Below are 115343 nucleotides of genomic sequence, written 5' to 3'. Positions count from 1 at the left end.
GACGCCGTCGCGGTGCGCGCCTGGTGCGGCCTCGCTCTGGACGCCCTGGGACGGGCCCGCGAGGAGATCGACGCGATCAACGTCTACCCGGTCGCGGACGGAGACACCGGCACCAACCTCTACCTGACCGTGGAATCCGCGTCCCAGGCGGTCGACGCCGCCTTCACCGGCCTGGACCCGACCCACCCCACGCTGGCCGAGGCCGCGCGGGCGATGGCACACGGAGCGCTGATCGGGGCCCGCGGGAACTCGGGCACGATCCTGTCGCAGCTGCTGCGCGGGATGGCGCAGGTGCTCGGCGCCGACCGTGACACCGATCACGCCGACGGCCAGGCCCTGGCGCTCGCCCTGCGGCGGGCCGCCGAGTCGGCCTACCAAGCGGTCGCGCATCCCGTGGAGGGCACCGTCCTGACGGTGGCTGCCGCCGCTGCGGACGCGGCCTCCGGCGCCGACGGCGACTGCGGGGCGGTGGCGCGGGCCGCGTACGACGGAGCGTGCCGGGCGCTCGACGCGACGCCGGAGCAGCTCGCGGTGCTCGGGCGTGCGGGAGTGGTGGACGCCGGGGGGCGCGGGCTCGTGGCGGTGCTCGGGGCTCTGGTGGGGGCCCTGTCGGGCGGGACGGCCTCCCCGTACGTGAAGACGGCCGGTTCGGGCGGCCACGCGCGCGTGGAGCCCGCGGAGCCCATCGAGTGCCAGGACGCTTCAGTCGACGCCATGGCCCCCGCCTTCGAGGTGATCTACCTCCTGGAGGCCGACGACACGGCCGTCGCACGGCTGCGGAGGCGGCTCGACGGGCTCGGTGACTCGCTCGTCGTCGTCGGCGGGGACGGGCTGTGGAACGTCCACGTCCATGTGGACGACGCCGGGGCAGCCGTCGAGGCGGGCGTCGAGGCGGGGCGGCCCCACCGCATCCGCATCACCCACTTCGGGGTGGGGGACGCGCACACCGCGGGCGCCGCGCAGCCGCCCCGGGAACGCACGCAGCGCGCGATCGTCGCCGTCGTGCCGGGGGAGGGGCTCGCCGGTCTCTACGCCGATGCCGGGGCGACCACCGTGCCCACGCGCCCCGGGGAGCCGCCCGCCAGCGGGGAGCTCGTCGAGGCGATCCGGCACGCCCACGCGCGCGAGGTGGTGCTCCTGCCGAACGACGCCGAGCTGCGCCACACCGCTGCCGCCGCCGCGGAACAGGCCCGCACCGAAGGGGTGCGCGTCGCGCTGATCCCCACTCGGTCCGCGGTCCAGGGCATCGCGGCGCTCGCCGTGCACGAGCCGGACCGCCGCTTCGACGAGGACGTCGTCGCGATGACCTCGGCGGCCGGAGCGACCCGGTACGCCGAACTGGCCGTCGCCGAGCGGCAGTCGTGGACCATGGCGGGCATCTGCCAGGCCGGTGACGTGCTCGGCCTGATCGACGGCGATGTCGCGGTGATCGGCGACGACACCACACGCACCGCGCGCTCCGTCCTGGACCGGATGCTGGCCGCGGGCGGCGAGATGGTCACGCTGGTGCTCGGCGACGACGTGCCGGACAGCCTCGGCGAGCAGCTGGAGAAGCATGTGCGCGAGGTGCATCTGGCGGTCGACACGGTGGTCTACCGCGGGGGACGCCAGTCGGCGCTGCTGCTGATCGGCGTGGAGTAGCCGCCGCGTAGCCGCCGAGTTCAACCTTCCTGACCAGCGGATTTCGGGGACGTACGCCGAATTGTCAGTGGCGTGGTGTGCAATGGATCTCGTGCCCGCGCTCGAAGAACCCCTGAAGAAAGTGGTCGGTCCCGCCACCGCGAAGGTGATGGCCGAGCACCTGGACCTGCACACCGTCGGCGACCTGCTGCACCACTATCCGCGGAGGTACGCGGAGCGTGGCGAGCTCACCCGCCTCGCCGACCTGCCGCTGGACGAGCACGTCACGGTGGTCGCCCAGGTCGCCACGGCGCGCATCCTGACGTTCAACGGCGGCAGGGGCCAGCGCCTCGAAGTGACGATCACCGACGGCAGCGGCCAGCTCCAGCTGGTCTTCTTCGGCCGCGGCATCCACAAGCCGCACAAGGACCTGCTGCCCGGCACACGCGCGATGTTCGCGGGCAAGGCATCCGTCTTCAACCGCAAGATGCAGCTCGCACACCCCGCGTACGAACTCCTGAAGGGCGACCCGGACAACGCGGGCGAGGCCGTGGACTCCTGGGCGGGCGCCCTCATCCCGATCTATCCGGCCACCGCCAAGCTGGAGTCGTGGAAGATCGCCAAGTCGGTCGACGCGGTCCTGCCCAGCGCCCAGGAGGCCGTCGACCCGCTGCCGCCGAGCCTGCGCGAAGGACGGGAGCTGATCCCGCTCCCCGAGGCGCTCCTGAAGATCCACCGCCCGCACACCAAGGCGGACATCGAATCCGCCCGGGACCGCCTGAAGTGGGACGAGGCCTTCGTCCTCCAGGTGGCCCTGGCCCGCCGGAGGTACGCGGACGCGCAGCTCCCCGCGATCGCCCGCCGCCCCCGTGACGGCGGCCTGCTCGACGCCTTCGACGCCAAGCTGCCCTTCACGCTCACCGAGGGCCAGGAGAAGGTCTCTAAGGAGATCTTCGACGACTTGGCGACCGAGCACCCGATGCACCGCCTCCTCCAGGGAGAGGTGGGCTCGGGCAAGGCTCAGCCGCTCGATTCGCTGGTCCTGACGCCGGACGGCTTCCGGCCGATGGGCGAAATCCGGCAAGGCGAGTCCGTTTTCGTGCCCTCGGGAGAGATCGCCGTGGTCGATGGCGTATTTCCACAGGGCGAGCGTGACGTGTGGAGCCTGACCCTGTCGGACGGAAGCTCCGTCGAGTGCGACGACGAGCACCTCTGGATCGTGGGTACGAGTTGTGGCTGGCACCGCGGTCAGCCGCCCAAGGTGATGACGACCCGTGAAATCCGCCTGGACCTGTTCAAGGCGAACGGATCCTCGAAGTGGTACCTCCCTGCTGCGACACCAGTCGATCTCGGGGGTGACGCGGCGCCGCCACTCGATCCGTACCTCTTCGGGCTGCTGCTGGGGGACGGGTCCTCATGCGACTACACGATTCAGCTGGTCCACCGGTCAGGAGGAGTCCGTAACCCTGTCATTCAGGCGCTTCGGGACCTAGGACTGTGGGGCCTGACCTCGCACGACAAGTTCATCCCGGACGTGTTCAAGAACGTGTCGATCAAGAATCGGCTGGCGCTTCTGCAGGGGCTTCTGGACACAGACGGCACGATTCAATCGGACGGGCTGAGTATTTCGTTGTGTTCGGCCTCTCTCAGGCTTGCTGAGGACGTCGCATGGCTCGTGCGGTCGTTGGGCGGCCGGGCAAGGGTGCTGCCGAAGAAGACGGCGTTCAACGTGTCGATCGCCCTGCCCGACGAGTACGCGCCCTTCCGGCTCATGCGGAAAGCAAGCCGAGTGAGGGAACGGCCGAAGTACAACACCTTCCGGCGGGGAATCCGCAGCGTCCAGTTCGTCGGTCGGAAACCGGTCCAGTGCATCAGCGTCGCGCATCCGAGCCGGGCCTACGTCACCGACAACTTCACGGTGACGCACAACACGATGGTCGCCCTGCGCGCCATGCTCGCCGTCGTGGACGCGGGCGGGCAGGCCGCGATGCTCGCGCCCACCGAGGTCCTCGCCCAGCAGCATCACCGCTCGATCACCGAGATGATGGGCGAGCTCGCCGAGGGCGGCATGCTCGGCGGCTCGGACCAGGGCACGAAGGTCACGCTGCTCACCGGCTCCATGGGCATGGCGGCCCGGCGCCAGGCCCTGCTCGACCTGGTCACCGGCGAGGCCGGGATCGTCATCGGCACGCACGCGCTGATCGAGGACAAGGTGCAGTTCCACGACCTGGGCCTGGTCGTGGTCGACGAACAGCACCGCTTCGGGGTCGAGCAGCGCGACGCCCTGCGCGGCAAGGGCAAGCAGCCCCCGCACCTCCTGGTCATGACGGCCACGCCCATCCCGCGCACGGTCGCGATGACGGTCTTCGGCGACCTGGAGACCTCGGTCCTCGACCAGCTCCCCGCGGGCCGCTCGCCGATCGCCAGCCATGTCGTCCCCGCCGAGGACAAGCCCCACTTCCTGGCACGCGCGTGGGAGCGCGTGCGCGAGGAGGTCGAGAACGGCCACCAGGCGTACGTGGTCTGCCCCCGGATCGGCGACGACGTCGACGAAGCCGCCGACCCGAAGAAGGCCAAGAAGAAGGCCGAGGAGGAGGCGACCGCCGAGAAGCGGCCCCCGCTCGCCGTCATCGAGGTCGCCGAGCAGCTCGCCCGCGGTCCGCTGAGCGGCCTCAAGGTGGAGGTCCTGCACGGCCGCATGCAGCCGGACGACAAGGACGCGGTGATGCGCCGCTTCGCCGCGGGCGAGACCCAGGTCCTGGTCGCCACGACGGTCATCGAGGTCGGCGTGAACGTCCCGAACGCCACCGCCATGGTGATCATGGACGCGGACCGCTTCGGCGTATCGCAGCTGCATCAGCTGCGCGGCCGCGTCGGCCGTGGCTCGGCCCCCGGCCTCTGCCTCCTGGTCACCGACATGCCAGAGGCGAGCCCCGCCCGCGCCCGCCTGGGAGCCGTGGCCGCCACGCTCGACGGCTTCGAGCTCTCCCGGATCGACCTGGAGCAGCGCCGCGAGGGCGACGTACTGGGCCAGGCGCAGTCCGGTGTCCGCTCCAGCCTGCGCATGCTCGCGGTCATCGAGGACGAGGAGATCATCGCCGAGGCCCGCGAGGAGGCCGTCGCCGTGGTCTCCAAGGACCCGGACCTGGAGCACCTGCCCGAGCTGCGCACGGCCCTGGACGCCCTCCTGGACGACGAGCGCGAGCAGTATCTCGACAAGGGCTGACAGGCAGCGGGGGCACAGGGACTGAGAGACTGAGCCCGGATCTTCCCGTACGTACACCGACAAGGACTCAGATGACCCGCGTGATCGCCGGTGTGGCCGGCGGACGTCGCCTCGCCGTCCCGCCAGGAAACGGCACACGGCCCACGTCCGACCGAGCGCGCGAGGGCCTGTTCTCCACCTGGCAGGCCCTGCAGGGCACGTTGGACGGGGCACGCGTCCTCGACCTGTACGCCGGGTCCGGCGCCGTCGGCCTCGAAGCGCTCTCGCGCGGCGCGGGCCACGCCCTGCTCGTCGAGGCCGACACCGGCGCGGTGCGCACCATCAGGGCGAACGTGAAGTCCATCGGCCTGCCCGGCGCCGAGGTCAGGGCGGGCAAAGCGGCCCAGATCGTCCAGGGCGGCACCCCCACGGCCCCGTACGACCTGGTCTTCCTCGACCCTCCGTACGCCGTCACCGATGACGATCTTCGCGAGATCCTGCTCACACTCCGGGCGGAACGCTGGCTCACGGGCGATGCGCTCGTCACCGTTGAACGCAGTACCAGAGGCGGAGAATTCTGCTGGCCCGACGGCTTCGAGGCACTGAGGTCCCGTCGCTACGGCGAAGGCACGTTTTGGTACGGTCGCGCCGCCTCTACGTGCGACGACTCAGTGATCGCGCCATGACCGGACCGGAGAGCGAGGGACTTCAGTTGCGCCGCGCCGTCTGTCCGGGGTCATTCGACCCCATCACCAATGGACACCTCGACATCATCGCCCGCGCCTCGAAGCTGTACGACGTGGTGCACGTCGCGGTGATGATCAATCAGTCGAAGAAGGGCCTCTTCTCCGTCGAGGAGCGGATCGAGATGATCCGTGAGGTCACCGCCGACTTCGGGAACGTCGAGGTCGAGTCCTTCCACGGCCTTCTCGTCGACTTCTGCAAGCAGCGCGACATCCCGGCCATCGTCAAGGGCCTGCGCGCGGTCAGCGATTTCGACTACGAACTGCAGATGGCCCAGATGAACAACGGCCTCTCGGGCGTCGAGACCCTGTTCGTGCCCACCAACCCCACCTACAGCTTCCTCTCCTCCTCGCTGGTCAAGGAGGTGGCAGCCTGGGGCGGCGACGTCGCCCACCTGCTGCCGCCGCTCGTCCACGAGGCGCTCGTCGAACGTCTGGGCAAGAAGTGACCCCCTGACAGTTCGTCACCCGGTGTCGGGCGGTCGGCCACTGGCCTTACAGTCGTCCCGTCCGTCTCCAAACCAGCTGTAGAGAGTGGCGAGCACACGGTGGACGTGCAGAAGAAGATCGACGAGATCGTCGAGGCGGTCGGCAGCGCCCGGTCCATGCCCATGTCGGCCTCGTGCGTGGTCAACCGCGCCGATCTCCTGTCGATGCTCGAAGAGGTGCGCCAGGCGCTGCCCGGCTCCCTCGCCCAGGCCCAGGAGCTGATCGGCGGCCGCGAGCAGCTGGTCGAGCAGGCCCGCCAGGAGGCGGACCGCATCATCGAGACCGCGCACGCCGAGCGCGGTTCGCTGATCTCCGACACGGAGGTCGCCCGCAACTCCCAGGGCGAGGCCGCACGCATCCTCGCCGAGGCCCGGCAGGCCGCCGACGAGGTCCGAGTCGAGGCCGACGACTACGTGGACAGCAAGCTGGCCAACTTCGAGGTCGTCCTCACCAAGACCCTCGGCTCCGTCGGCCGAGGCCGAGAGAAACTCCTCGGCACCGGACCCGGCCTCGACGAGCAGGGTTACGAGGACGAGGACGCCCCGCAGCGCAGCATGGACCCCGAGACGCTGCGCCGGGACGCGGACGCGTACGTCGACGCCAAGCTCGGCGCCTTCGAGGCGGTCCTGGCCAAGACCCTGGAGGCGGTCGGCCGCGGCCGCCAGACCCTGCACGGCCGTGCGCCCGCCGACGACCTCGCGGGCCTCGCCGAGGGCCTCGGATCCCAGGCGCACACCACGGACGCCGAGTACCTCGCGGGCCTCACCGACCCCGCGGCTCCCGCGGCAACCACGCCGGAGGCCCCGCAGCCGCCCCAGGCGCCCCCGCAGATCCCCGTGCAGCAGCCGTACGCCCCGCCCCAGCAGGAGCCGGACCCGTACGCCTACCAGCAGCAGGACCAGTACGCCTACCAGCAGCAGTACGCCCAGCAGGATCCGTACGGCTACCAGCAGCAGGATCCGTACGGCTACCCGCAGCAGGGATACGACCAGGCGGCCCAGCAGCAGGCGTACGGGGACCCGCAGCAGCAGCATCAGCAGGCCCCCGGGGTGCTCGACGAGACCAGTCTCTTCGACACCGGCATGATTACCGCGGAGCAGCTGCGCCAGTACGAACAGGGCCGCTAGCCCTTGCCGCGAGGCCTGTCCGGGACCGGATTGGGCCGAGAGCGAATGGTCCAGTATCCTGGCTCTTCGGTCGCGCGTACGTCCGCGATCCAGGCTGCCCGGCTAGTGAGCGAAGCTCACGACGGGGGCGGCCCTCCTTGAACTTCCCAGGATTCGAAAGCAGGAAAAGCCCTGAGTGCTCGCCTTGACCACCGAAACCCACTCGTGTTCGACACACACGAGCTGGGTCGGCGTCCCGGTGCGCTGCAGCGGCTGACCCGTTCCATCGAGGCCCCCGGTTCGCCGGACGTCTTCGGTATCGACGGGGTCATCGGAGTGCCGGAAGGCGCTCCGGTCGAGCTGGAGATCCGTCTTGAGTCGGTCATGGAAGGTGTGCTTGTCACAGGCACCGCCCGTGCGTCGGCCGAGGGGGAGTGCGTAAGGTGTCTGGAGCCGCTGAAGCTTGAGGTGGACGCGGATTTCCAGGAGATGTTCTCGTACCCTGACGCCGACGACCGGAGCCGCACCGCGGAACCGGCCGACGACGCCGAGGAAGATGAGGACAGGCTCTATCTCGAGGACGGCTTGTTCGACCTCGAACCCGCGCTGCGTGACGCGGTAGTGCTCGCACTGCCGATGCAGCCGGTGTGCCGGGACGACTGTCCGGGCCTGTGTTCCCAGTGCGGAGCACGGCTCGCGGACGACCCGGACCACCACCATGACGCCGTCGACATTCGTTGGGCGGCACTGCAGGGACTCGCCGGGACCATCCAGGACGGCGAGAAGGACGACGTGAGCGGCGCCGAAGCCGGCGTCGACGAGAAGCAGGAGAAGTAGCCGTGGCTGTTCCGAAGCGGAAGATGTCGCGCAGCAACACGCGCCACCGCCGGTCGCAGTGGAAGGCTGCGGTCCCCACTCTGGTTTCGTGTGAGCGTTGCCAGGAGCCGAAGCTGCAGCACATCGCGTGCCCGAGCTGCGGCACGTACAACAAGCGCCAGGTCCTCGAGGTCTGAGCGGCTGGTGAGAGGCACCGTGTCTAGCCACAAGATGGCGGATGACGCCAAGGCGGAAAACGCCAAGAAGCAGGCGGAAAACACGGCCTCGTCCCACACGCTTTTGGAAGGGCGGCTCGGGTACAAACTCGAGTCCGCCCTTCTGGTGCGTGCACTGACCCACCGTTCGTACGCGTACGAGAACGGCGGTCTGCCGACGAATGAACGGCTCGAGTTCCTCGGGGACTCGGTGCTCGGACTCGTCGTCACGGACACGCTCTATCGCACCCACCCCGACCTGCCCGAAGGCCAGCTGGCCAAGTTGCGGGCCGCGGTGGTCAATTCGCGTGCGTTGGCGGAGGTCAGTCGTGGCCTCGAACTCGGTCTCTTCATCCGGCTCGGCCGGGGCGAAGAGGGCACGGGTGGCCGGGACAAGGCATCCATCCTCGCCGACACCCTTGAAGCGGTGATCGGCGCGGTCTATCTGGACCAGGGTCTGGACGCGGCGGGCGAGCTGGTGCACCGGCTCTTCGACCCGCTGATCGAGAAGTCCTCGAACCTGGGCGCGGGCCTGGACTGGAAAACCAGCCTCCAGGAGCTCACCGCGACCGAGAGCCTCGGTGTTCCCGAGTACCTCGTCACGGAGAGCGGCCCGGACCACGAGAAGACCTTTACTGCTGCCGCCCGCGTCGGAGGCGTCTCGTACGGCACCGGCACCGGCCGCAGCAAGAAGGAAGCGGAGCAGCAGGCCGCGGAGTCCGCGTGGCGCGAGATTCGCGCTGCCGCGGATGAGCGGATCAAGGCGGCGGAGGTTTCCGCCGCCGCTGCTCCCGCTGCCGCGGAGGTTGACGGGGCTGCCGAAGCTTCGTCTGCCTGAACCGCTTTACTGTTGGTGCCGGTCGCCCTTCGGGTGGCCGGCACCAGCCTTTTCGCCGCTTCGCGGCATTTTTTCCCGCCCACACCCGTTTACCCCGGAGTGAATCGCCGTGCCCGAGCTGCCCGAGGTCGAAGTCGTCCGGCGTGGGCTTGAGCGGTGGGTGGCTCAGCGCACCGTCGCCGATGTCGAGGTGCTGCATCCGCGGGCCGTGCGGCGGCATGTCGCGGGCGGTGACGACTTCGGGCTCCGGCTCAAGGGCCACCGTGTCGGTACGGCGATGCGGCGCGGGAAGTATCTCTGGCTGCCGATCGAGGACAGCGGCACCTCGATCCTCGCCCATCTCGGCATGAGCGGGCAGCTGCTCGTCCAGCCCCAAGAAGCGCCGAACGAGAAGCACTTGCGGATCCGGATCCGCTTCGCCGACGCGCTCGGCACCGAGCTGCGCTTCGTCGACCAGCGCACCTTCGGCGGACTCTCGCTGCACGAGAACACCCCGGACGGACTGCCGGACGTCATCGCGCACATCGCACGCGACCCGCTGGACGAGAAGTTCGACGACGCGGCCTTCCACGCCGCGCTGCGCCGCCGTCGTACGACGATCAAACGCGCCCTGCTCGACCAGTCGTTGATCAGCGGCGTCGGCAACATCTATGCGGACGAGGCCCTTTGGCGGGCGAAGCTGCACTACGAGCGGCCCACCGCCACGTTCACGCGCCCGCGCACGGCCCAACTCCTGGGCCACGTACGGGATGTGATGAATGCGGCCCTCGCCGTCGGCGGCACCAGCTTCGACAGTCTGTACGTGAACGTGAACGGCGAGTCCGGGTACTTCGAGCGGTCGCTCGACGCCTACGGACGTGAGGACGAGCCGTGCCGCCGCTGCGGTACGGCCATGCGCCGGCGGCCCTGGATGAACCGCTCCAGCTACTTCTGCCCGCGCTGTCAGCGACCGCCGGCCGTCACGCTGTCGTAGCGCTCGCGCGCTTCGAGCACGCCGTCCATCCTGCCCTCCACGAAGTGGATGAGGCTCATCAGGCGTTCGGTGATCTCCCGTCCCAGCGGGGTGAGCCGATACTCCACGCGCGGCGGGTTGGTGGGCTGTGCCTCGCGGTGGACCAGGCCGTCGCGCTCCAGCGCGTGCAGGGTCTGGGACAGCATCTTCTCGCTCACGCCGTCGACCCGGCGGCGCAGTTCGTTGAAACGGAACGTGCCGTCGTGCAGCGCGCCCAGGGTGAGCGCTCCCCAGCGTCCGGTGACGTGCTCCAGGGTGCCGCGCGAGGGGCACTGCTTGGAGAACACGTCGTACGCCGTGTCCTGGTCGATGGGATCCATGCCGAAAGCATACTCTCGCACAGCGCTATCTCACGGGTTGCGCTAACTGAGAGTGAGTAAGTGAATCGGCCCGGTCGCGACCCGGGGCCCGGTGTCCTAGAAGCCGAAGTCCTGCGTCCACCAAGGGCCGCCCGGCGCGAAGTGCGCGCCGACGCCCAGGGTCTTGTAGTCGCAGTTGAGGATGTTGGCCCGGTGGCCGGGGCTGTTCATCCAGGCGTCCATCACGGACTGGGCGTTCGCCTGGCCGCGGGCGATGTTCTCGCCGCCCAGGTCCGATATCCCGGCCTTCTCGGCGCGGTCCCACGGGGTCGCGCCGTCCGGGTCGGTGTGGTCGAAGAAGTCCCGCTCGGCCATGTCCGAGCTGAAATCTCCGGCGAGCGAGGCCAGCGCGGCGTCGGCGCGCACGGGGGAGCAGCCGACCTTGGCCCGCTCGGCGTTGACCAGGGTGAGCACCGCGGCCTCGGCCGCGTTCTCGGTGGACGGCGACTTCGAGCCGGTGACCGGCGGGGCCTTCGGCTTCTGGGAGGGGGTGCGCGAGGGGCTCGGGGGAGTCGTCTTCTTCTGCTTCTCGTCGGCCTCCGGCGCGGGCGCCTTGGTCGACGGCTTCTTCGACGGCTCGGCCGAAGGCTTCTCGGAGGACTTCGAGGGGGACGGGTCCGGGGCGTCGGGGCGCTCGGAGCCGCGGCTCGGCGGTGCGGACTCGCGCTCGGCGGTGCCGTTCTCGCCGCCCTGGGGTGCCACCTCGCTGGGGGTGGTGGCAGCACGCACCTTGTTCGAGTCGCCGCCACCGCCGAGGGAGTAGTTCTCGGCGCCCGGGACCAAGCCGGAGGCGACGGCCACCGCGCCCATGGCGACGGCTGCCGACACGCCGAGCAGGCCGGTGCGCACCGGTGTGGCGCGGCGGCCCCGGTGGCGGTGCGAAGCGTTGGCGGGGCGGGGCTCCGGGACGCCGGCGTGCTCGCCCGCGTACACGTCGGAGACTCCAGTGGCGCGGCCGGTGGCGGCTGCCCCTGCGCCGGAGCGTCGGTGGCGTCCCATCTCCTGGCCTTCCTCGTCCTGGCGGTCAACGTGGCTCACCCATACGAGTGAGGCTCATCGAGTCGGGACTGTACGCGATGGCGCATGGGGACGAAGTGCTCCGAGTGCAATTGGCCGGTTAGCGTGCACCCATGAACGAAGAAGTCAGAGTCACGGCCTGGGTGCGTGGCCAGGTACAAGGCGTGGGATTCCGCTGGTTCACGCGGGCCAAGGCCCTGGAGATAGGGGGTCTGAGTGGTTTTGCTCTCAATCTGGACGACGGCCGTGTGCAAGTCGTCGCAGAGGGTCCGCGTGCGGGCGCCCAGGGGCTGCTCGACTGGCTGCGCGAGGGCGACACACCCGGCCGCGTCGACGGCGTCACTGAGATCTGGGACACTCCGCGCGGCATCTACGAGACGTTCGCGATTCGCTGACGGAGAGCCGCCGGGCGGACGCGCCCCGGTGTGGTCAGGGCAACTGCCCGGGGCAGGAAACGCCTGGTGGTTGCCAAGAACGGCGCGTCGTGGCAGGCTCCCAAGTGCAGGATGATCGACACGCCCCCAGGGCCCCGCAGCAGAGGCAGCGCCGCCGTTTCGACGGCCGCAAGCCCCCGGGTTGCCCGCCAATACGGGGCGTGATCGTGTTGACCGTCAAACTTTTTGGTGAGACTCTGGAAGCCCCGCGCACCTTAGCTGTTTGGCATGTGAGAACGGCCAGCACGACCCAGCACGAACAACGAGTGCCAAGCACCGCGGGTGCGAATCCCTCACGACCCACACCGCTTCGGTCGGTCACTCATTGTGGAGGACCATCCATCATGGCAAAGGCGCTTCTCGGTTACGTCGGCGGTTCCGACCCGCGACTTCTCGCCGAGATGCGACGGCTCCAGCAACGCGTCCAGGACCTGGAATCTGAGCTTGTGAAGATCCAGGCCGAGAACGACGCGCTCGCGGCTGCCGCTTCTCACGAATCGCTCCTGGAGAGCATCGACGTACCCCAGGCGGAGCCTGCGCTCACCTGACCACTGCCATCATGAGTAAAGGCGCTTTTCTCGCAGGGCTTGCGTAACGATGATCATTCAGCGTCACGCTCTTTTCGCCTTGTGAGCTGCCTCTTCACGCACGTGGTCGGGCTGACCATGTCAGCCGCTTGTCCAGATCTGCAAGGGACGCTTCGGCGTCCCTTCTTTCTTGCCGCCCCCGTAATGTGTTTCCTTTACAGCTGATGTGCCCTGCATCTTCCTGGGTGAAACGGTGAAAGGGAAGGTGCGGCGCGCAGCGCCCCGCTGGAAGGGCGGTGGTGGGAGACGGGTGGGAGGTAGAGTCCGGCGGCGTGCACCTCAAGGCCTTGACACTGCGCGGTTTCAAATCCTTCGCGTCGGCCACGACGCTGAAGTTCGAGCCGGGCATCACCTGCGTCGTCGGACCGAACGGCTCCGGCAAGTCCAATGTCGTGGACGCGCTGTCCTGGGTCATGGGCGAGCAGGGCGCCAAGTCGCTGCGCGGCGGCAAGATGGAGGACGTCATCTTCGCCGGCACCACCGGGCGCCCGCCGCTCGGCCGTGCCGAGGTGTCCCTCACCATCGACAACTCCGACGGCGCCCTGCCCATCGAGTACGCCGAAGTCACCATCACGCGGATCATGTTCCGCAACGGCGGCAGCGAGTACCAGATCAACGGGGACACCTGCCGGCTGCTCGACATCCAGGAACTGCTCTCCGACTCCGGCATCGGCCGCGAGATGCACGTCATCGTCGGGCAGGGCCAGCTCGACGGCGTCCTGCACGCCGACCCCATGGGGCGCCGCGCCTTCATCGAGGAGGCCGCAGGCGTCCTCAAGCACCGCAAGCGCAAAGAGAAGGCGCTGCGCAAGCTCGACGCGATGCAGGCCAACCTCGCGCGCGTACAGGACCTGACCGACGAGCTGCGGCGGCAGCTCAAACCCCTTGGTCGGCAGGCCGCCGTGGCGCGCAGGGCCGCCGTCATCCAGGCCGATCTGCGCGATGCCCGCCTCCGGCTGCTCGCCGACGATCTCGTACGCCTGCGGGACGCGCTGCGGACCGAGGTCGCCGACGAGGCGGAGCTGAAGCGGCGCAAGGACAGTGCCGAGGCCGAGCTGAAGAAGGCGCTCCAGCGGGAGGCGGAGCTGGAGGACGAGGTGCGCCGCCTCACTCCGCGGCTCCAGCGGGCCCAGCAGACGTGGTACGAGCTGTCGCAGCTGGCCGAGCGGGTGCGTGGCACGGTGTCGCTCGCCGACGCCCGGGTCAAGAGCGCGACCGCCGCGCCCCCGGAGGAGCGGCGCGGCCGCGACCCCGAGGACATGGAGCGCGAGGCCGCGCGGATCCGTGAGCAGGAGGCGGAGCTGGAAGCCGCCCTCGAAGCGGCCGAGCACGCCCTGGAGGACACCATCGGCCACCGTGCCGATCTGGAGCGGGAGCTCGCGGTCGAGGAGCGCCGCCTCAAGGACGTGGCGCGGGCCATCGCCGACCGGCGTGAAGGGCTCGCACGGCTGCACGGCCAGGTCAACGCGGCGCGTTCGCGGGCGGGCTCCGCACAGGCCGAGATCGACCGGCTCGCCGTGGCACGTGACGAGGCAGGGGAGCGCGCGGTCGCCGCCCAGGAGGAGTACGAGCAGCTGAAGGCGGAGGTCGACGGGCTCGACGCCGGTGACGCGGAGCTCGGCGAGCGGCACGACGAGGCGAAGCGTTCCCTCACCCGGGCCGAGGCCGCGCTGGCCGCGGCGCGCGAGGAGGCGACCGCCGCCGAGCGCAAGCGGGCCGCGGTCGCCGCCCGGCACGAGGCGCTCGCGCTCGGCCTGCGCCGCAAGGACGGTACGGGGGCGCTGCTGGCCGCCAAGGACCGCCTCACGGGGCTGCTCGGTCCCGCGGCCGAGCTGCTCTCGATCACTCCGGGGTACGAGGTCGCCGTCGCGGCGGCGTTCGGCGCGGCGGCGGACGCGATCGCGGTGACCACACCGGCGTCGGCGGCGGAGGCCATCCGGCTGCTGCGCAAGCAGGACGCGGGGCGTGCCGCGCTGCTGCTCGCGGGGGAGCCGGAGTCGGGCGCCGACCCTCGTGACGTACGGCCGGAAGGTGCCGAAGGGCCGCCCCTGGTCGCCGAACTGGTGCGCGGGCCCGCGGAGTTGATGCCCGCGGTGCGGCGGCTGCTGCGGGGGACGGTCGCCGTCGGCACCCTTGAGGACGCCGAGGACTTCGTCTACGCCCACCCGGAGCTCACCGCCGTCACCACCGAGGGGGACCTGCTCGGGGCGCACTTCGCGCAGGGCGGGTCCGCCGGGGCGCCGAGCCTCCTCGAAGTGCAGGCGTCCGTCGACGAGGCGGCGGCGGAGCTTGAGCAACTGGCCGAGCAGTGCGACGCGTTGGCGCGCAGCCAGCAGGTGGCGGGCGAGCAGCGCAAGGAAGTCGCCGCTCTCGTCGAGGAGTTGGGGGAGCGCAGGCGCGCCGCCGACCGGGAGAAGTCTGCCGTGGCGCAGCAGCTCGGCGCGCTCGCCGGGCAGGCCCGTGGCGCCGCGGGCGAGGCCGAGCGCAGTGCGGCCGCCGCGGCCAAGGCGCAGGAGGCGCTGGACAAGGCGGTCCAGGACGCCGAGGAGTTGGCCGAGCGGCTCGCCGTGGCCGAGGAGGCTCCGGTCGAGGAGGAGCCCGATACTTCCGTGCGCGACCGGCTCGCCGCCGACGGTGCCAATGCCCGGCAGACCGAGATGGAGGCCAGGCTCCAGGTGCGTACGCACGAGGAGCGGGTCAAGGGCCTGGCGGGACGCGCTGACTCGCTCGACCGGGCCGCGCGCGCCGAACGCGAGGCACGCGCGCGTGCCGAGCAGCGCAAGGCCCGGATGCGGCACGAGGCCGCGGTCGCCGAGGCCGTCGCCCGTGGTGCGCGCCAACTGCTCGCGCACGTCGAGGTCTCTCTCGTGCGGGCCCAGGAGGAACGTGCCGCCGCCGAGCGCGCCAAGGAGGTGCGGGAGCGGGAACTCACCGCCGAGCGGAGCCAGGGGCGCGACCTCAAGGCGGAGCTCGACAAACTGACGGATTCAGTCCACCGCGGCGAGGTACTCGGTGCCGAGAAGCGGCTGCGGATCGAGCAGCTGGAGTCCAAGGCACTGGAGGAACTCGGTGTGGAACCGGCAGGACTCGTCTCCGACTACGGCCCCGACCAGCTCGTGCCGCCATCCCCCGCGGCCGAGGGCGAGGAGCTCCCCGAAGACCCGGAGCACCCGCGCAACAGGCCCGTGCCGTACGTCCGCGGTGAGCAGGAGAAGCGGCTGAGGTCAGCCGAACGGGCGTACCAGCAGCTCGGGAAGGTGAACCCGCTGGCCCTTGAGGAGTTCGCCGCGCTTGAGGAGCGCCACAAGTTCCTGAGCGAGCAGCTGGAGGACCTGAAGAAGACGCGTGCCGATCTCCTGCAAGTGGTGAAGGAGGTCGACGAGCGCGTCGAGCAGGTCTTCACCGAGGCCTACCGGGACACGGCCCGTGAGTTCGAGGGCGTCTTCTCGCGGCTCTTCCCGGGCGGCGAGGGGCGGCTCATCCTGACCGACCCCGACAACATGCTCGCCACGGGAGTCGACGTCGAGGCGCGCCCGCCCGGCAAGAAGGTCAAGCGGCTCTCGCTGCTCTCCGGCGGCGAGCGGTCCCTGACGGCCGTCGCGCTGCTCGTTTCGATCTTCAAGGCACGGCCGAGTCCCTTCTATGTGATGGACGAGGTCGAGGCCGCGCTCGACGACACCAACCTGCAGCGGCTCATCCGCATCATGGAGGAGCTGCAGGAGGCCTCGCAGCTCATCGTGATCACGCACCAGAAGCGGACGATGGAGGTCGCGGACGCGCTGTACGGCGTCTCGATGCAGGGCGACGGCGTCTCGAAGGTGATCAGCCAACGGCTTCGCTAGCCCTCCACGAGTTCACCTTCATAACTTCAACACTTGAACGAAGTCAGCCTCAGGCGTCCCTTAAGTTCACAGGAACCCAGGTATTGACTTCGAAACTTGAAGGCATAGTCTCTGCAACGTTGCTTTTACCTTCAGGTGGTGGGCGGCGTGAAGTTGTGCGCCACTTGAAGTGCTCACCCCCACCCCCGGCGATGTTGCCGGTGGCCCGAGGAGTCCATGTGACCAGCACAACGAAGGCGCCGCAGCCCGAAGGCAGAGAGGCCAGGCCGGACCATCTCGGCCATGTCATCTTCATCACGGCGGCCGCCGCCATGGGCGGCTTCCTCTTCGGCTATGACAGCTCTGTGATCAACGGCGCGACCGTCGCCATCCAGCACCGCTTCGACGTCGACGCGAACATGCTCGGCTGGATCATCGCGACCGCACTGCTCGGCTGCGCCCTCGGCGCGGCGATCGCCGGGCGCATCGCCGACCGCATCGGCCGCATCCGCTGCATGCAGATCGCCGCCGTCCTCTTCGCGGCGAGCGCCGTCGGTTCCGCCCTGCCGTTCGCGGCGTGGGACCTGACGATGTGGCGCTTCATCGGCGGCATCGGCATCGGCATGGCCTCCGTCATCGGCCCTGCCTACATCGCCGAGGTCGCACCGCCCGCCTACCGAGGCCGGCTCGCCTCCTTCCAGCAGGCCGCGATCGTCATCGGCATCGCCGTATCCCAGCTGGTCAACTACGGCATCCTGAAGCTGGCGGACGACGACCAGCGCGGCAAGCTGATGGGCCTGGAGGCCTGGCAGCTGATGCTCGGCGTCATGGTCATCCCGGCCGTCCTGTACGGCGTGCTTTCCTTCGTCATCCCCGAGTCGCCGCGCTTCCTGATCTCCGTCGGCCGTGACGTCGAGGCGAAGAAGGTGCTCGGCGAGGTCGAGGGCACCAAGATCGACCTGGACGCGCGCGTCACCGAGATCGAGGAGGGCATGCGCCGCGAGCACAAGTCCTCGTTCAAGGACCTGCTCGGCAAGGTCGGCTTCCTGCCGATCGTCTGGATCGGCATCGGCCTCTCGGTGTTCCAGCAGCTCGTCGGCATCAACGTGATCTTCTACTACTCGAACCAGCTGTGGCAGTCGGTCGGCAAGGACCCGAGCAGCTCGTTCCTGTACTCGTTCGAGACGTCGATCGTGAACATCATCGGCACGGTCATCGCGATGATCTTCGTCGACCGCATCGGCCGCAAGCCGCTGGCCATCATCGGCTCCGCCGGCATGGCGCTCGCGCTCTTCACCTGCGCCTGGGCGTTCTCGTACCGCACCGGCTCCGGCGACAACGTCACGCTGCCGAACGCGCAGGGCCTGACGGCGATCATCGCCGCCAACTTCTTCGTGCTCTTCTTCGCCCTCTCCTGGGGCGTGGTGGTCTGGGTCCTGCTCGGCGAGATCTTCCCGAACCGGATCCGCGCCGCCGCACTGGGTGTGGCCGCGTCGGCGCAGTGGCTCGCCAACTTCGCGATCACCAAGACGTTCCCGAGCATGTCCGAGTGGAGCCTGACCGGCTCGTACATCATCTACGGCGCCTTCGCCGTGCTCTCGATCCCCTTCGTCATGAAGTTCGTCAAGGAGACGAAGGGCAAGACCCTGGAGGAGATGGGCTAATCCCCGCTGCCCCTCCTCTGAGGAAGCTGCCCCGGTTCAAGGACCTATTCCTTGAGCCGGGGCAGTACGTTTTCGCAGAAGTGGTGCAGGCTGCGCCATCCCTCGTCCACCGGCATCCCTCCCGAGAGCGGATGCAGTACGAGATTGGCGGCGCCGCCCTGCACATGGGCCACGCACTCGTCGGGCGTGAGGATGCGGTAGACGCCCTCGGCGCGCAGCTCGTCGACCGTCGTGGCGGTGGACTTCACCGCCGAGCGGATGTCCTTGGACTGCCAGGAGGCGTACGTGCGGGCCTCGTGCAGGAAGTGCTCGCCGTGCTCGGCCCAGGTGCGGTCCGGGTCGTCGGCGATGTGCAGGAGCGAGGTCTCGGCGGCGGGCATCATCGTCCAGCCCTCGGTGCCGTACTCCGCGAGGCGGTCGTTGTAGTACGCCTCAAGGTCCGGCAGATGGGCGCTGGGGAAGAACGGCAGGCCGAGCCGGGCCGCGCGCCGGGCCGCCGCCTGTGAGGAGCCGCCGACCAGGAGCATCGGGTGGGGCTGGGTGTACGGGCGCGGGGTGACGCGCACGGTCCGGCCGCGGAACTCGAAGGGCTCGCCGGTCCACGCCTGCAGCAGGGTCTCCAGGAGCTCGTCCTGGAGCTTGCCGCGCCGCTTCCAGTCGACGTCGAACGCCGCGTACTCCTCGGGCCGGTAGCCGATCCCCGCCACCGTCACCAGACGGCCGCCGCTGAGCAGGTCGAGCACGGCGATGTCCTCGGCGAGCCGCAGCGGATCGTGCAGCGGGCCGATGATCGCGGAGACCGTGACCGCGATGCGCCGGGTCGCGCCGAACACCGCGCCCGCGAAAGTGAAGGGCGAGGGCAGCCAGTTGTTGCCGACGCCGTGGTGCTCCTCGGTCTGCACGGTGGAGATGCCCCGGTCATCCGCGTACGTGGCCATCTCCAGGGCGGCCTTGTAACGCTCGCTCAGCGAGGCGGGTGTGGCGTCCGGATCGACGAGGTTGAAACGTACGACTGTGACGGGCATGGAAACGTCCCCCTTCACCGTGGGTGGGCGAAGAGGGACGTTAGATGACGCGGTGTCAGATGACCAGTGTGCGGGGGCAGTTGTTCCGCATCAGGCCGAGATCAGCTCGGTCTCGCCCTTGCCGTCGGGAGCCTCGGCGGCCGGGGTCCTCGGCAGCACCGCGTACAGCGCGGCCGCGATGAGGATCGTGGCCAGCCAGCCCAGGCCGTTGCGGCCGATCCAGGAGGTGGCGAGCGGGCCGCTGAACCAGTCGACCTTCGTGAAGAGCAGCCCCGCCACCAGGGCGATGGCCCACGCGGTCATGGCCTGCCAGGCGAAGCCCGCCTTGTACCAGTAGGCGCTGGTGCGCTTGGTGTCCATCAGCGCCTCGCCGTCGTACGTCTTCCTGCGCAGCATGTCGACGCCGAAGACGCCGATCCAGGCGGAGAACGCGACGGCGAGCAGGGTCAGGAAGGAGATGAACGAGCCGATGAAGCTGGTGGCCACGTTCATCAGGAGGTAGCCGAAGATCAGGCTGATGATGGCGTTGATGGACACCGCCCACGTGCGCGGGACCTTGATGCCCAGCGTCATCGCGGTGAAGCCCGCGGAGTACATCGACATGGAGTTGATCAGGAGCATGCCGATCAGGGCCATCACCAGGTACGGCACGGCGATCCACGTCGGAAGGAGCTGGCCGAGAAAGGAGACCGGGTCCGAGGCGTCCGACAGGCTCGGCGTGCTGACCGCCATGACCGCGCCCATCAGGACCATCGGTACGACGACGATGCCGGCGCCGCCGATGGCGTTGCCCACCAGGGCCTTGCTGGAGGCCTTGCGCGGGAGGTAGCGCGTGAAGTCCGGGCCCGTGGGGACCCAGCTGATGCCGCCCGCTGCGATCACGCCCACGCCCGCGACCATCGCCGCGGTGGAGCCCGCGGGGCGCGAGAAGACGTCCGACCAGGGCGTGTTGGCCACCAGGTAGACCAGGACGAGGACGCTGAACGCGCCGAAGAGGTACGTCGCCCAGGTGTTGCAGATGTGCAGGACCTTGCGGCCCAGGCCGCTGATCAGGAACGTACAGGCGACGAAGGCGACCAGTGTCACGACCGTCAGCCACGTGCTGGACTTCACGCCGAAGCAGATGTCCAGGACGGTGATGATCGCGTACGCGCCCGTGACCGCGTTGATCGTCTCCCAGCCCCAGCGGGCGACCCAGATGAGCGAGCCCGGGAAGAGGTTGCCGCGCTGGCCGAAGACCGCGCGCGAGAGCGTCATGCCGGGGGAGCCGCCGCGCTTGCCCGAGATGGAGATCAGACCGACCATGCCGTAACTCAGGACGGGTGAGACGAGGGCGACGACCAGGGCCTGCCAGAAGTTGAGGCCGTTGGTCACGATGAGGCCCGCGCCCATGGTGAGGAGCAGGACGCTGATGTTGGCCGCCACCCAGGTGGGGAACAGCTCGCGGGTCCGGCCCGTGCGCTCGGAGTCGGGGACGGGCTCGAGGCCGCGTGTCTCCAGGGCGCCTTCGGTTTCGGCGGTGGTGCTCATGGGGTGGGGTCCGTGCCTCTCGCTCGGATCGCAACGCCGCGATCCGTCCGTGGGGGTGATCGCGTTGGACTCTACGCGCGTTGATGCGGAGAGCTCCATCGTACTTTAGTCCGAGTAGTGCCCTCTATGAGCTTATGTTCTTTGGAGGAAGCTACAGCCTGGGCCCGTGTTGCCCCCATGGCTGATACTGGGTGGGTTATGGAAATCGTCATCCTTGCTGTAGTCATCGCCGTGGTCGTGATCGGCGCGCTCGGCGGGCTCGTGATCGGCAGCCGCAAGAAGAAGCAGCTGCCTCCGCAGGCCCCGTCGTCCACGCCCACCATCACCGCCCCTCCGGCCGAGCCGCATATCGGCGACGAGGCCGAGACGCCGCGCGACGAACCGCGCCGCACGATCGAGGAGGTGGAACTCCCGGGAGCCTCAGCCGAGGCGCCGGTCGTCACCGAAGAGGCCCCCGAGGCCGCCCCGGAGATCGAGACCCCGGAACCCACGGCAGGTCGCCTGGTCCGTCTGCGCACGCGGCTCTCCCGCTCGCAGAACGCACTCGGCAAGGGGCTGCTCACGCTCCTGTCCCGCGAGCACCTGGACGAGGACACGTGGGAGGAGATCGAGGACACGCTCCTCACCGCCGACGTCGGCGTCGCCCCCACCCAGGAACTGGTCGAGCGGCTCCGCGAGCGCGTCCGTGTGCTCGGCACCCGCACCCCGGACGACCTGCGCGCGCTGCTCCGTGAGGAACTCCTCGCGCTGCTCGGCACGCGCGAGGGCGCGGAGTTCGACCGCGCCGTGAAGACCGAGTCGGGCCTGGAGACGCCCGGCATCGTGATGGTCGTCGGCGTGAACGGCACCGGCAAGACCACCACCACCGGCAAGCTCGCCCGCGTCCTCGTGGCCGACGGCCGCTCCGTGGTCCTCGGCGCCGCGGACACCTTCCGCGCCGCCGCCGCCGACCAGCTGCAGACCTGGGGCGAGCGCGTCGGCGCGCGCACGGTGCGCGGCCCCGAGGGCGGCGACCCGGCGTCGATCGCCTTCGACGCGGTCAAGGAAGGCATCGCGGAGGGCGCCGACGTCGTCCTCATCGACACCGCGGGGCGCCTGCACACCAAGACCGGCCTCATGGACGAGCTCGGCAAGGTCAAGCGCGTCGTCGAGAAGCACGCGCCGCTGGACGAGGTGCTGCTCGTCCTGGACGCCACGACCGGGCAGAACGGCCTGGTGCAGGCGCGCGTCTTCGCTGAGGTCGTCGACATCACCGGCATCGTCCTGACGAAGCTGGACGGCACGGCCAAGGGCGGAATCGTGGTCGCCGTCCAGCGGGAGCTGGGCGTGCCGGTGAAGCTGGTCGGGCTCGGCGAGGGCGCGGACGATCTGGCTCCGTTCGAGCCGGAGGCGTTCGTCGACGCGCTCATCGGTGACCAGTAGGCCGCGTCCGGCGGATCAGTAGGAGACGTACGCCAGAGAAATGCCCCACCCCGGGGTGCAGCCGGGGTGGGGCATTTCCGTGTGCGGGCGTGTCTACGCCGGGGAGCGGTGCGCCACGTAGGCCAAGGTGCCGAGCACCAGCCGTGCCTGCGGGGGGTGCGTCGCCGAGTCCAGGTCGGGGGCGCGCAGCCAGCGGACCGGGCCGAGGCCCGCGCGGTCGGACGGCGGGGCCGTGATGTGCGTGCCGGGGCCCAGGCCGTGCAGGTCGATGCCGGCGTCGTCCCAGCCCATGCGGTAGAGCAGCTGGGGGAGTTCGGCGGCGGCGCCGGGGGCGACGAAGAAGTGCGCGCGGCCCTGAGGGGTGGCTGCCACCGGGCCGAGCGGCAGGCCCATGCGCTCCAGGCGGACCAGCGCCCTGCGTCCGGCGGCCTCGGCCACCTCGATCACGTCGAAGGCGCGCCCCACGGGCAGCAGCACGGCGGCGCCGGGGAACTGGGCCCAGGCTTCGGTCACTTCGTCCAGCGTGGCCCCCGCGGACACCTCGGGGGCGAACTCCAGGGGGTGGGCGCCGGGGGCGGCGCAGTCGGCCGCGCCGCAGGAGCAGCGGCCGTCCAGGGCACGTGCGCCGGGGACGGCGGCCCATCCCCACAGCCCGGTGTACTCGGCCACCGCGGTGCAGTCCGACGTGCGGCCGCGCCGCCGTGAACCGGTGCGGGGCTTGTCGGTTCCCCGGATGCCGCCGATCGTGAAGCCCATGCCCCCTCCAACGGGTCGAGCGCGGTGTGGTTACGTGACGGAATCGGATCGTGACCCTGTGCTTTTGTTCAGGTGCCCGGTGGCCTGAGGGGGGTGCGCTCGGTCATGCGCGCCCCTAAGTGCTCCCTTCCGCCCACCTTCGGTCGTCCACTGTCAAGTCAATCGCTTGTGGCGGGCCGGGAGTTCATTCGAAGGGGTGGCGAATGGTGGCGTTTCCGCGATCGCCCTCGCCGGAGGGGTGATCGTAGGATTACTTTCAGTGCACGGACCCTAAGTGCTGTGCACTCGTGGGTATGCCGGAGGCAAGTCGGTTTCCTGTTCGATGGGTGACGTTCTCCGGACGGAGAGCCGCAACGCGCGGCATTCTGGTAGGGCTTGGCGTGAGACCGCGCGTAAGTGTCTTGAGGGATGGGGGCGTTCCAGTGGGCGGCAACGGCGGAAGTGGTGCGAACACTGAGAAGCGCCCCAACGAACTGCTCAATTCCTGGTTCGTGCGCAGCGGCTGGTCCAAGGGCGAGCTCGCGCGCCAAGTGAACCGCAGGGCACGGCAGTTGGGCGCCCATCACATCTCCACCGACACCTCGCGCGTACGGCGCTGGCTGGACGGCGAGAATCCCCGCGAGCCCATTCCGCGCATCCTCTCCGAGCTGTTCTCCGAGCGGTTCGGCTGTGTCGTCGCGGTCGAGGACCTCGGCCTGCGCGCCGCGCACCAGTCACCCTCCGTCTCGGGCGTCGACCTGCCCTGGACCGGCCCGCAGACCGTCGCGCTCATCAGTGAGTTCTCGCGCAGCGACCTGATGCTGGCCCGGCGCGGTTTCCTCGGCACCTCGCTCGCGCTCTCCGCGGGCCCCGCCCTCATCGAGCCCATGCAGCGCTGGCTCGTCCCAGGACCGACGACCCCGGTCGGTGACCCCGAGCCGTCCACGCCGTCCCGCAGGCCCGGCAGGCTCTCCAAACCGGAGCTGGACCTCCTGGAGTCCACGACCGTGATGTTCCGGCAGTGGGACGCGCAGTGCGGGGGAGGGCTGCGGCGCAAGGCGGTCGTCGGTCAACTGCACGAGGTGACGGACCTGTTGCAGGAGCCCCAGCCGGAGGCCACGTCCAAGCGGCTCTTCAAGGTCGCGGGCGAACTGGCCGAGCTGGCCGGCTGGATGAGCTATGACGTAGGGCTCCAGCCCACCGCCCAGAAGTACTTCGTCCTGGCCCTGCACGCCGCGAAGGAAGCGGGCGAGAAGCCGCTCGGTTCGTATGTCCTGTCCAGCATGAGCCGCCAGATGATCCACCTCGGGCGGCCCGACGACGCGCTCGAACTCATCCACCTCGCGCAGTACGGAAGCCGTGACTGCGCGAGTCCCCGCACCCAGGCCATGCTGTATGCGATGGAGGCCCGCGCCTACGCCAGCATGGGCCAGCCCGGCAAGTGCAAGCGGGCCGTGCGCATGGCCGAGGACACCTTCGCCGACGCCGATGACTTCGACGAGCCCGAGCCCGACTGGATCCGCTTCTTCTCCGAGGCCGAGCTGAACGGCGAGAACGCCCACTCGTTCCGCGACCTGGCCTACGTGGCGGGCCGCAGCCCCACGTACGCCTCGCTCGCCGAGCCCGTCATGGAGCGCGCCGTCGACCTCTTCGGCAAGGACCCCGAGCACCAGCGTTCGTACGCACTGAACCTCATCGGGATGGCCACGGTCCACCTGCTCCAGCGCGAGCCCGAGCAGAGCACCGTGCTCGCCGGTGAGGCCCTCACCATCGCCAAGAAGGTCCGCTCCGAGCGGGTCAACACCCGCCTTCGCAAGACCGTGGACACCGCCGTGCGGGACTTCGGTGACATCGCCGAGGTCGTGCAGCTCACCGACCAGCTCGCCATCGACATGCCGGAGACCGCGGAAGCGGTCTGACGGCGCCCCACCAGAACTCCGGTCGCGGCCGGACCATCCCGAACTGCCCGACTCGGCTCCCCCACGCCAGGTCAATCGGATGGCCGCCGCGGCCGGTTTTTTGCCGTGTGCGCAGGGTATGAAACCGCGCCCCGCCTGACCCGGCAGTTCATGGACGCGTAACACGCACGACCTCTTCGTCACTGCGGCGAAACATCGAGGGGCACCCCCGGAAATGGCGCTGCGCCAATCTCCGCACAACGGCCCACCCCGCCCAGCCCGCCCGCACGGGCCGCATACGACGACGAGGAGACGCCGATGCCCCCAGGCATCACGATCGCCGCAGACGCCCCGCAGCTGTCTGCCGCCAACACCGGGTTCATGCTCATCTGTTCCGCCCTGGTGATGCTCATGACGCCGGGACTCGCCTTCTTCTACGGAGGCATGGTCCGCGTCAAGAGCACGCTGAACATGCTGATGATGAGCTTCATCAGTCTGGGGATCGTCACCATCCTCTGGGTGCTGTACGGCTTCTCCATCGCCTTCGGCACCGACCACGGCAGCCTCTTCGGCTGGTCCTCCGACTACGTCGGCCTGAGCGGCATAGGGCTCAACGAGCTGTGGGACGGCTACACCATCCCGGTGTACGTCTTCGCGGTCTTCCAGCTGATGTTCGCGATCATCACGCCCGCGCTGATCAGCGGTGCGCTCGCCGACCGCGTGAAGTTCACCGCCTGGGCGCTGTTCGTGGCGCTCTGGGCCACGGTCGTCTACTTCCCGGTCGCGCACTGGGTGTGGGGCGCGGGCGGCTGGGCCTTCGAGCTCGGCGTCATCGACTTCGCAGGCGGCACGGCCGTGCACATCAACGCGGGTGCCGCGGCGCTCGGCGTGATCCTGGTCATCGGCAAGCGCGTCGGCTTCAAGAAGGACCCGATGCGGCCGCACAGCCTGCCGCTTGTCATGCTCGGCGCCGCACTGCTCTGGTTCGGCTGGTTCGGCTTCAACGCCGGATCGTGGCTGGGCAACGACGACGGCGTCGGCGCGATGATGTTCCTGAACACGCAGGTCGCCACCGCCGCGGCCATGCTGGCCTGGCTCGCCTACGAGAAGATCCGGCACGGCGCGTTCACCACGCTCGGCGCCGCTTCGGGTGCCGTCGCCGGTCTCGTCGCGATCACCCCGTCCGGCGGCTCCGTCTCGCCGCTCGGTGCGATCGCCGTCGGAGCCATCGCTGGTCTGCTCTGCGCCATGGCCGTCGGCCTGAAGTTCAAGTTCGGCTACGACGACTCCCTCGACGTCGTCGGTGTCCACCTCGTCGGCGGTGTCGTGGGCTCGCTGCTCGTCGGCTTCTTCGCCACCGGCGGCGTCCAGTCCGACGCCAAGGGTCTCTTCTACGGCGGCGGCCTCGACCAGCTGGGCAAGCAGGCCGCCGGTGTCGGCGCCGTCCTCGCGTACTCCCTGATCGCCTCCGCGATCCTCGCCCTCCTGGTCGACAAGACCATCGGGATGCGGGTCAGCGAGGACGAGGAGGTCGGGGGCATCGACCAGGTGCAGCACGCCGAGACCGCGTACGACTTCAGTGGAGCGGGCGGTGGCACGGCTCCCCGTACCGCCTCCGTGCCCGGCCCGCCGGCCCAGGACGCCGGTAAGGCTGCGAACGAGAAGAACAAGAGGGTGGACGTATGAAGCTCATCACCGCGGTCGTCAAGCCGCACCGGCTCGACGAGATCAAGGAAGCCCTCCAGGCCTTCGGCGTCCAGGGCCTGACCGTCACCGAGGCCAGCGGCTACGGCCGCCAGCGCGGCCACACCGAGGTCTACCGTGGCGCGGAGTACACCGTCGACCTCGTGCCGAAGATCCGGATCGAGGTCCTGGTCGAGGACGACGACGCCGAACAGCTCGTGGATGTCGTGGTGAAGGCCGCCCGAACCGGCAAGATCGGGGACGGCAAGGTCTGGAGCGTCCCGGTCGAGACGGCGGTACGGGTGCGGACCGGCGAACGCGGACCGGATGCGCTGTGAGCTCGGCCGGCAAGGACCGAGCTGCCAGAGCTGAGCGGAACTGAGCGGGACTGACAGGAGCTGCTGGGTGACGAGTGTGGACGTACGTACTGAATCGGACTCGGAAGACTCCGGACCCAGCGGCTATGCGGCGGCCCGGCTGCGCCTCCTTCAAGGGGAGGCGCAGTCCGGGCCGCCGCGCCGTTCGGCCCTCGCCGACCTCACGGACGACTGGCTGACCGGGCTCTTCACGGCCGCGGGCGCGCCGCGTGGGGCCTCGCTGGTCGCGGTGGGTGGCTATGGGAGGGGCGAGCTGTCGCCGCGCAGCGACCTCGACCTGCTCCTGCTGCACGACGGCAGTGCGGACGCCGGTGAGGTGGCGGCCCTCGCGGACCGCATCTGGTACCCCATCTGGGACCTCGGGCTCGCGCTCGACCACTCCGTGCGGACCCCGGCGGAGGCGCGCAAGACCGCGGGCGAGGACCTCAAGGTGCAGCTGGGGCTGCTTGACGCGCGGCACGTCGTGGGCGACCTCGGTCTGACCGCCGGGCTGCGTACGGCGGTGCTCGCCGACTGGCGCAACCTCGCGCCGAAGCGGCTGCCGGAGCTGCGGGAGCTGTGCGAGGAACGGGCCGAGCGGCAGGGGGAGTTGAGCTATCTCCTGGAGCCGGACCTGAAGGAGGCCCGGGGCGGGCTTCGGGATGCGACCGCCTTGCGGGCCGTCGCTGCTTCGTGGCTGGCCGACGCGCCCCGGGAGGGGCTCTCCGACGCCCGGCGGCGACTCCTTGACGTGCGGGACGCGCTGCATCTGACGACGGGCAGGGCCACGGACCGGCTCGCGCTGCAGGAGCAGGATCAAGTCGCCGCGGAATTGGGTCTGCTGGACGCCGACACGCTGCTGCGGCAGGTGTACGAGGCGGCGCGCACGGTGTCGTACGCGAGTGACGTGACGTGGCGCGAGGTGGGCAGGGTGCTGCGGTCCCGGTCCGTGCGGCCTCGGCTGCGGGCGATGCTGGGGGGCGGCAAGGGGGCCGCTGCCGAGCGGTCGCCGCTGGCCGAGGGCGTGGTGGAGCAGGACGGGGAGGTGGTCCTCGCGCGGGCGGCCAGGCCCGAGCGTGATCCCGTGCTGCCGCTTCGGGCGGCTGCCGCCGCCGCCCAGGCCGGGCTGCCGCTCTCGCTGCACGCGGTGCGCAGGATGGCGGCGGCCGTGCGGCCGCTGCCGACTCCGTGGCCCGCGGAGGCCCGGGAGCAGTTGGTGACGCTCCTTGGGGCGGGGCGGCCGACGGTCGAGGTGTGGGAGGCGCTGGAGGCCGAGGGGCTCATCACCCGGCTGCTGCCCGACTGGGAGCGGGTGCGGTGCAGGCCGCAGCGCAACGCCGTGCACACGTGGACGGTGGACCGGCATCTGGTGGAGACCGCGGTGCAGGCCTCGGAGCTGACCCGGCGTGTGGGGCGGCCCGACCTGTTGCTGGTCGCCGGGCTGCTGCACGACATCGGGAAGGGGTGGCCGGGGGACCACTCCGTGGCCGGCGAGATCATCGCGCGGGACGTCGCCGCGCGGATCGGATTCGACCGGGGCGACGTGGCGGTTCTGGCGACGCTGGTGCGGCACCACTTGCTGCTGATCGAGACGGCCACGCGGCGGGACCTCGACGACCCGGCCACGGTACGGGCGGTCGCGGACGCGGTGGGGTCGGCGGGCACGCTGGAACTGCTGCACGCGCTGACGGAGGCGGACGCGCTGGCCACCGGTCCTGCGGCGTGGTCCGCCTGGCGGGGTTCGCTGGTCGCCGATCTGGTGAAGCGGGTGGGGGCGGTGCTGTCGGGGGAGGAGCCGGAGGCGGCCGAGGACGTCGCTCCGACCGCCGAGCAGGAGCGGCTCGCGGTGGAGGCGTTCCGTACGGGTGGGCCCGTGCTGGCGTTGCGGGCGCAGACGGAGGGGGCCGAAGACGCTGCCGGGAATCCCGAGCCACTGGGGGTTGAACTGATCATCGCGGTGCCGGACCAGCCTGGTGTGCTGTCCGCCGTCGCGGGGGTGCTCGCGATGCATCGCCTTGCGGTGCGGACGGCGGAGCTGCGGGGGGTCGGGCTGCCGTCCGGCCTCGAGGACTCGGTACTGCTCCTGAACTGGCGGGTCGCCGCGGAGTACGGCTCCCTGCCGCAGGCCGCGCGGCTGCGGTCGGATCTGGTGCGGGCCCTAGACGGGTCGCTGGACATCGCGGCGCGGCTGGCGGAACGGGACGCGGCGTACCCGCGACGCAGGGGGACGGTGGCACCGCCGCCGCGCGTGACGGTGGCGTCGGCGGGCTCGCGCCTGGCCACGGTGATCGAGGTGCGGGCGCAGGACGCCCCGGGCCTGCTGCACAGGATCGGGCGGGCTCTGGAGTCGGCGGGGGTGGTGGTGCGCAGTGCGCATGTGTCGACGCTGGGGGCGAATGCGGTGGACGCGTTCTATGTGACGGAGTCGGGTGCCGGGGCGGGTACGCCGTCGCCGCTCTCGGGGGAGCGGGCGGTGGGGGTGGCTCGGGCGGTGGAGGAGGGGTTGCGGGGGTAGGGGGCCGCCCCCGCAACGGGTAGGGGACCACCCCGCTCCGGGGCAGGGGGCCACCCCGCTCCGGGGCAGGAAAACCCGGCCCAGATGCTGCGCTCCCACGCGCCGAGTGGGACAGATACCCTGGAGGGCGACCTATCCGCCCTCCCCCTGGTTCTCGGCTCTGTTCGAGCAGGGGGCGCCCTTCGACCCGAGGATTCGCGACCGCCGTGTTCGACACTCTCTCCGACCGCCTCGCAGCGACATTCAAGAACCTCCGGGGCAAGGGCCGCCTGTCCGAGGCGGACATCGACGCCACGGCGCGCGAGATCCGCATCGCCCTGCTCGAGGCGGACGTCGCCCTCCCCGTCGTCCGGGCCTTCATCAAGCAGGTCAAGGAGCGCGCCGCCGGGGTCGAGGTCTCCCAGGCCCTGAACCCCGCCCAGCAGGTCATCAAGATCGTCAACGAGGAGCTCGTAGGCATCCTCGGCGGCGAGACCCGGCGCCTGCGGTTCGCCAAGAACCCGCCGACCGTCATCATGCTCGCCGGTCTGCAGGGTGCCGGTAAGACGACCCTCGCCGGAAAGCTCGGCCTCTGGCTGAAGGGGCAGGGCCACTCCCCGCTCCTGGTGGCCTGCGACCTCCAGCGGCCCAACGCCGTGAACCAGCTGTCCGTCGTCGCCGAGCGCGCCGGCGTCGGCGTCTACGCCCCGCAGCCGGGCAACGGCGTGGGCGACCCGGTCCAGGTGGCCAAGGACTCGATCGAGTTCGCCAAGACCAAGCAGTACGACGTCGTCATCGTCGACACCGCCGGCCGTCTCGGCATCGACCAGGAGCTGATGCAGCAGGCCGCGGACATCCGCGACGCCGTCAGCCCGGACGAGGTCCTCTTCGTCGTCGACGCCATGATCGGTCAGGACGCCGTCAACACGGCGGAGTCCTTCCGCGACGGCGTCGGCTTCGACGGCGTGGTGCTCTCGAAGCTCGACGGTGACGCCCGTGGTGGTGCCGCGCTCTCCATCGCGCAGGTCACCGGTCGCCAGATCATGTTCGCCTCGAACGGCGAGAAGCTGGACGACTTCGACGCGTTCCACCCGGACCGCATGGCGTCCCGCATCCTCGGCATGGGCGACATGCTCACGCTGATCGAGAAGGCCGAGCAGACCTTCTCCCAGCAAGAGGCCGAGAAGATGGCCGCCAAGCTGCAGAGCAGCAAGGGCGGCAAGGACTTCACGCTCGACGACTTCCTGGCCCAGATGGAGCAGGTCAGGAAGATGGGCAGCATCAGCAAGCTGCTCGGGATGATGCCCGGCATGGGGCAGATCAAGGACCAGATCAACAACCTGGACGAGCGGGACGTCGACCGCACCGCCGCCATCATCAAGTCGATGACGCCCGCCGAGCGCGCGGACGCGGCGATCATCAACGGCTCGCGCCGCGCCCGTATCGCCAAGGGCTCCGGCGTCGAGGTCAGCGCCGTCAAGAACCTGGTCGAGCGCTTCTTCGAGGCCCGCAAGATGATGTCGCGGATGGCCCAGGGTGGCGGAATGCCGGGTATGCCCGGGATGCCGGGCATGGGTGGCGGCGCCGGCAAGCAGAAGAAGAAGAAGCAGAAGCAGGCCAAGGGCAAGCGGAAGTCGGGCAACCCGATGAAGCGCAAGCAGGAGGAGCAGGAGGCCGCCGCCCGCCGCGAGCAGGCCGGTCAGGAAGGCGGCGCCTTCGGCCTTCCCGCCGGACAGCAGGGGCAGAACTTCGAGCTGCCGGACGAGTTCAAGAAGTTCATGGGCTGACGCCTCACCTCTCGTACGCCGCCTGGGGCGCCCCTCTGCCGAGAGGGGCGCCCCAGGCGTTTTCGGCGCAGGTGCCCAGCCCCTGTTTGTGTCGTAACGTCCTCATATGAGCAACCCTGTGCCGCCGCGCCAGGCGCCCGACCAGCCATGGCGCTCCGAGGGCGCGCCCCCGCCCGAGCCCAAGCCGCCGCCCAAGAAGAAGATGCCGGGCGGGTGGGGCGGGCTCATCCTCACCGCGCTCATCGTCTATCTCATCGCCAACCTCGTGCTCTCCTTCTTCAACGAGGGCGACGAGCCGACGATCTCGTACACGGAGTTCAGCAAGCAGGTCGACTCCGGCAACGTCACGAAGATCTACGCCAAGGGCGACGCGATCCAGGGCCAGCTCAAGAAGGAGCAGGAGAAGCCGGGGGACGAGAAGGGGAAGTACACCAAGTTCACCACCCAGCGGCCCGCCTTCGCCGACGACAAGCTCTGGGACGACCTCACCAAGCACGACGTCACCGTCACCGCCGAGCCCGTCGTGCAGGAACGCAGCTTCCTCTCCAACCTGCTCATCTCGCTCGCCCCGATGCTGCTCCTCGTCGTTCTGTGGATCTTCATCGCCCGGCGGATGAGCTCGGGCATGGGCGGCGGCGCCGGCGGCATGCTGGGCCGCAAGACACCGCCGAAGCCGGTGGAGCTCGAACCCGGTGACAAGCGCACCACCTTCGAGGACGTGGCGGGCATCGACGAGGTCGAGGGCGAGCTCAGCGATGTCGTCGACTTCCTGAAGAACCCCGCCGCCTACCGCGAGATGGGCGCCAAGATGCCGCGAGGCGTGCTGCTCGCGGGCCTGCCCGGCACCGGCAAGACGCTGCTCGCGCGGGCCGTCGCCGGTGAGGCGGGGGTGCCCTTCTTCTCGGCGTCCGCCTCCGAGTTCATCGAGATGATCGTGGGCGTCGGCGCCTCGCGCGTACGTGAACTCTTCGCCGAGGCAAGGAAAGTCGCGCCGTCGATCATCTTCATCGACGAGATCGACACCATCGGCCGGGCGCGCGGCGGCGGCAGCGGGATGGGCGGGCACGACGAGCGCGAGCAGACGCTGAACCAGATTCTCACCGAGATGGATGGTTTCTCGGGCTCCGAGGGCGTCATCGTCCTCGCGGCCACCAACCGCGCCGACATCCTCGACCCGGCCCTGACCCGCCCCGGACGCTTCGACCGGGTCGTCACCGTCAGCCCGCCCGACCGCGGCGGACGCGAGGCCATCCTCAAGATCCACACCCGTGAGATCCCGATGGCCGATGACGCCGACCTCGCCCAAGTCGCTCGTACGACACCGGGGATGACCGGCGCCGAACTCGCCAACCTCGCCAACGAAGCCGCCCTGCTGGCCGTCAAACGCAAGCAGAAGGAAGTCACGCAGTCCGACCTCTCCGAGGCCCTGGAGAAGGTCCAGCTCGGCGCCGAGCGGCCGCTGGTCATGCCCGACGAGGAGCGGCGGCGCACGGCGTACCACGAGAGCGGGCACGCCCTGCTCGGCATGCTGCAGCCCGGCGCCGACCCGGTCAGGAAGATCACCATCGTGCCCCGTGGGCGCGCCCTCGGCGTCACGCTGTCCACGCCGGACTCCGACAAGTACGCGTACACGGAGGAGTATCTGCGCGGCCGTATCGTCGGGGCCCTGGGTGGCATGGCGGCCGAACACGTCGTCTTCGACGCCATCACCACGGGCGCCGAGAGCGACCTCGAACAGGTCACCAACATCGCCCGCGGCATGGTCGGCCGCTGGGGCATGAGCGAGCGCGTGGGCCGCCTGTCCGCGCTGCCGAGCGACGCCCAGCAGGCCTACGGCCTTTCGGCCGCCCCGGTCACTCTCGACACCATCGACCACGAGATGCGACGGATCGTCGACGAGTGCTACGAGAGCGCGTGCCGCCAGTTGAGGGACCACCGGGACCAGCTGGACGCCCTGGCCGCCGCGCTCCTGGAGAACGAGACGCTTGAGGAGGAGGCGGCCTACCGCGTCGCCGGCATCACGCGGCTCACCAAGGACGCCGACTAGACCGCTCGACCGGACCGCTCGACCGGGCCCCTCGATTAGACCGCTCGACTAGACCGCTTCGGCGGCGAAGCGGCTCTGCGGCTTCCCCCGGAGGCGGCCCGGGGGGAGCTTCCTGCCGTACAGGACAAGGAGGAGGTCCTGTGCGGAGCCGGTCAGGGGAGTGCCGGTGCCGTAGCTCCAGTCGAGGTCGTCGGCGCGCAGCTCGACGCCGCCGACGTCCGCCCCGAAGAACCTCGTGCTCCTGGGCGTGACCTTCTTAAGAAGGACGCCTACACGGTCCAGGGGAACCCTGCGTCCGACCCCTAGGGCGACCGAGATGTCCAGGCCGTGCACCACGTCGTGGCCCAGCGCTCCCTCGATCCCGGTCAGGGGCGGCTGCCAGGGATGGTCCGCGTTGTCCCTGAGGAACGCGGCGAGCTGCTCGGTCGAGTGGGCGGCGGCGTCCCTGCGGGCGCAGCGGTCGGTCATCCGGTTCAGGCTCCCGCGCGCCTTGACGAGTTCGGCCAGCGTCTTCGGGAGCGAGGAGCGAAAACCCAGCGACATGTGGGCCGCCACGTCCCGGACCCGCCACCCCGCGCAGAGGGTGGGCGCCTCCCACTGGGCGGGCGACAAGGCGTCGAGCAGGTCGGCGAGGTCACGGCGTTCGGCGGCGACAGCGGTTCTGATGTCCACTCCTCCAGGGTGGAGAGCGCCTCGCCATAAGTCCAAGAGCTGGATGTTCTGGCAGCTAGCATGCCCAGTTATGGAACTCCGCCAGCTCCAGTACTTCGTCGCCGTCGCGGAGGAGGCCAACTTCACCCGCGCCGCCGAACGCCTGCACCTGGCCCAGCCGGGAGTGAGCGCCCAGGTCCGGCAGTTGGAGAAGGAGCTCGGGCAGCGGCTCCTGGACCGCTCGGGGCGGTCGGTGACGCTGACGGAGGTGGGCGAGGCCGTCCTGCCGCTGGCGCGGGCCGCGCTCGCCGCCGTCGAGGGAGTGCGGCACACCGCGGAGGAGTTCACCGGACTGCTCCGCGGCCAGATCGCGCTCGGTCTGGTCTCCGGCGCGGCCACCCATGAGTTCGACGTGGTCTCCGTCCTGGCCGACTTCCACGACGACCACCCCGACGTCGAGATCGCCCTCACCGAGGACAGCTCGGACCGGATGCTGGCCGCGGTGCGCGCCGGCGAACTCGACATCGCCTCCTCGGCCTCACCGACGAGGAGCCCCCGCCGGGCATCTCCCTGCGGATGGTGATCGACGAACCCCTGGTGGCCGTCGTGCTCCCGGGCGACGCACTCCTCGCGCCCGAGGGGCGTACGACCGTTCCGCTGGCCGCGCTGCGCGACCGCCCGCTGATCAGTCTGCCGCGCGGCACCGGCGTGCGCGGCGTGCTCGACCGCGCCTGCGCGCAGGCCGGCATCCGGCCCCGCATCGCCTTCGAGGCGGCCGCCCCGCAGGTCCTGGTGCAACTCGTCGTCCGCGGCCTGGGCGTGGCCGTCCTGCCGGCGCTCGAACCCCGCACGGCGGCCGCGTACGGGCTGCGGACGCTGGAGATCACGGATCCGAGGCCGCGGGGCAGGATCGCCCTGACCTGGCGCACGGACGGGCCCACGAGCCCGGCGGCCAGGGTGCTGCTCGACCGGCTTCAGACAGCTCTGGGCTGAGGCCGGCCCGCTACCGCGTGCGCGCGATCAAGTACCGGAAGACGTTGGGCATCCACACGGTCCCGTCCCGCCGCTTGTGCGGATGCAGGGCCTCCGTCAGCTCCTTGTCGACCTGCACCTGATCCGTCGCGCCCACCGCAGCGTCGAACAGCCCCGTCGAGAGCAGACCGCGGACCGCGCTGTCCGTGTCCGCGTACCCGAAGGGGCATGCGACGCGTCCCGAGCCGTCCGGCTTGAGGCCCGCCCGCTGGGCGACCTCCTCCAGGTCGTCGCGGAGCGCGGGGCGCCAACTTCCCGTACTGCGCAGCGGATCGGCGAGCTTGGTCGCCACCCTCAGTACAGAAGAGGTCGTGCAGCGCTCCGGAGGACCCCATCCGGCAAGGACCACGGGGGTGCCGCTCCCGGTCAGCGGGACGGTGGCCTCCAGGAGGCCGGAGAGGCCTTCGGAGTCACCCGCCGTGCAGCCGATCGGCTGGAACGCGGTCACCATGGTGAAGGCGGGCACGTCCGGCCCCGACACGTCCTCGGGGCCGCCCTCCACGAGCCGGGTGTCGCCGTGGGGCCGTCCCTCCGGGCTCGCCTCGGGTGAGAGGCGTTCGCGCGCCAGGGCGAGCCGTTCGGGTGCCGAGGGGTCGACGCCGGTGACCGACGCGCCCCGTGACGCCGCCATCAGGAGGGCGAGTCCGGAACCGCAGCCCAGACCGAGAAGCCGTGTTCCGCTGCCTACGTCGAGTCGTTCGTACACCGCTTCATAGAGCGGAACCAGCATCCGTTCCTGGATCTCCGCCCAGTCACGCGCGCGTGCGCACCGGTCCACACCGCGGGGAGTCGTGCCCGCGTGGGGGAGGTGCGGCTGCGCGAGTGTAGGTGTCATCGAAAGCGCCCCAATCCGCCGAGAGTTGCTGGAGTGTCGTATTCAAACGTTTCGTCCGCCCCCGTGCAGTGCGCTCGCACTCCCCCCGTATGCCAGAGAACTCCGCATCCGTCGCGGCGTCCAGAGGTTGTGGGGCAATGCTTGCGTGCCACCGTCGTGCGCCCCCTGGAGGAATTCAATTCACGCTCTCCGGAGGTCCGCCGTACCATGCGCGCCATGGCTAAGGCACCCGTTCTCACGCCCCGGGCGGAAGACTTCCCGCGCTGGTACCAAGACCTGATCAACAAGGCGGAGCTGGCCGACAACGGCCCGGTGCGCGGCACCATGGTCATCCGACCGTACGGCTACGGCCTGTGGGAACGGATGCAGCAGGACATGGACGCCCGCATCAAGGAGACGGGTACCCAGAACGCGTACTTCCCTCTCCTCATCCCCCAGTCGTATCTGACCCGGGAGGCCGAGCACGTCGAAGGCTTCGCCCCCGAACTGGCGGTCGTCACGCACGGCGGCGGCAAGGAGCTCGAAGAGCCGGTCGTCATCCGCCCCACCTCCGAGACGATCGTCAACGAGTACTTCTCCAAGTGGGTGCAGAGCTACCGCGACCTGCCGCTCCTGATCAACCAGTGGGCGAACGTGGTCCGTTGGGAGCTGCGGCCCCGGCTCTTCCTGCGGACGTCGGAGTTCCTCTGGCAGGAGGGCCACACGGCCCACGCGACGTACGAGGAAGCACGCGATTTCGCCGCCCGCATCCACCGGGACGTCTACGGAGCCTTCATGCGGGACGTCCTCGCGATGGACTTCGTCCTGGGCCGCAAGACCGCCCAGGAGCGCTTCGCGGGCGCCATCAACACCCTCACCCTCGAAGGCATGATGGGCGACGGCAAGGCCCTCCAGCTCGGCACGAGCCACGAGCTCGGCCAGAACTTCGCCAGGGCCTTCCACACGCAGTACCTCTCCAAGGAGGGCAAGCAGGAGCTCGTCTGGCAGACCTCCTGGGGCAGTACGACGCGGATGATCGGCGCCCTGGTGATGATGCACGGGGACGACAGCGGCCTGCGGGTCCCGCCGCGCCTCGCTCCGGTCCAGGCCGTCGTCCTGGCCATCAAGGGCGACGACGCGGTGCTCGCCAAGGTCCGCGAGATCGGCGAGCGCCTGAAGGCCGCGGGCGTGCGCGTCCAGGTCGACGACCGCACGGACACCCCCTTCGGGCGCCGCGCCGTCGACTGGGAGCTCAAGGGAGTGCCGGTCCGCGTCGAGGTCGGCCCGCGCGACCTGGAGAACGGCACCGCGATGCTGGCCCGCCGCATCAGGGGAGGCAAGGAGCCGGTCGCGATCGACTCTCTCGCGGCGCTGCTGCCCACCGTCCTCGAAGAGGACCAGAAGCTGCTCCTGGACCAGGCCCGCGAGCGCAGGGAGTCGCGCACCTCGGACGTCAGCACCGTCGACCAGGCGGTGGAGGCCACAGCCGCGGGCGGCTGGGCGCGCATCCCCTGGGCCACGCTCGGCCCGGAGGGCGAGGCGAAGCTGGCCGAGCACTCCGTGTCCGTACGGTGTCTGGTCGCGGAGGACGGGGCGGTGCCCGACGCCGATGAGACCCCCGGTAACGTCGCTGTGGTGGCCCGCGCCTACTGACGGGTGTGCCTCCGGTACCAGCGCGCCCGTTCCCGGCTCGTACGCCTGCCCAGGCAACACAAGCCCCGGCGTGCGGACTTCTTCTACGCGCCGGGGCGTACGCGCTACTACGTACCGGCTTGCCATGACCTGCGAGGCTTCTGGGCAGATCAGCGCACCCGCCCTCGTCTTGACGCATCAATGGCAACTGACGGGTACGTGCAAATTATTTGGGATGCCCCGGAATGGAACCCCTGGGCATTCCGGCTCGTTGTTACGACGTGAGCACGACACCACCTGTTCTCGCCGCAGAGCTGGCGCAGGCGTGGGCCGATATTCAGCGGCACCACCCCGAGCTGCCCGATCTTGCCGCGCCCGAATCCCTGATCGGAGAGTCGTCGTCCGCCTGCGGCGCCGAGCTCTCCTTCGAGCGACTGCTCCATGAGGCAGTCCATGGCATCGCCGCGTCACGCGGCGTACGCGACACCTCACGCGCGGGCCGCTATCACAACCGCAGATTCCTCGCGATCGCCGAGGAGCTGGGCCTTGACCATCCCGAGGAGCCGCATCCCAGCAGCGGCTTCTCGCTGGTCACGCTCAACCCCGAGGCGAGGAAGCGCTACCGCCCGACGATCGAGCGGCTCCAGCGCGCACTCAAGGCACACACCGCGGCGACCGCCGCCGACACGGCACGCAGCTTCCGGGGCCCGGCCGCCCGGCACGGCTCCTCCGGGGGCGGCGTCCGCGTCAAGGCGGTCTGCGACTGCGGGCGCAACGTCCGCGTGGTCCCGTCGGTGCTCGCCCAGGCGCCCATCGTCTGCGGCGGCTGCGGCAAGCCCTTCCGTATTCCGGAAGTCGTCGGCGCCGTCGCGGGCTGACGGGGCTGAGCTGGAGAGCTGTGCCGGTCGGGGCACCCGGACCCGTTTCGGGCGCCCCGCCGACGTATGGCACAATGGCTAGCTGTACTCGACAGCCGCATAGGAACCCTCTCGCCTCCGGCTGACGCGTCCATCGGGCACCCCGAGTACCGCAACCCCACGTGGCATCTCGTTGTGCCCAACCACGTCAAGACCAGGAGACACCACTCCAGTGGCAGTCAAGATCAAGCTGAAGCGTCTGGGAAAGATCCGCGCGCCTCACTACCGCATCGTCGTCGCCGACTCCCGTACCCGCCGTGATGGTCGGGCCATCGAGGAGATCGGTCTGTACCACCCGGTGCAGAACCCCTCGCGCATCGAGGTCAACTCGGAGCGCGCGCAGTACTGGCTCTCCGTCGGCGCTCAGCCGACCGAGCCGGTCATGGCGATCCTGAAGCTCACCGGTGACTGGCAGGCGCACAAGGGCCTTCCGGCCCCGGCGCCGCTGCTCGTCGCGGAGCCCAAGGACAAGCGCGCCGCGTTCGAGGCCTTCACCAAGGGCCTCGAGGGCGACGACGTCAAGGGTGAGGCCATCACCCAGAAGGCCAAGAAGGCTGACAAGAAGGCGGACGAGGCCAAGGCCGAGTCCACCGAGTCGACCGAGGCCTGAGCATGCTCGAGGAGGCTCTCGAGCACCTCGTGAAGGGCATTGTCGACAACCCCGACGACGTGCAGGTCGCCTCGCGCAACCTGCGCCGGGGGCGTGTGCTCGAGGTCCGGGTCCACCCGGATGACCTCGGCAAGGTGATCGGCCGCAACGGCCGTACCGCGCGCGCTCTGCGGACCGTCGTGGGCGCCATCGGCGGCCGTGGTGTCCGCGTCGACCTCGTCGACGTGGACCAGGTTCACTGAACCACAGGTAGCACCGGCACGGGCCGGGGAGGGCTTCTGGGCCTTCCCCGGCCCGTAGTCGTTTCCAGGCGTCTGCCGTCGTCAACGGTGACCCTTCCGTAGGCACACGACAGGAGAGAAAGCAGTGCAGCTGGTAGTCGCGCGGATCGGCCGCGCCCATGGCATCAAGGGTGAGGTCACCGTCGAGGTGCGCACCGACGAGCCGGAGCTGCGGCTCGGGCCCGGCGCCGTCCTCGCCACCGACCCCGCCTCCACGGGGCCGCTGACCATCGAGACCGGCCGGGTGCACAGCGGCCGCCTGCTGCTGCGCTTCGAGGGCGTGCGCGACCGCACGGGCGCCGAAGCGCTGCGCAACACGCTGCTGATCGCGGAGGTCGATCCGGAGGAGCTCCCGGAGGACGAGGACGAGTACTACGACCACCAGCTGATGGACCTCGACATCGTCACCAAGGACGGCATCGAGGTCGGCCGGATCACCGAGATCTCGCACCTGCCCTCGCAGGACCTGTTCATCGTGGAGCGGCCCGACGGCAGCGAGGTGATGATCCCCTTCGTGGAGGCGATCGTCACCGAGATCGACCTGGAGGAGCAGCGGGCGATCATCGACCCGCCGCCCGGCCTGATCGACGACCGCGCGGAGATCGTTTCCGCAAGGGATGACGAGGCGCTTTCTGGAGACGAAGCCTGATGCGTCTCGACGTCGTCACGATCTTCCCCGAGTACCTGGAACCCCTGAACGTCTCCCTCGTCGGCAAGGCACGCGCGCGTGGACAGCTCGACGTGAACGTGCACGACCTCAGGGAATGGACGTACGACCGGCACAACACGGTCGACGACACCCCGTACGGCGGCGGCCCCGGCATGGTCATGAAGACCGACCCCTGGGGCGCGGCGCTCGACGACGTGCTCGCCGAGGGGTACGAGGCCGGGGCCCACGGGCCCGTCCTGGTCGTCCCCACGCCCAGCGGACGCCCCTTCACCCAGGAGCTCGCCGTCGAGCTCTCCGAGCGGCCCTGGCTGGTCTTCACGCCCGCGCGCTACGAAGGCATCGACCGCCGCGTCATGGACGAGTACGCGACCCGGATGCCCGTCTACGAAGTGTCGATCGGCGACTACGTCCTCGCGGGCGGCGAGGCGGCCGTCCTGGTCGTCACCGAGGCCGTGGCCCGGCTCCTGCCCGGGGTCCTCGGCAACGCCGAGTCCCACCGCGACGACTCCTTCGCCCCCGGCGCCATGGCCAATCTCCTCGAAGGCCCCGTCTACACGAAGCCTCCCGAGTGGCGTGGCCACGGCATCCCGGACGTGCTGGTCAGCGGCCACCACGGCAAGATCGCGCGCTGGCGCAGGGACGAGGCGCTGCGGCGCACGGTCCGCAACAGGCCTGATCTGATCGAGCGTTGCGACCCCGCCGCCTTCGACAAGAAGGACCGCGAGATGCTCTCGATCCTGGGGTGGCGGCCGGGCCCCGACGGCCGATTTGGGCGAGACCCCGAGGCCGTGGAACAATAGGTCGCTGCTGTACGTCCAGCGTGCGCCCCTGCCACAGGGGGACAGACGCCCGCCCGATGTGAACAGCTATCGAATCCTCATCACGAACTTACCGCTGATGACCTGTGGCATCAGTGAAGAAAGCAGACGATCATGGCTAACCTGCTCGACTCCGTCGACAGCGCTTCGCTGCGCACCGACATCCCGGCCTTCCGCCCGGGTGACACCGTCAACGTCCACGTGCGCGTCATCGAGGGCAACCGCTCCCGTGTGCAGCAGTTCAAGGGCGTAGTCATCCGTCGCCAGGGTGCCGGCGTGCGCGAGACCTTCACGGTCCGCAAGGTCTCCTTCTCCGTCGGCGTGGAGCGCACCTTCCCGGTGCACACCCCGATCGTCGAGAAGATCGAGCTCGTCAGCCGCGGCGCCGTGCGTCGCGCGAAGCTGTACTACCTCCGTGAGCTGCGCGGCAAGGCCGCGAAGATCAAGGAGAAGCGCGACAACTGAGCTCGCGCACGGGTCCACAACGGAGCCGGATAGCATCTGGCCCCGATGGACACCGAAGCACAGCACACGGAGCGCGACCGCTCCTCCCCACCCACCGATTCCCCGAGCGCCGAGAGCGACGGGGAGTCCGCGGGGGCGGAGGACCGGTCGCGCTCCTCTTTTATGTCGTTCGTCTCCTGGGTGCCCGGCGGCCGGATCACCCTGACACTGCTGATCTGCATGGTGTCCTTGCTGCTCGTGAGCACCTTCGTGATGCAGCCGTTCCAGATCCCCAGCGGCTCCATGGAGCCCGCGTTCCGGGTCGGAGACCGGGTACTCGTCAACAAGTTGGCGTACCGTTTCGGTTCCGAGCCGCAGCGAGGTGACGCGGTCGTCTTCGACGGCAGCGGCTACTTCGGGGATGCCGACTACATCAAGCGGGTCGCAGGGGTGGGGGGAGACCGCGTGGTCTGCTGCGACGAGCGGGGGAGGATCAAGGTGAACGGCGAGCCGGTCGACGAGCCGTACCTGTACCCGGGGGATGCCCCCTCCAAGGTGCCCTTCGACGTCGTCGTACCGGAAGGCAGCCTGTTCCTCCTCGGCGACCACCGCAGCGACTCCCGTGACTCCCGCGACCACTTGGGCCAGCCCGGCGGCGGCATGATCCCCGTCGACTCCGTGATCGGCAGGGCCGACTGGATCGCCTGGCCCGTCGGGCACTGGACGTCCCTGGACCGCCCCGACAGCTACGCGCGCGTGCCGGCACCAGGCGGCGCGCATGGGTAACCGCGGGCGGACGCGAGCCGCCAGCCACCGGTCCGACACCAGGCTGCCCACCGGATCCCGGCCCACCACTGGTCCCGTACTGCCCGGAAGGGCCGAGCGGCGCAAGCTCGCGCGGAAGGTCAAGCGGCGCAGGCGGCGCTCGGCGATCAAGGAGATACCGCTGCTCATAGGCGTCGCGCTCCTGATAGCCCTGGTCCTGAAGACCTTCCTGGTGCAGGCCTTCGTGATCCCCTCGGGCTCGATGGAGCAGACGATCAAGATCGGCGACCGTGTCCTCGTCGACAAGCTCACCCCGTGGTTCGGTGCCAAGCCCGAGCGCGGCGACGTCGTCGTCTTCGAGGACCCCGGCAACTGGCTCGAGGACGAACAGACCAAGAAGAAGGACGACCCCGTAGGCGTCAAGCAGGTCAAGGAAGGCCTGTCCTTCATCGGGCTGCTGCCCTCCGACAACGAACGCGACCTGATCAAGCGCGTGGTCGGCGTCGGCGGCGACACCGTGAAGTGCTGTGACAAGAACAAGAAGCTCATGGTCAACGGAGTCCCGCTCACCGAGCCGTACATCAATCCGGGTGATGAGCCCTCGTCCTTCGAGTTCGAGGTGAAGGTCCCCGAAGGGCGCCTCTTCGTCATGGGAGACCACCGCTCCGACTCGGCCGACTCCCGCTTCCACCGCACCGAGAAGTTCAGCGGCACCGTCAGCGAGGACAGCGTCGTGGGGCGCGCGCTCGTCATCGCCTGGCCCTTCGACCACTGGCGCAAGCTGGAGGAGCCCGAAACGTACGCGTCCGTGCCCGACGCGGGTGCGGGGTCGGCCACTGCCCTCGGGCCGTCGCATAGGGTGGCACCCGGCGATCGATACGGATTGACCGGACTCCCGACCCCTGCGGAACTCCCGCTCGTTATGGGAGTGGTGGGCCTGCATCGCATCAGGAGCGGGCAGCGGCACGGACTGAGGAGTGGATGTGGGGGATGTGGCGGTCGGCGCACGGTCCGGACACGGTGGGCCCGAAGAGCAGCCAGGGCGATCGGACGAGCCGGAGGACGGGGCCGCGGCGGACGGCGTGAACCCCGGGAGTGACACCGCGGGCGCCGGTCCCGCAACCGGTGACCGGGACGGGAAGCAGGCCAAGGGGCCGAAGAAGCCCCGCTCCTTCTGGAAGGAGCTGCCGCTCCTCGTCGGCATCGCGCTGATCCTGGCACTGGTGATCAAGACCTTCCTGGTGCAGGCGTTCTCGATTCCCTCGGACTCGATGCAGAACACGCTCCAGAAGGGCGACCGCGTCCTGGTCGACAAGCTGACCCCGTGGTTCGGCTCGGAGCCGGAGCGCGGCGAGGTCGTCGTCTTCAGGGACCCCGGCCACTGGCTGGACGGTGAGCCGACGCCCGACCCGAACGCGATTCAGCGGGTCCTCGGCTGGGTCGGCCTGATGCCGTCCGCCGACGAGAAGGACCTCATCAAGCGCGTCATCGCGGTCGGTGGCGACACGGTGGAGTGCAAGGGCACCGGTCCGGTGAAGGTCAACGGCAAGGCGCTGAACGAGCCGTACGTCTTCGAGGGCAACACCCCGTGCAGCGTCGACGACCAGGGCGGCCAGTTCAAGGTCACCGTCCCCGCGGGCAAGATCTGGGTCATGGGTGACCACCGGCAGAACTCGCTGGACTCCCGCTACCACCAGAACCAGCCCGGCGGCGGCGCCGTCCCCGTGGACAACGTCGTGGGCCGCGCCATCGTGATCGCCTGGCCGCCCACCCGCTGGGCGACGCTGCCCAAGCCGGACACCTTCGACCAGCAGGGCATCAACGCCGCGATGAGCGCGGCACCGGCGGCCCTCGGGCTCGCGGGTGCGGTTCCGCTCGTGCTCTGGCGCAGGCGTCGGCTCACGGTCGCCGCTGCGCAGGACACGAGGGTTTCTGGCGGAGGTACCGCCGGGTAGGGTGCCGTCCCAGATCACCGATCTTCCGCGCTCCTGTTCGTAGGGGCGCGGGGTCGTCTCCGATATGGGGGAGCACTGGGATGAGCAGGACACAACGTACGGACGAGGGCCACGGACGGCTCGGCAGCGTGCTGTCGGGACTTGCCGTGGCCCTCGGCTGTGTGCTCTTCCTGGGAGGCTTCGTCTGGGGCGCCATCCTGTACCAGCCGTACACCGTGCCCACCGGCTCGATGACGCCGACGATCGGCGCGGGCGACCGGGTCCTGGCCGAGCGGATGGACGGCAGCGAGGTGCGCCGGGGCGACGTCGTCGTCTTCCGGCAGGCGAGCTGGGGCGATCTGCCGATGGTCAAGCGCGTGGTCGGCGTCGGCGGGGACCGGATCTCCTGCTGCACGGACGGCAAGCTGATGGTCAACGGCAAGCAGGTCGCAGAACCGTATCTTCCCGAGGGCAAGGGCGCCGCGGCCACCGGAATCCCGGCCACCACGGTCCCCAAGGGCAACCTCTTCCTGCTCGGTGACGAGCGCAGCGGCTCCCTGGACTCCAGCGTTCACCTGGGCGACTCCAACCACGGCTCCGTGCCGCGCAGTGCGGTGGAGGGGCGGGTCGACGCGGTGGCCTGGCCGCTGGACAAGTTCGGGACGCTGGAGCGCCCCGAGGGCTTCGCGGACATGCCGGGCGGCATCTCCGATCCGGGGCCCGTACGGCTCGTGGTGTGGGCGGTGGTGGCCGGTGCGGTCCTCGTCCTGGGCGGCGCCGCCTACGGTCCGGTGGCCAAGCGGCTCGGCCGCAGGCGTGAGCGCCCGCAGAGCCGTGACCGGTCGGGGGCGACCGCCCGTGTCGGCTGAGGCACAGCCGCTGCGCAGGGTCGCGCGGGTCGTGCTGCTCGACCCGCAGGACCGGATTCTGCTGCTCCACGGCCATGAGCCGGAGGACACGGCGGACGACTGGTGGTTCACACCGGGCGGCGGTCTGGAGGGCGACGAGACGCATGAACAGGCCGCACTGCGTGAACTGATGGAAGAGACGGGCATCACCGAGGTCGAGCTCGGCCCCGCCCTGTGGCAGCGGATCTGCTCCTTCCCCTTCGCCGGACGGCGCTGGGACCAGGACGAGCGGTACTTCCTGGCGCGTACGTCACAGACGTCCACGCAGGCCACAGGGCTGACGGAGCTGGAACAGCGGAGTGTCGCCGGAGCGCGTTGGTGGACGTGCCAGGAACTGACCGAGGCACATGAGACGGTGTATCCGACCAGGCTCGCCGAGCTGCTTCGCAGGCTGCTCGACGAGGGTCCTCCGAGCCGGCCCGAGACCCTCGACACGGAAATCGTGTAGAGGCTCCAGGGGCTGACGCACAATAGGGGGACGCACGGCTGAAGGGGAACATGCCATGAGCGCCGAGGACCTCGAGAAGTACGAGACCGAGATGGAGCTGAAGCTCTACCGGGAGTACCGCGATGTCGTCGGTCTGTTCAAATATGTGATCGAGACCGAACGGCGCTTTTACCTCACGAATGACTACGAGATGCAGGTGCACTCGGTCCAGGGTGAGGTTTTCTTCGAGGTGTCCATGGCGGACGCCTGGGTGTGGGACATGTACAGGCCCGCACGGTTCGTGAAGCAGGTACGCGTCCTGACGTTCAAGGACGTGAATATCGAGGAGCTCAACAAGAGCGATCTCGAGCTGCCGGGAGGCTGAGTCCACCGGGTTCGCCTGGTGCACCGGGTTTGTTTGGTGCACCGGCTTTGTGTGGTGCATCGGCTTCACCGGGTCGGGTGGGCGAGTTATCCACAACGCGTGAGTCGTCCACCAAGATCCACAACGCTCGGGGCTGAGTCCCAGTGTGGATGTCGGAGGTGGTGCCGACATGAACGCACGGGGGGCACTCGGGCGGTACGGCGAAGATCTGGCCGCGCGGCGGCTCGGAGAAGCCGGAATGACGGTTCTGGAGCGCAACTGGCGCGGTGGCAGAACCGGTGAGATCGACATCGTGGCCATGGACGGCGAAGCGCTGGTCGTCTGCGAGGTCAAGACGCGCAGAGCAGGTCTGGTCGGCTCGGGGATGTATCAGCATCCGATGGCGGCCGTGGGCCGGACCAAGGCGGAGCGGCTGAGGCGCCTCGCCGAGCGCTGGATCGAGGAACGCGGCGGCCCACCGCCGGGCGGGGTGCGGATCGACCTCGTCGGCGTGCTGATCCCACGCCGCGGCGCCCCTGTCGTGGAGCACGCGCGGGGGGTGGCCTGAGATGGGATTCGCGCGTACGTGTTCCGTGGCGCTGGTGGGCGTCGAAGGCGTGGTCGTCGAGGTGCAGGCCGATCTGGAGCCCGGCGTCGCGGCGTTCACGCTGGTCGGGCTCCCGGACAAGAGCCTGACGGAGAGCAAGGACCGGGTCAGGGCCGCGGTGGTCAACTCGGGCGGGGAATGGCCCCAGAAGAAACTCACGGTCGGCCTCAGCCCGGCTTCGGTGCCCAAGGGCGGCAGCGGCTTCGATCTCGCGGTGGCCTGCGCTGTGCTCGGTGCGGCGGAGCGGATCGATCCGCGGACCCTCACCGACATCGTGATGATCGGTGAGCTGGGTCTCGACGGGCGGGTGCGGCCGGTCAGGGGAGTGCTGCCCGCGGTCCTCGCGGCGGCGGACGCGGGCTATGAGCAGGTCGTCGTCCCGGAGTGCACGGCGGCCGAGGCCGCGCTGGTGCCGGGGGTCTCGGTGCTCGGGGTGCGCAGCCTGCGCCAGCTGATCGCCGTGCTGACCGATGAGCCGGTGCCGGAGGAGGAGCCGGACGAGCCCGGCCGGCCCGATCCGATGCTCGCCGGGCTCTGTGTGCCCGGAACCGGTGTGGGCACGGGGCTCAGCGGCGGTCTGGACGACGCCCTCGCGCTGGACCTCGCCGATGTCGTCGGACAGGCGTCGGCCCGCACCGCCGTGGAGGTGGCGGCGACGGGCGGACACCACCTCTTTCTGCAGGGCCCGCCGGGCGCCGGGAAGACGATGCTCGCGGAGCGGCTGCCGGCGATCCTGCCCCGGCTGAGTCGGGAGGAGTCCCTGGAGGTGACCGCCGTCCACTCCGTGGCGGGCATGCTGCCGCCGGGCAAGCCCCTGGTGGACACCGCGCCGTACTGCGCGCCGCACCACTCCGCGACCATGCAGTCGCTTGTGGGTGGCGGCAAGGGAATCGCGCGGCCGGGGGCGGTCTCGCTGGCGCACCGTGGGGTGCTTTTTCTCGACGAGGCGCCGGAATTCAGCAGCCAGACCCTGGACTCCTTGCGCCAGCCCCTGGAATCGGGACATGTGGTGATCGCCCGCAGTGCGGGAGTGGTGCGGCTGCCCGCGAAGTTCCTGATGGTGCTCGCGGCCAACCCCTGTCCCTGCGGTCGGCACACCCTCCTTGGCGACGGCTGCGAATGCCCGGCGTCCACCGTCCGCCGCTATCAGGCCCGGCTCTCGGGCCCGCTGCTCGACAGGGTCGACCTCAAGGTCGAGGTGGAGCCCGTCACACGGTCCGAGCTGGCCGGGTACGGCACGCGGGGCGACTCCACGCAGACCGTCGCCGACCGGGTGCGCGCCGCCAGGGAGCGAGCGGCGGCCAGGCTGACCGGCACCGGATGGCGGACGAACAGTGAAGTGCCGGGGCACGCCCTGCGCACCCGGTGGCCCGCCGAGCCGGGCGCCCTGGACGCGGCCGAACTGGACCTGGAGCGTGGCTTCCTGACCGCCCGGGGGCTCGACCGAGTCCTGCGGGTCGCCTGGACCGTCGCGGACCTCGCGGGACGCGACCGGCCTGCCGCGCAGGACGTGGCCCTGGCGCTGCAGTTGCGTACGGGGGTGTCGCGGGGCGTGCCGATGGCGATCGGGGCGCTGACATGACCTCGGCATCGGGATCGGCTTCGGGAGCGGCCTCGGCCTCGGGCCCCGGCCCGAAGGAGGAGCGGCTGGCGAGGGTCGCCCTGACCCGGATTCTCGAACCGGGGGACGAGGTGGGAGGGCGATGGTTGCGGGAGACCGGGGCCGTCGAAGTGGTGCGGCGGCTGACCGAGGGGGAGGAGCGCCTTGACGGGGTGACGCCGGCGCGTTGGGAAGGGCTGCGGGCGCGGGCAGGCAAGGCGCGGCCCGAGCGGGACCTGGCGGTGGCACGGGACGCGGGGGTGCGGTTCGTGTGCCCGGGGGAGGCGGAGTGGCCCGTCCAGCTGGACGACCTGGGGGACGCGCGGCCGGTGGGGCTGTGGGTGCGGGGGCGGCCCAGCCTGCGGATATGGGCGCTGCGGTCGGTGGCCGTGGTCGGCGCACGGGCCTGCACGGAGTACGGGGCGCACATGGCGGCCGACCTCGGCGCGGGGCTCGCCGAGCGGGGCTGGGTGGTCGTGTCGGGTGGTGCCTATGGGGTGGACGGGGCCGCCCACCGGGGAGCTCTGGGGGCCGGTGGGGCCACGGTCGCGGTGCTCGCGTGCGGGGTCGACCGGGCCTATCCGCGAGGACACGCCGAGTTGATCAAGAGAATCGCGGAACAAGGCCTGGTGGTGGGGGAGTTGCCGCCCGGCGACCACCCCACGCCCAGCAGATTCATCCTCCGGAACCGCGTGATCGCCGCCCTCACCCGGGGCAGCGTCGTCGTCGAGGCGGCCTACCGCAGCGGGGCGCTCGCCACGGCGCGCAGTGCGCAGGAGCTCGGCCGGTTCACGATGGGGGTGCCGGGCCCCGCCACCAGCGGCCTCTCGGCGGGGGTGCATGAGCTGCTGCGGGGTGACGGCGTTCTGGTCACCGACGCGGCGGAAGTCGTCGAGCTGGTCGGCGACATGGGCGAGCTGGCCCCGGAGCGGCGCGGTCCCGTCGTGCCGCGCGATCTGCTCGCCCCGGACGCGGCGCGTGTCCTGGCGGCGCTGCCCGCCCGGGGGAGCGCGTCGGTTCGGGAGGTCGCACTCGGCGCGGGCACGGTGGCGGACGAAGCGATCGGTCGGCTGTACGAGTTGCGCTCACTGGGGTTCGTCGAACGACACGGCGACGGCTGGCAGTTGACACGCCAGGCGATTGTGTCGGTCTTCCCGAAGGGAGGGGGTTCGTGACCGAGTGTGTTCGGCCGTCTGGATGAACCCCCGACGGCCTTGCAAAGACACGTAGTTGGCCCTCCGGAGTCGTCACAGAAGGCGACGAGGGGAACTCGGTGGGGCGCCCAGCGGAACGTATCTGCGTACGCGGGATCCCCTACTGTTCGCACACTGCGACACTCCAGTCACGCTACGCTCACAAGGATTCCGACGCGGACAGGCAACCACAGGCAAGCAGACGGCAGACGGACAACCTCATTCACTTCACGCAATCCCACCACCTCGCGGGCGCGGGCGAATCCATCGGCTCGCGCGACCTCACCAGTTCACGGCAGAACGGCTCAAGGCAACGAATGCCCCAGCACACCTCAGGGTCCGATCGGGCGGCAGCTCCCCCCGCCGCCCGTAGCGGCGAGCAGGAGCGGCCCCCCGCGCCCTCGTCGCTGGACGAGCTGTGGCGGTCGTACAAGGAGACGGGGGACGGGCGGCTGCGCGAGCAGTTGATCCTGCACTACTCGCCGCTGGTGAAGTACGTCGCGGGACGGGTCAGCGTGGGGCTGCCGCCCAATGTCGAGCAGGCGGACTTCGTCTCGTCCGGGGTGTTCGGTCTGATCGACGCGATCGAGAAGTTCGACATCGAACGGTCCATCAAGTTCGAGACGTACGCGATCACCCGCATCCGTGGCGCGATGATCGACGAACTCCGTGCGCTCGACTGGATTCCCCGGTCCGTGCGGCAGAAGGCGCGCAACGTCGAGCGGGCCTACGCCACGCTCGAGGCGCAGTTGCGGCGCACGCCGTCGGAGAGCGAGGTCGCCCACGAGATGGGGATCGCGCTGGAGGAACTGCACGCTGTTTTCAGCCAGTTGTCGCTGGCGAACGTAGTGGCTCTGGAGGAGCTCCTGCACGCCGGCGGCGAGGGCGGCAATCGGCTGAGCCTGATGGACACGCTCGAGGACACCGCGGCCGACAACCCCGTGGAGGTCGCCGAGGACCGCGAGCTGCGGCGGCTGCTCGCGCGCGCGATCAACACGTTGCCGGAGCGGGAGAAGACCGTCGTCACGCTCTACTACTACGAAGGTCTCACGCTCGCCGAGATCGGCAATGTGCTCGGGGTGACGGAGAGCCGGGTGAGCCAGATCCACACGAAATCGGTGCTCCAGCTGCGGGCGAAGCTGGCGAGTTTCGGCCGCTGAGCGCGCTGAATCGTCCCTGCCCCCGGCCTGTGCCGTGCGGTGGGGGTGTGGGGTTCTTCGAGGTGGATCGACTCCCGTCCCCGCGGTCACGTCCGTAGAGTGGAGGGCGTGCCAAGGATTCGAGCGGCCTCTGTGGCCGAGCACCGGTCGATGCAGCGGGGCGCCCTCCTGGACGCCGCGCGGTCCCTGCTGTCCGAGGGCGGTACGGAGGCATTGACCTTCCCCGCTCTCGCCGAGCGCACGGGGCTCGCGCGGTCATCCGTGTACGAGTACTTCCGGTCGCGTGCCGCGGTCGTGGAAGAGCTCTGCGAGGTTGACTTCCCCGTCTGGGCCGCGGAGGTCTCGGCGGCGATGGAGGGTGCGGACTCCGCCGAGGGCAAGGTCGAGGCGTACGTCAGGCGGCAGCTCGATCTGGTGGGGGACCGGCGGCACCGCGCCGTCGTCGCGATCTCCGCCGCCGAGCTGGACGCGGGGGCGCGGGAGAAGATCCGTGCCGCGCACGGTGGGCTCGTCGCCATGATCGGCGAGGCGCTGCGCGACCTGGGGCATGCAGAGCCCCGGCTCGCGGCGATGCTCCTGCAGGGTGTCGTGGACGCGGCTGTGCGGCGGATCGAGCTGGGCGCCGCCGAGGATCCGTCCGCCATCACCGAAGCGGCCGTCGCCATGGCGCTGCGGGGCGTGCGGGGCTGAGGCCTCGCTCGCGGACCTCCGGCATCGGGTCGCGGACCTCCGGCATCGGCACATCTACCTCGGGCATCGGCACGTCGACCCCCGGCATCGGAACGCGGACCTCCGGCACCTCGGCCTCCGGCACCTCGGCCTCCGGTACCTCGGCCTCCGGCACCTCGGCCTCCGGTACCGGCACGCCCTTCACCGGCAGCAGGCGGGACGCCCCGCGCCGCAGGAGCCACGGTGGCATCAGTGACAGGGGGTCCAGGTATGCGTCGGCCCGCAGCAGGCCCCAGTGCAGGCAGCTGCCCGGGCAGTGGGCCGTGGGGAGTTCCAGCACCCCAAGGGCCTCGCCCGCCGCCACCTCGGCGCCCTTCTTGACCGTGGCCCGCACCGGCTCGTACGTCGTGCGCAGCGGTGGATCCCCCGTGCCCGCCAGCTCCACCGCGATCACTCCCCGGCCGGCCACCCGGCCCGCGAAAGAGACCTTGCCCGGAGCCGCAGCCCGGACCACGGCACCCGGCGGCGCCGTGAGATCCACGCCCCGGTGCCCCCGGCCGTACTCCGTCGCAGGGGGCTCCCAGCCCCGTACGACAGGGGGCCGCACCCCCACGGGCCACGCACCGCCCACCTTCGGCACGGGCTCGCCGCCGGGCGCACCGCCCACCCTCGGCACGGACTCTCCGCCGGGCACGCCACCCGCCCCCGGCACCGGCTCTCCGCCGGGCACGCCACCCGCCCCCGGCACCGGCGCTCCACCCGCCCTCGGCGCCGGTCCACCCGCAGCGCCCGCGGGCAGGATCACCGCAGTGATCAGCACCACGGTCAACAGCGCCAGGCTCAGCTCTCGTCGCATGTGAGACATGCCAGAACCGTCCCGCGCCGGGCCCGTCCGCGGGGATCATGGCGTGGATCTGTGGATGACCAGCTGGTTGTGGACAGCGGCGTCACCCGCTGCCTCGCGGGTCCCGTACACTTCTTGTGGCGATCCGGGTCACCGGGTCGACTTCGCACGCCCCGACACCAGGCCCTGAAAAGCCAGGTGCCAGCGCCTCTCGGTCCTTTGTGGCACGGCGCATCGCGGGCGTCAGGCGCGACCGCCATCCGGCGGACGCGGCACAACCGAGAACACCTAGGAGTACGGCCATGGCCGTCGTCACGATGCGGGAGCTGCTGGAAAGCGGCGTCCACTTCGGTCACCAGACCCGTCGTTGGAACCCGAAGATGAAGCGCTTCATCTTCACGGAGCGCAACGGCATCTACATCATCGACCTGCTCCAGTCGCTGTCGTACATCGACCGCGCCTACGAGTTCGTCAAGGAGACCGTCGCCCACGGCGGCACGGTCATGTTCGTCGGCACGAAGAAGCAGGCGCAGGAGGCCATCGCCGAGCAGGCGACCCGCGTCGGCATGCCCTACGTGAACCAGCGCTGGCTGGGCGGCATGCTCACCAACTTCTCGACCGTCTACAAGCGCCTGCAGCGCCTGAAGGAGCTCGAGCAGATCGACTTCGAGGATGTGGCCGCGTCCGGCCTCACCAAGAAGGAGCTGCTCGTCCTCTCCCGCGAGAAGGCCAAGCTGGAGAAGACCCTCGGCGGTATCCGCGAGATGTCCAAGGTGCCCAGCGCCGTCTGGATCGTGGACACCAAGAAGGAGCACATCGCGGTCGGTGAGGCCCGGAAGCTCAACATTCCGGTCGTCGCCATCCTCGACACCAACTGCGACCCCGACGAGGTCGACTACAAGATCCCGGGCAACGACGACGCGATCCGCTCCGTCACCCTGCTCACCCGCGTGATCGCCGACGCCGTCGCCGAGGGACTCATCTCCCGTTCCGGCGTGGCCACGGGCGACCAGAAGCCGGGCGAGAAGGCCGCCGGCGAGCCGCTCGCCGAGTGGGAGCGCGACCTGCTCGAGGGCGAGAAGAAGGCCGACGAGCCCAAGGCTGAGGAGGCCAAGGCCGACGAGCCGAAGGCCGCCGAGGCCGAGGCCGAGGTTCAGAAGTCCGCCGAGACGGAGAAGGTCGCCGACGCCGAGCAGGCCGACGCCCCCGCCGCCGCGGCTGACGCCGAGGCCCCGGCCGCGGACGCCGAGCAGGCCTGACCTTCACAGGTTCGGTAGTTGACGGCGGGGGCCTGTGGGCCCCCGCCGTTCACCCGTAGATCTTTCCGACTGTCGAGAGAGAATTTCAGGATCATGGCGAACTACACCGCCGCTGACGTCAAGAAGCTTCGTGAGCTCACGGGCGCCGGCATGATGGACTGCAAGAAGGCGCTCGACGAGGCCGACGGCAGCGTCGACAAGGCCGTCGAAGCCCTGCGCATCAAGGGCCAGAAGGGCGTCGCCAAGCGTGAGGGCCGCTCCGCCGAGAACGGCGCCGTGGTCTCCCTCATCGCGGACGACAACACCTCCGGCGTGATCGTCGAGCTGAAGTGCGAGACGGACTTCGTCGCCAAGGGCGAGAAGTTCCAGGCTGTCGCGAACTCGCTCGCCGCGCACATCGCCAAGACGTCCCCGGCCGACCTCGCGGCGCTCCTCGCGTCCGAGATCGAGGCCGGCAAGACCGTCCAGGCGTACGTCGACGAGGCCAACGCCAACCTCGGCGAGAAGATCGTCCTGGACCGCTTCGCGCAGTTCTCGGGCGCCTTCGTCACCGCGTACATGCACCGCACCATGCCCGACCTGCCCCCGCAGATCGGTGTCCTGGTCGAGCTGGACAAGGCCGACGCCGACCTCGCCAAGGGCATCGCGCAGCACATCGCCGCCTTCGCGCCGAAGTACCTCTCCCGCGAGGACGTCCCGGCCGAGGTCGTCGAGTCCGAGCGTCGCGTCGCCGAGGAGACCACCCGCGCCGAGGGCAAGCCCGAGGCCGCGCTGCCCAAGATCGTCGAGGGTCGCGTCAACGGCTTCTTCAAGGAGGCCACCCTCCTCGGTCAGCCGTACGCGCTCGACAACAAGAAGTCCGTCCAGAAGGTCCTGGACGAGGCCGGTGTCACCCTGAAGCGCTTCTCGCGCATCAAGGTCGGCATCTGAGTCCGTACCGCGATCGACGGTAGACCCCGCTAGGGTCGACAGCGGTCGCCCGCGTACCCCACGCAGTACGCGACGTACGACCGCAGATCTGACGAGGAGGCCATTGCCGAGCATGGGATGCGAACAACACCCCACCGGCAGTGGCCTTCTTCGTATGTGCGCCGAGCAAAAAGAAGCGAGAACTCCATGACCACCAAGGCCGACACAAACAGTGGTGACGACAAAGTCGCCGGTCGTTTCCTGCTGAAGCTCTCCGGTGAGGCATTCGCCGGCGGGGGCGGCCTTGGCGTCGACCCCGATGTGGTGCACGCGATCGCCAAGGAGATCGCCGCGGTCGTCCGCGACGGCGCCCAGATCGCGGCCGTCATCGGCGGCGGCAACTTCTTCCGCGGCGCGGAGCTGCAGCAGCGCGGCATGGACCGTGCGCGCTCCGACTACATGGGCATGCTCGGCACGGTCATGAACTGCCTCGCCCTCCAGGACTTCCTGGAGAAGGAGGGCATCGAGTGCCGCGTGCAGACCGCCATCACGATGGGCCAGGTCGCGGAGCCGTACATCCCGCTGCGCGCCGTGCGGCACCTGGAGAAGGGCCGCGTGGTCATCTTCGGCGCCGGTATGGGCATGCCCTACTTCTCCACGGACACGACCGCCGCGCAGCGCGCCCTGGAGATCGACGCCGAGGCCCTGCTCATGGGCAAGAACGGCGTCGACGGGGTCTACGACTCCGACCCCAAGACCAACCCGGACGCGGTGAAGTACGACGCGCTCGGCTATGGCGAGGTCATCACCCGCGACCTGAAGGTCGCCGACATGACCGCGATCACCCTGTGCCGCGACAACAAGCTGCCCATCCTGGTCTTCGAGTTGCTGTCCACCGGCAATATCGCCCGTGCTGTCAAGGGTGAGAAGATCGGCACACTCGTGGGCGACGAGGGCACCCGCGCCTGATCCCGGCGACGCCCCCGAGGGATGGACAAAGCCCTGCCGGTCGGACACGGTGCAGGGAAAGAGACGCGACGCAGCCGACGCCCCATGGACTCCCCCTACTTCACCGTGTGGGGGCGCCCCCAGCCCACTCACAACACGCAGGAGCAAGTGGTGATCGAAGAGACCCTCCTCGAGGCCGAGGAGAAGATGGAGAAGGCCGTCGTGGTCGCCAAGGAGGACTTCGCCGCGATTCGCACAGGCCGTGCGCACCCGGCGATGTTCAACAAGATCGTGGCTGACTACTACGGCGCCCTTACGCCGATCAATCAGCTCGCCTCGTTCTCGGTGCCCGAGCCGCGGATGGCCGTGGTGACCCCGTTCGACAAGAGCGCGCTGCGCAACATCGAGCAGGCGATCCGCGACTCCGACCTCGGCGTCAACCCGAGCAATGACGGCAACATCATCCGGGTGACGTTCCCCGAGCTGACGCAGGACCGCCGCAAGGAGTACATCAAGGTCGCCAAGACCAAGGCCGAGGACTCCAAGATCTCGATCCGCTCCATCCGCCGCAAGGCCAAGGAAGCGATCGACAAGGCGATCAAGGACGGCGACATCGGCGAGGACGAGGGCCGTCGCGCGGAGAAGGAGCTCGACGACACCACCGCGAAGTACGTCGCCCAGGTGGACGAGCTGCTCAAGCACAAGGAAGCCGAGCTGCTCGAGGTCTGAGGGCTCGTGGTCTGAGGACTGAGGAATCCGATCCGTGAACGACTCTTCCTGGGGGGCGCCTCCCAGAGCCGGGTACTGGGGGCCGCCCGACCAGGGCCCTGCTCAAGGGGCTGCCCCGGCAGGTCCCGCGTACGATGCGCATGACGCCCTGTATCCAGCAGAGACGCAGCCCATGCCCATCGTGCCTGACATGCCTGAAGTACCCCAGGAGCCCATGCCCAGCGCATCACAGCCCGCCCCCGAGGCGCCTCGTACGCCTCAGGCGCCCCAGGCACCTCAAGCGCCCCAGGCACCTCAAGCGCCTCAAGCGCCGCAGAAGAAGAGCGCGGGCCGTGATCTCGGGGCGGCCATAGGAGTCGGCGTGGGGCTCGGCGCGGTGATCGTCGCGTCGCTCTTCATCGTGAAGGCCGTCTTCGTCGGCGTCATAGCAGTCGCCGTCGTGGTCGGTCTCTGGGAGCTCACCTCGCGGCTCGAGGAGCGCAAGGGCATCAAGGCTCCGCTGGTTCCGCTCGCTGTGGGCGGCGCCGCGATGGTCGTCGCCGGATACGTCCGGGGGCCCGAGGGCGCCTGGGTCGCCATGGCGCTCACCGCGCTCGCGGTGCTCGTCTGGCGGATGACCGAGCCGCCCGAGGGCTATCTGAAGGACGTCACGGCAGGCGTCTTCGCGGCGTTCTACGTCCCGTTCCTCGCGACGTTCGTGGCGATGATGCTCACCTCGGACGACGGTGCGATGCGGGTGCTCACGTTCCTGCTCCTCACCGTGGTCAGCGACACCGGTGCGTACGCGATCGGCTGGCGCTTCGGCAAGCACAAGCTGGCGCCGCGCATCAGCCCGGGCAAGACCCGTGAGGGCCTGGTCGGAGCGGTGACGTTCGCGATGGCGGGCGGCGCGCTGTGCATGGAGTTCTTGATCGACGGCGGCACGTGGTGGCAGGGGCTGCTCATCGGCCTCGCCGTCGCCGCGAGCGCGACGCTCGGTGACCTCGGCGAGTCGATGATCAAGCGTGACCTCGGCATCAAGGACATGGGCACGCTGCTCCCCGGTCACGGGGGCATCATGGACCGCCTCGACTCGCTGCTGCCGACCGCGCCGGTGGTGTGGCTGCTGCTCGTCATCTTCGTGGGGTCCGGCTGACCTGCTTCTGTCCGTACGTGAGGGGCCCGCTGTCCACCCGGACGGCGGGCTCTTTCCGTATGCCCCGGCGGTCGGGATCGCGTGAGGCGAGTGTCGGCAGGACGTGAAATGCGATGGACGCGGTGATCACAGCGGCCTTACTCTCGACCGGTCCCAGCCTTCCCTCGTCCGAAGAGGTGCATTTGATGACGGTCCAGGTACTCGCGGCCAACTCCCGTCGGCCGCTCTGCCCAGCCGTTCTCACTTCCACGGACCGAAGGAATCCCCCTAGTGGATCTACCACGTAGCTTCACCATCCGCGAGAGCAGTCATCGCGTCTGCAACCCGTTCACCAGCGAGAAGCTGGCCATCCTGGGTCAGGCCATCAGCCCGTCGCCAGGCGCCCGCATGCTCGACCTCGCCTGCGGCAAGGGCGAGATGCTGTGCACCTGGGCCCGTGACCACGGTGTGGCCGGCACGGGGGTGGACATCAGTACCGTCTTCCTCGAAGCCGCCCGCGCGCGGGCCGTCGAGTTGTCCGTTGCCGACCGGGTCGGCTTCGTGCACGCGGACGCCTCGGGCCATGTCGCCGACGATCCCGTCGACATCGCGGCGTGCGTCGGCGCCACCTGGATCGGCTCCGGCGTGGCAGGGACGGTAGAACTCCTGCGACGCAGTCTCGTTCCCGGCGGCATGATGCTGATCGGCGAGCCGTACTGGCGCCGCGAGCCTGAGGACCAAGCCACTGTCGAGGGCTGCCACTTGGCCCGCAAGGACGATCTGCTCCCGCTGCCGGAACTCCTTGAACAGTTCGGGGCGCTGGGCTGCGATGTCGTCGAGATGGTCCTTGCCGACCAGGACAGCTGGGACCGGTACGTAGCGGCACAGTGGCTCAACACCCGCCGCTGGCTGGACGCCAACCCCGACGACGAGCTGGCCGACGAACTGCGCGCGGAACTCGCCGCGGGACCTGCCCAGCACGCCAGGTATCAGCGCGAGTACCTCGGGTGGGGTGTGTTCGTCCTGATGGACCGGTGACACGGGACCGGTGACGCAGGACCGCTGATACACCACTCCGAGTGAGCCCCGGCACCACGTGCCGGGGCTTACTTGCGCGCTGCCATGGTCGGATTGGGTCGCGTGTTCGAATTTCCGTACGCCACGTGCCCGAGGTGCTTGCTCAGTGCCGGCGGCCCGCCCGCCACGAGGCTCACAAACGGGCGGGCCGCCCCGTCCCTTGCCATGGGCTGTCCGACGAGCCACGGCAAGGGGGGTTTACGACTGTGTGCGGCGGACGTACCCCGCCCGTTTCGCACACGTCGCGTGCCAGGTGATCGTGGCGCCGCCAGCCGAGATGGAGACCTTCAGGAAGGTCACGGTGGGCTGCCCCTGGGTGATCGGCTGATCGCAGCGTCCGCAGAACCGCGTTCCCTCGCTCATCGCCGAGCTTCCTTCAGCGTCTGCCGAAGCTCTTGACCGTCGGAACAGCGGGCGGGGTTGTCGTAGCAGCGGAGACACTTCAGGGAGTGCTCAAGGTGCGCCTTGTGTGCGGCGACGACGGCGCAGAGGCGGCAACTACGGGGGAACCAAGTGAAGCCACCTTGCGACCGAGAGCCGAGCTCGATGGCTGTCTCTGTGGAGAGCGTGACGGCGCACCACACGCAGGCCCGTCCGCAAGTCTGGGCCACGGACAACGTGGCAGGGTCTGGTACTTCGACCGGCTGCGTACGAAGTGTGCTCGTTCTGCTTCCCGCGCCGGATGCTGGGCCCGTACTCTCGCCCATGTCGACTCCATCTCAGTCGTCCATGCCTCGGGACCGTTCGCGCGGTCGCCGGGGCGCTGTACGACTCATGGAATCGGCTCGCTACACAGCGTGACAGGGATGTGGTGTCCTACTTTTGCGACGCTATTCGGCGATCCCCAGGAACTCGGCCAATGACCGTAGCCCTGCAGGGTGGTTGGGCATCGACCACAGGTCACGCACGATGGCTACGGCCAACGTGTGGTGCTGCATCCAGGTCGGAGCAACACGACGCAGCGACTCAAGAGACTTCACAGCCTCTCCCGCGCTCCCAAGGTCCGTATGGGCTCGGGCCACGTCCAGCAACAGCCACGTCCGCCAGGACGGCGGGGTGTCCTTGCTCAGCCGCATTCCCTTGGCCAGCTTCAGGGCCTCTTCGGGGTGCCCGTACTGGACGGCCAGGCGGACGCGCTCGATACGCACCGACGACGGGCTGAACACGCTGACCATGCGGCTGTCGCTGCCCTGCGGCAGCTTGGCCACGCGGGCGGCTTCCTTCTCGGCGTGCGCCATCAACGCAGCTGCCCGCTCGTAGTCGTTGCTGCGCGAGGCCGACGTGGCGGCGGACATGGTGAGCGCACCCCAGACCTTCAGCCCGTCAGCGGTCCCCGTGTGCCCGCTGTCCTTGGTGTCGTCGGCGGCGTGCAGGGCGATGCTCAGGGCGTCCCCGAGGCGCCCTTGCCGCTGGTAGGTCCACGCAACGGAGTTGACGATCATGGGGCGTAGCAGGGGGTCGGAGGATTGCCCCGCGGCGTCTATGGCGCGCTCCAAACTGATGAGCGCCAGGTCTGTTTTCCCCATGCGTACGGCGACGTGCCCGGCGAGCTGGAGGACCTTGCCCAGCGCTGCGAAACCGGCTCCCCGATCATCGTCGCTGCTCGACACCGTGGCCGTCTGCGCGTCCGAGATCATGTCCGGCAGCGCCTGCATCACCGTGTCGAACTCAGCGGAGTGGTACTGCGTCCAGCCATCCGCGATCCGCTCGCGCAGGGCGGTCAGCGAGAAGCCGGGCTCCGGTGGCTTCGGCTCCGGTCCCCAGAGCGCCGGCATGATGGCGCGGCGCACCGCCACGAAGCGCGGCCCGTCGTTCTCTCCCGTCGAGGAGACGGCAGGAGGATCCCCCAGAAGCGCCGTCAGCTCCACGCCGAGGCCGTTCGCCAAGGCGTGAAGCGTGGGCAAGCGTGCCGAGTGCTTGCGGCGCTGCTCAAGCTGACGGATTACATCAACGGACACGTCCGAGCGCTCGGCCAATTCCTCTTGCGTCAGGCCGGCTAGACGGCGCAAGCGGCGAAGAGTCCGCCCCAGATCTTCGTTTGCCACGCTGCCACCGTACGCGGTTCAACTCCCGGCCACGGAATGGATCGTCGAGCTGCATGGCATGACCTGCACCGCAGATGACACGGTGGAGTTCGCCATCGGCGTTCACGCGGCCACGCCCTACGCGTGGTCCAACGACTTCAAGGTGCCCGACTCGGCGCAGGAAGAAGGCGGCAAGGCGTGATCTCCGTACAGGCATGGGCCGATACTCAGGAACTCTGGGACTTCCAGCAGATGGGCCACGAACCCCGACGATGCTCGGTGGCGATCGGGCTCGGCAGTCACGATCTCGGCGTAGCTGACGTCACGGCTGACCTGTACCACCGTGGCCTGGCTCCGCTGATCGTCTTCACCGGAGCCACCAGCCGTACAACACGGGAGGTCATGCCGAAGGGGGAGGCTGATCACTACCGCGAGCGAGCCTTGGAGCTCGGAGTGCCAGCAGACGCGATCCTCGTTGAGCCGCGGGCCCGGAACACTGGCGAGAACATCACGCTGTCGCGGGCCTTGCTGGTAGAGCGCGGGGTGTCCGTTGAATCCGCGCTACTGGTCAGCAAGCCCTACGAAGAGCGTCGGTCGTACGCCACAGCGTGCAAGGTTTGGCCGGACGTGGCGTGGGTGAGTGCGTCTGCGGCCATGGCGTTCGCGGAGTACGTTGACTCGATCCAAGATGCGCGGCTCGTCATCGACATGCTTGTTGGGGCGCAACAGCGGCTCATGGTCTATCCCGAGCAGGGGTTCATGATCAGTCAAGAGATTCCATGGTCTGCCTACGAGGCGTTTGAGCGTCTGCGGGCAGAAGGGTTCACCAGCCGGTTGCTTCCCGATCACGTCGCGTGAATGAGGCCATTCTTGAGCATCAGCTTGGGAAACTGGGGTGCTTAAGCCGCTTCAGCGTTGACCTGCGACGCCGAGGTACCGGCGTATCCATGGCGGTCAGACGGGCAGGTCCCCTTGTTCCTCGCAGGATCTGGCACCAGTGATAGCAGCTTGCGAGCAGAAAGAGGCACCCTCGGCGTGCTCAAATCGAACGAGTGGCTCTCGACTAAAAGTGAGGCCTGGCAAAGAACCCGACTCAGCTGGAAGCCAGGCGTACAGTGCGCTCTATGACGGTTGTACGAGCGAAGCTCGGGGCTCACCTGCGCAGCATGACGGCCCCCTTTCTTTTTGTTGGATCCGGCCTGTCTCGCCGTTACATCGGCACAGAGGACTGGGAGGGTCTCCTGCGCAGGTTCGCCGCCTTGACCCCTCGGCCCTACGAGTTCTACCGCACTAGCGCGGAAGGATATCTACCGTCAGTCGCATCGAAGATTGCCGAAGTATTCCATGATATCTGGTGGGCTAGTGATGATTTTGAATCGAGCCGTCACGAATGGTCGAGCTCCATGGACGGCATCGAGTCCGCCCTGAAAGTAGAAATCGCGAAGCATCTCTCCGTCACTCCATCGTTGGCTAGCTTGGGCCAGCCTGAAATGGCTGAAATCGAGCTTCTTAGAAACGCTGTGGTCGACGGCGTTATCACGACGAACTATGACTCCCTGTTGGAGGAGCTATTTCCTGATTTTCGGACATTCGTGGGTCAGGATGAACTTCTGTTCGCCAACCCTCAAGGGGTTGGTGAGATCTACAAGATTCATGGAAGCTGTCGCACGCCCGATAGTCTGGTATTGACTGCAAAGGACTACGCTACCTTTGAGCGGCGAAACGCCTATCTTGCGGCCAAGCTTATGACGATCTTTGTGGAGCACCCCGTTGTTTTCCTCGGTTATTCACTCGGGGATGAGAATGTTATGTCAATTTTGCGATCTGTGGCGGGGTGCCTGAAGCAGGAGAACATTGACGAACTAAGAGATCGTCTAGTGTTTATTCAATGGCAACCAGAAGCTGAGTCGTCTGTTGAACCGCACACGATCATGATGGACGGTGGCTTCTCGCTGACAGTCTTGCGAGTAACCGTTCCTGATTTTGTGGAAGTATTCGAGGTTCTTTCCGGATTGAAAAGGGCATTCCCTGCGAAGATGCTTCGGCGACTCAAGGAGCAGGTCTATGATCTGGTCCTTTCGGACGATCCCCACAACCGGCTATTGGTCGCAGATATCGATGACGCCTCGAAAGACGATGACATCGAGGTAGTGTTTGGGGTAGGGGTCAGTGCACAGTTGGGGCAGACTGGGTATGTCGGGCTCGGGCGATGGAATATTATTGATGACGTAATCTCAGGGGATTCCTCTCTGGATGCCTCGGCAGTGCTGGGTCAGGTTCTCCCTCGCCTATTGGGGGATCTTCGAACATACCCGTCTTTAAGTACCTTCGAGAGGCTGAAGCGCTTGATGAGGCAGGCAATATTCTCGAATCAGCGAATGTGCATGCTCGAGTGCGTCGAATGGCTGAGAAGAGTAGGGGAGGTATCTCCACCAGTGACACGTATGGGAAAGCGGCCCCTAGGCATCTCGAGGGGGTGGAGTGTCTAGCCGACCTCCTGGAAAAGGAGGGTGTCAAGGGCGTCCTAAACTACACGGTCTATATGTCCCCCCAGGCGGTCTCTGTCGACGAGCTGCGGAGCTTCTTGGAGGCCGAGAAGAGCGGAAGAGAGATCGGCTGGAAGTCCACTCAGTATGTGAAACTTACGTGCTTTCTTGACTGGCTGGTATACGGGCGCCCAGAGTCGACCTGAAATACGGGACGTTTCTTGCTGGACAGGTGTCTCTAGGTCGGCTCTGATTCAGGTCGCCATTCCGGCTCACGTGGAGTCGTCGGCTAAGCCGAAGGGGCTCGGTGTAAGGCTGCAGCTCCAACTGCTCGCAGGTTCGATCCCCGCCAGGGTGCTTCGTGTGCGTCGTCCCGTGTTTGGGGCGTTCTCAGTCACTGTCCGCAGTGTGCGCATCGACCACTTGTCCGGCCGCGTGTCTCGACCTGTACGCCGCGCTCCCGCATACGGCGAAGGTGGTAGGCGACGGACGAGGTGCTGGATAGCCCAATCCGGTCGCCGATTTCCCGGACCGAGGGATTCTCGCCGTACTCGGCGACCCACTCCCGGATGCAGTGCAGGATGCGCTCTTGCTGCTCGGTGAGGTGCTCGTTCGTGACGTGTGCCCCTCTGAACGCGCGGAGGCGAGGTGGCGCAGCTCCAACGCGGGCTGCTGGCGACCTGCCTGCTTCTGTGGACCAGAACGGGTGCCACATCAGGCGAGTGGAGAGCTGCTGTAGAACACGGCGCAGCCTCGCGGGGTGGGCCGGTTGAGGATCGGCGAGCGCCTCCTACGTGCGGGTCCAAGCGGTCTGGAGCTGGATCAGGTCGTTGAGGAAGGGGGTCGACGCCATGACAGAGATTAGGTCATGTGTTCGAATACCTCTGCAAGTGGGCCGTCGTGGCGCTGAGCCGTGATGCGTCATCTAGCAGTGCCCTTCTGACCTGCGTTGAGACGCTTGAGTCGCGGCGCACAGCGATACGGGCCGTGCTCTCGACGCACGTCTGAGGGCCGTGGCGGTACGGGGGCCGGACAGGGCTCATGGGCTTCTTCTCGCACGTCAGCCGACGGAGCGCCGGGCCGTCTGTGGGCCGTCCAAGGGGGGCCCACAGCGACCAGCAGTGACCAACAACGACCACCACCGATGGGCGGTGACCTGGCCGGGCCCCAGCCGTCTGCGACACTGGAAGAACCATGCCTGTACCCGGAGAACTCACCTTCGTCGCGCCCCGCGGAGCCAAGAAGCCGCCGCGGCATCTCGCCGACCTCACGCCCGCCGAGCGCAAGGAAGCCGTCGCCGCTGTCGGCGAGAAACCGTTTCGCGCCAAGCAGCTCTCGCAGCACTACTTCGCGCGGTACGCGCACGACCCGGAGCAGTGGACCGACATTCCCGCCGGTTCGCGGGGCAAGCTCCAGGAGGCGCTGCTTCCTGAGCTGATGTCCGTGGTGCGGCACATCAGCTGCGACGACGACACCACGCGCAAGACGCTGTGGCGCCTCTTCGACGGGACGCTCGTCGAGTCCGTGCTCATGCGCTATCCGGACCGCGTGACGATGTGCATCTCGTCGCAGGCCGGGTGCGGGATGAACTGTCCGTTCTGTGCGACGGGGCAGGCCGGACTCGACCGGAATCTGTCGACCGCCGAGATCGTGCACCAGATCGTGGACGGCATGCGTGCGTTGCGGGACGGGGAGATTCCGGGCGGGCCCGCCCGGCTTTCCAACATCGTCTTCATGGGGATGGGCGAGCCGCTCGCCAACTACAACCGCGTGACCGGCGCCATCCGCCGGCTGACGGACCCCGAGCCCGACGGGGTCGGACTCTCGCAGCGTGGGATCACCGTGTCGACCGTCGGCCTGGTGCCGGCCATCCACCGGTTCGCCGACGAGGGCTTCAAGTGCCGCCTCGCCATCTCGCTGCACGCGCCCGACGACGAGCTCCGCGACACCCTCGTACCCGTCAATACGCGGTGGAACGTGCGGGAGGTGCTGGATGCGGGGTGGGAGTACGCCGCCAAGTCGGGGCGTCGCCTCTCCATCGAGTACGCGCTGATCCGCGACATCAACGACCACGCGTGGCGCGGTGACCGGCTCGGGCGGCTGCTCAAGAACAAGCCCGTGCACGTGAACCTGATCCCGCTGAACCCGACGCCGGGTTCGAAGTGGACGGCATCTCGGCCGGAGGACGAGAAGGCCTTCGTGGATGCCATCGCCGCTCATGGGGTGCCTGTCACCGTGCGTGACACCCGCGGCCAGGAGATCGACGGGGCGTGCGGTCAGCTCGCCGCATCCGAGCGCTAGGCTGGCCGAAACACAACTTCATAGCCGGAACACATCTTCATATTCCGACAGGGGAGCGCCACAGCGCTGAGAGTGCGGCAGCCAAGGACAGGTTGGCCGCAGACCCTCTGAACCTTGCCCGGGTCATTCCGGGTAGGAAGTTCGGTCATCACTCAAGCTGTTGCGCCCTGCCCGCGGACCGGTCCGGTCCGCGGGCAGGGCCGCGTCTCTTCCTGGTCACTCCAGGAGGAATGATTCAGTGAGCACCACCACCAAGAAGGTCACCGTCACCGCGGTCGCGGTCGGTCTCGGGCTTGTCGCGCTCTCCGCCTGCGGCAGCGAGTCGGCGGGCAGCGGCGGCAAGGACGACTCCAAGAGCGTCACGCTCGTCAGCCACGACTCCTTCAACGTCTCCAAGGACGTACTGAAGGAGTTCGAGAAGCAGTCCGGCTACAAGGTCAACGTCCTCAAGGACGGGGATGCCGGCGCCGCCGTGAACAAGGCGATCCTCTCCAAGGACAACCCGCAGGGCGACGTCTTCTTCGGCGTCGACAACACGCTGCTCTCCCGCGCGCTCGACAACGGACTCTTCCAGTCCTACGAGGCCAAGGGCTTGGACCAGGTCAACTCGCAGTTCCGCGTTGATCAGGGCAAGCACCGCGTGACGCCCGTCGACAGCGGCGACATCTGCGTCAACTACGACAAGAAGTACTTCGCCGACAAGAAGCTGGCGCCGCCGAAGTCGTTCGAGGATCTGACCAAGCCCGCCTACAGGGATCTGCTTGTCACCGAGAACGTCGCCACCTCGTCGCCCGGTCTCGGGTTCCTGCTCGGTACCGCCGCCCAGTACGGCGACGGCGGCTGGCAGGGCTACTGGAAGAAGCTCAAGGCCAACGGCGTCAAGGTCGTCGACGGCTGGGAGCAGGCCTACAACGAGGAGTTCTCCGGGTCTGCCGGGGGGAAGAAGGCCAAGGGTGATCGGCCCCTCGTCGTCTCGTACGCCTCGTCGCCGCCCGTCGAGGTGCTCTACGCCAAGCCGCAGCCCAAGGAGGCGCCGACCGGCGTCGCGACCGGCACCTGCTTCCGGCAGGTCGAGTACGCGGGTCTGCTCAGCAACGCCAAGAACGAGAAGGGCGGCAAGGCGCTCCTCGACTTCCTGATCAGCACCAAGTTCCAGGACGACATGCCGCTGAACATGTTCGTGAACCCGGTGCGCGAGAACGCCGAGCTGCCCGAGCTGTTCGTCAAGCACGGCGTGACGATCGACAAGCCGGAGACCATGGCTCCGAAGAAGATCGCCGACAACCGCGAGCAGTGGGTCAAGTCGTGGACCTCGCTCGTACTGAAGTAGGCAAGTCCCGCAAGGGGCGCAAGGGGCGCAAGGGGCTCTCGCGTGGGAGCGCGGCTCGGCTCGGCCTGATGGCCGTGCCCGTCGCGTTCTTCGCGGTCTTCTTCGCCTATCCGGTCGCCGCGATCGTCGCGCGCGGCCTGAAGGTGGGCGGGGAGTGGCAGTTCGGGCGGATCGCCGATGTGCTCGCGCAGTCCGACGTCCGGCACGTGCTGTGGTTCACCACCTGGCAGGCGCTCGCGTCGACCGCGCTCACGCTGCTCATCGCGCTCCCCGGCGCGTACGTCTTCGCGCGCTTCGAATTCAGGGGCAAGCAGATTCTGCGGGCGGTCGTCACGGTGCCGTTCGTGCTGCCGACGGTCGTTGTCGGGACGGCGTTCCTCGCGCTGCTCGGCCGCGGCGGGCTGCTCGACGAGATGTGGGGCGTGCGGCTCGACACGACCGTGTGGGCGATTCTGCTCGCGCACGTCTTCTTCAACTACGCCGTCGTCGTACGGACGGTCGGCGGGCTCTGGTCGCAGCTCGACCCGCGTCAGGAGGAGGCCGCGCGGATGCTCGGCGCCTCGCGGTGGACCGCCTGGCGGACGGTGACGCTGCCCGCGCTCGGTCCCGCGGTCGCCGCCGCCTCACTCATGGTCTTTCTCTTCACCTTCACCTCCTTCGGCGTCGTGCAGATCCTCGGCGGACCCGCGTACTCCACGCTCGAAGTCGAGATCTACCGGCAGACCGCCCAGCTCCTCGACCTGTCGACGGCCGCCGTCCTGACGATCGTGCAGTTCGCTGCGGTCGGCATGATCCTCGCCGTGCACGCGTGGACCGTGCGCAGGCGGGAGACCGCGCTGAAGCTGGTTGACGCGTCCGCGGTCGCGCGGCGTCCGCGCGGCGCCGGGCAGTGGACGCTGCTCGCCGGGGTCATGGTCACGATCGCCGTGCTGATACTGCTGCCGCTCGGCGTGCTGATCGAGCGGTCGCTGAGTGGTCCCGGCGGCTATGGCTTCACCTACTACAAGGAGCTGACCTCGGCGGACGGGGGCGCCTTCCTCGTCCCGCCGATCGACGCGGTCTGGAATTCGCTGCAGTACGCGCTCGCCGCCACCGCCATCGCCCTGGTGATCGGCGGGCTCGCGGCGGCGGCGCTCACCCGGAAGGCCGGCCGCCTGGTGCGCGGCTTCGACGCGCTGTTGATGCTGCCGCTCGGGGTGTCCGCGGTGACGGTCGGCTTCGGGTTCCTGATCACGCTGGACAAGCCTCCGCTCGACCTGCGGTCCACGTGGATCCTGGTGCCGCTCGCGCAGGCCCTGGTGGGCGTGCCCTTCGTCGTACGCACCATGCTTCCCGTCCTGCGCGCGGTGGACGGACGCCTGCGCGAGGCGGCGGCCGTGCTCGGGGCCTCGCCGCTGCGGGCCTGGCGGGAGGTCGACCTGCCGATGGTGCGGCGGGCGCTGCTGATCGCCGCCGGGTTCGCCTTCGCCGTGTCCCTGGGGGAGTTCGGCGCGACCGTGTTCATCGCGCGGCCGGACAACCCGACGCTTCCGGTCGCCGTGGCGCGGCTCCTTGGGCGGGCTGGGGAGCTCAACTACGGGCAGGCGATGGCACTTTCGACGATTTTGATGGTGGTGTGCGCGGTGTCGCTGCTGCTGCTCGAACGGCTCCGTACCGATCGCACGACTGGGGAGTTCTGATGGGTGTGGGTGTGGGTGTGGGTGTGGGTGCCGGGGGTGTGGGTGCCGGGGGTGTGGGGGCCGGTGGTGCTGGTGGTGCGGGTGCGGGGTTGCTGACCTTGGTCGATGCGACCGTGCGGTTCGCGGCGCGGGCCGTGCTCGATCGTGTCGGGCTCGCGGTCGACGAGCACGAGATCGTGTGCGTGCTCGGGCCGAGCGGCAGCGGCAAGTCCACGCTGCTGCGTGCGGTCGCCGGGCTTCAGGAACTCGACGCCGGGCAGGTCCTGTTGGGCGGCAGGGACCAGCGTGGTGTGCCCGCGCACAAGCGCGGGGTCGGCCTGATGTTCCAGGACCACCAGCTGTTCCCGCAGCGTGACGTGGCGGGCAATGTCGCCTTCGGGCTGCGGATGCACGGGGCGTCGCGCGGCGAACAGGCCGACCGGGTCGCCGAGTTGCTCGACCTGGTGGGGCTGCCGGGTGCCCAGCGGCGGGCCGTGGCCTCACTCTCCGGTGGAGAGCAGCAGCGGGTCGCCCTGGCGCGTGCGCTCGCGCCTAGGCCGCGCCTGCTCATGCTCGACGAACCGCTCGGCCAGCTCGACCGGTCGCTCCGGGAGCGGCTTGTCGTCGAACTCCGCGAGCTGTTCGACGAGTTGGGAACGACCGTGCTGGCGGTCACGCACGACCAGGGCGAGGCGTTCGCCCTTGCGGACCGGGTCGTGGTGATGCGGGAGGGGCGGATCGCCCAGTCCGGTACGCCTCTTGAGGTCTGGCAGCATCCGGCGGACGAGTTCGTGGCGCGCTTTCTCGGCTTCGACAACGTCGTCGACGCGACGGTTGCCGGTGAGGTGGCGGACACCGTCTGGGGCAAGGTTCCGGTGCCGGAGGACGCGGCGAGCGGGCGGTGCAGGCTCCTTGTGCGGCCTGCCGGGGTGCGGCTCGTGCCCGCCGATGAGGGGCTGCCGTGCGCGGTGACGGCGCGTACCTTCCGGGGCACCCATGTCGCCGTCCATCTGGAGCCCCGGGTGGGGCCGCGCCTTGAGGCGGCCTGTGCGTTGCGGGATGCGCCTGGGGTGGGGGAGACGGTGGGGGTCGCGTTTGATGCGGGGGATGTTGTGGTGCTGGGCTGAGGTGGGTCGTGGCGTTCGTGTCTGTGTGGGTGGGCCGCGGTGTTCGTGTCTGTGTGGGTGGCCCGGGGCTTTAATGCGGTGTGAGTAGACCGGGGATCTGCCTAGGGTTCGGGCCGTGACGACACCCATGACGGCAACGACGATGGAGTACGACCGCCACCGCGCCGAAGTCGCGGTCCAGCTGGGTCTCTTGAGGGACACGTTGGCCGGGGCGGATCTTTCGGTCACTGTGCCGACGTGTCCGGAGTGGACGCTGGGGCATCTCGCCCGCCATGTCGGCGGTGCCGTGCGCTGGGCGGAGCGGTTGGTCGCTACCCGGGCTACGGGGGACATCCCGGAGGAGGAGGTCCCGGGCATCCACGGTCCCGAGGGGGACGACCCCGCTGCTCTCGATGCCTGGCTGGCCGAGGGTGCGGAGCTGGTTGCGAAGACGCTGTCCGGCGCGCGCGCCGACACTGCGGTGTGGACCTGGGCCGAGTCGCAGAGTGCCGGGTTCTGGGCGCGGCGGATGACGCACGAGGTGGCGATTCACCGGGCGGATGCGGCGATTGCCGCGGGTGTCGCCTACGAGGTTGCGCCGGATGTCGCCGCCGATGCGATCGATGAGTGGCTGGAGATCGTGCGGTATGTGCAGCGGTCTGATCCGGGGGACAGTGCGGCTGAGTTGCGTGGGGTGGGGCGGAGTATCCATCTGCATGCGACTGATGCGCCGGTGGGGCTTGATGCGGAGTGGGTCATTGAGTTCGGGGAGGAGGGGTTTGTGTGGCGGCGGGGGCATGAGAGGGCGAGCGTTGCTTTGAGGGGGCCGTTGACAGAGGTGCTGCTTGCCTTCTACCGGCGGCGGTCGCTCGACAGCGGGGGTGTTGGGGGAGCGGGGGTTGCTGGAGTTCTGGCTGGAGCGGGCTTCGTTCGGGTGATTCATCCCCTAACCCGCCCCTTCCCGAAAACCCGCTGGCGCGGGGGCCCTGGTTTCCGTCATCACCGGCTCCGCCGAGTTCGTCCTCAATCGCCGGACGGGCTGAAGATCCCTTCTGGCGCGGGGGCCTTGGTTTCCGTCATCACCGGCTCCGCCGAGTTCGTCCTCAAACGCCGGACGGGCTGGATTCTCCACCGGGCGGGCTGAATCGGCCGCCGGACGGGAGAGACATCAGCACGTCCGGCGCCTCCTCCACCCTGTCCACCAAGGCGATCCTCGACTCCATCGACCGGCCCCGCGCCAGCGCCTGCAGCAGTGGCCATGCCGGGAGGCGGTTCGTCCAGTGGGTCTGGTTCACCAGGATCATGGGGGCCGGTTCGCCGCGGGACTCGTAGTAGTTCGGGGTTGCCGCGTCGAAGATTTCCTGGAGCGTGCCCGCCGCGCCGGGGAGGAAGATCACGCCCGCGTTCGAGCGGGCCAGGAGGCCGTCCTCGCGGGTGGCGTTGGCGAAGTACTTGGCCAGGTGGGTGGCGAAGGCGTTCGGCGGCTCGTGGCCGTAGAACCAGGTGGGGATGCCCACCGACGCGCCGCCCGACGGCCAGCGCTCGCGGACGTCGAAGGCCGCCCGCGCCCAATCGGTGATGGAAGGGGTGAAGGACGGGGCCTTGGCGAGGAGTTCGAGCGCCTCGTCCAGCATCTCGTCGCGGAAGACGGACGCGTACGCGCCCAGGTTCGCCGCCTCCATCGCGCCGGGACCGCCGCCCGTGGCGACCGTGAACCCGGCGCGGGCCAGCGAGCGGCCGAGCCTCGCGGCACCCTCGTACGCCTCCGTGCCACGGGCCATCGCGTGGCCGCCCATGACGCCCACCACCCGCGCGCTGACCAGCAGTTCGTCGAGGGCGTCCGAGACCGAGTCGTCGTGGATCGCGCGGAGCATCGAGGAGAAGACGTCGCCGTCGGCCTTGGTCTCCTGGAACCAGGCGTACGCGCGGGCGTCGGGGGTCGACTCGTACCCGCCCTCGGCGAGTCCGGAGAAGAGTTCGGTCGGCGTGTAGAGCAGGCCGCGGTACGGGTCGAACGGCAGGCCGGGGACGGGCGGGAACACCAGCGCCCCGGCGGTCCGCATCGCGTCCACGGCGTCCTGCTCCATCGGGCAGCCGAGGAACACCGCGCCCGTGGCGTCGCAGGCCCGCAACGCGGACGTACGCTCCGTCAGGTCTATGGCCTGGACGCGGCACCCGGCGAGCGAGCCGCGAGCGGCGATCTCGTCGAACTCCTCCAGCGACTCGATCTCGCGGTCGCCGCCCGGGAGTCGGGGCGAGGGGCCGGGGGCGGATGCGGGTTCGGGAGTCGGCTGCATCCGCCCATGCTAAGCAGGCCGCGCCGGGCGCCGGGCGCCGGGCGCCGGGCGCCGGGCGTCGGGCGTCAGCCCTGGACCTCGGACGGGTCCATCCACATGATTTCCCAGGTGTGGCCGTCCAGGTCGTCGAACGCGCGGCCGTACATCATGCCGTAGTCCTGCGTCTTGCCCTCCGTGCCACCGGCCGCCACGGCCTTGTCGACCAGCTCGTCGACCTTCTCGCGGCTCTCGGCGCTCAGACACAGCAGCGTCTCGCTGGTCGTCGTCGAGTCCGCGATCTCCTTCTTCGTGAAGTCGCGGTAGCGCGGCTTGCTCAGCAGCATCGCGACGATCGTGTCGCTGATCACGACGCAGGCGCAGTCGTCCGTCGAGAACTGCGGGTTGATCGTGTAGCCGAGCTCCGTGAAGAACTTCCTGGAGCTGTCGACGTCGTTCACGGCGAGGTTCACGAAGATCATCTGCTGGTACATGAGGTGTCTCCCGTTGTGGTGAGTTCTGCGTGGCGCGTGCGGTCCGTGTCTTACGGAGGGGTAGACGTACGTTCGACGCAGAACTCATCGCCCGTCGCGGAATTTCTCGAAATTTCTTCCCGGTCTCTTCCCGCGCAGTCGGCGGGGCCGCTCAGGCCGCGAGCGGCATCGCGGCCAGCTCCGCGACCACCCAGGTCAGCGGCCCGAGCACGGCCACGAGCGCGCCTGCCCGCAGCGCCGCGGTGCCGCGCAGCATCGAGGCGGGCGCCCCGAGCTGGAGCAGCGCGGACGTCGTGTCCGAGCGCGCGTGCTTGGCGTCGACCGCGGCCGTGGCCAGGGTGAGGACCGCGCAGCCCGCGACGAGCAGCGAGCCGAGCGTGGTCAGCGGGCCGACCTCGGGCCGCGCGCCGGAGTAGAGCGTGAGCGCCGCGTACGCCCCGGAGCCCACCGCGCAGAGCACGCCGAGGGGCCGCCCGATCCGCCGTGCCTCCTCCTGGAGCCCGCGCCCGGCCAGGAGCCGCATCGCGCCGGGCCTGACCGCCTGGAGGATCCGTCCGCACAGATACGTGAGGCCGGGGCCCGCGAGGGCGAGGCCGACCGCCGTGAGCGTCCACCCGGCGAGCACGCCTGCGGGGCTGCCGGTCAGACCGCCGGGCATCGTGAGGTCGGAGGCGCCGGGGGAGCGGCTCGCGTACGCCTCGACGGCGAGGCCCGCCGCGAGGAGCGCGATCCCCCAGGGCAGCCCGCTCGGCGGTGCGGCCGGTGCGGCCGGTCCGTCCTGGTGGGGCGGTTCGTCCTGCTCGTCGGCCGGCTTCGTGGTCCTGGGGCGCAGTACGGCCGCGCTGGCGGCGGAGGCGGTCAGCGGGACGAGGGCGAGGAGGGTGAGGGCCGCGCCGAGGGGCAACGGCTGGTCGGCGGCGAGCAGTTCGGCCGCGGCGCCGTCGAACGGCAGTCCCGTCAGGTCGCCGCGCAGGTGCAGGAAGAACAGGAGCGCCACCATCGAGCCGAGCGTGCACGCCACGGCCGTGGAGATCGCGGCGAGCACCGTGAGCTTGGCCGGGCCGAGCCCCACGGCGGAGAGCCCTGAGCGCGGACGGGTCGCCGGGTCGGTGCGCGCGACGGTGACGGCGAAGTAGACGGTGGCGGCGATCGGCGCGACACACCAGGCGAGCCGCAGCAGGGCCGCGCCGGACGCGTCCGGGTGTCCCATCGCGTACCCCAGTGTGCACAGCAGCAGGAAGCCGGTGCCGGCCGAAGCGGCGGCGACGAGCAGCCTGCGCAGCTGGACCAGGGGGTGGGCCCCGCGGGCTAGACGGAGAGCGAGCACGCGGCCCGGCCTTCCGCCTCGTCGGAGTCGCCGTCGGAGGCGCTCCCGGAGGAGGCCGCGGCCCCTGCGGCACCGGCCGCCGGCGCCGTCGGCTCGCCCGCCCCCGGCAGATGCACCGTGTTCACGCGCCTCCCGTCGAGCAGGGCGACCGTCCGGTCGGCGAGGGCGGCGACCTCGGCGTCGTGCGTGGCCAGGACCACCGTGATGCCGTGCGAGCGGGCCGCGGTCGTCAGCGTACGAAGGACGTGGGCGCGGTCGGCGCGGTGCAATGGGGCGGTCGGCTCGTCGGCGAAGATCACGGACGGCATCGTGACCAGGGCGCGGGCGATGGCGATGCGCTGGCGCTGGGCCTGGAGCAGCGCGTGCGGCCGCTTGCGGGCGCAGTCGCCGATGTCGAGGCGCTCCAGCCACTCCTGGGCCGTGGTCTTGGAGGCGCGGTGCGATGCGTCGCGCAGCATCAGCGGCAGCGCGACGTTCTCCCAGGCCGTGAGCTCGGGCACGAGGTGCGGCTCCGGGTCGATCCAGCCGAAGCGGTCGCGGCGCAGGCGCTCGCGGACCACGGGCCCCATGTTGTGCACCGGCGTGCTGTTGAACCAGACCTCGCCCTGCTCGGGCAGGAGCTGGCCGGAGAGACAGCGCAGGAGAGTCGTTTTGCCGCTGCCGCGCGGGCCGGTGACGGCGAGGATCTCTCCCTCGCGCACACCCAGCGATACGCCGGTGAGTGCGGGCGAGCCGTTGTGTGTGACGTGCAGGGCGCGTGCCCACAGCACGTCGTTGTCCGGCGGAGCCACCATCACGTACACCTCGGTTCAGATCAGTTTGCCTCCCCCGTACGGGGGAACGAAGGCGGGGCCGATCGGTCACTGGGCACGCTAGGGATCCAGGCCGCGATGCCTGGAAACGACGCGGCCCGGGGGCGCCCGTTCTCACTCGAACGGGCGCCCCCGGGGCCGGTGTTGATCACTCGATCACACTATGGATCCCGGGGGTCCCTGGGGTCCCACGGATCCTGTGGATCCCGTGGATCAGAGCTTCGTCCACGCCTCCGTGAGCACGTGGCGCAGCACGCCCTCGATCTCGTCGAAGGTCTCCTGGGTGGAGATCAGCGGCGGGGCGAGCTGGACGACCGGGTCGCCACGGTCGTCGGCGCGGCAGTACAGGCCGTTCTCGAAGAGCGCCTTGGAGAGGAAGCCGTACAGGACGCGCTCGGTCTCCTCGTCGTTGAACGTCTCCTTGGTGGCCTTGTCCTTCACGAGCTCGATGCCGTAGAAGAAGCCGTTGCCGCGGACGTCGCCGACGATCGGCAGGTCGTGCAGCTTGCGCAGGGTCTGGTAGAACGCGTCCTCGTTGTCGAGCACGTGCTGGTTGAGACCCTCCTTCTCGAAGATGTCGAGGTTGGCGTTGCCGACCGCGGCCGAGACGGGGTGGCCGCCGAAGGTGTAGCCGTGCAGGAAGGTGTTGTCACCCTTGTAGAACGGCTCGGCGAGCTTGTCCGAGATGATGCAGGCGCCGATCGGGGAGTAGCCCGACGTCATGCCCTTGGCGCAGGTGATCATGTCCGGGACGTAGTCGAACTTGTCGCAGGCGAACATCGTGCCGAGGCGGCCGAAGGCGCAGATGACCTCGTCCGAGACGAGCAGCACGTCGTACTTGTCGCAGATCTCGCGCACCCGCTGGAAGTACCCGGGCGGGGGCGGGAAGCAGCCACCGGCGTTCTGCACCGGCTCAAGGAACACGGCGGCGACCGTCTCGGGACCCTCGAAGAGGATCTCCTGCTCGATCTGGTCGGCGGCCCAGCGGCCGAAGGCCACCGGGTCCTCGCCGTGGATCGGCGCGCGGTAGATGTTCGTGTTCGGCACCTTGTGCGCGCCCGGGACGAGCGGCTCGAAGGGGGCCTTGAGCGCGGGCAGACCGGTGATGGACAGGGCGCCCTGCGGGGTGCCGTGGTAGGCGACCGCGCGGGAGATGACCTTGTACTTCTGGTGGTTGCCGGTGAGCTTGTGGTACTGCTTCGCCAGCTTCCACGCGGTCTCGACGGCCTCGCCGCCACCGGTGGTGAAGAAGACCTTGTTCAGGTCGCCCGGAGCGTGGTTCGCGAGGCGCTCGGCGAGCTTGACGGCCTGGGGGTGCGCGTAGCTCCAGATGGGGAAGAAGGCCAGTTCCTGCGCCTGCTTGTACGCCGTCTCGGCGAGCTCGTGACGACCGTGACCGGCGTTGACCACGAACAGGCCGGAGAGGCCGTCGAGGTACTTCTTGCCCTTGTCGTCGTAGATGTAGGTGCCTTCGCCACGCACGATGGTGGGCACGGGTGCGTTCTCGTAGTCCGACATGCGGGTGAAATGCATCCACAGGTGGTCGTACGCGGTTTGGCTGAGGTCCTTGCTCACGGCTATCGGGTTCCCCACATATAGGTCTGCTTCTTGAGCTTCAGATAGACGAAGCTCTCGGTGGAGCGCACGCCGGGGAGGGCGCGGATGCGCTTGTTGATCACTTCGAGAAGGTGGTCGTCGTCCTCACAGACGACCTCCACCATCAGGTCGAAGGAGCCCGCGGTCATCACCACGTACTCACACTCGGCCATGGCCGTCAGCGCCTCCGCGACGGGATCCAGATCGCCCTCGACGTTGATGCCGACCATCGCCTGGCGCCGGAAACCCACGGTGAGAGGGTCCGTGACGGCGACGATCTGCATCACGCCCTGGTCGAGCAGCTTCTGGACGCGTTGGCGCACGGCCGCTTCGGAAAGGCCCACGGCCTTGCCGATGGCGGCGTACGGACGGCGTCCGTCCTCCTGAAGCTGTTCGATGATCGCCAGGGAGACGGCGTCGATGGACGAAGAACCGTTCCCTTGTCGGGAACTGCTGGAATCTGCGCTGCGACTGGCCACGACCCCATGGTGCACAGGACTCGACAGTTCCGCAAGGTCAGATCGATGTAATTCGTTGTCTGGAGCTTCGATCGTCACGGATTTCGCAGTTCTGGGCCCCCGGGTATGTTGAAAGCGTCGGTACACCGACTAGGGTGGGTGTCTCATCCACTGGACATCTGACTGGAGGGCCGGAAGTGACCACCGAGCTGCGCCGTCTGCGTAACTACATCGACGGAGAATTCCGGGACGCCGCCGACGGGCGGACCACCGAGGTGGTCAACCCCGCCAACGGCGAGTCCTACGCCACCGCGCCCCTGTCGGGGCAGGCCGACGTCGACGCCGCCATGGAGGCGGCCGCCGCCGCGTTCCCCGCCTGGCGCGACCTGACGCCGGCCGAGCGTCAGAAGGCCCTGCTGAAGATCGCCGACGCCTTCGAGGAGCGCGCCGAGGAGCTCATCGCGGCCGAGGTCGAGAACACGGGCAAGCCCACCGGACTCACGCGGTCCGAGGAAATCCCGCCCATGGTCGACCAGATCCGCTTCTTCGCGGGCGCGGCCCGGATGCTCGAAGGCCGCGCGGCCGGCGAGTACATGGAGGGTCTGACCTCCATCATCCGCCGCGAGCCGATCGGCGTCTGCGCGCAGGTCGCGCCGTGGAACTACCCGATGATGATGGGCGTATGGAAGTTCGCCCCGGCGCTCGCCGCGGGCAACACCGTCGTCCTCAAGCCCTCGGACACGACCCCCGCCTCGACCGTCCTGATGGCCGAGATCATCGGCTCGATCGTCCCCAAGGGCGTCTTCAACGTCGTCTGCGGCGACCGTGACACCGGCCGCGCGATGGTCGAGCACCACACCCCGGCGATGGCCTCCATCACCGGCTCGGTGCGCGCCGGCATGCAGGTCGCCGAGTCCGCCTCCAAGGACCTCAAGCGGGTCCACCTGGAGCTGGGCGGCAAGGCGCCGGTCGTCGTCTTCGAGGACGCCGACATCGCCAAGGCCGTCGAGGACATCTCGGTGGCGGGCTTCTTCAACGCGGGCCAGGACTGTACGGCCGCCACGCGCGTGCTCGTCCACGAGTCCATCCACGACGACTTCGTGACCGCGCTCGCCAAGGCCGCGTCCGACACGAAGACCGGCCAGCCGGACGACGAGGACGTGCTCTTCGGCCCGCTCAACAACGCCAACCAGCTGAAGCAGGTCTCCGGCTTCATCGACCGCCTCCCGGCGCACGCCAAGGTCGAGGCGGGCGGTCAGCGGGTCGGCGAGAAGGGCTTCTTCTACGCCCCGACCGTCGTCTCCGGCCTCAAGCAGGACGACGAGATCATCCAGAACGAGGTCTTCGGCCCGGTCATCACCGTCCAGTCCTTCACGGACGAGGCGCAGGCCGTGTCGTACGCCAACGGCGTGGACTACGCCCTGGCCTCCTCGGTCTGGACGCAGAACCACGCGCGTGCGATGCGCATGGCCAAGGTCCTGGACTTCGGCTGCGTCTGGATCAACACGCACATCCCGCTGGTCGCGGAGATGCCGCACGGCGGCTTCAAGAAGTCCGGCTACGGCAAGGACCTTTCGGCTTACGGGTTCGACGACTACACGCGCATCAAGCACGTGATGACGTCGATCGAGGGCTAGTCGCCTCGGGCGGCGTGAACCGGGTGGGCGAGTCCGTCTGCCTGGTCGCTCGCCGTTGGCCTCCGCGGGGCCGTGGGGGCTTGTCGCGCAGTTCCCCGCGCCCCTACGGGGCTCTCGGCGGTTAATCATGTGACGCCTTATCCGCCCCCGCGTACCGTCAGGAACGCGGGGGCGGCTCCGTGGTGTGCTTCCTTCTTCCTCATCTCTGTAAAAGATCCGTAGCGCACCCACTCTCCGCCCCCGCCTTTCTGTACCTACGGGGGTGGGACCTGATGACGACGACGGCCGACGATCTCGCCGGGCTGCTGCTGCGCCGCCGCCAGGGTGTGTACGTTCCCTCCGGCGCCGGACGGACCGCCGTGACCGATGCCGCCGTGGTCGTCCTCGAAGCCGAACTCGCCGACCGCGGGCACCTGTTGACCGCCCCGCTGCGCCGCGCGCTGGCCGCGCTCTCCGTCGCCGACCTCGCCGAGACCGGCCGCAAGCTGATCGCCGACGTCGACGCGCTGATGGGCTCCGACCGCCACCACGCCCCGCTGTTCCAGCGCTTCCCCGACGACATCCCGTACCAGCACGCGTACGACCGCTACACCTCCCTCGTCGTCGCGCACCTCGCCGCCCAGCCGCACCAGCCCTGCATGAACTGCGCCGGCACCCAGTCCCGCGTCCGCGCGCTCGCGCCCTGCGCGCATCTGCTGTGCGACGACTGCCACCGCAAGGAGCTGGACACGGGCTGCTGCGACCTGTGCTGCGTCTGGTACGCCTGCCCCATCTGCGAGAACCGCTACGAGACGGACGGGCCCACCGACCCCTGGATCGACTCCGGCGCCGGACTCGGCGGCGACGGCGGCGAGATCCTGCGCGCGCTGTGCCTGGCCGCGCCGGGCGACGCCGCCGCCGAGCTCGCCGCCCTGCTCGCCCGCCGCACGCCTCTGAGCCCGCAGGACCACGACGACCTGGTCCTGCTGCTCGGGCACCTCGACCCGGCCGACGCGGCGCACTGGCTCCCGGCGGACATACCCCTGCGCGAGAGCAAGGCGCTCGCCCTCGCGCCGCTGCTCGACGTGCCGGACGTGCGCGCGCTCGTGGGGCGGTACGCGGACACCGCCACCGACGTGCTGCGCATGCTAGTCGTGCGTGCCGGTGGCGACCCCGACCTGCTCGAACTGCCGCGCCTGCGCGGGCTCCCGCGTGCCGTACGCCGTGAACTCCTCGCCCTGCTCGACGGGTTCGACCTCCGTCGCCTCGCCGAGGACATGGCCCGCAACCCGCGCGCCTGGAAGCGGGTCGGCGAAATCCTGCACCCCTTCGAGCAGGCGCACCGGCACGCGCGCGTGGCACTCGCCTTCGCCGTCCTGCGCGGGACCCGCATCGGGGACTCCGCGCTCGGTGAGGTGCTGCTCGCCGAGGCCGCCCGGCACGAGGACGTCCGCATCGAGGGCGACCGGCTGCGGATCGTCACCTGGCAGGGCCGCGTCGAGGAGGCCATCGGCCGCTGGGACACCACGGCCGCCGCCGGGCTGCTGCGCGAGCGCCCCGGTGAACTCCTGCGCCGCCTGGACCTGTTGCTGGCCCGGTCCGGCTCCGAGACCCTGCCGGACGCGGTGGGCGAGGCGCTCGCGGACGCCCTGCCCCGCTCCGGACCCGGGCCGCTCCTCGGGGCGTACGGCCGCATGAAGGTCCGTTCCGTGCCGGGGCACCGCCGCGTCTTCTTCCCGCGCGGGCGCGTCACCCGGGCCTACGCCGTCGAGGACCACCGGCCGCCGCTGCCGTCCCGGGTGGCGGGGCGTGCCGGGGAGCTGATCGAGGCGGAGGCGGTGCGGCGGCTCGCCGCGGGCTCGCGGGGCGAGCAGTACGAGGTGGCCGTCCTTGACGCCTCGCTCGACGACCTTCCGGTGCCGTTCGCCGAGCGCGCCTCGGCGGCCTCGCTGGTCGCCGTTCCGCGTGGCAGCTCGCTGCCCATGCCCGCGGACAGCGAGACCGTGCGGCTCTTCCTGCACTGGCTGCAGCCCAAGGGTGTGCGGGTCGACCTCGACCTGTCCGTCGCGCTCTACGACGACCTGTGGCGCTTCATCGGCCTGTGCGACTACACGCAGCTGACGTACGCGGGCGGCGCCGCCCGGCACTCCGGCGACCTGACATCGGCGCCCGCCCCGCACGGCGCCACCGAGTACCTGGACCTCGACCTGCCGCGGCTGGCCAACGTGGGGGTGCGCTTCGTGGTGCCCGCGGTCCTCTCGTACAACAACGTCCCCTTCGACGAACTCCCGGACGCCTTCGCGGGGTTCATGGCGGTGGAGGGCACGGGGCGCGCGGTCTACGACCCGCGGACCGTGCGGCAGCGCTTCGACCTCGCGGGCCACGCTGCGCTGCGTGTGCCGATGATCGTCGACCTGCGGTCGCGGCGCGCCTGGTGGACCGACGTCACTCTCGTCACGGGCGACGGCAACCACGACGTGTGGCGGTACAGCAAGCAGCTCGGCCGCATGGGCAACGACCTGCTCGACACCTTCCGGCCGGGCGGCCGGGCCACCCTGTGGGACCTCGCCTGCTGGACGGCGGCGGCCCGCACGGACGGCACCGTGTACGTGCGGGGCAAGGGCCACGTCCTGTGGGGTTACCGCCGCGCCGAGGACGAGCCGCGCGCCGACTTCGCGCTGCGTGTCCGCGACGGCTGGGAGCCGGACGAGCTGCGCGCGGAGCCGGGCCCTGAGCTGGCGGGCCGCCGCGCGCTACTCGCCCTCCTGCACGGCGAGTTGGAGGGGGCAAAGGGCATCGCGTCCGGCACGGTGTACCGGCTCTACCCGGGGCCGGTGGACGCGGCCGCGGCGGTGCGGATCACGGCGGGGGACCTCGCGGGGTGGCTGGAGCCCGCGTGACCGGCGGGAGGCGGATGGGCGCATCGGACTCACGTGGTCGACAAGTGATCGACAGGGTGTCGCTTCCCGACCGCTCGGCTCGACGCAGCGTCCATTGCCTGTACGTGACACGCAGGCGCATGCTGCCGGGGTGCGAGCGAACCCCAGAGCCTCCTCAGTCTCCCGTCGGTCCCTGCTGCGTGCCATCGGCGGTGGGGCGGCCGTCAGCACGCTCGCGGGCTGCGGCGTGCCCGCGGCGTACATCGGACCCGGCGAGCGCGCGGCCGGGGACCGTTCCCGGCGGGACAGGACGCTGACCTTCGCCAACTGGCCGCTGTACATCGACACCGATGACGACGACTCGACGAAGCGGCCCTCGCTCGACGCCTTCGAGAAGCGGACGGGCATCGACGTCCGCTACACGGAGGAGATCAACGACAACGACGAGTTCTTCGGCAAGATCAGCCCGTCCCTGATGAACCACCAGGAGACCGGCCGCGACCTCATCGTCATCAGCGACTGGATGTGCGCCCGCTTCGTGCGGCTCGGCTGGGTCCAGGAGATGGACCGCAGCAGGCAGCCGAACGTCACCAAGTACCTTGACCCGCTGCTGCGTTCGCCCAGTTTCGACCCCGGCCGCAAGAACACGGTGCCCTGGCAGTCCGGGATCACCGGCATCGCGTACAACAAGCGCAAGCTGGGCCGGGAGATCAAGCACGTATCGGACCTGTGGGACGACGACCTCAAGGGCCGGGTCACACTGCTCTCCGGGCTCGACGAGTCGTTCGCGCTGCTCATGCAGGGCGACGGGGTCGACATCACGAAGTGGAAGGCCGACGACTTCCACGCGGTGTGCGACCGGGTGGAGAAGCTGGTGGCCTCGAAACACATCCGCCGCTTCACCGGCAACGACTACATCAAGGACCTGTCGAGCGGCGACGTCCTGGCCTGCCAGGCCTACAGCGGCGACGTGATCCAGCTCCAGGCGGACGACCCGGACATCGAGTTCGTCGTCCCCGAGGAGGGCGCCGAACTCTGGGCGGAATCCCTGATGATCCCCAACCTGGCCCGCCACAAGCAGAACGCGGAAGCGCTCATCGACTACTACTACGAGCCGGAGGTGGCCGCGGACCTGGCCGCCTGGGTCAACTACGTCTGCCCCGTACCGGCCGCGCGCGACATCCTCGCCTCGTCCAAGGACAAGGAGCTGGCCGCGCTGGCGGAGGACCCGCTGATCTTCCCGGACGACGCCATGCGCAAGCGGCTCGCGATCGCTCGGGACATCACGTCGGAGGAGCGGACGGAGTTCGCGAAGCGGTGGAACGCGATCGCGGGGCTTTAGGGAGCGGTCCTCGCGGTCATGCCGTCGAGGAGAAGTCGCAGGATCTGCTGCAGCTCGTCGGCCAGGGATCCGGTGGTGTCCGACGGTTTCTGGGCCCATCGGTAGAGGGCTCCGAGGTAGACGTCGCGCAGCACGTTGCCTGCGCAGATCGGCGACATTCCCGGGCTCAGCTCTCCCTGCTGCACCCCGCTGTCGACGATCCTCGCGAACACCTCCGCGACGTACGGCTCCTCGAGGATCGGCCGGCCCGCCTTCACCCAGGCGGTGAGCATGGCGGTGGTGAGCCGCGGTTCCTCCTGGTTGATGCGGACGAGGACCGTCATGCACTGCTGGAGTTGCGCGACCGAACTGGGGTTGAACGCACTGTCCGCTTCGAGGCCCGTCACGAGCGCGGCACGCCTCCTGTCTCCCCAGGCGCCGATGATGTCTTCCTTGCGCTGGAAGTAGTTGAAGAAGGTTCCACGTGCCACATCGGCCCGCTCCGCGATCTCGTCGATGGAGGTGTGGTCGTACCCCTTCTCCACGAAGAGCTCGACCGCCGCCGAGTAGAGACGTTCCCTGACGCGCTGTTTGTTGCGTTCCCGGCGGCCGACTGGCGGCATCGTCGCACGCGAGTCCATTCCGTCCCTCCTGTTTGTGTCGAGCACATCAAGCCTGAGTGACACGGCCCGACGCTGCTGGAGGTTTTTTTATACCACAGTGCAAGTTTGGTTTCTGATCCTGCCAAAGCACCCTCTCCGTAACGCGGGGGTCATCCCAGGCTCTTGCGCAGGCTGGCGACGCTCTCCGTTCCCAGGAGTCGCCCTGCGGTGATCTCGACGCCGTGACGGTGATGCAGGCGCTGCCGGAGCCGGGAGGCCATCAGCGAGTCGAGACCGAGTTCGTGCAACGACCGCCGCTCGTCGATGTCCGACACCCGCATGCCCAACAGCGCTGCGGAGTGCGCGAGAAGGGTCTCCGCCGCGTCTGTGCCACGGGGGCGGGACGAGGTCTCGGGATCCGGGTCGGCCGGCGGCGATACGGCGGGGCGCAGGAGGCCGCCGAGGAAGCCGGCGCCGAAGGGCTCCGTGACCCTTCTGACCAGACCGGTCAGCGGCGCCGTGCACTGCTCGGCGAGCGCCGATACGAGCGCGGGCACGTCTGCCAGGGGCGTGCTCGGCCGCGACGTCCGTGCGAGCCGCCGCAAACGGATTCCGGAGAACCGGGCCAGGACGCGACTGTCCGGTGCGATCAGGAGTACGTCGGCCCGGAGCGAGGCTCCGCCGCTCTCGGGCCGCACCGTGCTCAGGCTCCAGAACTCCGGCTCCAGTTCCGCGTGGAACCGGACCGAATCGAAGGACACGGGCACGTGGGCGACGTCGTCGTTGCCGGACGCGGCTCCCGGCCGGGCCGCCAGGATTGACTGGAGCCCCGCCTCCCAGCCGGCTCGTGGCATGGGCCTCGTCAGCCGCACGCGAGCCACGGCCTCGCCGTCGCGCCGCCACAGATGCTCCACGGAACGGAACGCCTCTCCGATGTCGTACCCGTGGCGCCGCGCGAGTGCGTGGAAGTCCTGTGCCCCCACGTAGTCCCGGCACCGTGCCAGAGCATCGTCGAGGGCGCCCGAGGTCTCGGGTCCCGCGTCGTCGGTGTCCGCCCTGACGACCCGTCCCGAAGCGCAGAAGACGGAGTCGGGTGTGCCCGGGCGCGAGGCTCGCACCGTCATGGTGCGGGCTTGTCCGTCTCCTTCCCGGTGCCCGTCCAGGGCCACTTGGAGGGTGGTGTCGCCGGCCGCTTCGACGGGCACATGTGCGTCGCCCAGCTGCACGTCCCGCAGTTCGACGGATGCGCTGCGATCGGCCTCCTGCGCCGTTTCCAGCATCGCCGCGACGTACACGACGGGCGGGACGGGCGCGACTCCGTGGACCGCGACGCCGTCACCCCATGCGGCGGTCGCGCCCCATGACGCGAGGTCGATCCGCCGGACCTGGGAGGCGCCGGATCCGTGTCCGGCCACGGGGTCGGCCACCTCGCGCCGGAACTGCACCGTGTCCCAGGAGTAGGTGGGAAGTGACGGTACGTGCCGTGGGCCGCCGCCGTACCACCGCTGCCAGTCCACCCGCCCGCCTTGGGCGAAGAGCCGGCCGGCCGCCCGGGCCAGGTCGGTGGGCTCGTCGCACCCGCGGTGCAGCGAAGCCACCGCGGCGCCGTCGCCGTGGTCGGCGCCCAGTGTGTCGTCCATGGCGGCGACGAGAACCGGATGCGGGCTGACCTCGAGGAAGACGCTCTCCGTCGCGTGGGCCACTTCCCGTACGGTGTCGGCGAACTGGACGGGGCGGCGCAGGTTGTCCATCCAGTAGCCGGCCGTCAGCTCCGGTCCTTCGACGTCGGAGCGGTCAACGGTGGAGACCATGGCCGTCGCCCCGGGCCCGGGGGAGAGAACGGCGAGTTCGCGCAGCAGGTCGTCGCGCAGGGAGTCCATCTGCGGGGAGTGCGAGGCCACGTTCACCTGCACCCGGCGGCACAGGACGCCGCTCTTCTCCAGTTCGGCCCGCAGGGAGGCGAGGGAGGCGGCATCACCCGCGAGCACGGTGGTGGTGGGCGCGTTCTCGGCCGCCACGCACACCGACTCCCCGTGCGCCTCGGTGTACTGCCGCGCCTGGGCGGCCGACAGCTCGACGACGAGCATGGCGCCCTGTCCCGCCGTGCGCTGCATCAGTCGGCTGCGTCGGCAGATCACCGCGGCCGCGTCGTCGAGTGACAGGGCGCCGGAGACATGGGCGGCCGCGACCTCTCCCATGCTGTGGCCCATGCACAGGTCCGGCTCCACGCCGCGATCGCGCCAGGCAGCGGCGAGCGCCACCTGTACGGCCCACAGGGCGGGCTGGACGGTGCTCACGTCAGTGGGGAACTCGAGGTCGTCGGAGGCCAGTTGCTCCAGGACCGACCGGCCGAGCTCCTTGCGCACGGCCCGGTCGCACGCGTCCAATGCCGTGCGGAAGGCCGACGACGAACGGTACAGAGCCCGGCTCATGCCCACCCACTGCGACCCCTGCCCCGAGAAGACGAAGGCGATGCGCTTGTCACCCGACAGGCCCGCCTCCGCGATTCCGCCGTCGGGAAGGGTCTCGCCCGCGGCGAGGGCGCGCAGCCTCTGCGACAGGGAGTCGTGGTCGTCGCCCACGACCCACAGCCGGTGCGGATGAGCGTCGCGCCCGGTGGCCGCGGCGGAACAGATGTCGCCGAGCCGGTACGGGCGACCGGGCCCGGAGGGGCCCAGGTAGGCCGCGTAACTCTCGGCCAGGCGACGGAGCGAGCCGGACGTCCGCGCGCTGAGCACCAGCAGGTGGGGCCCGGCGTCCGTGGCTCTGCGACGCTCATCGGACGCGGACGCGGACGCGGGCCCGGGGACGTGGGCGCCGACGACCAGATGGGCGTTCGTCCCGGACAGGCCGAAGGAGCTGACACCGGCCAGGGCGCCGGAACCGGCCGTGTTCGCCGTGTTCAAGGGCCGGTTGCGGGTCACCACTTGCACGGGGAAACCGTCCTGCGCCAGCAGGGGATGCTCCTCGTCGAGGTGCAGCGACGCGGGAACGACACCGTGCCGGAGGATCAGCGCGGTCTTGATGAGTCCGGCGATGCCGGCCGCGGCCTCGGTGTGACCGAGGTTGGTCTTGACCGATCCGGTGAGCAACGGCCGGTCTGCCGGCCGACCCGGGCCGGCCGACTCGGCGAGCGCCCGGAGTTCCACCCCGTCCCCGACCTGAGTCCCGGTGCCGTGCGCTTCGACGTAGTCGAGTTCCGTGGGCTTGATACCGGCACTGAGACAGGCCTCGCGCATCATCTCGGTCTGCCCGTCCACAGAGGGGCGGATCAGCAGTCCGCTCGCCGCGCCGTCGTTGGTGACCGCGCTGCCGTGCAGTACCGCGCATATGGGGTCGCTGTCCCGGAGCGCGTCGTCCAGCCGCTTGAGCACCACCGCGCCCACGCCTTCGCTGCGGACGAACCCGTCGGCGCGGGCGTCGCCGAACCGGCAGCGGCCCCCGGGAGAGAGCATGTCTCCCTGGGCGTAGGCGATGGAGTCGTGCGGGGACAGGATGACGTTGACGCCCGCGGCGACGCACAGGTCGCTCTCACCGGTGAGCAGGCTCTGCCGTGCGGCGTGCACGGCGACCAGCGACGAGGAGCACGCGGTGTCAAGGACGACGCTTGGCCCGCGCAGGTCGAAGGCGTAGGAGATCCGGCCGGCCGTGACGGCGCGCAGTCGGCTGCCGACCATGCCGCGGACATCGGGCTCGTGGATCCGGGGGTCGGTCTCCGCGTGCTCGGACGTGGCCTGTCCGACGAACACGCCGCCCCGGCTGCCCGCGAGCCGGGAGGGACGTATCCCGGCCGACTCCAAGGCTTCCCACACGACGTGCAGCAGGAGTCGTTGCTGTGGATCCATGGCGCGTGCTTCCACGGGTGAGATGCCGAAGAAGGCCGCGTCGAAGCCGAAGGGGTCGGCCAGGAAACCGCCGTGCCGGGACACGGTCCGACCGGGGGTCATGGGGGTGGGGTCGTAGCAGTCGCCGACGTCGAAGCGCTCGTGGGGGACCGGGGTCACGGTGTCGGTGTTGGCCACGAGCACGTCCCACAGTTCATCGGGACTCTCGATGCCCGGAAACCGGCACCCCATGCCGACGATCGCGATGGGTGTCGTGCTCGACAGTTCTGTACGCATGGACGACTCCAGGCTTCATGGCATGAGCGAGTCAGAAGATCGTTAAGACGGGATCCAAAAATACACTCGCGACCATTATTCGCCTGGGATCCGGTACTGCTCTTCACGAAACCTTGGGCTCGGATTGACGTAGCCGGATATTTTGCCGCCCTTTGGGTCCTATGTGTCATCACAGAAACTTGGACTTGCGTCTATATATAGCTCAGTGTTTATTCTTAGGTCGCAGTTGTCGTAGTGGGCAAGGGGGAAGCTGTGGACATCGCCCAGATCGTTCCGCTGATGGGTGACGAGGAGTTGGTGGCCTATCGGTTTCTCGTCTCCACCGGCGGAGCCACCCTTGAGAGACTGGCGAGAAGTCTGGGGTGGGGCACGGGACAGACGGAGCGAGTGCTGTCCCGGCTCAGAAGGATGCGGCTTGCGCGATCCGAGGCGGAGGGCCACAGCGACTGGACCGCGGTGCACCCGGAAACGGCCAAGCTCCAGTACGCCAAACCTCTCTCGGGCGTCATCGACGCCTGGCAGGCTCAGCTGGACGGGATCCGCGAGCAGCTCGACACGCTCTCCGGCCTCGGCGTCGACAGCGCGCAGGGCGGCGGCCTTGTGGTCACGTTCGAGGGCGTTTCCGACATCCGCGACGTGCTCGAGGAGCGCGCGGCACGGTGCACCGAGGAGGTGTTCGCCGTGCAGCCACTCGGGCGGGGAGCTTCCGCCCTCGCCCGGAACGTGGTCTGCCGGGCTTCGGGGCTGATGTCGCCGGAGGTCGGCGTGCGGGTGTTACTCCCTCACCTGTCTCGTTACGACGCTCAGGTGCGCGACTGCGTCGAACGGATCTCGGCGACGGGGGGCGAGGTCCGGACCGCCGCCGCGTCCTTGCCCGCGCTGATCGTCTTCGACCGCTCCGTGGCGTTCCTGCTGGACGGCGAGGATCCGGGCAAGGCGCACATGGTGAAGCACGGAGCCTTGGTGGAGTTCATCGTTCACATGGTGGTGAGCTCCTGGGCGACCAGCGAGGTCTTTCAGCGGACGGGTGGCAGCAACAGAATCCCGGAGTGCCTGACCCAGGAGACGAAGACCGCGATCGTTCAACTGCTCGCCGCCGGCTACAAGGACGAAGTGGTGGCCAGACGCCTGGGCATCGGTGTGCGGACGTGCCGGAAGTACATTGCCGAGATCTTCGACGATTTGGGAGCGCAGAGCCGGTTCCAGGCCGGATGGATGGTCCGCGACCACATGCGTGTGGCCGGCCTCGAAGGACCGCGGCGGACCGCGGCGCTGGCAGAGGGGACCGGCTGACCCGCGGCCCGATGGTCCGTCCGGGCCGCTGTCACGCATGACGCCGGGCCGCCCGCCCCGTCGGTCCTGACGGGACGGGCGGCCCGGCGGCCCGTCAGGGCCTCTAGGAGTTCGCAGCGGCGACCGTCGCCGTCCTCACCCGCCGCGGCAGCAGTGCCGCCGCGCCCAGCGCATTGGCGAGCAGCAGGCAGGCGGCGAGCAGCAGGCTCTCCCGCATCCCCGGCGCGAAGTCCCCGGCGAGCAGCGCGCCGAAGACCGCGATGCTGAGTGCTCCGCCCGTCTGGCGGCTGGTGTTGAGCAGTGCCGCTGCCGTGCCGGCCCGCTCGGCGGCGACGCTGTCGAGCATCAGCGAGGTCAGTGCCGGCATGGCGAGGGAGCCGCCGATGCCCAGCGGGATCATCAGCAGGGCGGTCACCCACCACGGCGTGCCGGTGTCGACGGCTACCAGACCGCCGCAGCCCACAGCGCCGGTCAGCAGTCCTGCGACGACCACCGCCCGCGGGCCGTAGCGGGAGACCGCCCGCGGTGAGAGGTAGTTGAAGTTGGCGGTGATCACCGCCATCGGCACGAACATCAGCCCGGCCGAGAGCGCCGACTGCCCCCGCTCCTCCTGGAAGAAGAGGCTCAGCACGAACACCCCGCCGTAGAAGGCGGCGTTGAGGGCGAAGCCCGCGACGACGGGCACGCTGACGCCGCGTTGACGGAAGAGTCCCAGCGGCAGCATCGGCGCGCGTCGCCGGGCCTCGACGGCCACGAACGCGGCTGCTGACGCCACCGCGACCACGGCTGTGACCTGCACGGTGCCGGTGAGCCCGTCGTGCCCGCCCTCGATCACGGCGAAGGTCAGTGCGGCCAGTGCCAGTACGGCCGTCAGCTGCCCCGGCAGATCGAAGGCGGCAGCGTGCCGCGGGGAGCGCGCCGCCCGCAGCAGGACCAGGAAACCGGCGAGCCCGGCAGGCACGTTGAGGAGGAACACGGTGCGCCAGCTCCACTCCGTGGTGAGCAGTCCGCCCAGCACGGGCCCCGCGGCCACGGCCACCGCGCCGCCAACGGTCCACAGGGCGATGCCACGTGCCCGCGCGTCCGCATCGGGGAACGCCTGCCGGATCAACGCAAGCGAGGCGGGCACCATCACGGCCGCCGCGCTGCCCTGCACCACGCGGGCCGCCATCAGCGCCCCGAGCGTCGGTGCCGCCCCGCAGGCCAGCGAGGCGAGGGTGAAGACGCCGAGCCCCCAGCCGTACGCGCGCCGCGCGCCCACCGCGTCCGAGAAGGCGCCCGCGGAGAGCATCAGGGCCGCGAACATCAACGTATAGCTGTCGGCGACCCATTGGATCCCTGACATCGAGCCGCCGAGATCGTCCCGCACGGCGGGCAGGGCCACGTTGACGCCGGAGACGTCCAGCGTGATCACGAAGAAGCCGAGGACGGCGGCGACCAGAGCCGCGCGGGCGGAGCCTGGACGCCCCGGCTCACCCTGGGCACCCGTACTCGCCTCGACTCCCGCGCCTGTCCCGGATTGCGTCACCCTCATCGTGTACTGCTCCTCACTGCGTCTATCTGTCGGTACGGGTCGGTACGGGTCGGACATGGGTCGGATCTGGGTCGGACATGGGTCGGGTACGGAAAACAGCGTGCGTGCTCTGTGCGGCCCCCCGGGAGACCGAGCCGCGCGGGGGAGCGACGTTCCTGGTCCTGATACGGCCCCCCTGGAGCCCTCCCGCGGGCGTGCGCCTTTGCGACACTGAAGGGATGAGCGAAGGTACGGAACTGGGCCGCTTCCTCCGCGCCCGTCGCGGGCAGATCCGTCCGCAGGACGTGGGACTGCGCGTCGGTACGGGCATCCGCCGGACCCCGGGGCTGCGCCGCGAGGAGCTGGCGACGCTGGCCGGGGTCAGCGTCGACTACTACACGCGGCTCGAACGCGGCCGCGAGACCCGCCCGTCGCCCGCCGTCGTCACCGCGATCGGCGAGGCGCTCCAGCTCTCCGCCGACGCGCTGCAGCGGTTGCACGAGCTGGTGGCGCTCGCCGCGGGCCAGGCGCCTGCGCCGTCCCCGGGCCCGGCACGTGAGGTGCGGGAGTCGGTCCGCGGGCTGCTGGAGACGCTGCGCCCCGTCCCGGCGTACGTCGTCAACCGCGCCAACGACCTGCTGGCCGCCAACCGCCCCGGCCTGCGCCTCTTCCCCGGCATCACGGACTGGCCGCGGGAGCGCCGCAACATCACCCGTTACATGTTCCTGCACCCCATGGGCCGCAGTCTGTACCGCGACTGGGAGGAGATGGCCGGGCACAGCGCCGCCCATCTGCGGGCGATGGCGGGCGCCGACCCGGACATGCCGGAACTGGCCCAGCTCGTCGGTGAACTCGTGGTGAAGAGCCCGGAGTTCGCTCGCCTGTGGGCGCGGTACGACGTGCGGGCGCGCGGTGGCGGCCACAAGCACTTCCAGCACCCGGAGGTCGGCTCGATGTGCCTCAACTTCGAGGTGATGTCGATCTTCCGCACGGACGGCCAGCGCCTCGTCACCTATCAGGCGCCGCCCGGCACACCGGACCACGACGCGATGCTGCTCCTCGACATGGCCAGCCCCACGGAAGCAGCGCCCGAGGCGGCCGATGGGGAGCCGGGCGGTCGTCACGGGTGAGTCGACCCGCCGATCAGCGGGTGAGTATCGCGGTGAGCGCGGCCGTCAGCTCACCTTCTGGATCGTCCGCGGCCTTCTTGCCGCGCCAGGCCACGACCGCGTCGGGGCGGACCAGCGCGGCGCCGGTCGGTTCGACCCCGTAACGGCCGCACCAGTCGCCGCTGTCGAAGAAGCGGTCGCCCATCCGGTGCGCGGCCAGGGTGACCCCGAGACGGCGGGCGACCTTCTCGGCCGCGGAGACCCACTGGGGTGCTTCGTACCCCGCGAGCAGCACGAAACCGCGACCGAACAGGTCGTGCGTGGAGAACTCCCGCGGGCCCTCGGCGAGGACGACGTGCGGTGCTCGTCCCCCGGGGCGCCCGGTGGCGATCCAGGGATCCTCCTGGAGGCTGCCGTCGTCGTCGGCCTCGGTGCGGACCGCGGCGGAGTGGTAACGGAAGCCCAGGTACTCCTTGGGCATGGGGATGGGGGCATGGGGGTCGGACGGGTTGTAGCTGGCGGGCACCCGGCCCTCGGAGATCTTCGCCAGTTCGACCTCGCGCTCGAGAGTGAGGGTGACGATCGGGCGCCGCTCGCTCTCGTACGTGTCGAGCAGGTCGGCTCCGGCTTGCCCGGTGAGAACCAGCGCGAGCCGCCAGGACAGGTCGTAGGCGTCCTGAATGGCGAGGTTGCCGCCCTGCCCCCCATTGGGCGGGCAGGCGTGCGCGGAGTCGCCCGCGAGGAAGACGCGGCCCTCGCGGAACCTTTCGGCCAGCTTGTGATTGATGGCGAAGAAGCGGGCGTTGACGAAGGTGACGTCGATCTCGGGGTCGCCGATCGCGCGGCGGATCCGCTCCAGGCAGCGCGCCTCGCTGAAGTCCTGCGGCGTCTCGCCCCGCTCGGGGAAGTAGTCGACCCACAGCGTGTGCCGCTCGGAGCCGTCCAGGATGAAGCTGGATCCGCTGCCGGGCATTCCGACGACCTCGACCGCACCCTTCTCCACGTATCGCGTCAGATCGGCCTCGAACGTGAGGATGTACATGTGGCCGATGGTTCCGCTGCCCTCGACGGCAATGCCGAGGCTGTCCCGGATCGGGCTCGTGTTCCCGTCGGCCGCCACCATGTAATCCGCCTCGACCACGTACTCGCGGCCGTCGGCCACCTCACGCAGTGTCGCGGTGATCTTCTCGTCGTCCTGGGTGAAGGAGACCATCTCGGTGCCGAAGCGGACGTCCGCGCCGGCTTCCTCGGCGCTGGTACGGAGGATCTCCTCGACCTGGGCCTGGGATATCCAGGCCAGCGGGGGCACCGACGAGAGCTCCTGCGGGTCGGGCAGCCCGGCCAGCGGGTCGAGGTGGAGCCGCTCGGGATCGGCGAGGCAGGCGCCGTGGCTGATGCGGGGCCACTGGGTGTCCGCGAGGGCGGTGCGGAGCCGCTGCGCCACGCCGGGCAGTGTGTTGAGCAGTTCCTGGGAACGGGTGTTCAGTCCCCATGCCTTCGGCAGCGTGGAGGAATGCGGTCGTCGCTCCACCAGAAGGGGCCGCACACCACGTGCCGCAAGACTCAGAGCAGTGGTGATCCCGGTATAGGCGCCACCGACGACGAGTACAGGAACGCGCTGGGGTGACATGGCATCTGCCTCCGTTGTTGCTGATTTCAGAGTCGGGTCGGACGCGAAGGGCCTTGAAGCGGCGGCCGGGTCAGGTCGTGCCGAGCGTGGCGATATCGATGACATAGCGGTAGCGGACGCCGGACAGGTTCTCCCAGGCTTCGGCTGCTCGGTCGGCCGGGATCTTCTCGATCTCCGAGGCGATGTGGTGCCGCGCGCAGAAGTCGAGCATTTCCTGGGTCTCGCGTATTCCGCCGATGGAGGACCCCGCGATGCCGCGACGGGCACTCAACAGGGAGAACACGTTGTACGAGGCGATCGGGTCGGCCGGAGCGCCCACGTGGACGAGGGTGCCGCCGATGCCGAGCAGGCCCAGATAGGTGTCCACGTCGAGGAGGGCCGGCACGGTGTTGACGATCAGGTCGAAGTGACCGGCGAGCGCGGCGAGTTGCTCACTGTCGCGGGTGTCCACGAACCGTGCGGCACCGAAGCGCAGGGCGTCGTCCTTCTTGTCAGGGGACCGGCTCAGGAGCGTGACCTCGGCACCCATGGCCGCGGCGATCTTCACGCCGAGATGCCCGAGACCGCCCATGCCGAGCACGCCGATGTTCCTGCCCGGACCCGCCTGCCACCGGCGGAGAGGTGAGTACACCGTGGCGCCCGCGCACAGCAGCGGGGCCGCACGGTCGAGTTCGAGCCCATCGGGGACGCGCACGACGAAGTGCTCCGTGACGACGATGGACCGGCTGTAACCGCCCAGCGTCACCGTCCCGTCATGGTCACGGGCCGAGTACGTCTTGACGAAGCCTTCTGTGCAGTACTGCTCCTCGCCCGAGCGGCAAGGGGCGCATTTTCCACAGGAGTTGACCATGCAGCCCACGCCCACCCGGTCACCCGGCGTGAACTCCGTGACGGCGGAGCCGACTTCCGCGACCACCCCGGTTATCTCGTGTCCGGGAACGAGGGGGAAGAGGGTCCCACCCCAGTCGTCGTGGCCGAAGTGCAGGTCGGTGTGGCAGATGCCGGAGAACCTGATGTCGATGCGGACGTCGTTGTCGCGCAGCGGGCGCCGCTCGATGGTGGTCAGCGTGAACGGCGCCCCCTTGGCGGGCAGCGACAGCGCGAGGGTGTCGGACATCGCGGCCTACCTGTCCAACGTGATGCGGTAGGTCTCGTGCGGCGTCTGGATGTCCTTGGCCGCCAGCTCACCGGTGGCGCCGCGGTAGGCGCCCGTACCCCCGGTGATGGCCATCCGCACCGTGTCGCTGCCCTTCACCCACAGCGACTGGGCGGTCAGTTGCCCCTCCGGCAGGCGCACCGAAAGCACGCAGCTGGTGGTGGTGTCCGAGCCGTGCAGCTCGGTCACCTGACAGGAACTGCCGTCCTCACCGATCTGCTTGCCGCCCCGGGAAAGCTTGTCCGCGTATACGAACTCGTCCCCGACGCTCAGTCCGGGGGCGCCGACATCGGTGTGTACGACTCCGTTGTTGCCCACGTTCAGGTCGATGACCTTCTCGGACGTGGCCTGCGCGGGAACGGTGAGCACCGAGGATATTCCCAGTGCGAGCAGTCCACTCGCGGCAACGGTGAACAGGGCGAAAGTCTTCTTCGGCATGCGATGAATCTCCTTCTTGGGTGGGTCAGTACCGTTCGGCGAAGTCCTCGTCGCCGAGCCCCGCCGCGCGCCGCAGGGCTCCGGTCTCGATCAGGGCCGTCACCGCCTCGATGTCCTGGTCCAGACGGCGGTCGTGGGTGACGAAGGCGCTGTGCTCCCTGATGAGCCCGTGCACTGCCCGGACGGCCGGTGATGCCTTCTCCACGCCCCGCAGGTCGATGGCCTGGGCAAGGGCGAGCAGATGGATGGCCGCCACTTCGCGGACCAGGCCGTTGACGGTGCGCGCGTCACGGGCCGAGATGGTGCCCATGCTGACGATGTCCTGGTTGTGCGCCTCCGTGGAGCGGGAGAACACCGAAACCGGACCCGTCTGTTTGAGGGCTTCGGCGGTGACGGCCGAGGCGGCTATCTGCATCCCCTTGAATCCGTGGTGCAGCCCCGCCTCGGGCTCGTCCGGACGTCGTGCGACGACCAGATTGGGTGGCAGTCCCTCGTTGAACTTCTCGTCCACGACGAGCGCGAGCTGACGGTCGAGCAGATTGGCCAGGCCGGCCACCGTGGTCTTCAGGCTGTCCATGGCCTGCCCGACATGGCCGGCGTAGAAGTTCCCGCCGAGATGGAGTCCGGACCCGGCGACGTCGAACAGGGGGTTGTCGGTGGCGGAGTTGATCTCGGTGCCGAGCCAGCTCTCCGTCCAGTCGAGCGTGTCATGGACGATGCCGATGATCTGCGGGGCACAGCGCACCGAGTACTTGTCCTGGATCCTCTCGTTCAGCCGCAGGGAACTCTGCCCGGCCAGCCTTTCGCGGCGCACCAGAATGTCGTCGAAGGAAGTGGCGAGCCGCGACCCCGCCAGCAAGGCCCGAATGGACCCGGCGGCCTTGACCTGGCCCGGGTGCGGCTTGTTCGCGTGGACGAAGGGATGCAGTGCCGACGCGTTGCCGTGCAGCGCCTCCAGCGTCATGGCCGTCGCGATCTCGGCGACGAAGGCCAGTTCCCTCGCGTCCCAGGCGGCGAGGACCGCGTATGCGGCGGCGAAGGAGGTTCCGTTGATCAGCGCGATTCCCTCCTTGGGCGCGAGCCGCAGCGGCTCGATGCCCTCGTCGCGCAGGGCGTCGAGCGCCGGACGCACGGTGCCGCGGTGCAGGACCTGCCCTTCGCCGATCAGCGCCGCGGCCAAGTAGCACAGCGGCACCAGATCACCGCTCGCGCCGACCGACCCGCGTTCAGGGATCAACGGCAGAATGTCCCGGCTCAGACACTCAAGGAGGATCGACACCGCCTGCGGCCGGATCGCCGAGACCCCCTTGGCCAGCGCGTTGGCCCTGATGAGCATGGCTGCCCGGGCGACCTCCGGTACGGCTTTCGGTCCCACGCCGTTGAGGTGATAGAGCACCAGGTTGCGCTGGAGTTCGTGCGCCTTGTCCGGCGAGATCTGCCGGACGCAGCTGTCCCCGAAGCCCGTCGTCACGGCGTAGATGGGGATCTCCTGGGCCAGCAGCGTCTCCTTGAGGCCGACGGAGGCGTGCATCCGCTCGGTGGCCGCGGCACCGAGCGTCACCCGGGTCTCACCGCCGTCGCGGCGTGCGGCTGCGGCGACCGAGCGGGGCGAGAGGTCGGTTCCGTCGAGTTCCAGGTGCCGGGCCGTGGGCGTGGTCGGCATCAATAGACGCCTTCGATCATCTTCTGGCCGTCCATCTCGGCGACCGGATGAATGTTCCGCAGGGAGTCTCCGGCCCCTGTGGGGCTGGGTACCCGCGTGGCCAGGTCGCGTTCGAGGCTGTTGGGCACGAGGCCGTACTTGGTGAGGTAGTTCATGACCACGGCTCCTTGTGACCCGAACTCGACCGGCTGACCGGAGGAGGGGTCGACCACGCGGTAGAAGACGTAGGGGGCGTACGAGTCGAAGACCGTGTCGCCCGTGCCCTCCGGGTCGGGGCGCTGGACCGTGCCGCTGAGGACGGAGGTGCTGCCGTACGACCCCCGGAACCGCGTCTTGGGGAAGAGCTCCGTGGCCAGATGGTCCAGGGTGTCCAGGTCCATGTGCGCTCCTGTCCAGATCACGAGGCGCACCTTCTCCTGGATCAGCGCGCGGGCCGAGGCCCGCTGGGCCAGCCGGGCGAGGAGGGGAGGCGTCGTGATCAGGAAGGCGATGTCCTGTGACTGCAGGACCAGTTCGGCCTGGTCGACGAGGTGATCGACGTACGCGCCGGCACCGGCGGAGTCACCGGCCGCGATGAGGCGTTTCACCCAGCGCGGATCCAGGTCGATGGAGAACCGGATCCCGCCCCTGGCCTGCGCGATCCTCTTGGAGTACTCGCCGAGCATGTGGGGGCCGCTGGGCGCCACGGCCAGAGTGTGCCCCTCACCGTCATCGGGGTAGTGGGAGTTCTCCCACGCCATGTACTGGTCGAACCAGTTCTCGAACATCACGAAGCGCTTGGGGGCCCCTGTGGTGCCACCGCTCTCGTACACGGCGAACACCTTCTCCGTGGCGTCCAGGCCGCGGGGGATCAGGTCCTCGACCGGAACGTCGCGGAGTTCGTCCACCAGGTTGGGGAACTTCAGCAGGTCATCGACGCACCGCACGTCCTCGACCGGATCGAAACCCAGCCGGTCGCGGCGCTCGAGCCAGTACCGGGATCCCGTGGCCGGGTCGAAGTGCCAGCGCATCATGGCTCGGACGTGCGCGTCGGCCTGCTCGCGGGCGTTCATGGCATGTCACCGTGCTTTCTCGGTCGAAGGGCTGAAAGGTCGAAGAGAGGGGCGGCCGACAGGGGAGGGGGCGGCACCCCGCGCGTCCTCAAACGCCGTGGTACGAACCGCCGTTGATCTGGATGATCTGCGAGGTGACATAGCCGCCGGGGCCCGAGCACAGGTAGAGGGCGAGCTCCGCGACGTCCGCCGGATCCCCCGCGCGTCCAAGGGCGGTCTGCCGGACGAGCATGGTCTCCCGCGCGGCGGAGAGCCCGTCGCCGAAGAGGGCGGTGCCCGCGACATAGCCCGGCGCGAGGGCGTTGGCACTGATGCCGCGCGGCCCCAGGCGCGCCGAGAGGGTGTGGACGTACGAGTGGAGGGCCGCCTTCGCGGCGCCGTACCCACCTGTCCCGCCGGATCCCCGGTAGGCGGCGATGGAGCTGTAGAGCACGATGCTGCCACCGTCGGCCATGACGGGGATCAAGCCCTCCACGGCGATGACCGAGGTCATCACGTTCGACCGGTACGCCTCCTGCCATTCCGCCAGAACCGACGTCACGTCCTCACCTTCGGACGGCGGGACCGCACCCGCACAGCACGCGAGGCCGCTGACCGGCAGCCCGGTCGACCTGACGTGGTCCTGAAGGATCTCCGCCGATTCGGGATCGGACATGTCGAGGGCGAGCGGCTCGACGTCCGCTCCCGGCACGCACGACCGGATCTCCTCGACCGCCTGCGTGAGCCGGTTCTCCTGCCGTGCGATCAGGAGCACCTTGTCTTCGTTCTCGGCGAACCGCTTCGCCGTGGCCTTGCCGATGCCGGCGCTCGCACCGGTCACCACGATCAACCTGGACAGAATGGACTCCTAGACTCCTGGAAGGACTGTTGTTTCCGATCCGACTTCTCGAACGGCCGCGGACGGCGGTCGGAGCGCCGAGAGAAGGGCTGTTCGGTCCGGTTTCCCGGTGGAAGTTCTTGGTATTTCCGCCAGTTCCACGACCTTCGACGGGGCTGGGAAATCCCGGAGAGCCGCTCTGATGTCCGCGAGGCCCACTCCGTTGTCCCGGCCGGACCAGAGGACCGCGTAGCCCTCCCCGGCGAGCGAGTCGTCGGGCAGGGGCAGCGCGACGCATTCCGCCTGCGGCAGGCGGGCGTTCAGCCGCTCGTCGACCCTGGCGAGATGCACCTTGATTCCGTTCACCTTGATCAGGGAGCCGCTGCGCCCGAGGAGCCGGAAAGTACGGGGGCCTGTGAACCGCACCAGGTCGCCGGTGGCCCACCGGTCGGGCGGTCGCGTCCCGCTCTCCGGGCGGGCCAGGCGCGGGCTGCGCACCAGCAGCTCCGCCGTCCGTTCCGCCGGTGCGCCGACGTCACGGACGAACGAGACGTCGGGGAAGGCCTGCCAGGGGTCCGCGTCGCAACCCTCTGGGGCCAGCGGCCGGTGGGCGATGCCCCCGGTCTCGGTCGACCCCAGGATCTCGTGTGCCCGAAGCAGCGGAGCGGCTCGGCGGACGAGTGCGTGGGCCGTGTGCGGCGGGGCCGCAGAGCTGTGCAGGGCGACGACCGAGCCCGCGCGTTCCAGCGCCGGCCAGCCGCGGCGCAGCAGTTCCCAGGCCATCGGGACGCAGACGACCAGGACGCGTTCGCCGGGCGAGACCGACAGGGGCGCGAACGGGTCGGTCCACGCCTGGTGGACGCGAACGTCCGCCAGGCGCGGCAGCCACTGACCGAACAGGGCGCCGTACAGGTGCTGCGGCGGGGCGTAGTTGACCACGTGATCGACCGGGCCGACGAGATGCGTGCCGATCAGCTCCACCTCGCGCTCCATCTGGTGGGGGAGCCGGAACCAGCGCCGCGGGACTCCCGTGCTGCCGGACGTGTCAAAGCAGATCTCGTCGCGCCCCCGGGCCGGGGGCCGCTCCGTACGAGCCGTGGTCTCCGTCATGCCGCCTGGTCCTCGACGCACTCGTGTACGTACTGGGCGGTCCGCTCGAGCGTGCTGAACCAATAGCGCACGTCGTCGCCGACGAAGTCGACCTCGATGCCGAACTCTCCCTCGACCGCGGTGACGTACTCGAGAGCCGCCAGGCTGTCGAATCCCGGCAGTGCGTCGGTCAGGTCCGCGTCCGGGGCCAGCGAGCGGGCGGCGTCGCCGAAGCGCTTCTCGAGGACCGACAGGACACGGTTGCTGGTCTCGGTGTGGTCAGTGGTGCGCATATCGGGAACCTTTCTCTTGGCTGCGGCCGGCAGGTGGCGGTCCGCCGCTCGTCATCGACCCCGATTCCAGGTAGAACACCCGGTCGGGCTGGGTGGGTTCGAACCGGACCGTCAGGTGGGCGGTGTCCGCGTCGAGACCGAGCGCCTCCCTGACCTCTTCGGCCAGCTCCGCCCGGTACGCGTGGTCGCGGTCGGGATGCACGTGGCACACGACGGACGCCCACCGGGCCCGCCTGTCCTCGTCCATGCCGTCCCCGTAGGCCGTCAGCGGCATCCCTCCGGCGAAGTACGCCATCGGCTCCGCGGTACGGAAAGAGACCACGACGTGCGCGGCGGCAGAACCGTGCGCGGCCATCCACCGGGTGAGGCGTAGTGCGGCCCTCAGCCGCGCGGAGGGGGTCAGCGGGGTGCTGGACACGTCGACGGTCGGCAAGATTCCGTGCCTTTCACGAGAGGGCCAGTGGCGGCAGGGCGTGCTGTTCGGGCGAGAGGCGCAGCTCCAGACGCCGCCCCAGACAGTCGGCGAGCGGGCCGCCGCTCGTGGCCATCAGGGGAGTCCAGGCGAACCCGGCGTCCACCGTCCGCACGCTGTCCAGGAACTTCGTCAGATGGCCGGCGTCCCACTGGAGGCCGAACGCGTCCGCCGCGAGCACGGCTTCGTAGGTGCTCAGGAGGTCGGGGACCCGGTTGCCCTCGTTCGCGAATCCGCCGCCGCGGACCCGGTGCCGGGCGAGCGCGTCGCCGACGTGGGCGCCGTCGGCCCCGATGGCCCCGTGCAGCGCCCTGAGCGCCTGCAGGGTGGCCCGCAGCGTGGGTCGGCCACCGGGCACGTTGGCGTACTGGCCGGGTGCCGTCTCGCAGGTGGCCACGTACCCGGCGATGTCCCGCAGCCGGGCAGCGGCGGCGTTCCCGTCGGCCTTGCGGAGGATCTCCGCGGCCGCGGACGTCGAGACCATGTCCGACGCGCGGCCCTCCCAGTACCCGAACCCGCCGTCGGGGTTCTGGATGGCACCGGAGAGCCAGTCCGCGATCCTGGCTCGGGCCGGGGCGTCGTCCTCGAACGCCCCCGCCGACAGGGCCCAGAGGGTGCACCGCACCTCACTCCCCCGACCAGGCATGTACATGATGCCGTGCTCGTTCGGCATCATGCAGTTCTCCATCCACCGCAGGGCGTCGCGTTCCCCGGTGTCCGAGAAGCGGCGGGCCATCAGGTGGGCGGAGGTGGTGAGCACGTCCGAGGCGAGTTCGGGAGCACGATAGGTGAATCCCCCCTGCCCGGTCCGGAAGGTCAGCACGGTGTCGACCACCCGGTCGGCGATGTCCTCGATTCCGGCACCGAGTTCCCTCAGTGCTCCCACTCCGCAGAAAGCCGCCCACACATCCGGCACGGGATAACCGGGCCACCGGGTGAACGAACCGTCCGGCGTCAGGCGGGCCCGAATCCAGGCGGCACAGCCCTGGGGGTCCCGAGGGGTCTCCCCGAGTCGGCTCAGGGCACTGGTGGCCCGGAACGTCGCCCACAGACAGTCCGTCTCGTCGCCGTCCTGGAAGGTGAATCCGCCGGCCGCGCTCTGCCGGTCCATGAGCCAGTTCGTGAGCCGCTCGCGGTCCCACGGCAGCGGACCCCGTCCACCGGTGGCCGTGCTCCAGGCGGTGATGGCGTAGTAGCAGGCCCGCACGTCGGACGTGCCGTCCTTGGCGTGGGCGGGGCTCCAGGCAAGGCCACCGTCCTTGGCCTGAAGCGCCGCAAGCCAGTCGGACAGAGCTTCCGGCGGGCGCTCACCGTAGATCTCCACCAGGGTGCGTACGGCGTAGTAGGTGGCCCACACGTCCGACGCCTGACCGGGTGTCATCGCGAACCCGCCATCCGCGTGGGCGGCGCTCCGTACCCATGCGGAGCTCGCGCCGTCGACCGTGCCACGGCCGCCGGCTGGCAGATCGGCCAACGCCTGGGTGCAGTAGTAGGTGGCCCAGGCGTCGGAGCTCATGCCGGCCGACCACGCGAATCCACCGTCGGAGTTCCGTCGGGACGAGAGGAAACCGGCGACGGTCTCGGGGGCGGGCAGGTCGCCGATGCGGCCGAGCCACGTGAGGGTCCGCACCGCCGCGTAGGTGCACCACAGGTCGGACTCCCCGGAGACGACCCCGGACGACCTTTGCAGCATGTCGTACGTCATGCCGGCACCACCTCGCCGACGACGCGGAAGTTGGAGCGCTTCCAGCTCTTCTGGGAGCCGCCGCTCTTCGTCGTCACCGGCAACCGGTTGACGAAGCGGACCTCGTCCCAGCGGAAGCCGAGGTGTTCGTCCGTACGCCGCTGGATGAGGTCGTTCTTCGCGGACTCGGCCTCCCGGTCGGTGCCCGGGTCCCGTTCGAGCAGCAGCCTGGCCCAGGTGCCGCCCTCGTCGACCTCGATCAGATAGCCCATGACATCGCGGTTCGCGTAGACGACGCCTTCGAGGTCGCGGGTGCGAACGCGGCTGCCCTTGATCTCGGTCCCGTCGCTTCCCCGGCCGTGGACCGTCACCACCGGGGCGTCATCCCCGCAGGGACAGCCATGGGTCAGGGACACCTCGTCACCCATGTCGAGGCGGAGGAGGGGGCGGGCATCGTTGTTGAGCGGGGTGACGACGAGCCGGCCGTCGCGCCCCGCCTCGGCGGGCGCGATGCCGTCCTCGGTCGCGATCTCGAAGTAGTTGGCCCCGCGCAGCAGGTGCAGCCGGTCCCGCGCGCAGCACGCGGCCAGCGTTCCGCTCTCCGTGCTGCCGTAACTCGCGTCGTAGGCACGCGCGTTCCACCACTGCCCGGCCATGGCACGCAGCTCGGGCGTGCTCACCTCCCCGAGCAGCATGAGGAGTTCGACGGACTCACGCAGCTGGTCCAGCAAGCCGCGCTTCTTCATGACCTGGGAGAACTCAAGGAGCACGCCGGGCGCCACGAACACCACGGTCGGCCGGAAGACCTCCCACAGGCCGACGATGCGGTCCCAGTCGGAGATCCCGGTGGTGTACGGATAGGCCTTGGCGTGGGGAATCCCCAGGAACTCGCAGACGCCGACCATCAGGTCGGCCACCGGGACGATGTCCGAGGGCAGCAGAATCAGGGCGCGGTGACCGCTGTCCGCCAGCATCGTGCGCCAGGCCTCGGCGACGGACACGGTGTTGGCGATCATGTCCTGGGCCGTGCGAGGTGTGGGTGTGGGGGCCCCTGTCGTCCCCGTCGTCTGGTAGTACTTCAGACCCGCGTCGACCGGTACCCGCAGGTACTCCAGAGGCCGGGCCTTGAGGTCGTCCTTGGACGTCGCGTGCAGGTCCAGGAACGCCTGCATCGAGAACGTGCCGAGCGAGCCGTAGGCCGATGTCTGCTCCGCGCGGCGCCAGACCTCGGCCAGCTTCGACGCGTAGTAGCCGTCGTCGGAACGGGCTTCGCGGCGGTGAGCGGCCACCTCCTGCTGTATCCGCTCCATGAAGTCGAGGTCATTCCTGGAGTTGATCTTCATATGCCACTCCTTGATCGCGGCGGATGAACTTGGTCGGGCAGGCGACGATGGGCCAGCCCCTTGGCGCGCATCAGGAACTCTCCGAGGAACCCGTCGTGCGGTACGTCCGGGTGGGCCCAGGAGGTCGGCTCGCCCAGGTACACGTTGGAGACCTCCGTGAGCTCCGTGGCCTCGGCGACCAGTGCCATGTCCTCGGTGTGCAGCGACAGCACCAAGGAGCCGTCGAGGACGTCCGCGGCACCGCGCTCGAACGGGGCGACCCACACGCAGGGGAAGGGCACCTCGTACGACAGCAAGGGGTTCCTCGGGGACGCCAGTTCCACGACCGCGGGCGTCACGGTCGCCAGGGAGCCCTCGCCGCCGAGCCGTTCGACTCGCGGCGCCAGGTGCACCGTCGCGTCCTTCGCCCGCTGCAGGACCGCCGCCACCAGCCGTTCCGCATCGGCCTGTGGCATGCACGGCAGGAGGGCCGTGTCGTCCAGGTGCCGGGCGGGAGCCACCTCGCGCAGCGCCGCGGCCAGTTCACCGGCGAATCCCGCCGGATCCTCTTCGACCAGTACGCCCGTGGTCGCGGTGCACGCGGTGCCCGCGTGATGGAGCGCGCCCGTGCGGGCGAGGCCGACCCCGGCGCGCCGGTCCGCTTCGGCGGTCACGACCAGCTTCGAGCGGCCAGGACCCTGCAACCGGACGTCGCCGCGGTTGCGGTACTTGTCCACGACGTCCTGACCGCCGTACACCAGGGCACGATCCGAGCGCTCGATGATCAGATCTGCCGTCGCGTGGTCGCAGGGCGCCATGACCAGCTGGGTCGTCGGCACTCCTGCCTGCCACAGCGCGGTGACGAGGCGGACAGGAGTGAGCGGGTCCCGGTTGGAGGGGCGGACGACGACCCGATAGCCGAGCGCCAGCGCCTCCAGCCACATGGCGTGCACACCGGGGCTGTTGCCCGCCGCGTGCACGGCGAAGACGTCCCCGGTGCGGCACCAGGCAGCGCCTGCCGACGGTGCGTCGGGCCAGGCCGTGCCGACGGGGGCGCAGCCCGTGGGCCGTGCCGACGACGGCGCCCTTCCCACGTCGCGCAGGGTCGCCGTGATGAGCCTGTCGCACTCGCGTACGACCGTGACGGGTGTGCCCGTCAGCGCCGACACGCGTCGCTCGTGGGCCTCCAGATCGTCTCCCAGGATCTCCTGGGCCTCGAAGACGTCGGCTGCCTTCTTGAGTACGCCGGCCGTCTCCGCGACGGGCAGAGGCGTACTTCCTCGAAGCTGATCGATCCAGTGGGAGACCACCAGGCTTGGGACCGAAGCCAGTTCAAGGGCCGGTCTGCCCGAAGCGTCCGCCACGACGGTGCGGTTCCGCGTCCGGTAGGGCCCGGTCGGACCCAGCGCAGGGATGTCCAGCATGCTCGCTCTCCTGTTCCTTCCGGCGAGTCACGGGGCGTGAGGTGATGAGTGGGTCAGCCTGTGGCGGCCGTCAGGGCGCGGCGGCGGGTCGCGGCCGCGAGGTCCCGGAGCACGTCCACGGTGGCGTCCCAGCCCATGCAGGCATCGGTGATGCTCTGGCCGAACACGGGCTCACCGACTCCGAGTTCCTGGCGCCCGGGGATCAGGAAGCCCTCCAGCATGACGCCGCGGATGTCCGTGTCGCCGGCCGCGATCTGTGCCCCTATCTCCCGGGCGACCAGGGCCTGTTGGTCGTGGTCCTTGCCGCTGTTTCCGTGACTGGCGTCGATGACCAGGCCTGTCGGCAGCGAGGCCGCCGAAAGGAGTCGCGCCGCCGAACGCACGTTCTCGGTGCGGTAGTTGGGCTGACCCGACGCGCCCCGGAGCACCACATGACAGTCGGGATTCCCGCTCGTTCGCAGCGTGACGGGCCTGCCGTCCCGGTCGAGGCCGAGATAGGCGTGGGGGGCGGCCGCGGACCGGATGGCGTCGACGGCGACGCCCACCGAGCCGGTGCTGCCGTTCTTCATGCCCACGGGCATGGGCAGACCGCTGGCCAGTTGCCGGTGCACCTGGCTCTCCACGGTCCGCGCGCCGATGGCTCCCCAGGAGATCAGGTCCGCCAGGTACGCCGGAGCCGCCGGGCTCAGCCACTCCGTCGCGATGGGCAGCCCCAGTTCGGCGACCTCGAGCATGAGTGCCCGGGCGGTGCGAAGCCCTCGGTCGAGATCCGGATTGCCGTCAAGCGCCGGATCGGCGAGCAGCCCGGTCCAGCCGACCGTGGTGCGGGGCTTCTCGACGTACACCCGCATGACGACCGCCAAGTCGTCGGCGAGTTCGGCGGCCAGTTCACCCAGCGATCTCGCGTACGCCAGACCGGCGTTCACGTCATGGATCGAGCACGGGCCGACCACGACGAGCAGACGGTCGTCGTCACCGCTCAGTACACGGCGGGTCATGAGGCGTCCCGCACTCACCGAACCGGCGGCGGCCTCGGTCAGCGGCAGCTCGCCCAGCAGCTCGCCGGGGGTGCTCGCCAAGTGCGTACGGTACTGCCCGCCGACATCACCCGACGAGAACTGTTCGACCAGGGAATCGGGTCCTTCTCCGGCCAGCGTGTCAAGACTCTGCATCGTTCCTCAATTCGCTCTACTCAGCGCAACAGTTGTGCGTCGGCAACGAATCGTTCAGGGGGTATCCGACTGGTGTGGGGGAGGGGGATACCGCGGTGCATCCGTTCGGTATGCACGTGAATCACCGTGCCCCATCGCCGAAGTGGCCCGCCAGCCGCGCCGCGTGCAGCAAGTTGTTGTGCACTTAGCTGCACAACAACGCGGTCCGGCGCAGCGGATTCCTCGGGTCAGGACCGACGTCGGCGCAGGGCCTTGTGGGCGTCCTCGGCCGCGTACGTGACGTTCAGCCGCCAGGTCTCCAGCTTGTCCCGCACCTTCGACGCGACCGTCCGCCACTTGAACCACGGCGGCAGCTGCCAGAACGGCACGAACGTCAGCGTGTCGTCGACGGCGCTCTCGGCGAAGCCGCCGTGCCCCTCCGCGCGCAGAGCGGCGTACAGCTCCGGGGTCAGTTCGCCGTTGAGGCGGGCCGCGGTGCCCGCCGCGGTGAACGCGAAGCCGCGCTGGGCGGGGTCCGCCAACCGCATCGCCTTGATGATCCGGGGCGAGGCTTCCTCCAGCGTGCAGTTGAAGGCCAGCCCGATCGCACCCGTGCCGAGACCGTTCTCGCCGCGCTCGAACGCGGCATCCCAGTCGGCGGGGTCGTCGATGCCCAGCAGTCCTTCGCCGCTCTCCCAGTCCCACTCGGCCATCACGACCATGCCCTCCTTCCTGTACCGGCGCTCGATTTGAACACCCAGGAGTCTCGTTGCGTTTCATGGGTAACTGCATGGCTCGCGACGAGAAGCCGCTGCGCCCACTGGGCCAGTGCGTCAACTTCCTTGCAGTCATAGGCAGTTGATGTCGTGCGGCGGTCGGCGGATCGCTCGGGCATCGCCAGGAAGTCCGTACGACTTGCGGCCGTCCCGTCCGGGTGCCGCGGAAAAGGAACGAACGTGATGCCCAAGCGAACCGGCCTGCTCGCGGCGCTCGTCGCGCTGCCCGCCGCCCTCCTCACCGTGGCCGTCTCGTCCCCGGTGTTCGCCGCGGACACCCCGGCCTACCAGATCGACCTGGCGTCGCTGAACGACTCCGGCTCCACGGGAACGGCCCTCCTGAGCCTGCGCGGCAACGCGCTGACCGTGTGGATCAAGTCCGAGGGCATGGTGCCGGGACAGCCCTCGGCTCAGCATCTGCACGGGTCCACCGACGGCCATGACTTCCAGTGCCCGGACGACGGCGACGACACCAACGGCGACGGCATCCTCGACAACACCGAGGCCACCGTCCACTACGGCGACATCAACATCTCGCTGACCGAATCCGGGGGCACCGACGCGGGCAGCGGCCTCGCCGTGGACCGGATGCCGGTGGCCGACGCGCAGGGCAAGGTCTCCTACAAGCGGACCATCACCGTCGGGCAGGATGTGGTGGACCACATCAAGGACCTGCACATCGTGCAGCACGGCATCGACCGCAACGACAACGGCAAGTACGACTTCGAGGGCGCGGGCAAGAGCGAACTCGACCCCAAGCTTCCCCAGGAGGCCACCGCCCCGACCAACTGCGGTGTGGTCAAGGGCGCGGCGGTCGGGTCCGTACCCGTCGGCGGGGTCGAGACCGGCGGCGGAGCCGCCGAGGGCGGCGGCATGTCCTCCGGCGCCCTGACCGGTACCGCGGGGGCGGCGGCCCTGACGGCCGCGGGGCTGCTGGTCCTCGCGCGTCGGCGTCGGCGGACGGAGCCCGTCGCAGCGGTCGCCGTCGCCGCCGCGAAGACCGGGGACGCCGCGTGAGCCGCTCGGTCCGCAGGGTGTGGGCCGGGGCCCGGCATGCCTCCGCCGCCGTGGTCGCCGCCGTCGCCGCGGCCCTGCTGCTCACCGCGTGCGCGGGTCAGGACAGCCCGGCCGCCTCGCCTGCGGCCCCCCGCCAGAGCGCCGCGCAGGACGGCGCCGGCACACCGTCGGCGGAGTCGTCGGAGCAGTCGGAGCAGTCGGGGCGGCCGGGTAACGCCGTAGCGGCCCTGGAGCGGTCGGCGCCCCGGCGCGTGGCCATCCCCTCCCTGGGCGTGACGAGCGAGCTGGAGACGCTGGGGCAGAACAAGGACGGGGAGATGACCACGCCCAAGAACCCGGATCTGGCGGGCTGGTACGAACCGGGCCCCACCCCCGGCTCCCAGGGTCCGGCGGTGATCGCGGGACACGTGACCTGGGATGGCGCGGACGCCGTCTTCAAGGGGCTGAAGACGATGAAGGCGGGAGACGCCATCGAGGTGACCCGCGAGGACGGCAGAACGGCGACCTTCACGGTGGACCGCGTCGAGGAGTACCCGAAGAAGAAGTTCCCCACCCTGGAGGTGTACAAGAACATCGACCACGCGGGGCTGCGCCTGATCACCTGCGGCGGCGAGTTCGACGCGGACCGGAACTACTACCCCAACAACATCACGGTGTTCGCCAGCATGACGGGTGTCGCGTAGGTGCTCGCGCTCGGCCCTGAGAGCCGGTTCCGGTCAGCCCTGGCTGAGGGCGGCCAGTGCGATCCGCTCGGCGACCGGGTTCATGGCCGGGCCCTTGGCGTCGGTCGCGTTGACCGAATAGACGAGGGTGCGGGAGCCGTTCTCGGTGGAGGCGATCATGTTCGAGTAGCCGTAGCGGGAGCCGGTCTTGAGCCAGACCACCTTGTCGTCGTCGAGCTCCATCCGCTGGAGCCCCGCGCCGAAGGTGGCTTCGGGGACGCCCGGCGCCAGCTTCGGCAGGGTGAACATCTCCTTCAACTGGGGCCGGGGCACGACCTCTCCGCCGAACAGCGCCTGCGTGAAGACCTCCATGTCGGCGGTGGAGGAGATCATGTCGCCCGCCGCGAACCGGTCCGACTGGTTCCACTCCGTGACGTCGACCAGGCGGGTGGTGCCGTCCGGCTGCTTCATGCTCTGGTAGCCGCGGTTGTGCGGGCCGCGGATGCGGGGGTCGGCGCCGGGGAAGTAGGTGTCGTGCAGGTGCAGCGGCCGGAAGATCCGCTCGCTCGCCTGATCGGCGTACGAATCCCCGGTGACCCGCTCGATCAGCAGGCCGAGCACGGTGTAGCCGATGTTGCGGTAGTGCTGCTCGGCGCCGGGGTCGTGCTCGGGCCCCTTGGAGATGGCCGACGCGACGACCTTCTGCGGCTCCAACGTGTCGTAGCGGTGGGCGTATTCGTCGTCGAAGCCGTCGCCCGACTTGAGGCCGCTCGTGTAGTTGAGGAGGCTGCGGACGGGGATGGGCTCGAACTTCCGCTGCTGCTTCTGCGTCGGGAACAGCTCCGGCATGTAGTGCTGCACCGGTCTGTCGAGGTCCAGCTCGCCCTCGGCGGCCAGCTGCAGCGCCACGGCCGCGGTCACGATCTTGGTCGTCGACCCGGCGCGGAACCGCCCGTGCGGGTCGGCCTTCCGGCCCGTGACCAGGTCGTGTACGCCGGATCTTCCGCGCCAGGTGCCCTCCGGGCCGCCGACGCGGACGAGGGCGGCGGTCGCGTCGGCGTTCGGGAGCCCCTTGATCGCCTTGCGTAGGGCCTTGCCGTCGGGCGCGGAGTCCTGAGCGGGAGCCGTCGTGGCCGGGGCGTGGCTGTGGGCGTCCGCGAGGGCGGGGGCGGTCGCCGCGCCGGTGAGGCCAAGGACGAGGGCGGCGGCGATGGCGGTACGGACGGGTGGCTGCACGGTGTGACTCCAGGGTGGGCTGTGGTGTGGTGCTTCCCATCCTGGTGAGCGGCGTGGCGGGGTGGATCCTCACTGGGGAGGGCGGCGGCCCGGTGAACCCTGAGGGGGCAACACCCATGCGTGTCAGGGGTGTTGGCGGACTGTCCCCTAGGGGGTGTCGGTGAGTGCTCCAGGGCGGGGGCGTGCGTCAGTCCGCCATGAGCAGGATGACGAGGACGATGCCGACCAGGAGCGCGATGGTCAGCATGCGGCCGACGGGGTGCCGCGGATTGAGACGGTGGCCGCGGTAGCCCCGCTCGTCGCGCTCGTACACGAAGAGCGGCTCTTCCCGTTTGTCGTCGTCGCTGTTCCCCATGGACCACAAGCTAGTTGAGGGACCGTCCGGCTACGAGGGTGCGCCGTCGGACTGTGTCCGCAGGGCGTGCAGCGTGTCGACACGGTTGGTCGTGATCGAGTCCACGCCGATGTCGATGAGGCGGCGCATCGAGCGCTTCGTGTCCGGGGTCCAGGCCGAGACGAGCAGGCCCTGGCGCTGCACGTGGACGGTCAGTTCGCGGTTCAGGAGCGAGAAGCGGTAGTTGAGCCAGCGGGGCTTGATCGCGTCGAGCACGGCCGGGCGCGGCGGTGCGAGGCTCGTCCAGGTCAGGGCGATCTCGGCGGCGGGATCCGCCGCGCGCACCGCGAGCATCGTGCGGGCGCCCGCGCAGTAGTACGCCCGCTCCGCCGCCCCGCAGTCCGCGATGGCGCCGACGACCACGCGCACGGACTCCGGCGTCGCGCCCGGCAGATCCACCATCAGCCGGTGCCCATCGGTCGCCGCGACGGCTTCTTCCAGGGTGGGTACGCCGCGGTCGGTCAGGCCGCGCACTTCGTCCGCGGAGAGCGCGGACAGGGGGCGGTCGAGGTCCCACAGACGCTTCAGGGTCGCGTCGTGCAGCAGGACGGGTACGCCGTCACGGCTGAGGCGGACGTCGATCTCCACCGCGTCCGCGCCCCGGTCGAGCGCGGAGCGCAGGGACGGGAGGGTGTTCTCGCGGACGCGGTAGGGATCGCCTCGGTGGGCCACGGCTGTCACGGTGCGCATGGGCCCATTGTGGTGCCGGGCCTAGGGGGCGAGCCAGGTCTGCGTGTACGTGTCGATCTCCGCGGCCAGCTTCGCCTTGCCCGCCGGGTCGAGGAACGACGCGTCGACGGCGTTCTTCGCCAGGTCCGCGATGCCCCGCTCGTCGAGGTCGAGGAGGCGGGCGGCGACCGCGTACTCGTTGTTGAGGTCGGTGCCGAACATGGGCGGGTCGTCGGAATTGATGGTGACCGGGACGCCGGCGGCGACGAACTGCTTGATGGGGTGCTCGTCGAGGGTGGCGACGGCGCGGGTCGCGATGTTCGACGTCGGGCAGACCTCGAGCGGGATGCGGTGCTCGGCGAGGTGGGCGAGCAGCTTCGGGTCCTGGGCGGCGCTGGTGCCGTGGCCGATGCGCTCGGCGCGCAGGTCGGTCAGGGCGTCCCAGATGGTGCCGGGCCCGGTGGTCTCGCCCGCGTGCGGCACGGAGTGCAGGCCCGCCGCGATCGCGCGGTCGAAGTACGGCTTGAACTGCGGCCGCGGCACGCCGATCTCGGGCCCGCCGAGCCCGAAGGAGACCAGGCCCTCGGGGCGCAGCTTGTCGGTGGTCGCGAGCCGCACCGTCTCCTCGGCGGACTCGAGCCCCGCCTCGCCCGGGATGTCGAAGCACCAGCGCAGTACGACACCGAGCTCGTCCTCGGCGGCCTTGCGGGCGTCCTCTATGGCCTCCATGAAGGCGCGGTCGTCGATGCCGCGGCGCACGGAGCTGTAGGGGGTGACGGTCAGTTCGGCGTAGCGGATGTTCTGCCGTGCCATGTCGCGGGCGACTTCGTACGTGAGCAGGCGTACGTCGTCCGCGGTGCGGACCAGGTCCACCACCGAGAGGTACACCTGGACGAAGTGGGCGAAGTCCGTGAACGTGAAGAAGTCGGCGAGGGCCTCCACGTCCGTGGGGACCTTGGAGTCGGGGTGGCGGGCGGAGAGGGCCGAGACGATGCGGGGGGAAGCCGAGCCGACGTGGTGCACGTGCAGTTCCGCCTTGGGCAGTCCTGCGATGAAGGCATGCGGGTCGCGTGGCTCACGGGTGCTGCGTGGATCGGTCACGGTTTCCTCCCCAGGAACGGAATTGATCGGCTGATCGGTGGGTCGGGGATCATCGTAAGTGGCGCGCCTTCGGCCGGGGGTGGTGGCCGTAGCATGACGGAACGTATGAAAGAGGTGACGCGGGATGTCTGAGGGTTCGGCGGGCTCGGGTGGGGGCTCGGGTGCGCCCGAGGGGCGGGACCCGTGGGCTCCGCCGGAGGACGAAGGGGCGCGGGGGGCGGCTGGGGCGCCGGGGGCGGGGTCGGCTTCGGGGCCGGCTTCCGGGCCGGTGCCGCTGGAGAAGCGGGATCCGTGGGCGGCGCCGTCCGGGCCGCCTTCACGGCAGCCTCAGCCTCGGCCTCAGTCTCAGCCAGGGTCTCAGTCTCAGCCAGGGTCTCAGGGCGAGGAGCCGGTGCCGCCGCCTCCGGTCGGGCCTGAGGGGCCGGGGCAGGTGCCTTACGGGTACCCCGGGTTTCCGGGAGGCCACCAGGGCGCCGGTGCGCCAGGGCCGCAGGGCTACCCCGGGTATCCCGGTTATCCCGGCTACCCGGGCTACCAGGGGCAGGGCCCGCCCGGGTACGGCTGGCCCGCGATGCCGATGGCTCCCGCCAACGGGATGGGCGTGGCCGCGCTCGTCCTCGGGATCATCGCGGCCGTCGGTTTCTGCCTGTGGCCCCTGGCGATCGTGCTCGGCATCCTCGCGATCATCTTCGGGGCGATCGGGCGCGGCAGGGCGAAGCGGGGCGAGGCGACGAACTCCGGGCAGGCGCTGGCCGGGATCATCTGCGGGATCGCGGGCATCGTCCTGGGCGTGGCCCTGCTGGTGGTGTTGATCGTGACGCCGGACGACGTCTTCGAGGAGGACGGGGCTTCGGACGACGGCAGCAACTATTCGACGACCTTGACCGTCGGCTCCTAGGGCTGCGCCGCCGCTTCGCGGCGGATCTCTCCCACCCACCCACCCGATCGCCCTGCGGTGCAGGGGGTGGGTGAGGGGATCGACGCGGGGTAATCGGGTGGGTGGGCGGGAAGCATCCGCCGCGAAGCGGCGGTACAGAGAGCAGCCCCCCGCCTAGCGCACGCGTTCCCGCGCTCCCATCAGCGCGAAGCCCAGCAGATTCGGCCCCCGCCACTTCTCCGGGTCCTGGGCCCGCTCGTCGTCGGCCGCCAGGCCTATGCCCCAGATCCGGTCCACCGGGCTCGCCTCGACCAGGACCCGCGAGCCCGTGCCGAGCAGGAACGAGCGCAGCGGCTCGGTCGACGCGAACTTGTGGACGCTGCCCTCGACCACGATCCCGAACCGCTCCCGGTCCCACACCGCCTCGTCGAAGCCCCGCACCAGGCGCCCCGCTTTCTTCGCCTCCGCGGGCGTACGCGCGGCGAGGATCGTGGCCTCGGCCTCCGGGTCGGCGAAGAGGCGGGCCTTGGATGCCATCATCCAGTGCTCAGCCGTCCCGTACTCCACCCCGTCCACGGTGAACGGCGACTGCCACCACTGGCTCAGGCAGCTCGAACCGAGCGTTCCGTCCTGCCGCGGCCGGTGCCCCCAGAAGTGCAGATACTTGACCCGTTCCCCCGCCCGCACCGCGCGGACCAGCGTGTCCACCGAGTCGATCTTCGTCATGCACGCGAGTCTGGCACGCACCACTGACATTCCGTCCTGGGTTTTCCAGGAGGACTCGACACCTGGTCGACAGATTCCGTCGCGTAACCAAAAGGCAACAACGGAATCACTTGTTGGAGTACCACTGCTCTGTCAGGATCGGCACTCAAATCGATCTGGAGCTACGCCGACCCCCTGGGACGGGGGCGACGGCGGAGGAGAGCGTCATGCACAACTTCCAGGCGCAGGACCACTTCGCGGACGGCGCGCAGTACATCGCGGGACGGCTGACCAAGGGCACCTCAGGGCGCTCCCACGCCGTCGTCGACCCGGCCACGGGTGAGGGCGTCCACCGTTACGAACTCGCGGGCGAGAAGGACGTCGACGCCGCGGTGGCCGCCGCCGCGCACGCCTTCCCCGAGTGGGCGGGCGCGACCCCCGGCGAGCGCTCCGACGCCCTGCACCGCTTCGCCGGCGTACTCGCGGAGCGCGCCGAGGAGTTCGCGCAGGCCGAGTCGCTCCAGTGCGGCAAGCCCATCAAGCTCAGCCGGGAGTTCGACGTACCGGGCACCGTCGACAACGCCGCCTTCTTCGCGGGAGCGGCACGGCATCTGCAAGGGCAGTCGGCAGGGGAGTACAGCGGGGACCACACCTCGTACGTACGGCGTGAGCCCATCGGTGTCGTCGGCTCCATCGCGCCCTGGAACTACCCGCTCCAGATGGCCGCCTGGAAGGTGCTTCCCGCCATCGCCGCGGGCAACACGATCGTCCTCAAGCCCGCCGAGCTCACCCCCTTCACCTCGCTCCTCTTCGCGCAGGCCGCCACCGAGGCGGGCATCCCGGACGGTGTCGTCAACATCGTCAGCGGGGCGGGGCGCGATGCCGGAGAGCGGCTCGTCGGGCATCCCGACGTCGCCATGACCTCCTTCACCGGGTCCACCGGCGTCGGCAAGCGCGTCGCCGAGATCGCCACCTCCACCGTGAAGCGGCTGCACCTGGAGCTCGGCGGCAAGGCCCCCTTCGTCGTCTTCGACGACGCCGACCTGGAGGCCGCCGTGCACGGAGCGGTCGCCGGCGCGCTCATCAACACCGGGCAGGACTGCACGGCCGCCACGCGCGCGTACGTGCAACGCCCGCTGTACGACGCCTTCGTGGACGGTGTCGCCGCCCTCATGGAGACCGTCCGGCTCGGTGATCCCTTCGCCGAGGACACCGACCTCGGGCCGCTCATCTCGCACGTCCACCGGGACCGCGTCGCCGGTTTCGTCGACCGGGCACGCTCCTACGCGCGCGTGGTCACCGGCGGCGAGGCGCTCGACCACCCCGGCGCCTTCTACAAGCCCACCCTCATCGCCGACGCCGCGCAGGACAGCGAGATCGTGCAGTCCGAGATCTTCGGTCCCGTGCTCGTGGTGCTGCCCTTCGACTCCGACGAGGAAGGCATCCGGCTCGCGAACGACACGCCGTACGGACTCGCCGCCTCCGCCTGGAGCCGCGACGTGTTCCGCGCCAACCGCGCGACGCGCGAGATCAAGGCGGGCTGCGTGTGGGTCAACGACCACATCCCGATCCTCAGCGAGATGCCGCACGGCGGATACAAGGCATCCGGCTACGGAAAGGACATGTCCGCCTACTCCTTCGAGGAGTACACCCAGATCAAGCACGTCATGTTCGACAACACCGCGGTGGTCCGCAAGGACTGGCACCGCACCGTCTTCGGGGACCGATAGCCGATTGCTGGAAGGCCGCCCGACCAGCGGCCGCCCATCCTCCCGAAAGGGCAACCAAGCGCATGGAGCAGTACGAGCCCCACCGGATGTCTCCGGCCCAACTGGCCGCCATGCACCGCAGCTTCAGGAACGGCAGGGCCGCCCTGACCCGCCGTTCCCTGCTGCGCGCCTCCGCGAGCGGCGCGTTTGCCGTCGGCGGTCTCGGTGCGCTCAGTGCCTGCGGCATCCCGGCGGCGAGCAAGGGCCAGGGCGACGTCACGTCCGACGACCACTCGGCCGAGGAGAAGCGGATCACCTTCTCCAACTGGACCGAGTACATGGACGTCGACGACGACGAACGGCGCCCCACCCTGGACGCGTTCACGAAGCGCACCGGGATCACGGTCAAGTACACCGAGGACATCAACGACAACGTCGAGTTCTTCGGGAAGATCAAGCCGCAGCTCGCGGCGGGCCAGGACACCGGACGCGACCTCATCTGCGTCACGGACTGGCTGGCGGCCCGGCTCATCCGCTTCGGCTGGGTCCAGAAACTGGACCCGGCCAACCTGCCGCACGCGTACACGAACCTGGCCGCCCAGTTCCGCAACCCGGACTGGGACCCGGGACGGGCCTACTCGTACCCCTGGACCGGCATCTCCACGGTCATCGCGTACAACAAGAAGGCGACCGACGGCGAGGACATCACCTCGGTCTCGCAGCTCCTGGACAACCCCAAGCTCAAGGGCCGCGTCGGCTTTCTCTCCGAGATGCGCGACAGCGTCGGCATGACGCTCCTCGACATGGGCAAGGACCCGTCGAAGTTCACCGACGACGACTTCGACGCGGCCATCGCCCGCCTCCAGAAGGCCGTCGACAAGAAGCAGATCCGCCGCTTCACGGGCAACGACTACACGTCGGACCTCGACAAGGGCGACCTCGCCGCGTGCCTCGGCTGGGCGGGCGACATCGTCCAGCTCCAGGCCGACAACCCCGACATCGCCTTCCACATCCCCGACCAGGGCTACATCACGTCCACGGACAACCTGCTGGTCCCGAACAAGGCGCGGCACAAGAAGAACGCCGAACGGCTCATCGACTACTACTACGAGCCCGAGCCCGCCGCCCGCCTCGCCGCGTACATCAACTACGTCTGCCCCGTGGACGGTGTGCGCCCCGAACTCGCGAAGCTCGACAAGGACGCCGCGAACAACCCGCTGATCCTCCCGGACAAGGAGATGGCCGCGAAGTCCCGCGGGTTCCGCTCGCTGACGCCGAAGGAAGAGACGGCGTACGAGGAGAAGTTCGCCAAGCTGACCGGTGCCTAGACGGTGCGCCCACGCCCGTCCGTAGTTCCCGCGCCCTCCCTTTCCGTCCCCTCGACCCCCCTGGACGCACCATGACGACTGCTACAGAACACGGCGGCGACGTCCGCCTCACCGGGATCAGCAAGACGTACGGCTCCTTCACGGCCGTCCGGCCGCTCGACCTCACCGTGCCGCAGGGCTCCTTCTTCGCGCTGCTGGGCGCGTCCGGCTGTGGCAAGACCACCACGCTCCGCATGATCGCGGGTCTTGAGGAGCCCAGCTCGGGCACCGTGCACCTGGGCGAGCAGGACGTCACGGCGCTGCCGCCGTACAAGCGGCCCGTCAACACGGTCTTCCAGTCGTACGCCCTCTTCCCGCACCTCGACATCTTCGAGAACGTCGCCTTTGGCCTGCGCCGCCGCGGCATCAAGTCCGTGAAGGGCAAGGTCGGCGACATGCTCGACCTCGTCCAGCTCGGCGAGCAGGCCCGCAAGAAGCCGCACCAGCTCTCCGGCGGTCAGCAGCAGCGCGTCGCCGTCGCCCGCGCCCTGATCAACCACCCCAAGGTGCTGCTCCTCGACGAGCCGCTCGGCGCACTCGACCTCAAGCTGCGCCGCCAGATGCAGCTCGAACTCAAGCGCATCCAGACCGAGGTGGGCATCACGTTCATCCACGTCACGCACGACCAGGAGGAGGCCATGACGATGGCCGACCAGGTCGCGGTGATGAACGCGGGCCAGGTCGAACAGCTCGGCGCCCCCGCCGACCTCTACGAGAACCCCCGCACCACCTTCGTCGCCAACTTCCTCGGCACGTCGAACTTCATCGAGGCCGAGATCGCGGGCCGCAGCGGCGACGACCTCACCCTCAAGGCGGGCGACGGCAAGCTCGTCCTGCCCGCCGCACGATGTACGGCGCCGACCACCACGGGCGGCAAGGTCATCCTCGGCGTACGCCCCGAGAAGATCTCCCTCACGCACGCCGACGACGCGGGGCAGATCCCGGAGGGCCGCAACCGCATCACGGGCCGCATCGCCGACAGCAGCTTCATCGGCGTATCGACGCAGTACGTCATCGACAGCCCGCTCTGCGACGCCTTCG

99 protein-coding genes and 4 pseudogenes (2 of these 103 running past the window's edge) are annotated in these 115343 nt (G+C 69.7%); 64 read left to right on the top strand and 39 right to left on the bottom strand.

The window, feature by feature from the left end; all coding sequences use genetic code 11:
- The 9 genes from M4V62_RS13555 to mutM form a co-directional block, all read left to right on the top strand.
- Nucleotides 1–1641, top strand: partial view of a DAK2 domain-containing protein gene (locus M4V62_RS13555; protein WP_249587517.1) — the 3' portion only. It extends 36 nt beyond the left edge of the window; 1641 of the gene's 1677 nt are visible here — the last part of the coding sequence; the start codon falls outside the window, past its left edge; the stop codon is at nucleotides 1639–1641.
- An 82-nt stretch (nucleotides 1642–1723) separates the two neighbouring features.
- Nucleotides 1724–4846 carry a helicase-related protein gene (locus M4V62_RS13550; RefSeq protein WP_249587516.1) on the top strand — a complete coding sequence of 1041 codons (3123 nt, stop codon included), beginning with the start codon at nucleotides 1724–1726 and terminating at the stop codon, nucleotides 4844–4846.
- A gap of 71 nt (nucleotides 4847–4917) precedes the next feature.
- Nucleotides 4918–5511, top strand: coding sequence for a 16S rRNA (guanine(966)-N(2))-methyltransferase RsmD (rsmD, locus tag M4V62_RS13545; RefSeq protein WP_249587515.1), 594 nt, complete (start codon nucleotides 4918–4920; stop codon nucleotides 5509–5511).
- A gap of 26 nt (nucleotides 5512–5537) precedes the next feature.
- On the top strand, nucleotides 5538–6017 hold the full coding sequence (gene coaD / locus M4V62_RS13540; protein WP_249592812.1) for a pantetheine-phosphate adenylyltransferase: 480 nt from the start codon (nucleotides 5538–5540) through the stop codon (nucleotides 6015–6017).
- 99 nt (nucleotides 6018–6116) lie between these two features.
- Nucleotides 6117–7184, top strand: coding sequence for a cell division initiation protein (locus tag M4V62_RS13535; RefSeq protein WP_249587514.1), 1068 nt, complete (start codon nucleotides 6117–6119; stop codon nucleotides 7182–7184).
- Between the two features lie 171 nt (nucleotides 7185–7355).
- The gene (locus tag M4V62_RS13530; RefSeq protein ID WP_249592811.1) at nucleotides 7356–8000 is read left to right on the top strand and encodes a YceD family protein; all 645 of its coding nucleotides are present in this window, start codon (nucleotides 7356–7358) and stop codon (nucleotides 7998–8000) included.
- 2 nt (nucleotides 8001–8002) lie between these two features.
- Nucleotides 8003–8176 (top strand): 50S ribosomal protein L32, encoded by a 174-nt coding sequence (rpmF, locus tag M4V62_RS13525; protein WP_003965982.1) that lies wholly within the window; start codon nucleotides 8003–8005, stop codon nucleotides 8174–8176.
- 7 nt (nucleotides 8177–8183) lie between these two features.
- Nucleotides 8184–9032, top strand: a complete 849-nt coding sequence (gene rnc / locus M4V62_RS13520; RefSeq protein ID WP_249587513.1) for a ribonuclease III — start codon at nucleotides 8184–8186, stop codon at nucleotides 9030–9032.
- Nucleotides 9033–9141: 109 nt separating this feature from the next.
- The gene (mutM, locus tag M4V62_RS13515) at nucleotides 9142–10005 is read left to right on the top strand and encodes a bifunctional DNA-formamidopyrimidine glycosylase/DNA-(apurinic or apyrimidinic site) lyase (RefSeq protein ID WP_249587512.1); all 864 of its coding nucleotides are present in this window, start codon (nucleotides 9142–9144) and stop codon (nucleotides 10003–10005) included.
- On the opposite strand, the gene M4V62_RS13510 is transcribed toward mutM, so the two are convergent.
- Together M4V62_RS13510 and M4V62_RS13505 are read right to left on the bottom strand one after the other, a co-directional pair.
- Nucleotides 9975–10364 (bottom strand): winged helix-turn-helix transcriptional regulator, encoded by a 390-nt coding sequence (locus M4V62_RS13510; protein ID WP_249587511.1) that lies wholly within the window; start codon nucleotides 10362–10364, stop codon nucleotides 9975–9977. The genes mutM and M4V62_RS13510 overlap by 31 nt on opposite strands.
- A gap of 96 nt (nucleotides 10365–10460) precedes the next feature.
- Nucleotides 10461–11402, bottom strand: coding sequence for a CAP domain-containing protein (locus M4V62_RS13505; protein ID WP_249592810.1), 942 nt, complete (start codon nucleotides 11400–11402; stop codon nucleotides 10461–10463).
- A 131-nt stretch (nucleotides 11403–11533) separates the two neighbouring features.
- Here M4V62_RS13505 and M4V62_RS13500 point away from each other — a divergent pair, with 131 nt between their 5' ends.
- From M4V62_RS13500 to M4V62_RS13485, 4 genes are all read left to right on the top strand, one after another.
- A complete protein-coding gene (locus M4V62_RS13500) occupies nucleotides 11534–11815 on the top strand; it encodes an acylphosphatase (RefSeq protein ID WP_249587510.1) in 282 nt (93 codons plus the stop codon).
- Nucleotides 11816–12198: 383 nt separating this feature from the next.
- On the top strand, nucleotides 12199–12402 hold the full coding sequence (locus M4V62_RS13495; RefSeq protein ID WP_135333243.1) for a hypothetical protein: 204 nt from the start codon (nucleotides 12199–12201) through the stop codon (nucleotides 12400–12402).
- Nucleotides 12403–12713: 311 nt separating this feature from the next.
- Complete coding sequence (gene smc / locus M4V62_RS13490; protein ID WP_249587509.1) at nucleotides 12714–16283, top strand: chromosome segregation protein SMC; 3570 nt, start codon at nucleotides 12714–12716, stop codon at nucleotides 16281–16283.
- A gap of 218 nt (nucleotides 16284–16501) precedes the next feature.
- The gene (locus tag M4V62_RS13485; RefSeq protein ID WP_249587508.1) at nucleotides 16502–17926 is read left to right on the top strand and encodes a sugar porter family MFS transporter; all 1425 of its coding nucleotides are present in this window, start codon (nucleotides 16502–16504) and stop codon (nucleotides 17924–17926) included.
- A gap of 44 nt (nucleotides 17927–17970) precedes the next feature.
- Here the strand turns inward: M4V62_RS13485 and M4V62_RS13480 are convergent, their stop codons facing one another.
- Entirely contained in the window at nucleotides 17971–18951 is a 981-nt protein-coding gene (locus M4V62_RS13480; RefSeq protein ID WP_249587507.1) for an LLM class flavin-dependent oxidoreductase, read from the bottom strand.
- Between the two features lie 90 nt (nucleotides 18952–19041).
- Nucleotides 19042–20481, bottom strand: a complete 1440-nt coding sequence (locus M4V62_RS13475) for a purine-cytosine permease family protein (RefSeq protein WP_249587506.1) — start codon at nucleotides 20479–20481, stop codon at nucleotides 19042–19044.
- Nucleotides 20482–20679: 198 nt separating this feature from the next.
- Here M4V62_RS13475 and ftsY point away from each other — a divergent pair, with 198 nt between their 5' ends.
- The gene (gene ftsY, locus M4V62_RS13470; RefSeq protein ID WP_249587505.1) at nucleotides 20680–21903 is read left to right on the top strand and encodes a signal recognition particle-docking protein FtsY; all 1224 of its coding nucleotides are present in this window, start codon (nucleotides 20680–20682) and stop codon (nucleotides 21901–21903) included.
- A gap of 93 nt (nucleotides 21904–21996) precedes the next feature.
- On the opposite strand, the gene M4V62_RS13465 is transcribed toward ftsY, so the two are convergent.
- Entirely contained in the window at nucleotides 21997–22659 is a 663-nt protein-coding gene (locus tag M4V62_RS13465; RefSeq protein WP_249587504.1) for a bifunctional DNA primase/polymerase, read from the bottom strand.
- Between the two features lie 422 nt (nucleotides 22660–23081).
- On the opposite strand from M4V62_RS13465, the gene nsdA reads away from it, so the two are divergent.
- From nsdA to ftsH, 6 genes are all read left to right on the top strand, one after another.
- Nucleotides 23082–24557 (top strand): transcriptional repressor NsdA, encoded by a 1476-nt coding sequence (nsdA, locus tag M4V62_RS13460; RefSeq protein WP_249587503.1) that lies wholly within the window; start codon nucleotides 23082–23084, stop codon nucleotides 24555–24557.
- Between the two features lie 297 nt (nucleotides 24558–24854).
- Nucleotides 24855–26222: an ammonium transporter gene (locus tag M4V62_RS13455; protein ID WP_249587502.1), complete on the top strand. Its 1368-nt coding sequence runs from the start codon at nucleotides 24855–24857 to the stop codon at nucleotides 26220–26222.
- On the top strand, nucleotides 26219–26557 hold the full coding sequence (locus M4V62_RS13450) for a P-II family nitrogen regulator (protein ID WP_249587501.1): 339 nt from the start codon (nucleotides 26219–26221) through the stop codon (nucleotides 26555–26557). The genes M4V62_RS13455 and M4V62_RS13450 overlap by 4 nt, the downstream gene beginning before the upstream one ends.
- A gap of 67 nt (nucleotides 26558–26624) precedes the next feature.
- Nucleotides 26625–29090 carry a [protein-PII] uridylyltransferase gene (locus tag M4V62_RS13445; RefSeq protein WP_249587500.1) on the top strand — a complete coding sequence of 822 codons (2466 nt, stop codon included), beginning with the start codon at nucleotides 26625–26627 and terminating at the stop codon, nucleotides 29088–29090.
- Between the two features lie 206 nt (nucleotides 29091–29296).
- Nucleotides 29297–30856: a signal recognition particle protein gene (ffh, locus tag M4V62_RS13440; RefSeq protein WP_249587499.1), complete on the top strand. Its 1560-nt coding sequence runs from the start codon at nucleotides 29297–29299 to the stop codon at nucleotides 30854–30856.
- Between the two features lie 106 nt (nucleotides 30857–30962).
- Nucleotides 30963–32903 (top strand): ATP-dependent zinc metalloprotease FtsH, encoded by a 1941-nt coding sequence (ftsH, locus tag M4V62_RS13435; RefSeq protein ID WP_249587498.1) that lies wholly within the window; start codon nucleotides 30963–30965, stop codon nucleotides 32901–32903.
- A gap of 48 nt (nucleotides 32904–32951) precedes the next feature.
- Here ftsH and M4V62_RS13430 read toward each other — a convergent pair whose 3' ends face one another.
- Nucleotides 32952–33575, bottom strand: coding sequence for a maleylpyruvate isomerase family mycothiol-dependent enzyme (locus M4V62_RS13430; RefSeq protein ID WP_249587497.1), 624 nt, complete (start codon nucleotides 33573–33575; stop codon nucleotides 32952–32954).
- A 70-nt stretch (nucleotides 33576–33645) separates the two neighbouring features.
- Here M4V62_RS13430 and M4V62_RS43890 point away from each other — a divergent pair.
- Nucleotides 33646–34547 (top strand): annotated as a pseudogene (locus tag M4V62_RS43890) (LysR family transcriptional regulator).
- A 10-nt stretch (nucleotides 34548–34557) separates the two neighbouring features.
- On the opposite strand, the gene M4V62_RS13420 reads toward M4V62_RS43890, so the two are convergent.
- Complete coding sequence (locus tag M4V62_RS13420; RefSeq protein ID WP_249587496.1) at nucleotides 34558–35421, bottom strand: class I SAM-dependent methyltransferase; 864 nt, start codon at nucleotides 35419–35421, stop codon at nucleotides 34558–34560.
- Between the two features lie 216 nt (nucleotides 35422–35637).
- Here M4V62_RS13420 and proS point away from each other — a divergent pair, with 216 nt between their 5' ends.
- The 18 genes from proS to M4V62_RS13330 all read left to right on the top strand — a co-directional run bounded on the left by proS (nucleotide 35638) and on the right by M4V62_RS13330 (nucleotide 50420).
- A complete protein-coding gene (gene proS / locus M4V62_RS13415) occupies nucleotides 35638–37053 on the top strand; it encodes a proline--tRNA ligase (protein ID WP_249587495.1) in 1416 nt (471 codons plus the stop codon).
- A gap of 224 nt (nucleotides 37054–37277) precedes the next feature.
- On the top strand, nucleotides 37278–37910 hold the full coding sequence (locus M4V62_RS13410; protein WP_249587494.1) for a hypothetical protein: 633 nt from the start codon (nucleotides 37278–37280) through the stop codon (nucleotides 37908–37910).
- A 211-nt stretch (nucleotides 37911–38121) separates the two neighbouring features.
- Complete coding sequence (gene rpsP, locus M4V62_RS13405; protein WP_249587493.1) at nucleotides 38122–38559, top strand: 30S ribosomal protein S16; 438 nt, start codon at nucleotides 38122–38124, stop codon at nucleotides 38557–38559.
- A 2-nt stretch (nucleotides 38560–38561) separates the two neighbouring features.
- On the top strand, nucleotides 38562–38801 hold the full coding sequence (locus M4V62_RS13400) for an RNA-binding protein (protein ID WP_030361979.1): 240 nt from the start codon (nucleotides 38562–38564) through the stop codon (nucleotides 38799–38801).
- Between the two features lie 124 nt (nucleotides 38802–38925).
- Nucleotides 38926–39489 carry a ribosome maturation factor RimM gene (gene rimM / locus M4V62_RS13395; protein ID WP_249587492.1) on the top strand — a complete coding sequence of 188 codons (564 nt, stop codon included), beginning with the start codon at nucleotides 38926–38928 and terminating at the stop codon, nucleotides 39487–39489.
- Nucleotides 39489–40310, top strand: coding sequence for a tRNA (guanosine(37)-N1)-methyltransferase TrmD (trmD, locus tag M4V62_RS13390; protein WP_249587491.1), 822 nt, complete (start codon nucleotides 39489–39491; stop codon nucleotides 40308–40310). The genes rimM and trmD overlap by 1 nt, the downstream gene beginning before the upstream one ends.
- A 132-nt stretch (nucleotides 40311–40442) precedes the next feature.
- Nucleotides 40443–40793 (top strand): 50S ribosomal protein L19, encoded by a 351-nt coding sequence (rplS, locus tag M4V62_RS13385; RefSeq protein ID WP_160507458.1) that lies wholly within the window; start codon nucleotides 40443–40445, stop codon nucleotides 40791–40793.
- Between the two features lie 45 nt (nucleotides 40794–40838).
- Nucleotides 40839–41558 carry a signal peptidase I gene (gene lepB, locus M4V62_RS13380; protein ID WP_249587490.1) on the top strand — a complete coding sequence of 240 codons (720 nt, stop codon included), beginning with the start codon at nucleotides 40839–40841 and terminating at the stop codon, nucleotides 41556–41558.
- Nucleotides 41551–42636 (top strand): signal peptidase I, encoded by a 1086-nt coding sequence (gene lepB, locus M4V62_RS13375; protein WP_249587489.1) that lies wholly within the window; start codon nucleotides 41551–41553, stop codon nucleotides 42634–42636. Before lepB (M4V62_RS13380) ends, lepB (M4V62_RS13375) begins: the two co-directional genes overlap by 8 nt.
- Nucleotides 42521–43492, top strand: a complete 972-nt coding sequence (lepB, locus tag M4V62_RS13370; RefSeq protein WP_249587488.1) for a signal peptidase I — start codon at nucleotides 42521–42523, stop codon at nucleotides 43490–43492. Before lepB (M4V62_RS13375) ends, lepB (M4V62_RS13370) begins: the two co-directional genes overlap by 116 nt.
- 80 nt (nucleotides 43493–43572) lie before the next feature.
- Entirely contained in the window at nucleotides 43573–44340 is a 768-nt protein-coding gene (lepB, locus tag M4V62_RS13365) for a signal peptidase I (RefSeq protein ID WP_249587487.1), read from the top strand.
- Complete coding sequence (locus M4V62_RS13360) at nucleotides 44330–44827, top strand: NUDIX hydrolase (protein WP_249587486.1); 498 nt, start codon at nucleotides 44330–44332, stop codon at nucleotides 44825–44827. Before lepB (M4V62_RS13365) ends, M4V62_RS13360 begins: the two co-directional genes overlap by 11 nt.
- A 55-nt stretch (nucleotides 44828–44882) precedes the next feature.
- On the top strand, nucleotides 44883–45191 hold the full coding sequence (locus M4V62_RS13355) for a DUF2469 domain-containing protein (RefSeq protein WP_003965949.1): 309 nt from the start codon (nucleotides 44883–44885) through the stop codon (nucleotides 45189–45191).
- Nucleotides 45192–45360: 169 nt separating this feature from the next.
- On the top strand, nucleotides 45361–45738 hold the full coding sequence (locus M4V62_RS13350; RefSeq protein WP_249587485.1) for a YraN family protein: 378 nt from the start codon (nucleotides 45361–45363) through the stop codon (nucleotides 45736–45738).
- Nucleotide 45739: 1 nt separating this feature from the next.
- Nucleotides 45740–47359: a YifB family Mg chelatase-like AAA ATPase gene (locus M4V62_RS13345; RefSeq protein WP_249587484.1), complete on the top strand. Its 1620-nt coding sequence runs from the start codon at nucleotides 45740–45742 to the stop codon at nucleotides 47357–47359.
- Complete coding sequence (gene dprA, locus M4V62_RS13340) at nucleotides 47356–48552, top strand: DNA-processing protein DprA (protein WP_249587483.1); 1197 nt, start codon at nucleotides 47356–47358, stop codon at nucleotides 48550–48552. Before M4V62_RS13345 ends, dprA begins: the two co-directional genes overlap by 4 nt.
- A 335-nt stretch (nucleotides 48553–48887) precedes the next feature.
- Nucleotides 48888–49730: an RNA polymerase sigma factor WhiG gene (gene whiG, locus M4V62_RS13335; RefSeq protein ID WP_249587482.1), complete on the top strand. Its 843-nt coding sequence runs from the start codon at nucleotides 48888–48890 to the stop codon at nucleotides 49728–49730.
- A gap of 132 nt (nucleotides 49731–49862) precedes the next feature.
- Nucleotides 49863–50420: a TetR/AcrR family transcriptional regulator gene (locus M4V62_RS13330; protein WP_249592809.1), complete on the top strand. Its 558-nt coding sequence runs from the start codon at nucleotides 49863–49865 to the stop codon at nucleotides 50418–50420.
- On the opposite strand, the gene M4V62_RS13325 is transcribed toward M4V62_RS13330, so the two are convergent.
- Nucleotides 50374–51255 carry a M23 family metallopeptidase gene (locus M4V62_RS13325; protein ID WP_344646389.1) on the bottom strand — a complete coding sequence of 294 codons (882 nt, stop codon included), beginning with the start codon at nucleotides 51253–51255 and terminating at the stop codon, nucleotides 50374–50376. The genes M4V62_RS13330 and M4V62_RS13325 overlap by 47 nt on opposite strands.
- A 290-nt stretch (nucleotides 51256–51545) precedes the next feature.
- Here M4V62_RS13325 and rpsB point away from each other — a divergent pair, with 290 nt between their 5' ends.
- From rpsB to M4V62_RS13295, 6 genes are all read left to right on the top strand, one after another.
- Nucleotides 51546–52502 (top strand): 30S ribosomal protein S2, encoded by a 957-nt coding sequence (gene rpsB, locus M4V62_RS13320; protein ID WP_249587481.1) that lies wholly within the window; start codon nucleotides 51546–51548, stop codon nucleotides 52500–52502.
- Between the two features lie 93 nt (nucleotides 52503–52595).
- Nucleotides 52596–53432 carry a translation elongation factor Ts gene (tsf, locus tag M4V62_RS13315; protein WP_249587480.1) on the top strand — a complete coding sequence of 279 codons (837 nt, stop codon included), beginning with the start codon at nucleotides 52596–52598 and terminating at the stop codon, nucleotides 53430–53432.
- A 186-nt stretch (nucleotides 53433–53618) separates the two neighbouring features.
- Nucleotides 53619–54380, top strand: coding sequence for a UMP kinase (gene pyrH, locus M4V62_RS13310; RefSeq protein ID WP_249587479.1), 762 nt, complete (start codon nucleotides 53619–53621; stop codon nucleotides 54378–54380).
- 150 nt (nucleotides 54381–54530) lie between these two features.
- Entirely contained in the window at nucleotides 54531–55088 is a 558-nt protein-coding gene (gene frr, locus M4V62_RS13305; RefSeq protein ID WP_127829926.1) for a ribosome recycling factor, read from the top strand.
- Nucleotides 55089–55122: 34 nt separating this feature from the next.
- On the top strand, nucleotides 55123–56223 hold the full coding sequence (locus M4V62_RS13300) for a phosphatidate cytidylyltransferase (protein ID WP_249587478.1): 1101 nt from the start codon (nucleotides 55123–55125) through the stop codon (nucleotides 56221–56223).
- 270 nt (nucleotides 56224–56493) lie between these two features.
- Nucleotides 56494–57240 (top strand): SAM-dependent methyltransferase, encoded by a 747-nt coding sequence (locus M4V62_RS13295; protein ID WP_249587477.1) that lies wholly within the window; start codon nucleotides 56494–56496, stop codon nucleotides 57238–57240.
- Nucleotides 57241–57477: 237 nt separating this feature from the next.
- On the opposite strand, the gene M4V62_RS13290 is transcribed toward M4V62_RS13295, so the two are convergent.
- Together M4V62_RS13290 and M4V62_RS13285 are read right to left on the bottom strand one after the other, a co-directional pair.
- Nucleotides 57478–57642, bottom strand: a complete 165-nt coding sequence (locus M4V62_RS13290) for a hypothetical protein (protein WP_249587476.1) — start codon at nucleotides 57640–57642, stop codon at nucleotides 57478–57480.
- A gap of 467 nt (nucleotides 57643–58109) precedes the next feature.
- Complete coding sequence (locus M4V62_RS13285) at nucleotides 58110–59324, bottom strand: helix-turn-helix domain-containing protein (RefSeq protein ID WP_249587475.1); 1215 nt, start codon at nucleotides 59322–59324, stop codon at nucleotides 58110–58112.
- 16 nt (nucleotides 59325–59340) lie between these two features.
- Here M4V62_RS13285 and M4V62_RS13280 point away from each other — a divergent pair.
- The 3 genes and pseudogenes from M4V62_RS13280 to M4V62_RS13270 form a co-directional block, all read left to right on the top strand.
- Nucleotides 59341–59505, top strand: a pseudogene (locus M4V62_RS13280) (GntR family transcriptional regulator); the annotation flags it as partial.
- Nucleotides 59502–60161, top strand: a complete 660-nt coding sequence (locus tag M4V62_RS13275) for a YdcF family protein (RefSeq protein ID WP_249587474.1) — start codon at nucleotides 59502–59504, stop codon at nucleotides 60159–60161. The pseudogene M4V62_RS13280 and the gene M4V62_RS13275, both read left to right, overlap by 4 nt.
- Nucleotides 60162–60427: 266 nt before the next feature.
- On the top strand, nucleotides 60428–61792 hold the full coding sequence (locus tag M4V62_RS13270; protein WP_249587473.1) for an SIR2 family protein: 1365 nt from the start codon (nucleotides 60428–60430) through the stop codon (nucleotides 61790–61792).
- Between the two features lie 391 nt (nucleotides 61793–62183).
- Here the strand turns inward: M4V62_RS13270 and M4V62_RS13265 are convergent.
- Nucleotides 62184–62555: pseudogene (locus M4V62_RS13265) on the bottom strand (LexA family protein); the annotation flags it as partial.
- A 428-nt stretch (nucleotides 62556–62983) separates the two neighbouring features.
- Between M4V62_RS13265 and rlmN the strand changes: the two are divergent.
- The 5 genes and pseudogenes from rlmN to M4V62_RS13240 all read left to right on the top strand — a co-directional run bounded on the left by rlmN (nucleotide 62984) and on the right by M4V62_RS13240 (nucleotide 69122).
- Entirely contained in the window at nucleotides 62984–64090 is a 1107-nt protein-coding gene (gene rlmN / locus M4V62_RS13260; RefSeq protein ID WP_249587471.1) for a dual-specificity RNA methyltransferase RlmN, read from the top strand.
- Nucleotides 64091–64328: 238 nt separating this feature from the next.
- Nucleotides 64329–65420, top strand: a complete 1092-nt coding sequence (locus M4V62_RS13255) for a thiamine ABC transporter substrate-binding protein (RefSeq protein ID WP_249587470.1) — start codon at nucleotides 64329–64331, stop codon at nucleotides 65418–65420.
- Nucleotides 65396–67099, top strand: a complete 1704-nt coding sequence (locus M4V62_RS13250) for an ABC transporter permease (protein ID WP_425575230.1) — start codon at nucleotides 65396–65398, stop codon at nucleotides 67097–67099. Before M4V62_RS13255 ends, M4V62_RS13250 begins: the two co-directional genes overlap by 25 nt.
- A gap of 89 nt (nucleotides 67100–67188) precedes the next feature.
- A complete protein-coding gene (locus M4V62_RS13245; protein WP_249592807.1) occupies nucleotides 67189–68205 on the top strand; it encodes an ABC transporter ATP-binding protein in 1017 nt (338 codons plus the stop codon).
- 127 nt (nucleotides 68206–68332) lie between these two features.
- Nucleotides 68333–69122 (top strand): annotated as a pseudogene (locus M4V62_RS13240) (maleylpyruvate isomerase family mycothiol-dependent enzyme).
- Nucleotides 69123–69287: 165 nt separating this feature from the next.
- Here the strand turns inward: M4V62_RS13240 and M4V62_RS13235 are convergent.
- The 6 genes from M4V62_RS13235 to M4V62_RS13210 form a co-directional block, all read right to left on the bottom strand.
- Complete coding sequence (locus tag M4V62_RS13235; RefSeq protein ID WP_249587469.1) at nucleotides 69288–70481, bottom strand: LOG family protein; 1194 nt, start codon at nucleotides 70479–70481, stop codon at nucleotides 69288–69290.
- Between the two features lie 65 nt (nucleotides 70482–70546).
- On the bottom strand, nucleotides 70547–70951 hold the full coding sequence (locus M4V62_RS13230; RefSeq protein WP_249587468.1) for a VOC family protein: 405 nt from the start codon (nucleotides 70949–70951) through the stop codon (nucleotides 70547–70549).
- Between the two features lie 151 nt (nucleotides 70952–71102).
- Nucleotides 71103–72278 (bottom strand): hypothetical protein, encoded by a 1176-nt coding sequence (locus tag M4V62_RS13225; protein ID WP_249587467.1) that lies wholly within the window; start codon nucleotides 72276–72278, stop codon nucleotides 71103–71105.
- The gene (locus M4V62_RS13220) at nucleotides 72260–73072 is read right to left on the bottom strand and encodes an ABC transporter ATP-binding protein (protein ID WP_249587466.1); all 813 of its coding nucleotides are present in this window, start codon (nucleotides 73070–73072) and stop codon (nucleotides 72260–72262) included. The genes M4V62_RS13225 and M4V62_RS13220 overlap by 19 nt, the downstream gene beginning before the upstream one ends.
- 231 nt (nucleotides 73073–73303) lie before the next feature.
- Nucleotides 73304–74683 (bottom strand): aspartate aminotransferase family protein, encoded by a 1380-nt coding sequence (locus tag M4V62_RS13215; protein ID WP_249587465.1) that lies wholly within the window; start codon nucleotides 74681–74683, stop codon nucleotides 73304–73306.
- The gene (locus M4V62_RS13210; RefSeq protein WP_249592806.1) at nucleotides 74668–75180 is read right to left on the bottom strand and encodes an Lrp/AsnC family transcriptional regulator; all 513 of its coding nucleotides are present in this window, start codon (nucleotides 75178–75180) and stop codon (nucleotides 74668–74670) included. Before M4V62_RS13210 ends, M4V62_RS13215 begins: the two co-directional genes overlap by 16 nt.
- A gap of 161 nt (nucleotides 75181–75341) precedes the next feature.
- On the opposite strand from M4V62_RS13210, the gene M4V62_RS13205 reads away from it, so the two are divergent.
- From M4V62_RS13205 to M4V62_RS13195, 3 genes are all read left to right on the top strand, one after another.
- Nucleotides 75342–76781 carry a gamma-aminobutyraldehyde dehydrogenase gene (locus M4V62_RS13205; protein ID WP_249587464.1) on the top strand — a complete coding sequence of 480 codons (1440 nt, stop codon included), beginning with the start codon at nucleotides 75342–75344 and terminating at the stop codon, nucleotides 76779–76781.
- Nucleotides 76782–77053: 272 nt separating this feature from the next.
- Nucleotides 77054–79660 (top strand): MXAN_6230/SCO0854 family RING domain-containing protein, encoded by a 2607-nt coding sequence (locus tag M4V62_RS13200; protein WP_249587463.1) that lies wholly within the window; start codon nucleotides 77054–77056, stop codon nucleotides 79658–79660.
- Nucleotides 79661–79790: 130 nt separating this feature from the next.
- On the top strand, nucleotides 79791–80981 hold the full coding sequence (locus M4V62_RS13195) for an ABC transporter substrate-binding protein (RefSeq protein ID WP_249587462.1): 1191 nt from the start codon (nucleotides 79791–79793) through the stop codon (nucleotides 80979–80981).
- Here M4V62_RS13195 and M4V62_RS13190 read toward each other — a convergent pair.
- Entirely contained in the window at nucleotides 80978–81601 is a 624-nt protein-coding gene (locus M4V62_RS13190; RefSeq protein WP_249587461.1) for a TetR/AcrR family transcriptional regulator, read from the bottom strand. The genes M4V62_RS13195 and M4V62_RS13190 overlap by 4 nt on opposite strands.
- Before the next feature lie 131 nt (nucleotides 81602–81732).
- Nucleotides 81733–85683, bottom strand: coding sequence for a type I polyketide synthase (locus M4V62_RS13185; protein ID WP_249587460.1), 3951 nt, complete (start codon nucleotides 85681–85683; stop codon nucleotides 81733–81735).
- Between the two features lie 252 nt (nucleotides 85684–85935).
- On the opposite strand from M4V62_RS13185, the gene M4V62_RS13180 reads away from it, so the two are divergent.
- Nucleotides 85936–86976 carry a helix-turn-helix domain-containing protein gene (locus M4V62_RS13180; RefSeq protein ID WP_249587459.1) on the top strand — a complete coding sequence of 347 codons (1041 nt, stop codon included), beginning with the start codon at nucleotides 85936–85938 and terminating at the stop codon, nucleotides 86974–86976.
- A 103-nt stretch (nucleotides 86977–87079) separates the two neighbouring features.
- Here M4V62_RS13180 and M4V62_RS13175 read toward each other — a convergent pair whose 3' ends face one another.
- A complete protein-coding gene (locus M4V62_RS13175) occupies nucleotides 87080–88510 on the bottom strand; it encodes an MFS transporter (protein WP_249587458.1) in 1431 nt (476 codons plus the stop codon).
- Between the two features lie 218 nt (nucleotides 88511–88728).
- Here M4V62_RS13175 and M4V62_RS13170 point away from each other — a divergent pair, with 218 nt between their 5' ends.
- Nucleotides 88729–89619 carry a helix-turn-helix domain-containing protein gene (locus M4V62_RS13170; RefSeq protein ID WP_249587457.1) on the top strand — a complete coding sequence of 297 codons (891 nt, stop codon included), beginning with the start codon at nucleotides 88729–88731 and terminating at the stop codon, nucleotides 89617–89619.
- Between the two features lie 13 nt (nucleotides 89620–89632).
- Here the strand turns inward: M4V62_RS13170 and M4V62_RS13165 are convergent, their stop codons facing one another.
- The 14 genes from M4V62_RS13165 to M4V62_RS13100 all read right to left on the bottom strand — a co-directional run bounded on the left by M4V62_RS13165 (nucleotide 89633) and on the right by M4V62_RS13100 (nucleotide 104511).
- Nucleotides 89633–91228 carry an FAD-dependent monooxygenase gene (locus M4V62_RS13165; RefSeq protein ID WP_249587456.1) on the bottom strand — a complete coding sequence of 532 codons (1596 nt, stop codon included), beginning with the start codon at nucleotides 91226–91228 and terminating at the stop codon, nucleotides 89633–89635.
- Nucleotides 91229–91298: 70 nt separating this feature from the next.
- Nucleotides 91299–92345 (bottom strand): NAD(P)-dependent alcohol dehydrogenase, encoded by a 1047-nt coding sequence (locus M4V62_RS13160; RefSeq protein ID WP_249587455.1) that lies wholly within the window; start codon nucleotides 92343–92345, stop codon nucleotides 91299–91301.
- Nucleotides 92346–92351: 6 nt separating this feature from the next.
- Nucleotides 92352–92822 carry an allene oxide cyclase barrel-like domain-containing protein gene (locus M4V62_RS13155; RefSeq protein ID WP_249587454.1) on the bottom strand — a complete coding sequence of 157 codons (471 nt, stop codon included), beginning with the start codon at nucleotides 92820–92822 and terminating at the stop codon, nucleotides 92352–92354.
- Nucleotides 92823–92847: 25 nt separating this feature from the next.
- Nucleotides 92848–94485: an HAL/PAL/TAL family ammonia-lyase gene (locus M4V62_RS13150; protein ID WP_249587453.1), complete on the bottom strand. Its 1638-nt coding sequence runs from the start codon at nucleotides 94483–94485 to the stop codon at nucleotides 92848–92850.
- The gene (locus M4V62_RS13145; protein WP_249587452.1) at nucleotides 94485–95537 is read right to left on the bottom strand and encodes an acyl-CoA synthetase family protein; all 1053 of its coding nucleotides are present in this window, start codon (nucleotides 95535–95537) and stop codon (nucleotides 94485–94487) included. Before M4V62_RS13145 ends, M4V62_RS13150 begins: the two co-directional genes overlap by 1 nt.
- An 88-nt stretch (nucleotides 95538–95625) precedes the next feature.
- The gene (locus M4V62_RS13140) at nucleotides 95626–96357 is read right to left on the bottom strand and encodes an SDR family NAD(P)-dependent oxidoreductase (protein WP_249587451.1); all 732 of its coding nucleotides are present in this window, start codon (nucleotides 96355–96357) and stop codon (nucleotides 95626–95628) included.
- 27 nt (nucleotides 96358–96384) lie between these two features.
- Nucleotides 96385–97464, bottom strand: coding sequence for a class I adenylate-forming enzyme family protein (locus tag M4V62_RS13135; RefSeq protein WP_249587450.1), 1080 nt, complete (start codon nucleotides 97462–97464; stop codon nucleotides 96385–96387).
- Complete coding sequence (locus M4V62_RS13130) at nucleotides 97461–97736, bottom strand: acyl carrier protein (protein WP_249587449.1); 276 nt, start codon at nucleotides 97734–97736, stop codon at nucleotides 97461–97463. Before M4V62_RS13130 ends, M4V62_RS13135 begins: the two co-directional genes overlap by 4 nt.
- Complete coding sequence (locus M4V62_RS13125) at nucleotides 97723–98169, bottom strand: hypothetical protein (protein WP_249587448.1); 447 nt, start codon at nucleotides 98167–98169, stop codon at nucleotides 97723–97725. Before M4V62_RS13125 ends, M4V62_RS13130 begins: the two co-directional genes overlap by 14 nt.
- 13 nt (nucleotides 98170–98182) lie before the next feature.
- Entirely contained in the window at nucleotides 98183–99913 is a 1731-nt protein-coding gene (locus M4V62_RS13120; protein WP_249587447.1) for a prenyltransferase/squalene oxidase repeat-containing protein, read from the bottom strand.
- Nucleotides 99910–101235, bottom strand: coding sequence for a phenylacetate--CoA ligase family protein (locus M4V62_RS13115; RefSeq protein WP_249587446.1), 1326 nt, complete (start codon nucleotides 101233–101235; stop codon nucleotides 99910–99912). Before M4V62_RS13115 ends, M4V62_RS13120 begins: the two co-directional genes overlap by 4 nt.
- Nucleotides 101232–102638 (bottom strand): aldehyde dehydrogenase family protein, encoded by a 1407-nt coding sequence (locus M4V62_RS13110; RefSeq protein WP_249587445.1) that lies wholly within the window; start codon nucleotides 102636–102638, stop codon nucleotides 101232–101234. The genes M4V62_RS13115 and M4V62_RS13110 overlap by 4 nt, the downstream gene beginning before the upstream one ends.
- Before the next feature lie 53 nt (nucleotides 102639–102691).
- The gene (locus M4V62_RS13105) at nucleotides 102692–103810 is read right to left on the bottom strand and encodes a 3-deoxy-7-phosphoheptulonate synthase (RefSeq protein WP_249587444.1); all 1119 of its coding nucleotides are present in this window, start codon (nucleotides 103808–103810) and stop codon (nucleotides 102692–102694) included.
- A gap of 227 nt (nucleotides 103811–104037) precedes the next feature.
- On the bottom strand, nucleotides 104038–104511 hold the full coding sequence (locus tag M4V62_RS13100; RefSeq protein WP_249587443.1) for a hypothetical protein: 474 nt from the start codon (nucleotides 104509–104511) through the stop codon (nucleotides 104038–104040).
- Nucleotides 104512–104745: 234 nt separating this feature from the next.
- Between M4V62_RS13100 and M4V62_RS13095 the strand changes: the two genes are divergently transcribed.
- Together M4V62_RS13095 and M4V62_RS13090 are read left to right on the top strand one after the other, a co-directional pair.
- A complete protein-coding gene (locus M4V62_RS13095; RefSeq protein ID WP_249587442.1) occupies nucleotides 104746–105582 on the top strand; it encodes a GVDTG sorting domain-containing protein in 837 nt (278 codons plus the stop codon).
- Nucleotides 105579–106265, top strand: a complete 687-nt coding sequence (locus M4V62_RS13090) for a class F sortase (protein WP_249587441.1) — start codon at nucleotides 105579–105581, stop codon at nucleotides 106263–106265. The genes M4V62_RS13095 and M4V62_RS13090 overlap by 4 nt, the downstream gene beginning before the upstream one ends.
- 33 nt (nucleotides 106266–106298) lie before the next feature.
- On the opposite strand, the gene M4V62_RS13085 is transcribed toward M4V62_RS13090, so the two are convergent.
- The 4 genes from M4V62_RS13085 to M4V62_RS13070 form a co-directional block, all read right to left on the bottom strand.
- On the bottom strand, nucleotides 106299–107480 hold the full coding sequence (locus M4V62_RS13085) for a serine hydrolase domain-containing protein (protein WP_249587440.1): 1182 nt from the start codon (nucleotides 107478–107480) through the stop codon (nucleotides 106299–106301).
- 187 nt (nucleotides 107481–107667) lie between these two features.
- Nucleotides 107668–107835, bottom strand: coding sequence for a hypothetical protein (locus M4V62_RS13080; protein WP_249587439.1), 168 nt, complete (start codon nucleotides 107833–107835; stop codon nucleotides 107668–107670).
- Nucleotides 107836–107865: 30 nt separating this feature from the next.
- Nucleotides 107866–108564: a glycerophosphodiester phosphodiesterase gene (locus M4V62_RS13075; protein ID WP_249587438.1), complete on the bottom strand. Its 699-nt coding sequence runs from the start codon at nucleotides 108562–108564 to the stop codon at nucleotides 107866–107868.
- A 21-nt stretch (nucleotides 108565–108585) separates the two neighbouring features.
- Complete coding sequence (locus M4V62_RS13070; RefSeq protein WP_249587437.1) at nucleotides 108586–109644, bottom strand: adenosine deaminase; 1059 nt, start codon at nucleotides 109642–109644, stop codon at nucleotides 108586–108588.
- A 430-nt stretch (nucleotides 109645–110074) separates the two neighbouring features.
- On the opposite strand from M4V62_RS13070, the gene M4V62_RS13065 reads away from it, so the two are divergent.
- Complete coding sequence (locus tag M4V62_RS13065) at nucleotides 110075–110542, top strand: DUF4190 domain-containing protein (protein WP_249587436.1); 468 nt, start codon at nucleotides 110075–110077, stop codon at nucleotides 110540–110542.
- A gap of 153 nt (nucleotides 110543–110695) precedes the next feature.
- Here M4V62_RS13065 and ybiA read toward each other — a convergent pair whose 3' ends face one another.
- On the bottom strand, nucleotides 110696–111277 hold the full coding sequence (gene ybiA, locus M4V62_RS13060) for a riboflavin biosynthesis intermediates N-glycosidase (RefSeq protein ID WP_249587435.1): 582 nt from the start codon (nucleotides 111275–111277) through the stop codon (nucleotides 110696–110698).
- A gap of 176 nt (nucleotides 111278–111453) precedes the next feature.
- Here ybiA and M4V62_RS13055 point away from each other — a divergent pair, with 176 nt between their 5' ends.
- The 3 genes from M4V62_RS13055 to M4V62_RS13045 form a co-directional block, all read left to right on the top strand.
- Nucleotides 111454–112956: a gamma-aminobutyraldehyde dehydrogenase gene (locus tag M4V62_RS13055; protein ID WP_249587434.1), complete on the top strand. Its 1503-nt coding sequence runs from the start codon at nucleotides 111454–111456 to the stop codon at nucleotides 112954–112956.
- Between the two features lie 62 nt (nucleotides 112957–113018).
- Nucleotides 113019–114263 (top strand): ABC transporter substrate-binding protein, encoded by a 1245-nt coding sequence (locus M4V62_RS13050; protein WP_249587433.1) that lies wholly within the window; start codon nucleotides 113019–113021, stop codon nucleotides 114261–114263.
- Between the two features lie 71 nt (nucleotides 114264–114334).
- Nucleotides 114335–115343, top strand: the 5' portion of a protein-coding gene (locus tag M4V62_RS13045) for an ABC transporter ATP-binding protein (protein WP_249587432.1). It continues 152 nt past the right edge of the window; only the first 1009 of its 1161 coding nucleotides appear in the window; the start codon lies at nucleotides 114335–114337; its stop codon lies beyond the right edge, outside the window.

The organism is Streptomyces durmitorensis (assembly GCF_023498005.1).
Taxonomy (GTDB): Bacteria; Actinomycetota; Actinomycetes; order Streptomycetales; family Streptomycetaceae; genus Streptomyces; species Streptomyces durmitorensis.
The sequence above is the reverse complement of the archived record's forward strand: the minus strand, read 5'-3'. Positions and strand labels throughout refer to the sequence as shown.

Excerpts from the sequence above, each read along its gene's own strand:
- M4V62_RS13075 (WP_249587438.1), bottom strand. The coding sequence starts at position 108,564 with ATGCGCACCGTGACAGCCGTGGCCCACCGAGGCGATCCCTACCGCGTC.
- pyrH (WP_249587479.1), top strand. The coding sequence starts at position 53,619 with ATGACCACCAAGGCCGACACAAACAGTGGTGACGACAAAGTCGCCGGT.
- lepB (WP_249587490.1), top strand. The coding sequence starts at position 40,839 with ATGGACACCGAAGCACAGCACACGGAGCGCGACCGCTCCTCCCCACCC.
- ybiA (WP_249587435.1), bottom strand. The coding sequence starts at position 111,277 with ATGTCAGTGGTGCGTGCCAGACTCGCGTGCATGACGAAGATCGACTCG.
- M4V62_RS13480 (WP_249587507.1), bottom strand. The coding sequence starts at position 18,951 with ATGCCCGTCACAGTCGTACGTTTCAACCTCGTCGATCCGGACGCCACA.
- M4V62_RS13110 (WP_249587445.1), bottom strand. The coding sequence starts at position 102,638 with ATGCTGGACATCCCTGCGCTGGGTCCGACCGGGCCCTACCGGACGCGG.
- rplS (WP_160507458.1), top strand. The coding sequence starts at position 40,443 with ATGGCTAACCTGCTCGACTCCGTCGACAGCGCTTCGCTGCGCACCGAC.
- M4V62_RS13230 (WP_249587468.1), bottom strand. The coding sequence starts at position 70,951 with ATGTACCAGCAGATGATCTTCGTGAACCTCGCCGTGAACGACGTCGAC.
- proS (WP_249587495.1), top strand. The coding sequence starts at position 35,638 with ATGGCTAAGGCACCCGTTCTCACGCCCCGGGCGGAAGACTTCCCGCGC.
- M4V62_RS13080 (WP_249587439.1), bottom strand. The coding sequence starts at position 107,835 with ATGGGGAACAGCGACGACGACAAACGGGAAGAGCCGCTCTTCGTGTAC.
- M4V62_RS13055 (WP_249587434.1), top strand. The coding sequence starts at position 111,454 with ATGCACAACTTCCAGGCGCAGGACCACTTCGCGGACGGCGCGCAGTAC.
- M4V62_RS13165 (WP_249587456.1), bottom strand. The coding sequence starts at position 91,228 with ATGTCACCCCAGCGCGTTCCTGTACTCGTCGTCGGTGGCGCCTATACC.
- lepB (WP_249587489.1), top strand. The coding sequence starts at position 41,551 with ATGGGTAACCGCGGGCGGACGCGAGCCGCCAGCCACCGGTCCGACACC.
- lepB (WP_249587487.1), top strand. The coding sequence starts at position 43,573 with ATGAGCAGGACACAACGTACGGACGAGGGCCACGGACGGCTCGGCAGC.
- M4V62_RS13145 (WP_249587452.1), bottom strand. The coding sequence starts at position 95,537 with ATGAACGCCCGCGAGCAGGCCGACGCGCACGTCCGAGCCATGATGCGC.
- ftsY (WP_249587505.1), top strand. The coding sequence starts at position 20,680 with ATGGAAATCGTCATCCTTGCTGTAGTCATCGCCGTGGTCGTGATCGGC.
- M4V62_RS13355 (WP_003965949.1), top strand. The coding sequence starts at position 44,883 with ATGAGCGCCGAGGACCTCGAGAAGTACGAGACCGAGATGGAGCTGAAG.
- M4V62_RS13200 (WP_249587463.1), top strand. The coding sequence starts at position 77,054 with ATGACGACGACGGCCGACGATCTCGCCGGGCTGCTGCTGCGCCGCCGC.
- M4V62_RS13220 (WP_249587466.1), bottom strand. The coding sequence starts at position 73,072 with ATGGTGGCTCCGCCGGACAACGACGTGCTGTGGGCACGCGCCCTGCAC.
- M4V62_RS13550 (WP_249587516.1), top strand. The coding sequence starts at position 1,724 with ATGGATCTCGTGCCCGCGCTCGAAGAACCCCTGAAGAAAGTGGTCGGT.
- M4V62_RS13495 (WP_135333243.1), top strand. The coding sequence starts at position 12,199 with ATGGCAAAGGCGCTTCTCGGTTACGTCGGCGGTTCCGACCCGCGACTT.
- M4V62_RS13150 (WP_249587453.1), bottom strand. The coding sequence starts at position 94,485 with ATGCCGACCACGCCCACGGCCCGGCACCTGGAACTCGACGGAACCGAC.
- M4V62_RS13465 (WP_249587504.1), bottom strand. The coding sequence starts at position 22,659 with ATGGGCTTCACGATCGGCGGCATCCGGGGAACCGACAAGCCCCGCACC.
- ftsH (WP_249587498.1), top strand. The coding sequence starts at position 30,963 with ATGAGCAACCCTGTGCCGCCGCGCCAGGCGCCCGACCAGCCATGGCGC.
- M4V62_RS13190 (WP_249587461.1), bottom strand. The coding sequence starts at position 81,601 with ATGGACTCGCGTGCGACGATGCCGCCAGTCGGCCGCCGGGAACGCAAC.
- M4V62_RS13345 (WP_249587484.1), top strand. The coding sequence starts at position 45,740 with ATGGGATTCGCGCGTACGTGTTCCGTGGCGCTGGTGGGCGTCGAAGGC.
- rsmD (WP_249587515.1), top strand. The coding sequence starts at position 4,918 with ATGACCCGCGTGATCGCCGGTGTGGCCGGCGGACGTCGCCTCGCCGTC.
- M4V62_RS13235 (WP_249587469.1), bottom strand. The coding sequence starts at position 70,481 with ATGCAGCCGACTCCCGAACCCGCATCCGCCCCCGGCCCCTCGCCCCGA.
- M4V62_RS13115 (WP_249587446.1), bottom strand. The coding sequence starts at position 101,235 with ATGAAGATCAACTCCAGGAATGACCTCGACTTCATGGAGCGGATACAG.
- M4V62_RS13155 (WP_249587454.1), bottom strand. The coding sequence starts at position 92,822 with ATGCCGAAGAAGACTTTCGCCCTGTTCACCGTTGCCGCGAGTGGACTG.
- dprA (WP_249587483.1), top strand. The coding sequence starts at position 47,356 with ATGACCTCGGCATCGGGATCGGCTTCGGGAGCGGCCTCGGCCTCGGGC.
- M4V62_RS13420 (WP_249587496.1), bottom strand. The coding sequence starts at position 35,421 with ATGACACCTACACTCGCGCAGCCGCACCTCCCCCACGCGGGCACGACT.
- M4V62_RS13170 (WP_249587457.1), top strand. The coding sequence starts at position 88,729 with ATGAGCGAAGGTACGGAACTGGGCCGCTTCCTCCGCGCCCGTCGCGGG.
- M4V62_RS13450 (WP_249587501.1), top strand. The coding sequence starts at position 26,219 with ATGAAGCTCATCACCGCGGTCGTCAAGCCGCACCGGCTCGACGAGATC.
- M4V62_RS13505 (WP_249592810.1), bottom strand. The coding sequence starts at position 11,402 with ATGGGACGCCACCGACGCTCCGGCGCAGGGGCAGCCGCCACCGGCCGC.
- M4V62_RS13120 (WP_249587447.1), bottom strand. The coding sequence starts at position 99,913 with ATGACGTACGACATGCTGCAAAGGTCGTCCGGGGTCGTCTCCGGGGAG.
- rpsB (WP_249587481.1), top strand. The coding sequence starts at position 51,546 with ATGGCCGTCGTCACGATGCGGGAGCTGCTGGAAAGCGGCGTCCACTTC.
- M4V62_RS13185 (WP_249587460.1), bottom strand. The coding sequence starts at position 85,683 with ATGCGTACAGAACTGTCGAGCACGACACCCATCGCGATCGTCGGCATG.
- M4V62_RS13270 (WP_249587473.1), top strand. The coding sequence starts at position 60,428 with ATGACGGTTGTACGAGCGAAGCTCGGGGCTCACCTGCGCAGCATGACG.
- tsf (WP_249587480.1), top strand. The coding sequence starts at position 52,596 with ATGGCGAACTACACCGCCGCTGACGTCAAGAAGCTTCGTGAGCTCACG.
- M4V62_RS13410 (WP_249587494.1), top strand. The coding sequence starts at position 37,278 with ATGGAACCCCTGGGCATTCCGGCTCGTTGTTACGACGTGAGCACGACA.
- M4V62_RS13290 (WP_249587476.1), bottom strand. The coding sequence starts at position 57,642 with ATGAGCGAGGGAACGCGGTTCTGCGGACGCTGCGATCAGCCGATCACC.
- M4V62_RS13130 (WP_249587449.1), bottom strand. The coding sequence starts at position 97,736 with ATGCGCACCACTGACCACACCGAGACCAGCAACCGTGTCCTGTCGGTC.
- rlmN (WP_249587471.1), top strand. The coding sequence starts at position 62,984 with ATGCCTGTACCCGGAGAACTCACCTTCGTCGCGCCCCGCGGAGCCAAG.
- M4V62_RS13050 (WP_249587433.1), top strand. The coding sequence starts at position 113,019 with ATGGAGCAGTACGAGCCCCACCGGATGTCTCCGGCCCAACTGGCCGCC.
- M4V62_RS13500 (WP_249587510.1), top strand. The coding sequence starts at position 11,534 with ATGAACGAAGAAGTCAGAGTCACGGCCTGGGTGCGTGGCCAGGTACAA.
- M4V62_RS13175 (WP_249587458.1), bottom strand. The coding sequence starts at position 88,510 with ATGAGGGTGACGCAATCCGGGACAGGCGCGGGAGTCGAGGCGAGTACG.
- M4V62_RS13400 (WP_030361979.1), top strand. The coding sequence starts at position 38,562 with ATGCTCGAGGAGGCTCTCGAGCACCTCGTGAAGGGCATTGTCGACAAC.
- M4V62_RS13325 (WP_344646389.1), bottom strand. The coding sequence starts at position 51,255 with ATGCGACGAGAGCTGAGCCTGGCGCTGTTGACCGTGGTGCTGATCACT.
- M4V62_RS13455 (WP_249587502.1), top strand. The coding sequence starts at position 24,855 with ATGCCCCCAGGCATCACGATCGCCGCAGACGCCCCGCAGCTGTCTGCC.
- whiG (WP_249587482.1), top strand. The coding sequence starts at position 48,888 with ATGCCCCAGCACACCTCAGGGTCCGATCGGGCGGCAGCTCCCCCCGCC.
- M4V62_RS13135 (WP_249587450.1), bottom strand. The coding sequence starts at position 97,464 with ATGACGGAGACCACGGCTCGTACGGAGCGGCCCCCGGCCCGGGGGCGC.
- M4V62_RS13510 (WP_249587511.1), bottom strand. The coding sequence starts at position 10,364 with ATGGATCCCATCGACCAGGACACGGCGTACGACGTGTTCTCCAAGCAG.
- M4V62_RS13100 (WP_249587443.1), bottom strand. The coding sequence starts at position 104,511 with ATGGTCGTGATGGCCGAGTGGGACTGGGAGAGCGGCGAAGGACTGCTG.
- trmD (WP_249587491.1), top strand. The coding sequence starts at position 39,489 with ATGCGTCTCGACGTCGTCACGATCTTCCCCGAGTACCTGGAACCCCTG.
- M4V62_RS13160 (WP_249587455.1), bottom strand. The coding sequence starts at position 92,345 with ATGTCCGACACCCTCGCGCTGTCGCTGCCCGCCAAGGGGGCGCCGTTC.
- M4V62_RS13105 (WP_249587444.1), bottom strand. The coding sequence starts at position 103,810 with ATGCAGAGTCTTGACACGCTGGCCGGAGAAGGACCCGATTCCCTGGTC.
- M4V62_RS13350 (WP_249587485.1), top strand. The coding sequence starts at position 45,361 with ATGAACGCACGGGGGGCACTCGGGCGGTACGGCGAAGATCTGGCCGCG.
- M4V62_RS13475 (WP_249587506.1), bottom strand. The coding sequence starts at position 20,481 with ATGAGCACCACCGCCGAAACCGAAGGCGCCCTGGAGACACGCGGCCTC.